At 67.0% G+C, this 89,540-nt stretch carries 72 protein-coding genes, 4 tRNA genes and 1 riboswitch; of the genes, 41 read left to right on the top strand and 35 right to left on the bottom strand.

Translation table 11 applies throughout. From position 1 onward, the window contains the following. The 4 genes from ASG79_RS23715 to ASG79_RS06100 form a co-directional block, all read left to right on the top strand. Nucleotides 1-235 (top strand): hypothetical protein (locus ASG79_RS23715; protein WP_056389317.1); only part of this gene is annotated, 235 nt, incomplete at its 5' end. 193 nt (nucleotides 236-428) lie between these two features. Beyond that, nucleotides 429-1,469 carry a zinc-dependent alcohol dehydrogenase gene (locus tag ASG79_RS06110; RefSeq protein WP_056389314.1) on the top strand — a complete coding sequence of 347 codons (1,041 nt, stop codon included), beginning with the start codon at nucleotides 429-431 and terminating at the stop codon, nucleotides 1,467-1,469. Between the two features lie 2 nt (nucleotides 1,470-1,471). Continuing rightward, nucleotides 1,472-1,867, top strand: coding sequence for a 6-pyruvoyl trahydropterin synthase family protein (locus tag ASG79_RS06105; RefSeq protein ID WP_018771245.1), 396 nt, complete (start codon nucleotides 1,472-1,474; stop codon nucleotides 1,865-1,867). A 2-nt stretch (nucleotides 1,868-1,869) separates the two neighbouring features. Then, on the top strand, nucleotides 1,870-2,973 hold the full coding sequence (locus ASG79_RS06100; RefSeq protein ID WP_056389311.1) for a glycosyltransferase family 4 protein: 1,104 nt from the start codon (nucleotides 1,870-1,872) through the stop codon (nucleotides 2,971-2,973). On the opposite strand, the gene tadA is transcribed toward ASG79_RS06100, so the two are convergent. Beyond that, nucleotides 2,970-3,476: a tRNA adenosine(34) deaminase TadA gene (gene tadA, locus ASG79_RS06095; RefSeq protein WP_056389308.1), complete on the bottom strand. Its 507-nt coding sequence runs from the start codon at nucleotides 3,474-3,476 to the stop codon at nucleotides 2,970-2,972. The genes ASG79_RS06100 and tadA overlap by 4 nt on opposite strands. A gap of 55 nt (nucleotides 3,477-3,531) precedes the next feature. On the opposite strand from tadA, the gene ASG79_RS06090 reads away from it, so the two are divergent. The 3 genes from ASG79_RS06090 to ASG79_RS06080 all read left to right on the top strand — a co-directional run bounded on the left by ASG79_RS06090 (nucleotide 3,532) and on the right by ASG79_RS06080 (nucleotide 5,470). Next, nucleotides 3,532-4,335, top strand: coding sequence for a phosphatase PAP2 family protein (locus tag ASG79_RS06090; protein WP_043425400.1), 804 nt, complete (start codon nucleotides 3,532-3,534; stop codon nucleotides 4,333-4,335). 12 nt (nucleotides 4,336-4,347) lie between these two features. Then, nucleotides 4,348-4,983, top strand: a complete 636-nt coding sequence (gene upp / locus ASG79_RS06085; RefSeq protein WP_018771241.1) for a uracil phosphoribosyltransferase — start codon at nucleotides 4,348-4,350, stop codon at nucleotides 4,981-4,983. Nucleotides 4,984-5,044: 61 nt separating this feature from the next. Next, entirely contained in the window at nucleotides 5,045-5,470 is a 426-nt protein-coding gene (locus tag ASG79_RS06080; protein ID WP_056389305.1) for a VOC family protein, read from the top strand. Between the two features lie 86 nt (nucleotides 5,471-5,556). Here the strand turns inward: ASG79_RS06080 and ASG79_RS06075 are convergent, their stop codons facing one another. The 6 genes from ASG79_RS06075 to ASG79_RS06050 form a co-directional block, all read right to left on the bottom strand. Next, a complete protein-coding gene (locus tag ASG79_RS06075) occupies nucleotides 5,557-6,270 on the bottom strand; it encodes a hypothetical protein (RefSeq protein ID WP_018771239.1) in 714 nt (237 codons plus the stop codon). Between the two features lie 5 nt (nucleotides 6,271-6,275). Next, nucleotides 6,276-6,436: riboswitch (cyclic di-AMP (ydaO/yuaA leader) on the bottom strand. Between the two features lie 207 nt (nucleotides 6,437-6,643). Beyond that, nucleotides 6,644-8,707 (bottom strand): ArnT family glycosyltransferase, encoded by a 2,064-nt coding sequence (locus ASG79_RS06070; RefSeq protein WP_056389302.1) that lies wholly within the window; start codon nucleotides 8,705-8,707, stop codon nucleotides 6,644-6,646. Nucleotides 8,708-8,713: 6 nt separating this feature from the next. After that, complete coding sequence (locus ASG79_RS24290; protein ID WP_056389299.1) at nucleotides 8,714-10,855, bottom strand: ArnT family glycosyltransferase; 2,142 nt, start codon at nucleotides 10,853-10,855, stop codon at nucleotides 8,714-8,716. Continuing rightward, on the bottom strand, nucleotides 10,852-12,198 hold the full coding sequence (locus ASG79_RS06060) for a bifunctional glycosyltransferase family 2/GtrA family protein (protein ID WP_018771236.1): 1,347 nt from the start codon (nucleotides 12,196-12,198) through the stop codon (nucleotides 10,852-10,854). The genes ASG79_RS24290 and ASG79_RS06060 overlap by 4 nt, the downstream gene beginning before the upstream one ends. Nucleotides 12,199-12,339: 141 nt before the next feature. Continuing rightward, nucleotides 12,340-13,815 carry a sensor histidine kinase gene (locus ASG79_RS06055; protein ID WP_018771235.1) on the bottom strand — a complete coding sequence of 492 codons (1,476 nt, stop codon included), beginning with the start codon at nucleotides 13,813-13,815 and terminating at the stop codon, nucleotides 12,340-12,342. A gap of 13 nt (nucleotides 13,816-13,828) precedes the next feature. Continuing rightward, nucleotides 13,829-14,569: a response regulator transcription factor gene (locus ASG79_RS06050; protein ID WP_018771234.1), complete on the bottom strand. Its 741-nt coding sequence runs from the start codon at nucleotides 14,567-14,569 to the stop codon at nucleotides 13,829-13,831. A gap of 226 nt (nucleotides 14,570-14,795) precedes the next feature. Here ASG79_RS06050 and ASG79_RS06045 point away from each other — a divergent pair, with 226 nt between their 5' ends. The 3 genes from ASG79_RS06045 (at nucleotide 14,796) to ASG79_RS06035 (ending at nucleotide 17,787) form a co-directional block, all read left to right on the top strand. Beyond that, on the top strand, nucleotides 14,796-15,743 hold the full coding sequence (locus ASG79_RS06045; protein ID WP_156400175.1) for a hypothetical protein: 948 nt from the start codon (nucleotides 14,796-14,798) through the stop codon (nucleotides 15,741-15,743). Between the two features lie 568 nt (nucleotides 15,744-16,311). Next, nucleotides 16,312-17,178 (top strand): winged helix-turn-helix domain-containing protein, encoded by an 867-nt coding sequence (locus ASG79_RS06040; protein WP_056389294.1) that lies wholly within the window; start codon nucleotides 16,312-16,314, stop codon nucleotides 17,176-17,178. Between the two features lie 81 nt (nucleotides 17,179-17,259). Beyond that, nucleotides 17,260-17,787, top strand: a complete 528-nt coding sequence (locus ASG79_RS06035) for a SixA phosphatase family protein (protein WP_026266065.1) — start codon at nucleotides 17,260-17,262, stop codon at nucleotides 17,785-17,787. A gap of 15 nt (nucleotides 17,788-17,802) precedes the next feature. Here the strand turns inward: ASG79_RS06035 and ASG79_RS06030 are convergent, their stop codons facing one another. Continuing rightward, complete coding sequence (locus ASG79_RS06030) at nucleotides 17,803-18,741, bottom strand: LysR family transcriptional regulator (protein WP_056389323.1); 939 nt, start codon at nucleotides 18,739-18,741, stop codon at nucleotides 17,803-17,805. A 72-nt stretch (nucleotides 18,742-18,813) separates the two neighbouring features. On the opposite strand from ASG79_RS06030, the gene ASG79_RS06025 reads away from it, so the two are divergent. Next, a complete protein-coding gene (locus ASG79_RS06025) occupies nucleotides 18,814-19,818 on the top strand; it encodes an EamA family transporter (protein ID WP_056389291.1) in 1,005 nt (334 codons plus the stop codon). A 493-nt stretch (nucleotides 19,819-20,311) separates the two neighbouring features. Here ASG79_RS06025 and ASG79_RS06020 read toward each other — a convergent pair whose 3' ends face one another. The 5 genes from ASG79_RS06020 to ASG79_RS06000 all read right to left on the bottom strand — a co-directional run bounded on the left by ASG79_RS06020 (nucleotide 20,312) and on the right by ASG79_RS06000 (nucleotide 25,365). After that, nucleotides 20,312-20,959, bottom strand: a complete 648-nt coding sequence (locus ASG79_RS06020) for a TetR/AcrR family transcriptional regulator (protein WP_056389288.1) — start codon at nucleotides 20,957-20,959, stop codon at nucleotides 20,312-20,314. Further along, complete coding sequence (locus ASG79_RS06015; RefSeq protein ID WP_056389284.1) at nucleotides 20,956-22,992, bottom strand: YhgE/Pip domain-containing protein; 2,037 nt, start codon at nucleotides 22,990-22,992, stop codon at nucleotides 20,956-20,958. The genes ASG79_RS06020 and ASG79_RS06015 overlap by 4 nt, the downstream gene beginning before the upstream one ends. Next, the gene (locus ASG79_RS06010; RefSeq protein WP_056389282.1) at nucleotides 22,989-23,690 is read right to left on the bottom strand and encodes a hypothetical protein; all 702 of its coding nucleotides are present in this window, start codon (nucleotides 23,688-23,690) and stop codon (nucleotides 22,989-22,991) included. The genes ASG79_RS06015 and ASG79_RS06010 overlap by 4 nt, the downstream gene beginning before the upstream one ends. A gap of 67 nt (nucleotides 23,691-23,757) precedes the next feature. Then, nucleotides 23,758-25,212 carry a dihydrolipoyl dehydrogenase family protein gene (locus ASG79_RS06005; RefSeq protein ID WP_056389281.1) on the bottom strand — a complete coding sequence of 485 codons (1,455 nt, stop codon included), beginning with the start codon at nucleotides 25,210-25,212 and terminating at the stop codon, nucleotides 23,758-23,760. A 76-nt stretch (nucleotides 25,213-25,288) separates the two neighbouring features. After that, nucleotides 25,289-25,365: transfer RNA gene (locus tag ASG79_RS06000), tRNA-Arg, on the bottom strand. A 277-nt stretch (nucleotides 25,366-25,642) separates the two neighbouring features. Between ASG79_RS06000 and ASG79_RS05995 the strand changes: the two genes are divergently transcribed. Next, a complete protein-coding gene (locus ASG79_RS05995; protein ID WP_018771225.1) occupies nucleotides 25,643-27,475 on the top strand; it encodes a phosphoenolpyruvate carboxykinase (GTP) in 1,833 nt (610 codons plus the stop codon). Nucleotides 27,476-27,550: 75 nt separating this feature from the next. Here ASG79_RS05995 and ASG79_RS05990 read toward each other — a convergent pair whose 3' ends face one another. From ASG79_RS05990 to ASG79_RS05975, 4 genes are all read right to left on the bottom strand, one after another. Further along, on the bottom strand, nucleotides 27,551-28,711 hold the full coding sequence (locus tag ASG79_RS05990) for a globin domain-containing protein (RefSeq protein ID WP_018771224.1): 1,161 nt from the start codon (nucleotides 28,709-28,711) through the stop codon (nucleotides 27,551-27,553). Nucleotides 28,712-28,849: 138 nt separating this feature from the next. Beyond that, on the bottom strand, nucleotides 28,850-29,299 hold the full coding sequence (locus ASG79_RS05985) for an RrF2 family transcriptional regulator (RefSeq protein ID WP_018771223.1): 450 nt from the start codon (nucleotides 29,297-29,299) through the stop codon (nucleotides 28,850-28,852). A 15-nt stretch (nucleotides 29,300-29,314) separates the two neighbouring features. Continuing rightward, nucleotides 29,315-29,812 carry a hypothetical protein gene (locus ASG79_RS05980; protein ID WP_056389279.1) on the bottom strand — a complete coding sequence of 166 codons (498 nt, stop codon included), beginning with the start codon at nucleotides 29,810-29,812 and terminating at the stop codon, nucleotides 29,315-29,317. A gap of 6 nt (nucleotides 29,813-29,818) precedes the next feature. Further along, nucleotides 29,819-31,237, bottom strand: a complete 1,419-nt coding sequence (locus ASG79_RS05975; protein WP_056389277.1) for a phosphomannomutase/phosphoglucomutase — start codon at nucleotides 31,235-31,237, stop codon at nucleotides 29,819-29,821. 140 nt (nucleotides 31,238-31,377) lie between these two features. Here ASG79_RS05975 and ASG79_RS05970 point away from each other — a divergent pair, with 140 nt between their 5' ends. Next, complete coding sequence (locus ASG79_RS05970; protein WP_056389273.1) at nucleotides 31,378-33,582, top strand: RecQ family ATP-dependent DNA helicase; 2,205 nt, start codon at nucleotides 31,378-31,380, stop codon at nucleotides 33,580-33,582. Here ASG79_RS05970 and ASG79_RS05965 read toward each other — a convergent pair. From ASG79_RS05965 to ASG79_RS05955, 3 genes are all read right to left on the bottom strand, one after another. After that, nucleotides 33,506-34,987 (bottom strand): MFS transporter, encoded by a 1,482-nt coding sequence (locus ASG79_RS05965; protein ID WP_056389270.1) that lies wholly within the window; start codon nucleotides 34,985-34,987, stop codon nucleotides 33,506-33,508. The genes ASG79_RS05970 and ASG79_RS05965 overlap by 77 nt on opposite strands. A 234-nt stretch (nucleotides 34,988-35,221) precedes the next feature. Then, nucleotides 35,222-35,310 (bottom strand) — tRNA-Ser (locus tag ASG79_RS05960). A gap of 181 nt (nucleotides 35,311-35,491) precedes the next feature. Beyond that, on the bottom strand, nucleotides 35,492-37,735 hold the full coding sequence (locus tag ASG79_RS05955; protein WP_056389267.1) for a prolyl oligopeptidase family serine peptidase: 2,244 nt from the start codon (nucleotides 37,733-37,735) through the stop codon (nucleotides 35,492-35,494). Nucleotides 37,736-37,819: 84 nt separating this feature from the next. On the opposite strand from ASG79_RS05955, the gene ASG79_RS05950 reads away from it, so the two are divergent. Then, complete coding sequence (locus ASG79_RS05950; RefSeq protein WP_056389264.1) at nucleotides 37,820-39,748, top strand: FAD/NAD(P)-binding protein; 1,929 nt, start codon at nucleotides 37,820-37,822, stop codon at nucleotides 39,746-39,748. A gap of 93 nt (nucleotides 39,749-39,841) precedes the next feature. Here ASG79_RS05950 and ASG79_RS05945 read toward each other — a convergent pair. Next, nucleotides 39,842-39,929 (bottom strand) — tRNA-Ser (locus tag ASG79_RS05945). Between the two features lie 108 nt (nucleotides 39,930-40,037). Here ASG79_RS05945 and ASG79_RS05940 point away from each other — a divergent pair. From ASG79_RS05940 to ASG79_RS05895, 10 genes are all read left to right on the top strand, one after another. Beyond that, entirely contained in the window at nucleotides 40,038-41,021 is a 984-nt protein-coding gene (locus ASG79_RS05940) for an NAD(P)H-quinone oxidoreductase (RefSeq protein ID WP_056389261.1), read from the top strand. Nucleotides 41,022-41,144: 123 nt separating this feature from the next. Then, nucleotides 41,145-41,750, top strand: a complete 606-nt coding sequence (locus ASG79_RS05935; protein ID WP_056389258.1) for a PadR family transcriptional regulator — start codon at nucleotides 41,145-41,147, stop codon at nucleotides 41,748-41,750. Then, a complete protein-coding gene (locus ASG79_RS05930; RefSeq protein ID WP_056389255.1) occupies nucleotides 41,747-42,484 on the top strand; it encodes an ABC transporter ATP-binding protein in 738 nt (245 codons plus the stop codon). The genes ASG79_RS05935 and ASG79_RS05930 overlap by 4 nt, the downstream gene beginning before the upstream one ends. Then, on the top strand, nucleotides 42,484-45,348 hold the full coding sequence (locus ASG79_RS05925; RefSeq protein WP_056389253.1) for a hypothetical protein: 2,865 nt from the start codon (nucleotides 42,484-42,486) through the stop codon (nucleotides 45,346-45,348). Before ASG79_RS05930 ends, ASG79_RS05925 begins: the two co-directional genes overlap by 1 nt. Before the next feature lie 93 nt (nucleotides 45,349-45,441). Further along, nucleotides 45,442-45,726 (top strand): DUF1540 domain-containing protein, encoded by a 285-nt coding sequence (locus ASG79_RS05920; RefSeq protein WP_018771212.1) that lies wholly within the window; start codon nucleotides 45,442-45,444, stop codon nucleotides 45,724-45,726. A 226-nt stretch (nucleotides 45,727-45,952) separates the two neighbouring features. Further along, on the top strand, nucleotides 45,953-48,250 hold the full coding sequence (locus ASG79_RS05915; RefSeq protein WP_056389249.1) for a carbon starvation CstA family protein: 2,298 nt from the start codon (nucleotides 45,953-45,955) through the stop codon (nucleotides 48,248-48,250). Further along, nucleotides 48,250-48,453 (top strand): YbdD/YjiX family protein, encoded by a 204-nt coding sequence (locus ASG79_RS05910; RefSeq protein ID WP_018771210.1) that lies wholly within the window; start codon nucleotides 48,250-48,252, stop codon nucleotides 48,451-48,453. Before ASG79_RS05915 ends, ASG79_RS05910 begins: the two co-directional genes overlap by 1 nt. A 91-nt stretch (nucleotides 48,454-48,544) precedes the next feature. Further along, on the top strand, nucleotides 48,545-49,171 hold the full coding sequence (locus ASG79_RS05905) for a bacterial proteasome activator family protein (RefSeq protein ID WP_018771209.1): 627 nt from the start codon (nucleotides 48,545-48,547) through the stop codon (nucleotides 49,169-49,171). Between the two features lie 7 nt (nucleotides 49,172-49,178). Beyond that, the gene (locus ASG79_RS05900) at nucleotides 49,179-49,622 is read left to right on the top strand and encodes a hypothetical protein (protein ID WP_018771208.1); all 444 of its coding nucleotides are present in this window, start codon (nucleotides 49,179-49,181) and stop codon (nucleotides 49,620-49,622) included. Between the two features lie 117 nt (nucleotides 49,623-49,739). Next, nucleotides 49,740-50,585: an aldo/keto reductase gene (locus ASG79_RS05895; RefSeq protein ID WP_056389247.1), complete on the top strand. Its 846-nt coding sequence runs from the start codon at nucleotides 49,740-49,742 to the stop codon at nucleotides 50,583-50,585. A 217-nt stretch (nucleotides 50,586-50,802) separates the two neighbouring features. On the opposite strand, the gene ASG79_RS05890 is transcribed toward ASG79_RS05895, so the two are convergent. The 3 genes from ASG79_RS05890 to ASG79_RS05880 form a co-directional block, all read right to left on the bottom strand. Further along, nucleotides 50,803-50,988, bottom strand: a complete 186-nt coding sequence (locus ASG79_RS05890) for a hypothetical protein (RefSeq protein WP_018771206.1) — start codon at nucleotides 50,986-50,988, stop codon at nucleotides 50,803-50,805. Nucleotides 50,989-51,088: 100 nt separating this feature from the next. Next, the gene (locus ASG79_RS05885; RefSeq protein WP_056389244.1) at nucleotides 51,089-52,180 is read right to left on the bottom strand and encodes a hypothetical protein; all 1,092 of its coding nucleotides are present in this window, start codon (nucleotides 52,178-52,180) and stop codon (nucleotides 51,089-51,091) included. A 62-nt stretch (nucleotides 52,181-52,242) separates the two neighbouring features. After that, entirely contained in the window at nucleotides 52,243-53,247 is a 1,005-nt protein-coding gene (locus tag ASG79_RS05880; RefSeq protein WP_056389240.1) for a hypothetical protein, read from the bottom strand. A gap of 122 nt (nucleotides 53,248-53,369) precedes the next feature. On the opposite strand from ASG79_RS05880, the gene ASG79_RS05875 reads away from it, so the two are divergent. Next, nucleotides 53,370-54,611, top strand: a complete 1,242-nt coding sequence (locus ASG79_RS05875; RefSeq protein ID WP_056389237.1) for an NAD(P)/FAD-dependent oxidoreductase — start codon at nucleotides 53,370-53,372, stop codon at nucleotides 54,609-54,611. Between the two features lie 110 nt (nucleotides 54,612-54,721). Here ASG79_RS05875 and ASG79_RS05870 read toward each other — a convergent pair whose 3' ends face one another. The 6 genes from ASG79_RS05870 to tmk all read right to left on the bottom strand — a co-directional run bounded on the left by ASG79_RS05870 (nucleotide 54,722) and on the right by tmk (nucleotide 62,135). Next, nucleotides 54,722-55,663 (bottom strand): polysaccharide deacetylase family protein, encoded by a 942-nt coding sequence (locus ASG79_RS05870; protein WP_235509745.1) that lies wholly within the window; start codon nucleotides 55,661-55,663, stop codon nucleotides 54,722-54,724. A gap of 426 nt (nucleotides 55,664-56,089) precedes the next feature. Next, a complete protein-coding gene (locus ASG79_RS05865; RefSeq protein WP_156400173.1) occupies nucleotides 56,090-58,066 on the bottom strand; it encodes an APC family permease in 1,977 nt (658 codons plus the stop codon). Nucleotides 58,067-58,560: 494 nt separating this feature from the next. Further along, a tRNA-Thr gene (locus tag ASG79_RS05860) sits at nucleotides 58,561-58,633 on the bottom strand. Nucleotides 58,634-58,738: 105 nt separating this feature from the next. Next, a complete protein-coding gene (locus ASG79_RS05855; RefSeq protein ID WP_056389231.1) occupies nucleotides 58,739-60,304 on the bottom strand; it encodes an alpha/beta hydrolase in 1,566 nt (521 codons plus the stop codon). Beyond that, nucleotides 60,301-61,464 carry a DNA polymerase III subunit delta' gene (locus tag ASG79_RS05850; protein WP_056389228.1) on the bottom strand — a complete coding sequence of 388 codons (1,164 nt, stop codon included), beginning with the start codon at nucleotides 61,462-61,464 and terminating at the stop codon, nucleotides 60,301-60,303. The genes ASG79_RS05855 and ASG79_RS05850 overlap by 4 nt, the downstream gene beginning before the upstream one ends. Continuing rightward, nucleotides 61,461-62,135, bottom strand: coding sequence for a dTMP kinase (tmk, locus tag ASG79_RS05845; protein ID WP_056389225.1), 675 nt, complete (start codon nucleotides 62,133-62,135; stop codon nucleotides 61,461-61,463). The genes ASG79_RS05850 and tmk overlap by 4 nt, the downstream gene beginning before the upstream one ends. Nucleotides 62,136-62,270: 135 nt before the next feature. Here tmk and ASG79_RS05840 point away from each other — a divergent pair, with 135 nt between their 5' ends. Together ASG79_RS05840 and ASG79_RS05835 are read left to right on the top strand one after the other, a co-directional pair. Then, the gene (locus ASG79_RS05840; protein WP_018771197.1) at nucleotides 62,271-63,461 is read left to right on the top strand and encodes a trans-sulfuration enzyme family protein; all 1,191 of its coding nucleotides are present in this window, start codon (nucleotides 62,271-62,273) and stop codon (nucleotides 63,459-63,461) included. 9 nt (nucleotides 63,462-63,470) lie between these two features. Then, complete coding sequence (locus ASG79_RS05835) at nucleotides 63,471-63,824, top strand: DUF2516 family protein (protein ID WP_026266062.1); 354 nt, start codon at nucleotides 63,471-63,473, stop codon at nucleotides 63,822-63,824. Here ASG79_RS05835 and ASG79_RS05830 read toward each other — a convergent pair. Continuing rightward, a complete protein-coding gene (locus tag ASG79_RS05830) occupies nucleotides 63,809-64,663 on the bottom strand; it encodes a class I SAM-dependent methyltransferase (RefSeq protein ID WP_056389223.1) in 855 nt (284 codons plus the stop codon). The two genes, ASG79_RS05835 and ASG79_RS05830, sit on opposite strands and share 16 nt — an antisense overlap. Before the next feature lie 99 nt (nucleotides 64,664-64,762). Between ASG79_RS05830 and ASG79_RS05825 the strand changes: the two genes are divergently transcribed. Next, on the top strand, nucleotides 64,763-65,509 hold the full coding sequence (locus ASG79_RS05825; protein WP_018771194.1) for a phosphoglyceromutase: 747 nt from the start codon (nucleotides 64,763-64,765) through the stop codon (nucleotides 65,507-65,509). 75 nt (nucleotides 65,510-65,584) lie between these two features. On the opposite strand, the gene phoU is transcribed toward ASG79_RS05825, so the two are convergent. Next, nucleotides 65,585-66,247: a phosphate signaling complex protein PhoU gene (phoU, locus tag ASG79_RS05820; protein ID WP_018771193.1), complete on the bottom strand. Its 663-nt coding sequence runs from the start codon at nucleotides 66,245-66,247 to the stop codon at nucleotides 65,585-65,587. 205 nt (nucleotides 66,248-66,452) lie between these two features. Between phoU and ASG79_RS05815 the strand changes: the two genes are divergently transcribed. Both ASG79_RS05815 and ASG79_RS05810 read left to right on the top strand, forming a co-directional pair. Continuing rightward, nucleotides 66,453-67,685 (top strand): sensor histidine kinase, encoded by a 1,233-nt coding sequence (locus ASG79_RS05815; RefSeq protein WP_056389220.1) that lies wholly within the window; start codon nucleotides 66,453-66,455, stop codon nucleotides 67,683-67,685. Then, a complete protein-coding gene (locus tag ASG79_RS05810) occupies nucleotides 67,682-68,362 on the top strand; it encodes a response regulator transcription factor (protein ID WP_026266060.1) in 681 nt (226 codons plus the stop codon). Before ASG79_RS05815 ends, ASG79_RS05810 begins: the two co-directional genes overlap by 4 nt. An 89-nt stretch (nucleotides 68,363-68,451) precedes the next feature. Here ASG79_RS05810 and ASG79_RS05805 read toward each other — a convergent pair whose 3' ends face one another. Beyond that, the gene (locus tag ASG79_RS05805) at nucleotides 68,452-69,051 is read right to left on the bottom strand and encodes a hypothetical protein (protein WP_056389217.1); all 600 of its coding nucleotides are present in this window, start codon (nucleotides 69,049-69,051) and stop codon (nucleotides 68,452-68,454) included. 272 nt (nucleotides 69,052-69,323) lie between these two features. Between ASG79_RS05805 and ASG79_RS05800 the strand changes: the two genes are divergently transcribed. The 8 genes from ASG79_RS05800 (at nucleotide 69,324) to ASG79_RS05765 (ending at nucleotide 76,822) form a co-directional block, all read left to right on the top strand. After that, a complete protein-coding gene (locus ASG79_RS05800) occupies nucleotides 69,324-69,806 on the top strand; it encodes a CarD family transcriptional regulator (protein ID WP_011690592.1) in 483 nt (160 codons plus the stop codon). 108 nt (nucleotides 69,807-69,914) lie between these two features. Further along, the gene (ispD, locus tag ASG79_RS05795) at nucleotides 69,915-70,697 is read left to right on the top strand and encodes a 2-C-methyl-D-erythritol 4-phosphate cytidylyltransferase (protein WP_056389214.1); all 783 of its coding nucleotides are present in this window, start codon (nucleotides 69,915-69,917) and stop codon (nucleotides 70,695-70,697) included. A gap of 8 nt (nucleotides 70,698-70,705) precedes the next feature. Continuing rightward, nucleotides 70,706-71,206 carry a 2-C-methyl-D-erythritol 2,4-cyclodiphosphate synthase gene (gene ispF / locus ASG79_RS05790; protein ID WP_018771188.1) on the top strand — a complete coding sequence of 167 codons (501 nt, stop codon included), beginning with the start codon at nucleotides 70,706-70,708 and terminating at the stop codon, nucleotides 71,204-71,206. Between the two features lie 9 nt (nucleotides 71,207-71,215). After that, complete coding sequence (gene cysS, locus ASG79_RS05785; protein WP_018771187.1) at nucleotides 71,216-72,673, top strand: cysteine--tRNA ligase; 1,458 nt, start codon at nucleotides 71,216-71,218, stop codon at nucleotides 72,671-72,673. A 105-nt stretch (nucleotides 72,674-72,778) separates the two neighbouring features. Beyond that, complete coding sequence (gene rlmB, locus ASG79_RS05780; RefSeq protein ID WP_018771186.1) at nucleotides 72,779-73,768, top strand: 23S rRNA (guanosine(2251)-2'-O)-methyltransferase RlmB; 990 nt, start codon at nucleotides 72,779-72,781, stop codon at nucleotides 73,766-73,768. A 90-nt stretch (nucleotides 73,769-73,858) separates the two neighbouring features. Further along, entirely contained in the window at nucleotides 73,859-75,964 is a 2,106-nt protein-coding gene (gene glgX / locus ASG79_RS05775) for a glycogen debranching protein GlgX (protein WP_056389212.1), read from the top strand. A gap of 5 nt (nucleotides 75,965-75,969) precedes the next feature. After that, the gene (locus tag ASG79_RS05770; RefSeq protein ID WP_018771184.1) at nucleotides 75,970-76,458 is read left to right on the top strand and encodes a ribonuclease domain-containing protein; all 489 of its coding nucleotides are present in this window, start codon (nucleotides 75,970-75,972) and stop codon (nucleotides 76,456-76,458) included. Nucleotides 76,459-76,465: 7 nt separating this feature from the next. Next, nucleotides 76,466-76,822, top strand: a complete 357-nt coding sequence (locus tag ASG79_RS05765; RefSeq protein ID WP_018771183.1) for a barstar family protein — start codon at nucleotides 76,466-76,468, stop codon at nucleotides 76,820-76,822. A 54-nt stretch (nucleotides 76,823-76,876) separates the two neighbouring features. On the opposite strand, the gene ASG79_RS05760 is transcribed toward ASG79_RS05765, so the two are convergent. Beyond that, nucleotides 76,877-78,664, bottom strand: coding sequence for a thiamine pyrophosphate-requiring protein (locus ASG79_RS05760; protein ID WP_056389210.1), 1,788 nt, complete (start codon nucleotides 78,662-78,664; stop codon nucleotides 76,877-76,879). A 63-nt stretch (nucleotides 78,665-78,727) separates the two neighbouring features. Next, on the bottom strand, nucleotides 78,728-81,346 hold the full coding sequence (glgP, locus tag ASG79_RS05755) for an alpha-glucan family phosphorylase (RefSeq protein ID WP_200953149.1): 2,619 nt from the start codon (nucleotides 81,344-81,346) through the stop codon (nucleotides 78,728-78,730). Nucleotides 81,347-81,538: 192 nt separating this feature from the next. Between glgP and ASG79_RS05750 the strand changes: the two genes are divergently transcribed. Genes ASG79_RS05750 through ASG79_RS05740 form a run of 3 tightly spaced genes read left to right on the top strand, consistent with a single transcriptional unit; the run spans nucleotide 81,539 to nucleotide 89,077 of the window. Then, entirely contained in the window at nucleotides 81,539-83,581 is a 2,043-nt protein-coding gene (locus tag ASG79_RS05750) for an alpha-1,4-glucan--maltose-1-phosphate maltosyltransferase (RefSeq protein WP_056389204.1), read from the top strand. After that, nucleotides 83,578-85,371, top strand: a complete 1,794-nt coding sequence (treS, locus tag ASG79_RS05745; protein WP_018771179.1) for a maltose alpha-D-glucosyltransferase — start codon at nucleotides 83,578-83,580, stop codon at nucleotides 85,369-85,371. Before ASG79_RS05750 ends, treS begins: the two co-directional genes overlap by 4 nt. A 1-nt stretch (nucleotide 85,372) precedes the next feature. Beyond that, nucleotides 85,373-89,077, top strand: a complete 3,705-nt coding sequence (locus ASG79_RS05740; RefSeq protein ID WP_056389201.1) for a 1,4-alpha-glucan branching enzyme — start codon at nucleotides 85,373-85,375, stop codon at nucleotides 89,075-89,077. The last annotated feature ends 463 nt before the right edge of the window (nucleotides 89,078-89,540 follow it).

Here is an 89,540-nt window from a genome sequence, read left to right as displayed (position 1 = left end):
CACCGGAATCAGCAACCTGGGACAGCCCTGCCCGAAGCACCACCGGCTCCGGCACACCACCGCCTGGAAACCCACCCCGGCCAGCACGAACGAACCACCCGGCTGGACCTCACCCACCGGCCGCCACTACACAAGCGAACACCAGGACTGGGAACCACCAACGTGGCCACCCGGGTTCCTGCCCGGCGAACGAAGCCTCCTCGAAGAGGCACTGCTTAAACACCTCGGCGTCTAAGCCGAAGCTGCTGCACTGCCGCGTCTTCAGTCCGGTCCGCCCGCACAAGTTGCGGCAGGTCCACGTCCCGGCGCCACCCTCCGCACCCGCCCCGCCTTGATGCTGGCACGGACGCCGCCGCGCGGCACCAAACCCCGCCATCCGCCGTCGGACTTTCCCCGCCACCGCGCATCCGGTTAGATTCATCAGCAAGATGACAAATTCACAGACTCCGATCCACGCAACCGCTTACTGGACCACCGCCAAGGAACACGGCGAGCTCAGGGCCGAAGAAGTGCCCGCGCCGGGGCCGGGCGAAGCTTTGGTGCGTGCCCTGTACTCCGGCATCAGCAAGGGCACCGAAATGGTGGTCCACGCCGGAGCCGTGCCGCCACGTGTCGCGGAAGAGATGCGTGCCCCACGCCAGGAGGGAACGTTCCCAGGGCCGGTGAAATTCGGCTACCTCTCGGTGGGAGTCGTGGAGGAAGGTCCTGAGGAGTGGAAGGGCCGGCGCGTCTTTTGCCTGAATCCGCATCAGGACCTCTATGTGGTGCCGGTGACCTCTCTAACCAGGGTTCCCGACAGCGTTCCATCCCGGCGGGCGGTCCTCACCGGCACGGTGGAAACCGCAGTCAACGCCCTGTGGGAAGCCGGGCCTCGGCTGGGCGACCGGATTGCCGTTGTCGGAGCCGGCCTGGTGGGCGGCATGGTGGCTACGCTGCTGCGCACCTTCCCGTTGCAGCGCCTGCAGTTGGTGGACCTCGATCCGGGCAGGAAAAAGCTCGCGGACACCCTGGGCGTGGACTTCGCCCACCCCGATGACGCCCTGGCGGACTGCGACATCGTGTTCCACTGCTCGGCCTCGCAGGAAGGCCTGGAGCGCAGCCTGCAGCTCGCCGGCGATGAAGGCGAAATCATCGAAATGTCCTGGTATGCCAACCGTGAGGTCACTGTGCCGCTGGGGGAGGACTTCCACGCCCGGCGGCTGTCCATCAGGGCGAGCCAGGTGGGCATGGTGGCGCGTTCCCGGCGCCACAGGCGCACCAATGCGGACCGCCTGGACCTGGCCGTATCGCTGCTAAAGGACCCCGTCTTCGACGCGTTCCTGACGGGATCGTCCCGGTTCGAGGACCTGCCTGGCGTGGTCCAGAGCCTGGCGGACGGCAGCCTGGAAGCCCTGTGCCACGTCGTCGAATACCCTGCCGGCAGTCCCGCGCCCAGCCCAGCCACCCACACCCCCAAAGACTTGAGGTAACAATGTTCAGCCTGACCATCCGCCGCCACTTCATGATTGCCCACAGCCTTCCCCGTGAGGCTTTCGGCCCCGCCCAGGGCCTGCACGGTGCAACCTTCGTCGCCGAGGTGGCCTTCCGCCGTCGCGCCCTGAATGCCGACGCGATCGTCCTGGACATCGGCGCCGCCGGGACCATCATCGAGGAGGTGCTCGCCGGCCTGAACTACCGCAACCTGGACGAGCACCCGGACTTCGAGGGCAAGCTCAGCACTACGGAAGCCCTCGCCGAGTACATCGCCCGGAAGGTGGCCGCAGAGATCAAGGACAACGACGACGGCCGTGAGCTCGCAGGACTGGAGGTCACCCTGCGCGAGAATCCTGACGCCTGGGCCACCTTTTCCCTGGACCTCACCGCGTAGCCATGCGTCCCATCCGGCTGCTGGTTCCCGGCAATATCCGCCACAGCTCAGGCGGCAACGTCTACAACGCGCGCCTGGTTGCGGGCCTGCAGGTACGGGGCGCGGAGGTGGAGGTGGTTGCCGTGGAGGGCAACTGGCCGGACGCCGGCGCCAAGGAACGACGCCGGCTGGGCACCCTCCTCGGAGCATGGGAACCTGAGGCACACCACGGGGACGCGGTGGCCATCGTGGACGGCCTGGTGGCGGTAGGTGCCCCGGATGAACTCGAATACGCCGCGAAGGCGGGCGGGGAAACGTGGGTCCTGGTGCATATGCCCGTTGAGGAAAGCTCCGGGGCTGCGGCCCTGGAACGCGAAGCGAGAGCCCTCCGTGCGGCAACCGGCGTGATCTGCACCAGCACGTCGTCTGCATCCCTCCTCCTGGAAAGGGGGCTTTCCCGGGTCACCGTTGTCCTTCCCGGCGTCAACCCCGCACCCCTGGCCCAGGGATCCAGGCCGCCGCACGTGGCGGTTATCGCCGCGCTGCTGCCCAACAAGGACCAGCTGCTGTCCGTGCATGCCCTGGCCCGGATCCAGGACCTTGAGTGGACTGCGTCGTTCGTGGGCTCCGAGCAGGCGGACCCGGACTACGCACGGGAGGTCCGGGCTGCCATTACTGCCCACGGGCTCCAGCGGCGGGTGCAGCTCACCGGCGAGCTCATTGGCGAAGCCCTGGAGGCCGAATGGGCGCGGACGGACCTGACCCTGCTGGTGTCGCGGCTGGAGGCTTTCGGTATGGCCGTCACCGAATCCCTGGCCCACGGCATTCCTGTTCTGGTCCGTGCCGGGACCGGGGCGGTGGAGGCGCTTGGCATGGGCGGGCTGGGAACGGCCGACGGCGAACCCCGCCTTCCGGGGGCAGTGCTTACCCTTCCAGACGGCGGACAGGAGAGTCCCGGCCGCCTGGCCAATGCACTGCGGGGTTGGCTGGTGGATGGAAAGACCCGGGAAAAATGGCGTTCAGCTGCGCTCGATGCGCGGACCAGGCTGCCGGGATGGAGCGAACCAGCGCAGGACGTGCTGGCCCTCCTGGAGGGACCCGGCGGACACGGGGAGCGGCAGGGCTAGAGGCTGCTCCGGTGGGCGGCGAAAAATTCGCGCAGCAGTAAAGCGCACTCTTCCCCGCGGACCCCGGGATACACCTCAACCCAGTGGTTCAGCCGGCGCTCGCGGAGGATATCGAATACCGATCCCGCAGCGCCGGCCTTCTCATCCCAGGCCCCGAACACAACCCGGGGAATCCTCGCCAGGACGATTGCGCCCGCACACATGGCGCAGGGTTCCAGGGTGACCACCAGCGTGCAGTCGGACAAGCGCCACCCGTCGCCCTGGCCGCCGCCGACCCGTGCCCGTTCCTGCAGCCGTCCGGCCGCCTCCCTGATGGCCACCACCTCGGCGTGGGCTGTGGGGTCGCCCAGCTCCTCCCGCTGGTTGCGTCCCGAACCCAGAACGTCGCCGTCGGGCCCTATCACTACGGCGCCGATGGGCACGTCCTCCGTGTCGAGCGCACGGCGGGCCTCCGCCAGGGCAAGGCCCATCCAGGCCTCGTGTTTCTTTTCGGGCAAGGGCATGGCTCAATGATAGTTTCGGGGTTAGTCAGGTTACTTGCCGATGCCGGGAGGCACCATGGACACTCTTCGGGACCGATTGGGTATTTGGTTCAAACCCTATGCGGCGTTGATCCTCACCATCCTTGTGGGCGGTGTGGTCATCGTGTCCCTGGCGCTGCTTGGGGCAGAGGTCTACGACGATGTGGTGGACTCCGCTGGCCTGGCCAACCTGGACAAGCCTGCCCTTGCCTTTGCCGAAGGCCTCCGCAGCCCCGGCCTTGACTCCTTTGTCACCGGTTTCACCAACATCGGCGGCGGCATCGGGATGCCCATCCTGGCCAGCATCCTCACCGCGTGGTTGACCTTCCTGAGCCGGAACTGGCGTCCGCTGGTCCTGATCGGCGGTGCAGCGGCAGCGTCCGTCACCGCCACCACGTTCGGCAAGAAGCTGGTGGGCCGTACCCGGCCCGACCATGCGGACGCCGTCCCCCCTTACGAGGATTCGCCATCCTTCCCCAGCGGGCACACCCTGAACACCACCGTGGTGATCAGTCTGGTGATCTACCTCATCTGCCTTCAGTTCCACACCATGCGGGTCCGGGTTACCGCCATCACCGCCGGCTCGATCTTCATCATCGCCATGGGCCTGAGCCGGGTCTTCCTGGGCCACCACTGGCTCACGGACGTTATGGCCGGCTGGATCCTGGGCCTGGCCTGGGTGGCAATCGTTATCCTGGCCCACCGGCTGTTCCACCTGGTCCGAAGGCGCGAGCACGCAGGGGCAGCGCCGTCGTTCGACCGTCCCATCGTCCGGGACGTGGTGGCCGAGGAACTGCACGACGGCGAACACTCCGGACGCGGGAAGGGCAGCGCCGAGTGATAGTTTTGGGGGATGCGCACTCTCGTTGTTGACCACCCCCTGGTCGCCCACAAGCTCACTGTCCTGAGGGACAAGAACACGCCGTCGCCGGTCTTCCGCCAGCTGACGGAAGAGCTGGTGACCCTGCTGGCCTACGAAGCCACTCGGGAGGTCCGCACCGAGCCCGTCACCATCGAGACGCCCGTCAGCACCACCGTCGGCACCGCCTTCACCAAGCCCACCCCGCTGGTGGTTCCCATCCTGCGCGCCGGCCTGGGAATGCTGGAAGGCATGACCAAGCTGGTTCCCACCGCTGAAGTGGGTTTCCTGGGCATGGCCCGGGACGAGGAGACACTGGACATCATCACCTACGCGGAGCGCCTGCCGGAGGACCTCACCGGCCGCCAGGTTTTCGTCCTGGACCCCATGCTGGCCACGGGCGGAACCCTGCGCGAAGCCATCAAGTTCCTGTTCAAGCGCGGCGCTTCCGACGTCACCTGCATCTGCCTGCTGGCCGCCCCCGAGGGCCTGGCGCGGCTGGAGGAGGAACTGTCAGGGGCCAACGTGCACATCGTCCTGGCCTCCATCGACGAGAAGCTCAACGAGAAGTCCTACATTGTCCCCGGGCTGGGCGACGCCGGCGACCGCCTCTACGGCATCGCCGGGTAGCACTTCGGCCCTGTTTGAACGGGCTCTTTCCCAACGGGTGTCCCGCCGCTAGCCTGTGCAGATGGACTGGAAACTCGAGCTTGTCTTTGTCCCCGTATCCGACGTTGACCGTGCCAAGGACTTCTACGTCAACAAAGTGGGCTTTAACGCCGACTACGACGAGCGGCCGTCGGACTCCATCCGCTTTGTGCAGTTGACGCCGCCGGGCTCGGCCTGCTCCATCTGCATCGGCGAAGGACTCGTCGACGCCCCGCCCGGCACGGGCTCCAACCTGCAGATGGTGGTCGACGACATCAATGCGGCGCATGACCAGCTCAAGAGCAACGGCGTGGATGTCAGCGATGTGGACGTCCAGGACTGGGGCCACTTCGTGTACTTCGCCGATCCGGACGGAAACAAGTGGGCTGTCCAGTACATCCCGTGGCGGAACGCCGGGCAGGGCGCTGGCGGGAACACCGGACAGGACGCCGGACCGGGCGCTGGTTAACCAAAGCGGCGGGCCGCATCATGATGATGCGGCCCGCCGCTTTGGTGCAGTTCCCCCGGCATCGCTGCCGCCGGGGGGAGGAGTGCCTAGTACCAGTTGTGGGCCAGGTGGAAGTTCAGGGCACCACAGGGCGACTGGTAGCTCTTCTTGATGTAGTCCAGGCCCCAATTGATCTGCGTGCGGTAGTTGGTGAGGTAGTCCGCGCCGGCGCTTGCCATCTTCTCAGCGGGCAGGGACTGGACGATGCCGTATGCCCCGCTGCTGGAATTGGTGGCCGTGGTGGTCCAGTCGGACTCCTTGGTCCACAGCGTCTGCAGGCACTGCATCTGGTCCGGTCCCCAGCCAAACGCCCCCAGCTGGCTGGCGGCGTACGCTTGGGCGCCTGCAGGATCGTTAACCGCGACGGCGCGAGCCGGCTCAGGTGCGGGGGCGGGCTCAGGCGCCGGGGCCGGGGCAGGCGCTGCGGGTGCTGCCGGTGCCGCTGCGGGGGCCGGTTCCGCTGCCTGCGGTGCCACGCTGATGGCAGCGGGCGCGGGGCTTGCTGCCGGGTTGGAGCGGATCTCGCTCTTCTCGATGCTCATTTGAGCGTCGGACGCTGACGTGGAAGGGTTGGACGCGGTGGATGACACCGGAGTCATGCTGCTGGTGGCCTGTCCTGCCGCGCCTACCCCCACCAGCACCGCGCACGATGCTGCAAGGACGGCGGCGCGCTGGCCCAGGGTGGTCTTCTTGGCCTGCTGCGCGGCCCTGTGTTTAGCCTTGGCCTGCAGCAGGCGTGCTTCTGCCGTGTTTTTGGACATGATTGATCGCCTCTCACACCTGCGGAGTTAGCTGTCGGGTTCGGATGAGGGCATCCGGCCGTACGGAAAGATCACGTACTGGCTTAACCCCAAGGGCATTCAATGCCCGGGACGGTGGGTCCCCCGCCTCTGCCGTAGCTCAATCGGAATCCGGGGAAGCGGCAGAGCTTGGCGTCGACCCGGGATATGCGGCCCGAACGGGGGCCGCACCCAATCGACGCTACAGGAAGTGCACGCGAAAGTCACATTTAGGTAACGGAAGTCACGATCCTCAGCGCGTTGATTTGCCGGATTCCCCGTTCGTAACCTCGGTCCCATTGGGGTATGGCCGCCCCATTTCATGAGCGCAGCGCGCCGACCGTTACAGTTCCCGTTACCCAGCCAACAGGTAGACGGTGGTGCCGCCAATGCTCTGCGCCGTGAAGTTGTTCGCCACCCACTGGGCGATCTGGGCGGCAGCGTCCGAACCGGTACTGGCCCGGATGGTTCCGCCTGTGATGAAGTAGTGGATCTTTCCCTGGGACACCAGATCCTGGAACTCCGCCAAGGTAGGGGCGGGATCTGTGCCGTTGAACCCACCCACCGCCATGACCGGCAGTTCCGTTGCCAACTGGTAACCGGCAGCGTTGTTCGAACCCACCACTGCCGCTGCCCAGGTGTAGCCTGAGGCGCCATTCCTGAGTGCTGCCACGAGTTCCGCGGACGGCGTTGGGGCGCCCAAGAGGCCTCCCAAGGCTCCGCCTCCGCGACCACTTGCAGCAGCGGTTCCGCCGGGAAGTGTTCCTCCGGGCGCGCCCTGCTGGCGGGCCGTGTTTCCCTGGGTTGCTGGCTGCCTGGTGCTGCCTGTCCCGGTCCCGCCAAGGCCGGTCCGGCCAGGGCCCGTCCCGCCAGGGCCGAAGCCCGACGACGGCCCGGCACTGACTATCGCCCCGCTGTGCGTTGTCGACGCCGTGGAAAGGGAGTACGCCAGCGGCCCGGTGAGCGACGCCGCAATGGCGAGCGCCGCCGTCGTCCGCTGCACGGCACGCCAGCGCAGGAACCTGCCGAACGCCACGCCCGCTGCGGCCGCCAGGCCTCCGGAAAGGACCAGCCAACGCAGCCCCGCGCCGTAGGCGGACGTGGTGCCAAGCAGCTGGAAGGCCATCAGGGCGGCCGCGGCCACCGCTGCGGCCAGCAGGAGTGCGGCGGGTGGCTGCTGCCGGTGCTGCCACAGGAGGACCGTGCCCAGCCCCGCAAGCCCGGCGATCCCCGGCGCCAGCGCCACGGCGTAGTAAGGGTGGATGATGCCCGCCATGAAGCTGAAGACCAGGCCCGTCACCAGCACCCACAAGCCCCAGATGATGACGGCGGTGCGGACCGCATCCGTCCGCGGTGCCCGCCGGCCCAACCACAGCAGGCCCGCCGCAAGGATCAGGGCGGACGGCAGCAGCCACGCGATCTGGCCGCCGAACTCGCTGTTGAACATCCGGAGCAGCCCGGGATCTCCCCAGCCGTTGCCGCCGCCCACACTGCCGGTCTCGTCGCCCGTCAGCCGGCCCAGCCCGTTGTAACCCAGCGTGAGCTCCAGGATGGAGTTGTTTTGCGATCCGCCGATGTAGGGACGCAGGCCGGCCGGCGTCAGCTCCACCGCCAGGAGCCACCACCCGGCGGAGGCCACCATGGCCGCTCCCGCCGCGGCCAGCCGGAGCAGGCGCCGCGGGAGCCTGTGCGGGCCTGCCAGCGCGTAGGCGATGGCGAATCCCGGAACCACCAGCAGGACCTGCAGCTGCTTGGCCAGGAAGCCGAAGCCCAGGAACACTCCGGCCAGCAGGAGCCAGCGCAACCGGTCCTCCTGGACTGCACGGAGGACCGCGTAGGCGGCTGCCGTCATGAGCAGCACCAGCAGGGCGTCCGGGTTGTTGAAGCGGAACATCAGCGTGGCAACGGGGGTGAGGGCCAGGACGGCTGCGGCGATCAGTCCTGCGCGGTGCGCCAGCCGTGGATCGGCCGTGGCAGGCGCCGCGGCCCGCCGTACGGCCAGGTAGAGCAGCCAGGCGGTGCCGACGCCCATCAGCGCCTGGGGGACCAGGATGCTCCAGGAACTGAGGCCGAAGATCCGGACGGACAACCCCATGACCCACAACGACGCCGGCGGCTTGTCCACCGTGATGGCGTTGGCGGCGTCGGAGGAGCCGAAAAACCAGGCCGCCCAGTCCTGCGATCCGGCCTGGGCCGCGGCGGAATAGAACGCGTTGGCCCAGCCGGATGCTCCAAGGTTCCACAAGTACAGCACGGCGGTCCCGGCCAGCACCGCTGCCAGTCCCAGCCGCCGCCGGAGCGCCCGCGGGTCCGGCCGGAAGCGGGCCGGGACAGGATGATGCGCGGCGGCAGGAGCACCGGCAGGGTGTCCGGTGTGGACCGACGCAGTGTGGACGGACACTGGGTAGTGGCTGGCCATTGAGTCCTACTTGGTGAGTTGGTACACGGTGGAGTTGCCTACGGTCTGGGCCTGGAAGTTGGCCTGGACCCAGGCGGCCACCTCTGAATTGCCGCGGCCACCCATGCCGCCGCCTCCCATGCCACCGCCTTGGATGAAGTAGCCGATCTCGCCCTTGGCCACCATGTCCTGGAACTGGGCGAGCGTGGGGTAGGGGTCCCCGCCGTTCCAACCGCCCAGGGCAATGACGTTGGTGTTCGTGGCGAGTTCCAGGCTGGCTGCCTGGCTGGCGCCGGAGACGATCGCGGACCACTTCGTGGTGGTGGCCTTCAGGAGTGCCGCCACCGCCGCATCTGCGGATCCTTCGCCCGGGCCCCCGGCGCCGCCGGCGCCCCCGGTACCGCCGGGGCCGGCTGCGCCGTCGATGCCGCCGAAGGGATCGAGTCCACCCGCGCCGTTGGCAGCGTCAGTGGCGGCCTCCCTGCCGTCAGCCCGTGCGCCGCCGAATCCAGCGGCACGGTTGCCGAAGCCACCCGCGGACGAACCCGCCGGGCCCGACGTCGGAATGGAACCGGAGTGGGCGGAAGCAGCGGTGGCGAGGGTCCACCCCGCTGTCCCAAGACCGCCGGCCAGGAGGGATACGACGACGACGGCGGCCGCACCGGCCCGGCGGAACCGTCCGGAGGCGCCCAGTTTCGAGGTGCCCGGTTTTGAGGTGCCCAGTGCATCGAGGCGGAGGAGGATTGCGGCGGCGGCGAGGACGCCGAGCACGATGATGGCGACCCGCAGCCAGGGGAGCCACGACGTGTCGCGGCCCAGCAGGACTGCCGACCACACAGAGGTGCCGAGGACGGTCACGGCGAGGACGATCCGGGCCGGCCAGTAGCTGCGGCCACGCCAGAGCTCCACTGCGCCTATGCCCACCAGCGCTGCGATCGCCGGCGCCAGTGCCACTGAGTAGTAGGGATGGACAATGCCGCTCATGAAGCTGAAGACACCTCCGGTGACCACGAGCCAGCCGCCCCACAGGATCAGGGCCGCGCGGCCCGGGGAGGTGCGTACTTCCCGGCGCGTGAACCAGAGGCCTGCCACCAGCAGGACCAGGGCGGCGGGCAGAAGCCACGAGACCTCACCGCCAAAGCTGGTGCCGAACATCCGCAGCAGCCCGGCCGCCCCGCCGAATCCGGCGTTGCCGCCGCCGAAGCCGCCTCCGGGACCGCCGGCAGCAGCACCCCCGGCCCCGCCGGGCATGCCCTCGCCGGAACCGGTGAGACGGGCCAGTCCGTTGTAGCCGAACGTCAGTTCAAGGAAGCTGTTGGTGCTGGACCCTGCCATGTACGGCCGCTCGGAGGCCGGTGTCAGCTGGAACAGGGCGATGTAGCTGCCGGCAACCACGACGATTCCGCCCAGCGCGCCAAGCAGGTGCACCAGCCGGCGCCCCACCGGCGTGGGTGCGGCCCACAGATAGGCCAGTCCCAGCGCGGGAACAATCAGGAAGCCCTGCAGCATCTTGGTCAGGAATGCCAGGCCAACCACGGCGCCGGCGGCCACCAGCCACTTCCAACCCGCCCTCTCAATGGCGCGGGTGGTGAAGTAGGCAGCAAGCACCAGGCACAGGGTGAGCATGGCGTCCGGGTTGTTGAACTTGAACATGAGCGCAGCCACCGGCGTCAGCGCCAGGGCAGCGCCGGCCAGCAGGCCTGCGGCAGGTCCCGAGACGCGTTTGACGGCCAAGTAGAGGAACCCGACGGCGGCCACCCCCATGAGTGCTTCCGGCACCAGCATGCTCAGTGGTGAAAAACCGAAGATGCGCCCTGCGAGGGCGGGGATCCAGAGTGCTGCCGGCGGCTTGTCCACCGTGATGGCGTTCCCTGCGTCCAGCGAGCCGAAAAGGAACGCCGTCCAGTCCTTGGTGCCGGCCTGGATGGCGGCTGCATAGAAGGAGTTTCCGTAGCCGGTTGCTGCCAGGTTCCACAGATACAGGACCGCCGTGGCTGCCAGGAGCCCCACGGCGGAAGGCCTCACCCAGCGGGGCTGCGCACCGAAGGCGTAGCGGGTCCAGCGGGGTGCGGTATCGGCCGCCCCGGGGGAGGAGGCAGCGTGGCCGGATGGCGACGGCTGCCGGCCGGCGGGTGAGCCGGCGTCCGCCGGCGAAATGGTGGAGGTCATGATGCTGCCGTTTCTGTCGAAGTGGGGGCGTCTTTGGTGGTCCGGTTGCCGTGGTTGCCGCGGAACACCCAGAGCCGGAACAGCAGGAACCGGACCGCCGTGGCTGCCAGGTTCGCCGCCACAACGGTGAGGACTTCCACCCACCGGTCAGGCGTCGTCGTCCGGTGTACAAAGGCGAGTGCTCCGGAGGTGAGCAGCAGGCCGATGCCGAACACGATCAGCCCTTCGAAGTGGTGCCGGACCGGGTTGCCGCCCTGGATGCCGAACGTGAAGCGCCTGTTGGCGCCAGTGTTGGCCACGGCGGTGATCAGCAGTGCAAGGAAGTTGGCCAACTGCGGGTCCATGAATCCCCGGCAGAACACGAAGATCAGGAGGTACGCCAGGGTTGAGGCGGCGCCAATCGCGGCGAACCGGACCAGCTGGCCGAAAAGGCTGCTGCCGCGTGTCTGCTCACCGGACCGCGAGGACGCCGGGATCGGACCCCGTGCCAGGGCTGCGCGCAGTTCCGGGACCGGGATGCGACCGTAGACCAAGTCGCGGGTGAGCCGGGCCATTCCCCTCACGTCGGCCAGTGCTGTGCGTACCACGTCCACGCTGGAATCGGGATCGTCGATCCAGTCAACGGGGACCTCATGGACACGCAGGCCGCAGCGTTCGGCGAGGACCAAAAGCTCGGTGTCGAAGAACCAGGAGTTGTCCACGGTGTAGGGCAGGATCTGCTGGGCGACGTCGGCGCGGATGGCTTTGAACCCGCACTGCGCGTCGCTGAACCGCGCGCCCATGAACGAGTGCAGCATCATGTTGTAGCTGCGTGAGATGAACTCCCGCTTGGGCCCGCGGACGACGCGGGAGTTGCGGGTCAGCCGGGTGCCGATGGCGAGGTCCGAATGCCCGGAAATCAGGGGCGCCAGCAGCGGCGGCAGGGCGGCGAGGTCGGTGGAAAGGTCCACGTCCATGTAGGCCAGCACCGGTGACGGGGAGGCCAGCCACACTTTGCGCAGGGCGTTGCCGCGGCCCTTCTCATCCAGGTGGACCGCCACGAGCTCAGGGAACTCCCGGGCCAGCCGCTCGGCGATCTTCAGGGTTCCATCCGTGCTGGCGTTGTCCGCCACGGTGATCCGGAAGCTGTGTGGAAAGGTATCCAGCAGGTGCCCGTGGAGCCGGCGAAGGCATTCCTCAAGGTCACGTTCCTCGTTGAAAACGGGAATGGTCACGTCAAGGACGGGGACGGTGGTACGGGTGTCCACGGGTGCGCGCCGCGCGGCATGTCCGCGGGAAGGAAGGCCCGCCGGGGCCACCGCGGCGTCCGGCAGGGTTCCTGAAGTGGAGTCGGTGAGCGTCATGGATCAACAGTGGCGCCGCCGGATTTGAGGGCTTTAGGCGCAACCTGTGATGTGCCTGTGTAACTGGCGCTGTGCAACCGGCGCTGTGCAATTGGCGCGGGCTTGGCCTTCAGTGGCCACCGCCCTCTGCGTGTGTGGCGGTCAGGCGGCGGCGGGTCCGGGCACGGGAAGGCGGACCGCAAACTCGGTCCTGCCTGGCCGGGACACCAGTTCCACCGTGCCTCCGTGGGCCATGACGATGGATTCGACGATGGACAGGCCCAGGCCCGACGAGCCTTCTGAGCCTGAGCGGGCGGCGTCGGCCCGGGTGAAGCGCGAAAAGATGTTGCCCTGGAATTCGGCGGGGATGCCGGGCCCGTCGTCGGTAACCGTCACCACCACGCTCCCATCGGCCGAGCGCATCAACCCGGTGGTTACGGTGGTGCCGGCCGGTGTGTGCTTCCGGGCGTTGGACAGCAGGTTGGCCAGAACCTGGTGCAGCTGGGTGGCATCCCCGCGGACCGTGACGGGCTCGTCGGGCAGCGTCAGCTGCCACGTGTGGTCCGGGGCCATGACCTTTTCATCGCTGACGGTTTCCACCACCAGCTGGGTAAGGTCCACATCGGTGGTTTCGGTTGCCTTGCCCTCATCAAGCCTGGCCAGCAGGAGCAGGTCCTCCACCAGCGCGGTCATGCGCTCGGACTGGCTTTGGACGCGGCCCAGTGACTTCCGGCCGTCCTCGGTAAAGGTCTCGGTCATGCGCATCAGCTCGGTGTACCCGCGGATGGCGGTCAGGGGCGTCCTGAGCTCATGGGAAGCGTCCGCAACGAACTGGCGCACCTTCATCTCGCTGCGCTGCCGGGCTTCCAGGGCGCTGGAGACGTTGTCCAGCATCAGGTTCAGGGCATGGCCCACGCTGCCCACCTCGGTGGTGGGATGCGCTGCGGACGGCGGTACGCGCACGGCAAGCGCCACCTCGCCGGCGTCGAGGGGCAGTTTGGAGACCTTGGTGGCGACGTCGGACAGCTGTTCCAGCGGACGCATGGTCCGGCGGATCAAGGCAGTGCCCGCAAGCCCGATCACGACCAGGCCGCCCAGTGACACCAGCACCATCGTGAGCACCAGCGAGGCCTCGGTGCTTTGTTTCGTTGCCAGCGGCAGGCCGGTGATCACCACGTCGCCGTAAGGGGTGGCCGTGGCCATCAGCCGGTAATCGCCGTTGGACAGCTTGCGGTCCACGGGAAGGCCATTGCGGGGCAACGCCTGCAGGGTGGCCACATCGGCGGAAGTCAGCGCCGTGCGGGTGGCATCGGAAGACAGGAAGCCCGCCTCCCGGCTGACCTGGCCGCCCACCACCCGTGCGTTGAGCGTCCCCACACTCTGGCCCCGGGCATCGAGGGGGTCCGGTCGGCCGGACGGGTTGCCCTCCGGCGGCCGTCCGCGGGAGGCCAGCATCAGCTGCGAGTCCAGCTGGTTGGTCAGGACCACATCCATGGAGGCGTAGCTGACCACGCCGATGGCGCTGGAGATGGCCACCAGGAGCGCCATGGAGAGCAGGATAAGGCGGGTGCGGAGGTGCCAGGTGGACGGGTTGAACCAGGACCGGCCGGTGGGCCGGGGGACACCGGAAAGAGACACGCGTTTCCTTTGGCTAGTCTGCGGGCTTGATGACGTAGCCTGCTCCGCGCACGGTGTGGATCATCGGCGGATGGTTGGCTTCGATCTTCTTGCGCAGGTAGGAAATGTACAGTTCCACGATGTTCGCCTGGCCGCCGAAGTCGTAATCCCAGACATGGTCCAGGATCTGGGCCTTGCTGACCACGCGCTTGGGGTTTTCCATCAGGTACCGGAGGAGCTCGAACTGTGTTGCCGTCAGCTGGATCCCTTCCCCGGCACGGGTGACTTCACGGGTGTCCACATTGAGCACCAGGTCGCCGACCACCAGTTCGGCAGTGTCCATGGCGGCCACGCCGGAACGCTGCACCAGCCGGTGCAGGCGCAGCAGGACTTCCTCCATGCTGAAGGGCTTGGTGACGTAGTCGTCCCCGCCGGCGGCCAGTCCCACAATGCGGTCCTGGACGTCGTCTTTGGCCGTCAGGAAGAGCGCAGGCACCTCCGGCGCAAAGGCGCGGATCCTGCCCAGCAGCTCCACGCCGTCGAACCCCGGCAGCATGACGTCCAGCACCAGGACATCCGGGTGGAAGTCCTTGGCGAGCTTGACGGCAGTGGGACCGTCCGCTGCCACGGCCACAGACCAGCCCGCCATGCGCAGGCCCATGCTCATGAGCTCGGACAGGCTCGGCTCGTCATCCACCACCAGGGCACGGATCGGCGACCCATCCGGGTGGGTGAGCTGGGGAAGGTTGTTGGTCATGGAGTGCGGGGATGCCATGGGACAACTCTCCGATCTGTCGGTTTGCCGACGCTTTGCCGTTGCTGTGCTCCAGCTGTGAGGTCCAGCCTAGCCACCTGAACCCAACGCAAGCTCTGCCTTGGGGATGCGGCCCCGAAGGTCACAGGCAGGCTTGGCCTGCCGCACAGCCGCCGCACAGCATGGCGGCAGACCCTGTTGGAACAACAGCATCACCACCATCAGTTTCAACTTCTTGGAGAAAGCCATGGATCAGCAAGACGACCGCGCCGTCCCCGGGGCATCGGGGCAACCCGGCGCCTCAGGACACACGCCCCAGCCGGCTCCAATCTGGGGCGGGGCAGCCGACGGCACCGACCGGGACGGGGCAGCCACAGGATGGGGTGTCCCCGCAGGCAGTACCAGCGGCCGCGGGGAGCCGGCCCGGTCACCCCAGGGGCAGCCTGTGCAGGGTTGGGGTTCATCCGCTTCCGCTGCGCCTTCCGCAGGCTGGGGAACGACGGCGGCACCTGGCCAGGCGCCAAACGCCGGCGGTGGGTGGGGCGTGCCGCAGCCGTACGCCTCCGGCACGTCTTCCCGTTCCGGGAAAGGAAACTGGACCGCGAAGAAGGGCCTGTTGGTAGGCGGCGTGGCGGTGGTTGTGGGCGCCGCGGCCGGTGCCGGCGCCTACGCTGCCGGAAACGGTGCCACTGCGGCGTCCGCGAACAACGGCCAGGGCACAGGTGCCGCGGGCCAGTTGGGCCCGGGAGGACAAAGCGGCATGACCGGACAGGGCGGCATGATGGGCCCCGGCGGCATGGGCATGGACGGCGGCCCCGGTGGCCTGGGGATGGGAGCGGCCGGCCTGAACGCTGCCGTCCACTCCGAATACGTGGTCCTCCAGGATTCGACCTACGTGACCATGGCGGGCCAGACAGGCACGGTCACGGAGGTTTCCGCGACCTCCCTGACCGTCAAGAGCGGGGACGGCTTCTCCCGTACCTATGCGGTCGGTTCCGGCGTGCAGGTCACGCAGGGAATGCGGCAGCGGGGCAGTGCATCCACCAGCAGCTCGCTCAGCATGTCCAACGTGACCACAGGAGCGGGCGTCCGGGTGACGGCCGTGAAGGATTCGGACACCTACACCGCCCAGACCATCCAGCTGGCAACATCCGGCACGGCAACCACTCCGGGCTCCGGAGCAAGCAGTAACTGACACGCAAAGACGAACGGGGCGAACCATATGGGGCCGGGCACTCGACGGTCCCGCGGCAAAAAAATTCTGGAGGAGAGGCAATGTCGGCTGGACAGGAGAGGGGCCTGTCCAGCCGATTCTATGTCAAACGGTTGAATTTCAGAGAGATTCGGTCAAATCTGATTCGAGCGAATAATGTTCTGCAAACGGGTAGATAGAAGGCCGTTCACCGGATAAGCATCAAAAATAAATCCCTCTTCCGAAATAGTGATCTACCGCACAATTCTGCGTTTCGTCTCACAATGCGGACGATTTGGTCCATTGTTACTTGCAAGTTGGCATTGTTACGCTGCACACTTCCAATGTGAACAAGAACTCAACAGCACCTGCAGCCGCAGAATATTGGCCCAGCACATCCGCTGCTGCCGACATGCGCTGTTGTCGAATGCACGCCTGACCTTCCCACCCAACGAAGTTCTTAGGCATTCGCCCCCAAGCCCAGCGTCGGGCGCCCATCCCCGGTTCCTGTGACGGGGAAGCCAGCATTCGAGCCGCGAAAACGGCCATTTCACATTGAGGTAAGCATTTCATGTCAGTTGCATCCGGATACGTCCACATCTCAGTCCGTAACGCCGCCAAGGCAGGCCAGCCCTCCGGCCTTCGTCCCGGTTTCGGCCCGCGCCCGGCACTCGCTCCCTCCACTCCCGGAAGCAGCTTCCCCGGCCAGGGTTTCGCCCCGCAGGGATACAACCCCAACTCATACGGGCAGCTCCGCGCCGTACATCCCGCAGACTCCGCGCCGGTGACCGCTCCCACCCCCGTCGTTCCCGGCGCCAACCAGGTCCGCCCTGTCGCCAACGAGAACGTCGCCCGCGGTTTCGTCCTCTACATGGGCATCGACGAGGAGACCGCGGCAGCAGCCGGAACCTCCATCGCCAAGCTCGCACAGGAAATCCGCGCATACGCCCAGTCGCTGGTCTCCGGCGCCGAAAGCTACGCCGCCGTCGCAGTAGCCCCGGCCGGCACCCCCGGTTCCGCTCTCGACGTCGTCCGTTCCACCTTCGGCGACCCCACCGTGAACTCCCGCCAGCGCTCGGAAACCCCGCGCCCTGCCCAGCCGCAGGAACCCCGCCCCTCCGGCGTGCTCATCGACCTCGCCCGCCGCGAAGTCCACCTCGACGGCGAATCCCTGAACCTGACGTTCAAGGAGTTCGAACTCCTCAACTACCTCGTCGAAAACGGAACCCGCACCGTGGGCCGTGACGAACTGCTCGAAGGTCTCTGGCGCAACGCCGAAGAGGTTCCCAACGAGCGCACCATCGACGTCCACATCCGCCGCCTCCGCTCCAAACTGGGCCGCCTCGCCAACACCGTCCGCACCGTCCGCGGCCAGGGCTACCGGTTCTACGAGCACCCGGAAGTTGTTGTCTGGGCCGCTCCGGAGTACTCGATCTAGTTCCTCTGTACGGGAGGCGCCCGCCCTCTGGGGATCCTCGTGTCACTGTGGGCATGCTTTTGCTGGGGCTAGGCTTGGGCCATGAGTTCGCACCATGTCCGACGCCTTGTGATCATGCGCCACGCCAAGGCCGACTGGCCCGGCGGGGTGGCCGACCATGAGCGGCCGCTCGAGGAGCGCGGGCACCGGGAGGCGCCGCTGGCCGGCCGCTGGCTGCTCAAGCACAACATCGTCCCGGACTTCATCCTGTGCTCCAGCGCGCTGCGCACGCGGCAGACCTGCACCTGGGTCTGCTCCGAACTCGGCGACAAAGCGCCGACGCCCAAGCTGGAAGACGGCCTGTATGCGGCCTCGGCCCTCCGGATGCTCACCGTGGTCAACCACGTGCCGGACACCGTGACCACCCTGATGGTGATCGCGCACCTGCCCGGCGTGCAGGACCTGGCCATGCACCTCGCCTCACGCGACTCCGACCACGACGCCTACATGGACGCCGCCACCCGCTTTCCCACCAATGCGCTTACGGTCCTGGAGACGGAGAAAACGTGGGCGGAACTCGATGGGCAGGATGCCCGGATCACCCGCTTCAAGGTGCCCCGGGCCCACTAGTCCCAGCCTCACCAGCTACCGGGCCCACTGGCTCCCAGCCTCACCGGCTCCTGGCCCATCCGCCGCGATGCCGCGCAGCAGCGCCGCGACGTGCCTGATGCCCGGACTGGCCGTCATGGTCCTGCGATGGACCAGCCCCACCTGCCGCGCCTGGACCGGATTGACCACTGGAATTGCGACGACGTCCGGAGGCAGCGCCGGGCGTCCCAGCCGGGGCACCAGGGCAACCGCCACGCCCTGCTCCACGAAAGCGATGTGCGTGGCAAAATCCGGATCGTAAACCCTGATGTCCGGAACCCGGCCCAGGTCGGCGAAGATCCGCAGGAGCGCTTCATTGCAGATCGCGCCGGCCGGCGTACTGATCCAGCGCTCGTCGACAAGCTGGGCAGGGTCAACTTCCGCCCTAAGCGCGAGTGGATGCCCGCGGTGGACCAGGACATCGGCCACGTCCTCGCACAGCCACTCCAGCGCCAGGTGCTCAGGGATCACCAGCGGCACGGAGTTCCAGTTGTGCACCAGGCCCAGGTCGGCTTCGCCGTTGGCTACCCTGGCCACGGCCTCGCGCGGGTCCTCCGCCAGGACGGAAATGTCGAGCGCCGCCCCCGACTGCCCAACCTGGGCCAGCAGAGGCCCCACCAGTCCGCGGCAGGCAGTGGAAAAGGAAACGATGCGGAGGCTGCCGCTGGGCTTCGCCGGGTCTGCCAGCAGCGTGGACTCCAACTCCTCCAGCTCTGCCAGGATGCGCCGCCCATATGCTGCCAGGGCCAGCCCCCGCTCGGTGAGCAGAACCCCGCGGCCGCGGCGTTCCAGGACGGCGAAGCCGCCCTCTTTCTCCAACTTCTTCACCTGCTGGGACACGGCGGACGGGCTGAATCCCGTGGCTTCCGCCGCCGCAATAACCGTCCCATGCTGCTCGATTGCCGCAAGGGCGCGCAGCGACCCGATGTCGATCATGAAGAAAACGTACACGATCCAGTGCTGAATTACGCGCTGGTGCTTCATTGATACCTCTGCCAGAGTGGGAGCGTGAGCCTGCGCGAATCCCTCCTTGCCGTCCTTGTAGCCCTGCTGTGGGGCCTGAATTTCGTGGCCATCGACATCGGGCTCCACGCCGGCGGCCGGAATTTTCCCCCGCTGCTGTTCGTCGCGCTGCGCTTCGTCCTGGTGGTTGTCCCCTGGATCTTCTTCATCAGGAGGCCGGACGTGGGCTGGAAGGCCATTATCGGCGTCGGACTTTTCATGAGCGCCGGCCAGTTCGGCCTTCTGTACCTTGCCATGGCGCTTGGCATGCCGGCCGGTCTTGCCTCGCTGGTGCTTCAGGCACAGGTGCTCCTGACCGTCCTGCTCGCCGCCGGGTTCCTGCATGAGCGGCCCAGCGCACGCCAGCTGGCGGGTGTCGGGCTGGGGGTAGCAGGACTCGCCCTGGTGGCCGTGGGACGAAGCGCCGTGGCACCGCTCCTGCCGCTGGTCATCGTCCTGGCGGCGGCACTGTCCTGGGCAGCCGGAAACGTCATTGCCCGGAAGGCCAGGGCTGCCTCCGGCCTGGGGCTGGTGGTCTGGTCTGGAGCTGTGGTGCCACTGCCGCTGGGGGCGTTGTCGCTGGTGGTTGACGGGCCGGGCGCCGTGTGGGACTCGCTGTCCAATCTCCAGGGGCCAACCATGCTCAGCGCCCTCTACACCGCTGTTTTCGCCTCACTGGTGGGCTACGGAATCTGGAACCGGCTCCTGGCCAGCCACCCGTCGTCGGCTGTTGTTCCGTTCACCTTGCTGGTCCCCGTGGTGGGCATGAGTGCTGCATGGCTGGTGCTCGGGGAGGTGCCGTCGCCAACGGAGCTGGCGGGCGGGCTGCTCCTCCTGGGCGGGGTGGCGACGGCGGTGCTCACCGGTGCAGGCAGGCGGCGTCAGCGTCGGGAAGCGGAGCCGCTCCCGGACCTGGGTGCCGGCCTGGCTGAGGGGGAGGCGGACGACGACGGGCGCCTGGCTGCCGTCGAAGAGCCGCCGGACGGTCTACGGGTGACGGAGGCCCGCTGAGGGGCGGAGGCCTGGTTGCCTGAGCGCGCGGAGGGACGCGTTGCCTGCGGACTTCCGCGCCTGGCGGAGGAAGGCCTGCGGGCCGGCATTGTCTGGCCCTTTCCCGGCCATAATGCACCCAGGAAGAGGATCCCGAACGTTCCGGCAAGGGCGCAGGCGGCACCCAGGAAGTAGTTGTCGGGGTCGTCCGTGGGGAGTGGGGTGCCCAGGAATGAGGACTGGCCGCTGAACGCCAGCTCCCACGTGCTGACGAACGCCAGGGAGAAGCCGAGTGCCAGGGCGGTCCCGGCGCCCGCGGACAGCAGGGCAAACCGCCGCCGCCTGACCAGGATCTCGGCAAGCGCGCCGAGGTAGGCCAGCCCCAGGACGCCCAGGAAAGCCAGGAAGACCGGTTCGGCCAGTGTCATCGCCGTGAGTACCAGCAGCCCCGCAGCGACGACGCCGCAGATGACCGCGAACTTTCCGCTCTTCCCCGTATGGCGCATGTGCTCCATCATCCCCGAGGAGCCGGCTCCTTGAGGACGTAGCCGCGCATGATGGCCATGATTGCTGCAACACTTTGGTCACGGGTGCGCTCGGGGTTGTAGGTCTGCCGGTCCAGGCCCACCACGAAGCAGGCCCCAAAGATGGCCGTCTCCAGGCTGCCCCGGGACACCGATTCGTCCACGGGATAGGCCCTGGCCACCCTTTCCACGGCCTGGCCAATGACCTCCAGGAGCTCGCGGCGCAGGACCGAAAAGGTGCCCTGCCATTCGCTGGGGATCCGCCAGTTCTCGCTGACCCACAGGCGGGCGAAGGAAGGGTACTCGGCCATGAAATCCATGGCCTGGCCGATCATCGCTTCCATGGCCAGCAAGGGGTCCCGGCCGGTGCCTTCGCTGTCCGCGGCCTCGAGCAGCTGCGCCTTGAGGATGTCCACACCGTGCCGCAGAAGCTGCGCGATCAGCTCCGATTTGCTGCCGAAGTTGTAGTAGACGGTGCCCTTGGAGACCCCGGCCGCCGCTGCGATCTCATCCACCGTGACACTGGCCGCGCCGCGCTCGCCGATCAGCTCCATGGAGGCATCGAACAGTTTCTGGCGGGTGGCGTTGGTGCGGGCGGGCCGGAGCCCTTTGCCCGCGGCCGTGGGTTCGGTGCTCATACCGCGATCTCCGGTTTCAGTGTCTTGAGCGTCCAGTATTTGTTCTTGCGTACTGCGAAGGTGGACATGGCCGCCCCCAGCAGGGTGTAGCCCAGCAGGCCCGCCAGCGTGGGGGCAATCATGGACAGGTCACCGCCGTAAATCAGGTGCCGCATCCCGGTCACCACGTAACCCATGGGCAGGACCTGATGCACCACGTGCAGCGGCTGCGGGGTGGTCTGCCACGGGAACGTGCCGCCGGATGACACCAGCTGCAGGACCAGCAGGATGAGCACCACCAGCTTGCCCGGCGAACCCAGCAGCGCCACCACACCCTGGATGAGCGCGCTGAACGCCATGGCAGCGGCGAGCATGAACAGCCACATCAGGACCGGGTGCGCCGGGTCCAGGCCCAGGGCCACGTCCACCACCAGGGTCAGCAGCGACGCCTGCACCACCGAGACCAGCAGGAAGGGAAGCCAGCCGCCCAACGCGATCTTCCACGACGGCGCGTTGGAGGCCAGTGCCCGCTGGGTGATGGGGCGCATGGCCTGGACCAGCATGAAGATCCCGATCCACAGGGCGAGCGTGAGGAAGAACGGCGCCAGCCCCGCACCGTACGATCCGGCCTTGGCCTGCGAGACGTTGCTGACCGCCACAGGATCGGCCATGACCTGGGACAGGTTGCTCTTCTGGGCATCGTCCGGGTTGGGGACCTGGCCGGCGCCCTTCCCGATCTCGTCGGCGAGAGTACCGGACCCCGTCGCGGCCTGGGCCGCTCCGTCGGACACCTGCGCTGCCCCCGCATCCACCTTCCGTGCTCCGTCCGCAAGGCCGGCGGCACCGTCGACGGCGGACTGCTCACCGGCTGCCAGCGCGGCAGCGCCCGTGTGCAGCTGGTCAGCCCCTGCCGAGGCCTGCGCGATCGCGTCCCTGAGGGCCGGCATCCCGGCCGCCAGCTGGGCTGCGCCGACACTGACCGCCTCGGAACCGCTGGCCAGCTGCTGGACCTGGGCCGCATCCGTCTGGATCCTGCTTTTGGCCGCTGCCACGGGGCTGGATGCCGCGGCGGCGTCGAAATCCGCCAGCACCTTGTCCGCCTGCTCCTGCGTCAGGACGCCCGAGGCGACGAGCCTGCTGTTGGACTCCACCACCCGGGAGCGCAGTCCCTGGTCCGCTGCCTCCAGCTGCGCCGCCACATCCTGGACCTTGGCGTTCAACTGGGCGTTCCCGGCAGCCACCTGGGCGGCGCCGGACGCGAGGGTCTGGGTATCGGTTGGCAGGGTGGCCGTCTTGTCCTTCAGGACTGACAGTCCGCTGCTGAGCTGCCCCGCGCCGTCGGTCAGCTGGTTGGCGCCGTCCCGCAGCTTCAGCTGGCCGGCGTACAACTGGTCCGCCCCGCTGCTCAGGGCCGAGGTCCCCTCGTGGAGGGTGACCGTTCCGTCCCTGAGCGTGGCCACGCCGTCTGCCAGCCGGGTGGCACCGTCCGCGGCCTGGACCATCTTGGAGTGGATGGTGCCGAACCCGGTGAGCAGCTGGTTGGCGGTCTCCTCACCCACCTCCTTGGCGACACTGGAGTGCACGGCAGTGGTCAGCTTGTCCACGATCGTGCTCAGGAGGTAGTTGTTGGCGTCGTTCGTGGTCACGTTCAACATGGCCTGGCTGGCCGAGTCGAAGCTGCCGGGCGATACCAGGTTGGCCGAAAAGTCCTTGGGGATCTTCAGTGCGAAGGCGTACTGCCCACTGCTCACGCCCGCGTCGGCCTCCGTGGAGCTGGCCACCGGCACCCAGTGGAAGACATTGCCTTCCACCAGGCTGTCCGCCACTTTTGTTCCGGCCTCAAGCCGGCTGCCGTCCGCCGTGGTTGCGCCCGCATCCTCCACCACCAGGGCTGCGTCCAGGTTGTTGAGGTGGCCGTACGGATCCCAGTTCGCGTAGAGGTACACCGCGCCGTAGAGGAGGGGGACCATGGTCAGCGCCAGAATGGTCAGCTTGGGGAGCAGGCCGCCGGTCATGCGCTTGAGTTCGGAGCGGGCCAGCCGCAGGACAGTCACTTGGCAACCTCTGTTTCGAGTGGGGTTTCCTGGTTTTCCGGGTCCGGCCCGGCTTCCGCGGCAGGGGCCGGCTCCGGGGCGGCGTTGCCGATGGCGGCGACGGGCCCGTCCCATGAGCCGGGGACGGCGCTGACGGCCGCAACCACGGCAAGCGGCCGCCCGCCGTCGTACGCCAGCTGCTGCAGGCGCGGCAGCCAGGTGTGCTCATCTGCACTGTGGCGGTCCGGGGAATCCACCACCAGCAGGTCCGTGCGGGGGTTGGCCAGGGCCAGCGCCGTGAGGAGTTCGAGCCGCCGGCGGGGTTCAAGCTGTTCCGTCCAGAGGCCCGCGATGTCCTCGAACCGGTTGACCTTGAGCCACGGGCCGCTGAGCAATGCCCCGCGGTAGCGCCGGGGTATCAGGGCCAGGTCCTCGGTCACCAGGTCGCGGACGCTGAGGTGTTCTTCAGGTTCATTGACGCCGGGGGAGTCCACCAGGGCCGCTGCCAGGCGGAGCTGTTTGGCCCGGGGACTGTTGTCCCAGCCGACCTGGCCGCCCGAAGCCTTCATCCTCCCGCTGAGCAGGAGGGACAAAGCGGTGCGCTGGTCCTGGCGGTCACCGGTAACGAGCAGCAGTTCGCCGCGGCCCAAGGCCAGCGAGGTTGGCGGAAGCAGCGGGTCCCGGCGTCCTTTGGCATGGAGCTGGAGTGCTGAGAGCAAGGCTTGCCTTTCGCAGGAATGGTCTGCATCAAGGCTAACCGAACTGACTGGTCAGTTCAAATAAGTGTCACAGGCCGTACTTCTCCAGCAGCCGGAGCCACACCTCACTGATGGTGGGGTAGGAGGGGACGGCATGCCACAGGCGGTCCAGCGGCACCTCGCCCACCACGGCGATCGTGGCCGCGTGCAGCAGTTCCGCCACGTCCGGGCCGGCGAACGTTGCGCCAAGGAGGACCCGTCGGTCTTCATCAACCACCAGTTGGGCCCAGCCTTCGTAGTTCTCCGAATGGAGCGACGATCCGGCCACCTGGATGGGCAGCTCCACCGAGGATGCGTTGTACCCGTCCTTCCTGGCCGCCTGCAGGGTGCGTCCCACGCTGGCCAGCTCGGGGTCCGTGAAGACGACGCTGGGCACGGCGTGCTGGTTGGCCGTCTGGGCGAAGCGGGTCCACTCGCCGGGCGTGCCCTTGAGCTCGCCCCTGGCCCGTGCGGCAATGGCGTCAGCGGTGGCCCGCGCCTCGTACTTGCCCTGGTGGGTGAAAAGGTTATGGCCGGCGGCGTCTCCCACCGCGTACAGCCAGGGTTCGTCACCGGGGGTTCCCTGGACCAGGCCGGAGGTGTCCGTGGTGAGCGAAAGGTGCCCGGAGCCGTCCGGCTCGAACCCGACGCTCTCCAGGCCCAGGCCTTCGAGGGCCGGATGCCGGCCCGTTGAGACCAGGACCTTCTCGGCCGTGACGTCGGTTCCGTCGCCCAGGCTGACGGTGAGGGTGCCGTCGCCGTTCTCGCTGATGCGCTTGGTGGCGGTGTTCAAGCGGAGTTCGACGCCGTCCGCGCGCAGTCCTGCCGCAACCAGTGCCGCGGCCTCCTCCGGAAAGTTGCCCAGCAGCCCGCTGCGCGCCACCAGGGTCACGCTGGAGCCCAGGCGGGCGAAGGCCTGGGCCAGTTCGGCGCCGGCCACGCCGCCGCCCAATACTGCCAGGCGCTCCGGAACCTCGGCCGCCGATGTGGCTTCACGGGTTCCCCAGACCTGTACATCCTGCAGGCCGTCGATGGGCGGGGTGTTGGGGGTGGAGCCGGTGGCGAGTACTACGGCATGCCGCGCCCGCAGCAGGTGGCGGGTACCGTCCAGGCCTGCCACCTCCACCGCCCTGGGGGCGGTCAGCCATGCATGGCCGCGCACCAGGTCGATGCCGGTGTCCTCCACCCATGAGACCTGGCTGTCGTCCTGCCAGTTGGAGGTGAAATAGTTTCGGCGTTCCAGGACGGCCGCGGCATCGAGGGTACGGGTGACTGCTTCCTTGGCGCCCGGCGTCGTCTGTGCTCCGTGCAGCGCGGTGCCGGGCCGCAGGAGTGCCTTCGATGGCATGCAGGCCCAGTAGGAGCACTCGCCGCCCACCAGTTCCGCTTCCACGAGCACGGCGGTGAGCCCGCCCTCCACAACGCGGCCGGCCACGTTTTCCCCCACGGCGCCTGCGCCGATAACAACAACATCAAATTCGCGCTCAGCGGCGTCGGGCATCATGTGCAAAGCCTAGCCGGGGATCACGGGCCCGGCTGCACAAAAAAGGTCCGCACCGGCGAGCCGGTGCGGACCTTGTTGGTGCGCCCAAAGGGATTCGAACCCCTGACCTTCTGTTCCGTAGACAGACGCTCTATCCAGCTGAGCTATGGGCGCATTCCGTGTCCCGGGAGAAGAACCGCTCTCCCCGAACCTCGAATTACTTTACGCGAGCAGGGCCCGTAGTGCCAAATCGAACCGACTGTAATCTCCGCAACTAGACCGGTATAGGTGACCTTTGTCACTTAATCGGCGTTTTTGCGGGAATAATTCCTTGATTTTCCGCGGAATTCACTTTTGGTGACCGGAGATATCAGTCAAGCTCCCCAAAAACTCCACTGGTCCGGACCATAGCATTTAGCTCACACCGATGAACCCGAGGAAGGGAACTGCAATGGGCGATCTGGCGCAGAAGCCGCTGCTTGAGAAAGCACCCACCACACATGCCGGCCTGCTGGCATGGGTCGAAGAGGTTGCTGAGCTTACGCAGCCGGACCGCATTTACTGGGTTGACGGGTCCGAAGAGGAAAACACCCGCCTTACCGACGAGCTTGTTGCTGCCGGCACCCTGACCAGGCTCAACCAGGACCTCTTCCCGAACTCCTTCGCTGCGTTCTCCGATCCCGCTGACGTCGCCCGCGTCGAGGAACAGACCTTCATCTGCTCGGAAAACCGGCGTGACGCCGGCTTCACCAATAACTGGATGGAACCGCGGGAGATGAAGGAGAAGCTGCGCGGGCTGTTCGCCGGTTCCATGCGCGGCCGCACCATGTACGTCATCCCGTTCGTCATGGGCCACCTCGACGCAGAGGACCCCAAGTTCGGCGTGGAAATCACCGACAGCGCCTACGTTGTCGCTTCCATGCGCATCATGGCGAACATCGGCACCGAGGTCCTGGACAGGATCACGGCCACCAACGCCTTCTTCGTTCCGGCCCTGCACTCCCTCGGCGCACCGCTGGCCCCCGGCCAGGACGACGTGCCGTGGCCCTGCAACCCGGACAAATGGATTGTCCACTTCCCCGAAGAGCGCTCCATCTGGTCCTTTGGCTCCGGCTACGGCGGCAACGCCCTCCTTGGGAAGAAGTGCTACGCCCTGCGCATCGCCTCGGTCATGGCGCGTGACGAGGGCTGGCTGGCCGAGCACATGCTCATCCTCAAGCTCACCTCGCCGGAGAAGAAGTCGTACTACATGTCCGCGGCCTTTCCCTCGGCCTGCGGCAAGACCAACCTTGCCCTGCTCGACCCCACCATTGAAGGCTGGGAAGTCGAAACCCTTGGCGACGACATCACCTGGATGCGGATCGGCAAGGAAGGCGAGCTGCGCGCCACCAACCCGGAGGCCGGCCTCTTCGGCGTAGCCCCCGGCACCGGCTGGGGCACCAACCCGAACGCCATGCGCGCCATTGCCAAGGGCCACAGCATCTTCACCAACGTGGCATTGACCGACGACGGCGGCGTCTGGTGGGAGGGTATGACGGACGAGGTTCCGGCGCACCTGACCGACTGGCAGGGCAACTCCTGGACCCCAGATTCGGGCCGTCCCGCCGCCCACCCGAACTCCCGGTTCTGCACCCCCATCTCGCAGGTGGACATGCTTGCCGAGGAATACTACAGCCCGGAAGGCGTGGAGCTCTCGGCCATCCTGTTCGGCGGCCGCCGCAAGACCACCGTTCCCCTGGTCACCGAGGCACGCAGCTGGACCAACGGCATCTTCATGGGGTCCACCCTTTCCTCCGAAACCACGGCCGCAGCCGCCGGACAGGTCGGCGTGCTCCGCCGCGACCCGATGGCCATGCTGCCCTTCATCGGTTACGACGCCGGCGACTACCTGAAGCACTGGATCAGCGTCTCCGGGAAGGCCAACCCCGAACGCCTGCCGCACATCTTCCTGGTGAACTGGTTCCGCCGCACCGCCGACGGTGGATTTGCCTGGCCCGGCTTCGGCGACAACGCCCGCGTCCTGAAGTGGGCCATCGAGCGGATCGAAGGGAAGGCGGACGCCGTCGAAACACCCATCGGCTTCGTGCCCGCCGGCCATTCACTTGACCTCACCGGCCTTGACCTGACCCACGCCCACGTGGAGGACGCTGTCCGCGTGGACCGCGGGGAATGGGACGCCGAGCTGGCCTCCATCGAGGAGTGGTACGCCAAGTTCGGGGATTCACTCCCGGATGCCCTGCGTGCCGAGCTCGCTTCCCTCAAGGAACGCATGGCCAAGCACTAGTCACTGCTGAAGCCACGACGGCGGCCCCGCACCTTTTTCGAAAAGGTGCGGGGCCGCCGTCGTTGGATGGCTGTTTCAGCTGGCGAGCCAGATGTCCGGGCCGAAGACCTCGTAGTGGATCTTGGTGGCCGGGATGCCGGCGTTGATGGCCTCGTTGCGGATGTTCTTCATGAACGGCAGGGGGCCGCAGAGGTAGAGGGAGGCGTCCGCCGGAAGGTCCACTTCGCGCAGGGACATGAACCCTTCCCGGGCGCCCTCCACCGGCTTCTCCAGCCACAGCTGGAGTTCCGCGCCGTCCAGGCGCTCGACGTCGTCCGTCATCTGGCTGCGCAGGGCCCAGCTGTCCAGGGTGCTTTCGGCATGCAGCACCAGGACCTGCCGGTCGGAGCCTGATTCGGCGAGGGAGCGGAGGATGGAGGCGGTGGGCGTGCAGCCGATGCCGGCGGAGGCGAGGACCACGGGGCCGTCGCCCTCCTTGAGCGTGATCTCGCCGTAGGGGTTGGAGATCTCGACGACGTCGCCCACCTGGACGGTATGGTGCAGGACGGGGGAGACCTCGCCGCCGTCGTCCAGCTTGGTGGTGAAGATGCGGCTGGTGCCTGCATCGCCGGAGAGGGAGTACTGGCGGACCTGGCGCAGCCCGTCCGGGAGGGCCACCTTGACGCTGATGTACTGGCCGGGCAGGGCGGGGGTGACGGGGGTGTCGTCGGCCGGCTCCAGGGTGAAGGTCATGGACCCGGTTCCTGCCGGTGCCTTGGCTGCCACCCGCCAGGGCGTCCACATTTTGTCGTTGGCCTGCGCGGCGTAGAGGCCCTTTTCGAGCTTGATCAGGGCGTCCGCCATCAGCCAGTACACCTCGGTCCAGGCTTCGGCGATTTCAGGAGTGATCACCTCGGCCAGGTCCTCGGCGATGGCGGCGAACAGGTGCTCGTAGACCACCTGGTACTGCGGCTCCGTGATGCCCAGGGAGGCGTGCCGGTGCGCGATGCGCGAAAGGACAGTTTCCGGCAGGGTGCCCGGGTTGTTCACCAGATGGGTGGCGAAGGCGGCGATGCTCCCGGCGAGGGCCTGCTGCTGGTTGCCGGAGCGCTGGTTGGAGCGGCTGAACAGGCCATCCATCAGTTCGGGGTGCGCCGCGAACAGGCGGGCGTAGAAGTTGGGGGTGATGGATCCGATCCGGGAACCGACCAGCGGCAGGGTGGCCTCAATGACGGGGCGGGACTTGTCCGAGAGCATCTGAACTCCTGAGGTAGTGGCCGGGGCCTTCGTCCGGCCGGAGGAAAACTCATATTTGAAATACGAGTATCTCTGCCTCAGTTCTACACCTTGTAGAAGTTTGAAATCAAACCGGGAGCCTGCGCTCGGATAGTCGGTTCAAAGCCCCGGGCGGAGGCCGATCATCTGGAAGACCGGAGCCATTTGCCGGGCCTGGGGGAGTTCCGCGATCACCACGGAGTCCAGCTCCGCATAGAAGGCTTCGCGGGCGCGGGCCAGTGCGCCGCGCAGTTTGCACTCGTTAATGAGCGGGCAGTTGCCGCCCGGCGCAACACAATCGGCAGGATCGGTGCGGGTATCAAGCTGCCGCAGGATCTGGCCCACGGAGGCGATTCGGCCCGCATGGCTGAGCCGGGAACCGCCGGACCGGCCCCGGACAACCTCAATCAGGCCCATGCTCCGCAGTTTGGCCATGGCCTTGCTGACATGGTTGTAGGGTGTGCCCACCGCGTCCGCGATGCTCTGGGTGGTGAGCAGCGTGCCGTCCGGAACGGCTGCGAGCACCATGAGTGCTCGCAGGCTGACGTCAGCGAAGGCATTGATCTTCATGGCTGCGGGTCCGGTCTAGTCCACCCAGATCGCAGGCTCGCTGGCGTCCGCGCCCAGTTCGCCGAACTCCCAGGACTGTGTGGTTGCGTTGGCGGAGTATGGCAGCACGGCCGCAAACAGGGATCCGTCGCGGTGTTCGGCGGCCACATGGATGGCGTCCGAATCCTCCTCCACCAGCAGGATGTCGCAGACCACCGCGGCGGCGCGGAAATCGTCCCGGTTCTGGCGGAGGAGGGCCTGAAGGTCGTGGATCATGGCATCCGCGTCGAAATCCCCGTCCGCGCCGTCGGCGGCATCAGCAGGCGAGACGGCCACCAGCCGCACCTCGCCGTCGTTCTGGACTGTCAGCGCGAAAGGCGCGAAACCGCCGTTGCGCTGGAGCTGCTCCTGGGCCGCGCTGACGCCCGTGCCCAGGAGGTTCTCCAGGTCAGTTGCCGTGGCCTCGGAGACGGAATCGCGCCAGCTTTCCTGCCCGCCGGTTCCGCCCGCTGCCTGCCCCGTGTGGTCAGCCATCCGCTGCTAGGCCCGCACCAGGGACAGGACGCGGTCGCGGATGCGTTCCATGGTGGCCCGGTCCGTTGCCTCGGCATTGAGCCGCAGGAACGGTTCGGTGTTGGAAGGGCGGAGGTTGAACCAGTAGCTGCCGTCATTGGCCGTGAACGTGCTCCCATCCATGTTGTCCACGGTGAGGTCCTCGTCCGCGAAGGCCTGGCGCACCCGCTCCACCGCTGCGGGCTTGTCCTCCACCTCGGAGTTGATCTCGCCGGAGCTGACATACGGCTCGTATTCGCGGGCCAGCTCGGAGAGCGGGCCCTCCTGCTCGCCCAGGGCTGCCAGGACGTGCATGGCGGCCAGCATGCCGGTGTCAGCGTTCCAGAAGTCGCGGAAGTAGAAGTGGGCGGAGTGCTCGCCGCCGAATACTGCGCCTTCCTTTGCCATGACTGCCTTGATGAAAGAGTGGCCCACGCGCGTGCGGACGGCGCGGCCGCCGTCGTGCTCCACCAGTTCGGCGACGGCGCGGGAGGTCAGCAGGTTGTGGATGATGGCGGGCTTTTCCTCGCCCTGGGCCTTGGCGCGGGCGATCTCGCGGCGGGCCACCATGCCGGTGATGGCCGACGGCGAGACGGGCTCGCCCTTCTCGTCGATGACAAAGCAGCGGTCGGCGTCGCCGTCGAAGGCCAGGCCGATGTCCGCGCCGTGTTCGATGACAGCTGCCTGCAGGTCGCGGAGGTTTTCCGGCTCCAGGGGGTTGGCCGGGTGGTTGGGGAAGGAACCGTCCAGTTCGAAATACAGGGGAACGATGTCGAAAGGCAGCTTGGGCAGCAGCGCGTCACCCAGGACGGCCGGGGTGGTCAGGCCGGCCATGCCGTTGCCTGCATCCACCACCACCTTCAGAGGGCGGGACGCGGAAAGGTTAACGAGCTTGCGGAGGTACTCGGAGTAGTCCTTGAGCACGTCGCGGACACTGATGAGGCCGCGCGTGCCGCCTGCGGGGATGGACCCGGAGTTGAGGTACTGCTCCGCGAGGGCCTGGATCTCCTTGAGGCCGGTTTCGGAGGAGATGGGGACGGCGCCCGCCTTGGCCATCTTGATGCCGTTGTATTCGGCGGGGTTGTGGCTGGCGGTGAAGGTGGCCCCGGCGCGGTTGAGGAACCCGCAGGCAAAGTACAGCTCATCGGTGGAGATCAGGTCCAGGAGCTCCACATTGGCGCCGCGGGCTGCCGCTCCGTTGGCGAAGGCCTTGGTGAACTCGGGGGAGGAGGGGCGCATGTCCCCGCCCACCACGATGGTCTGGCCTTCGAGCTGCAGGACATCCACGAACGCGGCCCCCACGGCTTCGACGATTTCGGCGGTGATCGACTCGCCTACAATCCCACGGACGTCGTAGGCCTTGAAGGATGCCGAAAGGTCAAATGTCGTTGTCTGTTCGCTAGTCACGGGCTTTATCTTACGTGGGCAGCGCTTCCGGCCAATGTGGATTGGGGAGCTCTTTCGTAACAGGTCCGCTTTGCGGCTGGCTTTCCACATAGCAGCCCGCGGCTGTGCAGGGTGTCGGAGGGTGCTGGGATACTGAACCAATGGCCGATAACCAGTACACGTCCACAGTTTCCGCTACCGCCGTTGCAGACATGGCAGCTCCCGGCGCACCGGGCACCGCCACCCATGCCGAAGCGCTTGAGGTCCTGCGGGGCCTGGTGGGGCACCCGGACGCGGTCTTCCATGACGGGCAGTTTGAGGCCATTGAGGCACTGGTCGACGGCGGGCGGCGGGCTTTGGTGGTGCAGCGCACCGGCTGGGGCAAGTCGGCTGTGTACTTCGTGGCCTCCCTGCTGCTGCGGCGCCGGGGCGCCGGGCCCACGCTGATCGTCTCGCCGCTGCTTGCCCTGATGCGGGACCAGGTGGCCGCCGCCGCCCGGGCCGGGGTGCGTGCCGTTGCCATCAACTCCGCCAACCAGCTGGAGTGGGACGCCGTGCGTGGCCAATTGGCCGCCGATGAGGTGGACGTCCTCCTCGTCTCGCCGGAGCGGCTGACCAATCCCGCGTTCCGCGAAACCCAGCTGCCCGAACTGCTCCGCCGGACCGGCCTGCTGGTCATCGATGAAGCCCACTGTATTTCCGACTGGGGGCACGACTTCCGCCCCGACTACCGCCGGATCGCGGACCTCATCACGCGGCTGCCGGATTCCGTCCCGGTCCTGGCCACCACCGCCACGGCCAACTCACGCGTGGTGCACGATATCGAAGAGCAGCTCGGTGAGGGAGTCCTGACCATCCGCGGCTCCCTGGGCCGTGACTCGCTGCGGCTTGGTGTCCTGTCGCTCCGTGACTCCAAGGAACGGCTGGGCTGGCTGCTGACCCACCTGGCCGATCTTCCGGGCAGCGGGATTATTTACACCCTTACCGTTTCCGCGGCCGAGGACACCGCCCGCCTGTTGTCAGAAGCGGGGCACAACGTGCTCGCCTACACCGGACGGACCGATCCCGCAGACCGTGAACGGGCCGAACAGTTGCTCAAGGACAACCAGGTCAAGGCGCTGGTGGCCACGTCCGCCCTGGGGATGGGCTTCGACAAGCCCGATCTTGGCTTCGTCGTCCACCTCGGTGCGCCGTCCTCGCCCGTCGCCTACTACCAGCAGGTGGGGCGTGCCGGACGTGGTGCCGCCAACGCGGACGTCCTGCTGCTCCCGGGCGCGGAGGACCGTGAGATCTGGCAGTACTTCGCCACCGCGTCCATGCCGTCCGAGGAGAAGGCCGGAGCCGTTCTGACTGCCTTGGCTGAAGCCGGAACCGCCCTGTCAACCGTGGCGCTGGAGGCCAGGGTGGACCTTCGCCGCACGCCGCTTGAGCTGTTGCTGAAGGTGTTGTCGGTGGACGGGGCGGTGGAACGGGTCGGCGGGGGATGGCGGTCCACCGGCCAGCCCTGGGTTTATGACGCGGAACGCTACGGCCGCATTGCCGAGGCACGGGTGGACGAGCAGGACTCCATGGTGATCTACCAGGACACCGCAGGATGCAGGATGGAGTACATCACCTCGGTCCTGGATGACGAGACGGCCCGTCCCTGCGGGCGGTGCGACAACTGCGCCGGCCGGTGGTTCCCGGCAGACGTGGCAGCCGATGCCACGGCGGCGGCCGGCCAGACCCTGAGCAGGGCCGGCGGCGTCCTTGAACCGCGCCTTCAGTGGCCCAGCGGGATGGACCGGCTGGGAGTACCGGTGAAAGGAAAGCTCAAGCCGGCAGAGGGCCTTTCGGAGGGACGTGTCCTGGCCCGGCTGACCGACCTGGGGTGGGGCGGTGCCTTGCGGGAGCTGTTTGCCGCCGGCGCGGAGGACCGGCCGGTGGATCCCGGCATGCTCCAGGCCTGCGTGCAGGTCCTGCGCGAGTGGGGAACCGGCGATGCCCGGAGCCCGGGCTGGAGCGGCGCGGGCAGGCCGGCCGCCATCGTGGGTATGCCGTCCCGCAGCAAACCGCAGCTGGTGGGCTCGCTGGCCAGGGGGATTTCCGAGATCGGGCGCATTCCCTACCTTGGTGATCTGCAGCCGGCGCACGGCGGTCCCACCGGCGGACGCGGCGGAAACAGCGCTTACCGGCTGGCGGGCGTGTGGGACAGGCTGGTGGTGGGCCCGGAGCTCGAAGCCGCCCTGCAGTCCGTCCAGGGCCAGACGGTCATGCTGATTGATGACCTCGCCGACAGCCGGTGGACCCTTACCGTCGCGGGGCGCGCCCTTCGGCAGGCCGGGGCGGGAGCGGTGCTTCCCCTGGTTTTGGCCCAGGCCGGCTGACGGCTGCCCCCGCATGGCGGGGGAGCAGGATGCTGTCCGCGGTGCTGGCCAGCATCAGGACGGCCATTGCCACAAAAGCGCCGCGGAAGGGCCCGGCGGGGTCCTGCGGTCCGAGGGCCAGCCCGTCAAAGGTCCGGATAAGCAGGGCTGCCACCGCGATACCCGAGCCGGTGGCCAGCTGTACCAGGGTGGCCGACACCGTGTTGGCGGAGGTCAGCTGTGCCGGCGGGATGTCGGCGTACTGCACGGAGGCATAAGCCGAGAAACCGATGGAGCGGAAGGCCCCGCTGCACACCAGCAGCACAAACATCAACGCCTCAGGGGTCTGCGGTGTCAGCAGGGCACAGAGGGCGAAGGTGACGGCGGAGGCCACCGAGGCGAACACCAGCATTGCCTTGAAACCGAACTTCCGGATCAGCGGGGTGGTGGCCGGTTTGATCCCGATATTCCCAATGAACACGGCCGCCACCAGCGCCCCGGCATGCAGGGGAGACCAGCCGAACCCGGTCTGGAACATCAGGGGCAGCAGGAACGGCACTGAACTGATGGTGACCCGGTATATGAACCCGCCGGTGGCCATGGCCCGGAAGGTCCGGGTGCGGAAGACCTGCAGGTTGAACAGCGGATGGGGAGTCCTGCGCATCCAGAACACGGCCCCGGCCAGGGCGGCAACCCCGGTGGCGGCACTGATCCCGGCCCAGGGCAGTTCAGGATGGCTGCTGGCCAGTTCAAGACCGGCCACGAGTGCGCCCACCCCCACCGTGGTCAGTGCCATTCCAGGCCAGTCCAGCCGCCGGTGCGGATCTCCCGGAGCCGGGGGGACCAGGCGCAGGGCGGCGGCAAACGCGGCGGCACCAAGGGGAATGTTCACCAGGAAGATCCAGTGCCAGGAAAGATACGTGGTGAGCGCGCCGCCTACCAGCGGCGCGAGGACGGGTGCCAGGAGCCCGGGCCACACCAGGAAGGCGGTGGCACGCAGTAATTCGGATTTCGGCGTTCCGCGCAGCACCACCAGGGTTCCCACCGGCACCATCATGGCCCCGCCAACGCCCTGGGCGATGCGGCTTAGCGTCAGCGTGGCAAGGTCCTGGCTAAGGGCGCAGGCCAGGGAAGCGAGCGTGAAGATGGCGATGGCCGCGCAGAAGATCCGCCTAGCGCCGAACCGCTCCGCCAGCCAGCCGCTGATGGGGATGCCGACGGCTACCGTCAGCAGGTACGCGGTCATGGTGATGTTGACGTCGGCGGCGGGGATGGCGAAGTCCGACGAAATGCTGGGAATGGCCGTGGTCAGGACCGTGCCGTCCAGGAATTCCATGAAGAACGTTGCCGCCACCAGAAGCGCCAGGCGTGGATTCCATGCCGCCCGGCCCACATCCGGTTGGTTTGAGTTGCTGCGTGCCGCCATGCGCTAATCCTGCCACTGCGGCAAAGCCTGCGCGCCCAGCGTCCGGCTACCGGACAGCGTTTTCCGCGGACCGGGCCCACGCCCGGCGTTTTCCGCGGACCGCGCCCACGCCCGGCGTATCAGAAGCTTGTTCGCGTTTCCGAACCTTCAAGGCGCTGATTCGCGAACGGGCTTAGGACTGGCCAAGGGCACCCTGAAACGCAAAAGGCCCCGGTCCAGGACCGGGGCCAAACGCGGAGACGGGGGGATTTGAACCCCCGGTCGAGTTTAACCCCGACCCTTCATTAGCAGTGAAGTCCATTCGGCCGCTCTGGCACGTCTCCAATTGCTATTCCTAGCCCACCAAGGATACGCAGATCCGGCCATGCAGTGCAAAACGGTCCCCGCCACGGCCGCGGGCCGCGGCCCCGGCGCCCTATGGCAATCGTTGCCCGGGGCGGACGATGCGGATTTCCGGGAGGCCGGAACCGGCCCTCCGGACAGCCAGCCAGGGGCCCACGCCGGTCAGCCTGCCAGCGCCTTCCACAGGAAGTGCTGGCTGCGGGCCTGCAGCGCGGCAGCCTGCCGGTTGTCCGAGGCGCCAGCATGGCCACCCTCCAGGGCTTCGTGGAACCAGACGTTGGGGATGCCCATGGCCAGCATCCGGGCTGCCATCTTCCGCGCCTGCACGGGGCCAACCCGGTCATCGGAGGTTGCCGTCCAGATAAAGGTCTCCGGGTACTCCACCGCGTCCTTGAGCAGGTGGTAGGGCGAGAAGGTCCTGATGTACTCCCACTGTTCGGGAACGTCCGGGTCACCGTACTCGGCGATCCACGAATGCCCGGCGGAGAGCTTGGTGTAGCGGCGCATGTCCAGCAGGGGCACCCCGCAGGAGACGGCCCTGAACAGTTCGGGGTACCTGGTGAGCATGTTGCCCACCAGGAGGCCGCCGTTGGAGCCGCCCACGCAGCCCAGGCGGCGGGGCGAGGTGACGCCGCGGGAGATGAGGTCCCGTGCCACGGCCGCGAAGTCCTCGTAGGCCCGGTGCCGGTTTTCCTTCAGTGCCGCCCGGTGCCAGGCGGGCCCGTACTCCCCGCCGCCCCGGATATTCGCCACCACGTACACTCCGCCGCGGGAGTGGGGCGCCTTCCCGCCGTCGCCGCCGGACAGCGTGGTCCGCCGCTCCAGCCATGCCCGGCCCACCGTGCCGCTGTAGGCCGGCGTCCGCGAAACCTCAAACCCGCCGTAGCCGGACAGCTGGGTGGGGTTCTGCCCGTCCAAAGCCAGCCCCCGCGGAGCAATCTGGAAATACGGAACCCGGGTGCCGTCGTCGGACACTGCGAAGTGCTGCTCCACTTCATAGTCAGTGTCGGCAAAGAACGACGGCGAGGCCTTGATTGCCGCATGCCGGCCCCCCACGCCGGACGTCCCGGCGCTGTGGTGCTCCAGGGTGCCGCGCATGAGCGTGGTGGGGGTGGTGAAACCGGTGGCGACGAGCCAGAAGTCGTCGCCGGCGCCGCCGTCGGCTGGTACTTCGTCCTCGTCGTCCACGGCGTAGGCATTCACGTCATGCAGCGGTGGGCAGGCGTCAAGGAGGGTGGCCGCCCAGCCGCAGTCCGTGGTGCCGGCGGGCCTGGATGGATCCAGGACCCGGATTTCCGAGGAAACGTCCCTGAGCAGGTTCAGCAGCAGGAAGCTGCGGGTCCAGCTCCAGGACTGCAGCGATGTGTGGTCATCGGGGGTGAACAGCACGGTGAGCTGCCGGCTCCCGGCGAGGTAGTCCTCGAAGTTTGCGGCGAGCAGGGCGCCGGAGGGGTAGGTGGTTCCGTCGAGGACCCAGTCCTGTTGCGGGCGGAAGAGCAGCCATTCCCGGTGCGCGCTGACGTTGACGTCGGTGGGCACATCGATCGGCGTCCAGTCACCGTCCCGGAGCACAAAGTTGGTCCGGTTGAAGAAGTCGATGTAGTCAACAGCGAAGGTGCGCTCAAATCCGGGTGTGGAATCGTGCGCCGCGACGGCCATCATGTGGTCCTCCGGCACGTCGAAAAGGCGCGGGGCAGCGGCCAGGGAACCGCCGCGTTTGAGGGTCACCGCTGTGCGGGCGTAGGACGACGCGGTCTTGGGCAGGCCTTCCGCGGTGGAGGAAACCAGGAGTGTGTCGGCATCCAGCCACGACACGTTGCCCTTCGCCGTCGGCAGGTCGAACCCGCCCCGGGCGGGGTCAACGAAGCCGCGCGCCTCGACGTCGAACTCGCGGTAGCGGTTCGCGTCGCCGCCGTGGGGGGACAGGGCCAGCAGCGCCAGCCGGTAGGGGGCTCCGGCCGCGGGGCGCAGGAACGTGGCGCCGTGGAACACCCACTCTTCGCCTTCGGTCCGGGACAGCTCGTCCACGTCCAGCAGGACGTCCCAATCGGGGGAATCGGTGAGGTAGCTCTCCCAGGTGGTCCGCCGCCACAGGCCCTTGGGGTTCTGGCTGTCCTTCCAGAAGTTGTAGTACCACTCGCCCCGCTTGCCCACCATGGCAATCCGGTCCGTGGAGTCCAGGACCTCCAGGATGCTGGTCTCCAGTTCGGCGTACCCGGCGTCCTCCAGCAGGTCCTCGGTCCGGGAGTTCTGCTCCCTGGCCCAGGCCAGCTGTTCCTCGCCGTAGATGTCCTCCAGCCACACATTCTCGTCGACGGGCACGGGCGCAGTTCCCTGGGATGCGGTGCCGGAGGTGTCCTGGCCGGGGCCGGGAGCGGAGGCTTGATCAGCTGCTGTGGTGGTCATGCGCCCCATCCAAACAACATCCCCCGAGGCTGGCAAGTCAAGCGTCCGGCACATCCTCCGCTTCCAGCCCGTACGCTGGATGCCGTGGAATTATCGCAGAGCAACCGGGCCGTCATCATCGGCGGCGGCCCCCGTGGCACCAGCGTGCTCGAGCGGCTGCTCGCCCACGCCGCCGCGGCCGGAGGCCCTGCACAGCTGCACATCGACGTGGTTGACCCCTACCCGGCGGGCCCGGGGCACGTGTGGCAGCCCGGCCAGTCACGGCTGTTCCTCATGAATACGCAATCCTTCCACCCCACGCTGGTTCCCCAGGAACCGTCGCTGCCGGCGCCCGTGGCCGGCACCACGTTCGACCAGTGGCGTGCCCGGCAGCAGCGGCATCCGTTGCCGGCCCTCACCGGTGAGGAGCGGGCGGAACTGGCGGTGCTGGGGTCCAATGACTTCCCCAGCCGCGCCCTGTACGGCCGCTACCTGAAGTGCATGCTGGAGGAGCTGCTGGCCAAAGCTCCCGACGGCGTCACGGTCGAATTCCACGAAACGTCGGCTGTGTCCGTGCGTCCGGTGGGGGACGGAATGTTCGACGTCGGCCTGGCCACCGGGGCTGCCCTCCGCGCCAACGCAGTGGTGCTCGCCCTGGGGCACATCCCGTCGCGGCTGAATCCGGAACAGCGCGGCCTGCACGCCGCGGCCGAGCAGCTGGGCCTGCAGTACTTTCCCCCTGCCGTGCCCGCAGACGTGGACTGGACACGGATTCCCGCGGGGAAACCCGTGCTGGTCCGCGGGATGGGCCTGAACTTCTTCGACACGATGGGGCAACTCACCGAAGGCCGCGGCGGAAAGTTCGTCTCCACGGGAAGCCGCCTGGAGTACGAACCGTCCGGCCAGGAACCCCTGATCATCGCGGCGTCCCGGCGCGGAACCCCCTACCGTGCAAAAGCAGCCCTCAACGGCTATTACGCCACCTCCATCACGCTCCGCTACCTCACCGAAGCCGCCCTGGAGCGGCTGGCCAAGGCCGGAATCCGGCCCTCGTTCGACCACGACCTGTGGCCCCTGCTGCACCGCGATGCCCTCTGGGCGTACTACGCAACCCTGGTGCGCTCGCAGCCAGGGGCTGTCCCCGATGCGGCGGCTTTCCTGGCAGCGCTGGAGGAAGCCCTGCAGCCGCACGCCCACAGCGCCGCCAACTGGGAAGACGCCGTGGAAAGCGTCCTGGCCGTCCACGTTGGTCCGCGGCACCGGCTGGACCTACCGGGCCTCGCGGCCCCCTTGGCGGGGCGCTCCTTCGCGTCCCGGCGTGAGCACGATGCCGCCGTGGTGGAGTTCCTGCTGGACGATGCACGCCGGTCCGCGCTCGGCGAGGACGACCCCGTCAAGATGGCCATCGGCGCCCTGCACCACGGGCGGGCCCTCCTCAAAACGGCGGTGGCCGACGGCGGCATCACCGATGAATCATGGGTCGCCGGGCTGCGCGGCTGGTTTGAATCCTTCGTGGAAGGCCTTGCCAGCGGGCCGCCGGCGCTGCGCGCCGAACAGCTCGCCGCACTGGCCAGGGCAGGGGTGGTCAGCTTCGTTGGACCCGACCCCAAGTTCGGCGTGGACCGGCAGTCCGCGATGTTCACGGCTTCCTCGCCGTGGGTTGCCGGTCCGCCGGTCCTGGCACGGACCATGGTGGAGGCCCTTGCGCCGGGCAACAGGGTGTCGGCCAATGATTCGCCGGTCCTGGAGCAGATGCTGTCCGATGGGCTGGTGCGTCCACGGCTCATGATGACGGCAGAAGGTGCCCCCGTCGAGTCCACGGGCCTGGACGTGGAGCCCCACCCGTACCGCCCACTTGCCTCCAACGGGTCCGTGACGGAAAACCTGTACGTGCTGGGCCTCCAGTTGTCCTCCACCCAGTGGGGCACGGCCATCGCGGCCGAAGCCCTCCAGCCGGGCAGCCCCGCCTACCGCAGCGGCCAGCGCACCCTCAGGGATGCAGATGAGATCGCGGCAGCCATCCTGCGACGCTGACCCGAACGCCCTGTCACGCTTGACCGGTAAGGCAGCAGCGCCCAAAACACAAAACCCCTGGCGGCCGGTGCCGGCTGCCAGGGGTTTCCAGTGCGGAAGGTAAGAGATTCGAACTCTTGGTACGGGGTTACCGCACACTGGTTTTCAAGACCAGCTCCTTCGGCCGCTCGGACAACCTTCCTCAGCTAGTAGTGTTTCATAGGCACTTGCCTGCAACAAAACAGGAGCGGGAAGGTGCCCGGTGCACACTTGTTGCAGCCAGGATTTGAGTCAGGAACGGGAGAGGTCCATGAAAGCCGTCTACATATCGGAACCGGGCGGCCCGGAAGTGCTGGAAGTCCGGGACGTGGATGCGCCGGTGCCTGGCCAGGGCGAAGTGCTCATTGACGTGGTGGCTGCGGGCCTGAACCGGGCCGATGTCCAGCAGCGCCGGGGTTTCTACCCGCCGCCTCCCGGTGCCTCCGGGATCCCCGGGCTGGAAGTTTCGGGCCGGATCGCAGGCTTTGGCCCCGGCGTCAGCAAGCCATTTTCTTTGGGGGACAAGGTGGTGGCCCTGCTGGCCGGCGGCGGCTATGCCCAGCAGGTGGCGGTTCCGGCCGAGCAGGTATTGCGGGTGCCGGACGGGGTGGACCTGGTCACAGCGGCCTCGCTGCCGGAAGTGGCCGCAACGGTCTATTCGAACCTGATCATGACGGCGCAGCTGCAGCCGGGGGAGACCGTCCTCATCCACGGCGCCACCGGCGGGATCGGCACCATGGCCATCCAGCTTGCCAAGGCCTTTGGCGCCAAGGTGGCCACGACTGCCGGCACTGACGAGAAGGTGGGCACCGCCAAGGCGTTCCTTGGTGCTGACATCGCCATCAACTACGCCGAGGAGGACTTCCCGGAGAGCCTGCGGCGGCAGAACGATGGCTACGGGGCGGACGTCATCCTGGACGTGGTGGGGGCCAAGTACCTCAAGCAGAACGTGGAGGCCCTGGCCGACTACGGGCGCCTGGTGGTGATCGGCCTGCAAGGCGGCACCAAGGGGGAGCTGGACCTGGGCCTGTTGCTGAAGAAGCGGGCAGCCGTGGTGGCCACCGCCCTGCGGCCCCGGCCGGTAGCGGAAAAGGGTGCCATCATGACTGCGGTGCGGGACGCCGTGTGGCCGCTGGTGGCTGACGGCCGGATCCGTCCGCTGGTCGCCAAGACCTTCCCGCTGGACCAGGTTGCGGCAGCCCACCGCTATTTCGACAGCGGCGACCACGTGGGCAAGGTCCTCCTGGTCATGTAGGAACCCCCGGTTGCATACCCGGTATTGCGCCGGGGCGTCAGTCGGGGTTAGGCTGCCTATACGCGGTATGCACGGGTCTTGGGGGCTCGTGCATACCGGTTGGAACCAGCCCGGGGGAGCACAATGTCCATTCGCCACAGCCTCCTTGCCCTGTTGCAGGACCAGCCGCGCTACGGCTACCAGCTGCGGGTCGAGTTCGAGAACCGCACCGGGGCCACGTGGCCGCTGAATATCGGGCAGGTGTACACCACGCTTGACCGGCTGGAGCGCGATGCCTTGGTGGCTAAGGAGGGCGACGACGGCGAAGGGCACGTGGTGTACAGCATCACCCCTGCCGGCAAGGACGAGGTGCGGAACTGGTTTGCCGCCCCCGTGGAGCGGAACAGCCCACCACGCAACGAGCTCGCCATCAAGCTTGCGCTCGCCGTTACCCTGCCCGGGGTCGATGTCCAGGCCATCATCCAGGCCCAGCGCGTGGCGTCCATCCGCGCCCTGCAGGACTACACCAGGGCGCGCCGCGATACGGCGGCAAACCAGCGGGCCACGGATACTGCCTGGCTGTTGGTGCTCGATTCACTGATCTTCCAGACCGAAGCGGAAGTCCGCTGGCTGGACCTTTGCGAGGCCAGGATGGTCCAGCAGGCGCAGGCCACGGCGGCAAGTGGAGCCCGGAAAGCCTCCAACGGGGCCACGGAAGACAACCCGCTCGACGCGGACATCCGCCGGTGAGCGTGCAGGGGCCGCAGCAGGTCCTTGAACTCGCCAGGGTGGGAAGGACTTTCGGGCACGGCGCGACGGCGGTCGCCGCCCTCCGCGACGTTGACCTCACCATTTCAGCAGGGGAGTTCGTCGCGGTCATGGGCCCGTCGGGCTCCGGCAAGTCCTCCCTGCTGGCCATTGCCGGCGGACTGGACCGGCCGACGTCGGGCGCTGTCTACGTTGAGTCCACGCCGCTGGCCGGGCTGGGCCTGAACGAACTGGCCCGGCTGCGCCGCCGGGCCGTGGGGTACGTCTTCCAGGACTTCAACCTGGTTCCCACGCTGACCGCCGCGGAGAACGTGGCGCTGCCGCTGGAACTGGACGGAACTTCCACCAGGAAAGCGCACCGGCAGGCCGCCGATGCGCTGCGGCAAGTGGGGATTCCCGAACTGGCGGACCGGTTCATGGACCAGATGTCCGGCGGCCAGCAGCAGCGCGTCGCGATCGCCAGGGCCATCGTGGGCCAGCGGCGGCTGATCCTGGCCGATGAACCTACAGGTGCATTGGATTCGACAACGGGCCAAGGGGTCATGGAGGTCCTGCGGGCCCGTGCCGATGCCGGAGCGGCCGTCATGCTCGTCACCCACGAAGCCAGGCACGCCGCCTGGGCGGACCGCGTGGTTTTCCTTCGGGACGGGCGGATCATCGACCAGGCCGCCGCCATGCACGATCCCACCATGCTGCTCACCCAGGCCGGTCTCTGATGCCGGTGGACCTTGCTCCGGCGCCCACAAGCCGCCGGAGCAGCCTTCGGGTTGCCCTGCGGCTGGCGCGCCGGGACATCACCCGCCACAAGGGGCGGTCCCTCCTCATCATCCTGCTCATCATGCTGCCCGTGGCCGGGATGACGGGTGCCGCCACCCTCTACCAGAGCTCACAGCGGACGCCGGGTGAAATCGTCACCTACGAACTGGGAAGCACCCAGGCCAGGTTCAGCGTCCTGCCCGTTCCCAGCGCGGACTCCCTCCAGGACCCGCTCAATGACGGTGTGGTCGCCTCCAGCACCGGCCGGTTCGATCCTGAATTCCGGCGGACCGACCCGCTTGACGCCATTCCCGCGGGCTACGATGTGCTGCCGCAGCGCCTGCTCCAGCTGACCACCGGCGTGGGGGAAGCACTTGTTTCGCTGCAGGGCCGCGAAGTGGATGCCCTCAATCCGGCCTTCACCGGAAAGTTCAGCCTCCTGGCGGGCCGGGCCCCGCGCGACGGCACGGAGGTGCTGGCGTCGCCCGGGCTGATGACGCGCTTCCACCTCACTTTCGGACAGGAATTTACGACGTCGGCAGGCACCTTCGTGCCGGTGGGCACCATTCGCGATGCCGGCCTCCCGGACGGCACCAGCTTCCTGTACCTGCAGGCAGGACAGGTACCCTCTGACCTTGCCAGGGGACCGCAGACCCGCCAGTCCGTGTCCTACTACCTGGTGGGTCCGGAGCCGGTCACCTGGCCGCAGGTCATGGAAGCCAACAGTAAAGGCGTGGGCGTGCTGTCCCGCAGCGTGGTGCTGGACCCGCCGTCCCGGGAGGAACGGACCGTTGCCGGTTCCGTGCCCCGGGATGATTCCACGGAAGCGGTGGCCGTCTACGCCGGCTTCGGCCTGATCGGCGCCCTGGCGCTGCTGGAGGTGGGCCTGCTGGCCGGTGCTGCCTTCGCCGTGGGCGCCAGGCAGCAGGTGCGTGGGCTGGCACTGCTGGCATCCTCGGGTGCGGAAGGCCCCGTCATCCGCGCTGTTGTCACCGCGGGTGGACTCTGGCTGGGCGGCGTTGCCGTTGCCGCCGGAGCCGCGGTGGGGCTGGGAGCCGCTGCCGTCGTCGTCCACGTGGTCCGGTTGCACGGCTCGGCACGGCTGGCAGGGCTGCATCCGGATTTCCTGCTGACACTCGCCGCCATGGCCATGGGGCTGGCATCCTGCACCATCGCGGCGATGGTACCTGCACGCCAGGTTTCCCGTCAGGCGGTGCTGGGTGCCCTCAAAGCCGGCCGGGCACCCTCCGCGAAGCCGCGGCGGGCACCCCTGGCCGGCGCCGGGGTGCTGGTACTCGCTGCCGGGCTGTTGGCGGCGGGCTGGCTGTTGGGACGGTCCACCAACGATCCGGACCGGCTGGCGGAGCAACTGCCGCTGGTGGTCACGGTGCTCATCCTCGGCGCCGTGCTGGCGGTTGTTGCCCTGGTGCTGCTGACCGGCTGGCTGGTCCTCCGCCTGACCTCCCGCATCCAGTGGATGCCGCTGTCACTCCGGATGGCGGCCCGTGATTCGGCCCGGAACCGCGGGCGCAGCGTTCCCGCGGTGGCCGCGGTACTCGCCGCCGCCACCCTGGCAAGCGCCGCCCTGGTGCTCTCCGCCAGCCAGCAGGCAGGGATGCGGGAATCACATTACTGGGGCGCCCTGGAAAACCAGGCGTACCTGCCGCTGGTGGTGGACCCGCCGGCGTCGGCCGATGGCAGCAGGAAGCCGGCCGTCCGGGTGGATGTCCCTAAGCTCTCCTCTGCGGTGGCAGATGCCCTGGGCACCGTCGAATCGACGCACGTGATCATGGCGCCGGAGAGCCTGCGCAACTGCCCCGAGGGCCCGGCTGATCCCGGATTGCCGGCGCGCACGGATACGTCAAACTGCCTGCTGTTTTCGCTTGCCAGGCCGCAGGCAAATGAATGCCCGAGGACTCCCAAGGGAAGGGTGTTGGACCCGGGCGACTGGCGGTGCCGCGGTTCCATGGTCAGCGAACAACCGTCCGGCCGGGCCATCCTGGTGGGCGGCGGCGAGGAGATCCGGGCGGCGCTGGGCCGCAGCGCCACCGCCGAGGCAACGGCGGTGCTGGACGCCGGCGGGATGGTGGTGACCAACCCGGTGTTCGTCAGTGATGGAAGGGTACTGCTCGAGGGAAAGGACGTACGGACCCAAGAGCCGGCATCCTCGGGGCCGGGCACCGTCCCCTCAACCGTCAGGAGCGACTCCCTTGCCGCGGCAGTGCTTGAACCGGCTATCCCGGTGCCCTACTACGGCGTTGTCTCGCCGGAAACCGCCGAACGCCTGGACCTCCGCGCGGCCCCGGCCGGACTGCTCGTGCAGCTCTCTGCCTACCCCTCCGAGGCTGAGGCAGATGCGGCCTCCGCTGCGGCCGCCGCCGTCTACGGGCAGCCGGGCATGACGTTCCAGGCGGAACCGGGCGTTTCGCAGGTAAGCCAGTGGATCACCTGGTCCATCGTGGCCGCGGCTGCGCTGATCACCTTCAGCGCGGCGGGCATTACGACAGGACTCTCCATGGCTGATGCCCGGAAGGACCATGCCGTCCTCGCCGGCGTCGGGGCCTCGCCAAGGCTGCGCAAGGCCCTTGCCTGGTCGCAGGGACTGTTCACCAGCGGCGTTGGAGCCGTTCTGGGGACGCTGGCAGGAACGGTGCCAGCGGTCCTGCTGGTCCTTTCCACGGACATGCGGACAGCCCTCGAGGTTCCCTGGCTGCACCTGTCCGCGCTGCTGGTGGCAGTGCCCTTGACGGCGGCAGCGCTCGCCTGGGCCTTCACCCGGTCCGGGCTGCCCCTGTCCAGGCGCAGCCTGGCGGAGGGGCATTAGGTCAAAGTATTGGGTCTTTTTGATCACCGGGATCAGGCCTACCGTAGGTGCACGAGCCGCCCGCCCGGGCGGTGGAACTTACGGAGGAACTTCATGACGACCCATGTTGCCGACTGCAGTGTCACCCGTTGTTCATTCAACGACCATGAAGGCTGCACCGCCCATGCCATCACCGTGGGGGGAAGCCAGGACCACGCATCCTGCGCCACATTCATCGAGACCGGCATCCACGGCGGCCTGCCCAAGGTCCTCGCCGACGTGGGAGCCTGCCAGCGGGCCGAGTGCGTCCACAACGACCACCTGATGTGCAACGCCCCGGAGGTGCACGTCGGGCCGGGAGCCGACAACGCCGACTGCCTCACCTACGCCCACGCCTGACTGTCCCTGCCGCCATGCGAAGGGCGAAGGCTCCCGTCCGGAATCCGGACGGGAGCCTTCGCTTTTGCCGCAGGCCGCCGTCGTACGTCCGTCACCGCTCATTCAGCGCCGGACTGCCGCCGCTCGCCGCACAGGCCGGCGCCGCGCCGCCGTCGGACCCTTTTGGCAGGATCGGCGTTGGTAGGGTGCCCAGTAGCAAACGAGGGAAAACTCTCAAGGAGGAGACATGGCCGGAATGCCTGACCAGCGGAACAACGGATCCCGGGCGGAGGGCGGGTTGGCGACTGACCCGAATCTTCCCCCGCCCGCTGTGGACGAGGCACGGCTCGACGCCGAAGACCGGAGGTGGACGCCAGGCAAGATCGCGCTCTGGGCAGCAATCGCCCTCCTCGGCGGGGTGGCCTGGTTCATGCTGGCGATCGTCCGCGGGGAAACCGTCAACGCCATCTGGTTCGTCTTCGCCTCCGTCTGCACCTACCTCATCGGGTACCGCTTCTACTCGAAGGTGATCGAGCGCTACATCACCAAGCCTGACGACCGGCGCGCCACCCCTGCCGAATACAAGGCAGACGGCAAGGACTACGTCCGCACCGACCGCAACGTCCTGTTCGGCCACCACTTCGCCGCCATTGCCGGCGCCGGCCCGCTGGTGGGGCCGGTCATCGCGGCGCAGATGGGCTACCTGCCCGGCACCATCTGGATCATCCTCGGCGTCGTCCTTGCCGGGGCCGTCCAGGACTACCTGGTCATGTTCTTCTCCATGCGCCGCGGCGGCCGGTCGCTGGGCCAGATGGCCCGCGAGGAACTTGGCGTCATCGGCGGCACGGCCGCCCTCATCGCCACCCTGCTCATCATGGTGATCATCGTGGCCATCCTGGCGCTCGTCGTCGTGAATGCCCTGGGCGAAAGCCCGTGGGGCGTGTTCTCGGTGGGCATGACCATCCCCATCGCCCTGTTCATGGGTGTCTACCTCCGTTACCTGCGCCCCGGCAAGGTCATGGAGGTCTCGATCATCGGCTTCGTCCTCCTGATGGCGGCCATCATCGGCGGCGGCCTGGTGGCGCAGACCCAATGGGGCGCCACCGTGTTCCACCTGGACAAGGTCACCATCGCCTGGGGCCTGATCGTTTACGGCTTCATTGCTGCGATCCTGCCCGTATGGCTGCTCCTGGCTCCGCGCGACTACCTCTCCACCTTCATGAAGATCGGCGTGATCGTGATGCTCGCGCTGGCCATCATCGTGGTCCGGCCCGAAATCACCGTCCCGGCCTTCAGCGAATTCGCCGGCCGCGAGAACGGGCCCGTGTTCTCCGGCGCACTGTTCCCCTTCCTGTTCGTGACCATCGCCTGTGGTGCGCTGTCCGGTTTCCACGCCCTGATCTCGTCCGGCACCACCCCCAAACTGGTGGAGAAGGAACGGCAGACCCGGTACATCGGCTACGGCGGCATGCTGATGGAATCCTTCGTGGCCATCATGGCGCTGGTGGCAGCCATCTCGATCGACCGCGGCCTCTACTTCGCCATGAATGCCCCCACGGCGCTGACGGGCGGCACCGTGGAAACGGCAGCCACCTGGGTCAACGGCCTGGGCCTGAGCGGCGTCAACATCACCCCCGGCCTGCTCAGCGAAACCGCCGCCAACGTTGGGGAGCAGAGCATCGTCTCCCGCACCGGCGGCGCACCCACGCTGGCCGTGGGGCTGGCGCACATCATGCAGCAGTTCATCGGCGGGACGGCCATGATGGCGTTCTGGTACCACTTCGCCATCATGTTCGAGGCGCTCTTCATCCTCACCGCCGTGGATGCCGGCACCCGCGTTGCACGTTTCATGCTGCAGGACTCGATCGGCAATTTCGTCCCCAAGTTCAAGGAAGCCTCCTGGCGGCCCGGGGCCTGGCTCTGCACGGCCATCATGGTGGCTGCCTGGGGTGCCGTGCTGCTGATGGGCGTGACCGATCCGCTGGGCGGCATCAACACCCTGTTCCCGCTGTTCGGCATCGCCAACCAGCTCCTGGCCGCCATCGCGCTGGCTGTATGCCTGGCCATCGTCGCCAAGCGCGGCACCTTCAAGTACCTGTGGATCGTTGCCCTGCCGCTGGCCTTCGCCGCCGTGGTCACCATCACCGCCAGCTACCTGAAGATCTTCTCGCCCGTCCCTGCCGTGGGGTACTTCGCGAACAACGCCGCCTTCAGCAAGGCGCTGGCGGACGGCAAGACCGAGTTCGGTACCGCCAAGACCGTGGCCGCCATGGAAGCTGTGGTCCGCAACACGGCCATCCAGGGCTGGCTCTCCGTGATCTTCGTGGTGCTGAGCATCATCGTGATTGCCACGGCGGTGCTGGCCACGGTCAAGGCATTCCGTGACAGGGCGGCCGGCACTGCCACCACGGACAACGAGGACCCGGCTGTTCCCTCGCGCGTCTTCGCCCCCGCCGGACTGGTGCCGACGACGGCCGAACGTGAGTTGGCAGCCGAGTGGGACAGGGTGCCCGCAGACGCACGGCTTGAACGGGCCAGGCACTGATGGGCACCGGTGTGGCTTTGGTGGCCAATGGCTTCCGCGGGTTCGCCCGCTACCTGGGCGGCGTCATGGGCGCGGACGCCTACACCAAGTACCTCGAGCACCACAGGGCAGCCGGGCACCAGGAGGAGCCCCTCAGCGAACGCGAGTTTTGGCGGGACCGTACGGACCGCCAGGACAACAACCCGCAGGGGAGGTGCTGCTGATTGTGCGTGCTGATTGAGCCGGCAGCGGACAAGCCCGCCACAGGCGTTCACGGGTGGACTCCGGGCGGATGGGCCGTGAGAGTATGAACGCATGAGCGATCCCAACGACACTCAGGCAGCTGAGGACCTCCCGGTAGAAGGCACTCCCGTTGACGACACCCAGGACCCCGTGCAGATTCCGTCCGCCGCGGACGGCAAGCCCAGGGGCAGCAGCCTGCAGGATCTGGTGGACGAGCCTGCCAAGGTGATGCGGATCGGCACCATGATCCGCCAGCTTCTCGAAGAGGTGAAGTCCGCGCCGCTTGACGACGCTGCGCGGGGCCGGCTGGCCGCCATCCACGCCCGCTCCATCAAGGAGCTGGAGGACGGGCTTGCGCCGGAGCTGGTGGCAGAACTGGACAGGATCAACCTGCCCTTCTCGGACGACGCCACGCCCTCCGACGCCGAGCTCCGGATCGCCCAGGCGCAGCTGGTGGGTTGGCTTGAGGGCTTGTTCCACGGGATCCAGACCGCCATCGCGGCGCAGAACGCCGCCCGCGAACACGCCGCCGCGCAGCTGCAGCTGCGTCAGCTGCCGCCAGGCACCATGATTGCGCCCGGCGTCGTCATCGGCGAAAACGGCGAGCCGCAGCGCGCCCCGGCCGGAGCACGGCCGGGGGCACAGGCACGGCCCAACCAGCGTGACGAACCGGACCACGGTCCCGGGCAGTACCTGTAGGCTCCGCTTGGGCTTTTTCAGCGCCGCACGGCAGGGGCGCAAGGATGATGTTGAACTGGGCAAGGGGTTGTGGCGCCGCGCGCACGACCGCTTCCAGCGGGGACTTGACCGCTTCCACCAGGTGCTCGAAGGGGTGGAGGACGACCAGCTGTACGGGGAACTGGTGGATATCGCCAACGAACTGGCCGGCCTCCTGCAGCGTGTCCGGACGGTATGCATGGAAGCGCAGCGGCGTGCGCCCAGTGACGGCCTGGACATACCGGCCGGCCTTGCAGACGTCCACAGGTCCCTCTCCAAGGCGGGCAATTCGCTGGCCACCACGGCTGAGGCGGCGGCAATGCTGCGGCTCGCCGTGGGGCCGGTACCGGTTGGTGCGGTGTCGGTCCGGCGCCGGGCTGAGGCGGTGTTCCAGCAGGTGAACGACGCCGAGAGGCAGCTTCGCGGGGAGTAGCTGGACCGGTGCCGCGCAAATATTCCCGGTTTGGGACGTAAATATCGCGGTTACGCGTGTGGCTGACATTGAACCAAACGGGAGCCTGAAGCGGGGGACGTTTGGCAGGATGAAGAAATGACTTCTTCACCTACCTTGACTTTCAACGACGGAAACACGATCCCCCAGCTCGGCTATGGTGTGTGGCAGGTTGAGGACGGCGTGGCTGAAAAGGTTGTCCGCCAGGCCTTCGAAGCCGGCTTCCGGCACATCGACACGGCGAAGATCTACGGCAACGAGGCAGGCGTTGGCCGTGCAATCGCCGGCTCCGGCCTGTCACCGGAACAGATCTTCATCACCACCAAGCTGTGGAACGCGGACCAGGGGTACGAATCCACCCTCGCTGCCTTCGAGGAATCCATGGACCGGCTTGGCCTCGAAACGCTGGACCTCTACCTGATCCACTGGTTGCAGCCCAAGCAGGACAAATACGTGGACACGTGGAAGGCGCTGATCGAACTCCAGAAGCGCGGCCGGGTCAAGTCCATCGGTGTCTCCAATTTCACCGCCGAGGGCCTGCAGCGCCTGATCGATGAAACCGGAGTGGTTCCGGCCATCCACCAGATCGAACTGCACCCCTACTTCAGCCAGCGTGAACTGCGGGAATTTGGAGCAGAAAAAGGCATCCTGACCCAGGCATGGTCCCCGTTGGGCCAGGGCGGGGAACTGCTGCAGGACCCTGTTGTTGCGTCGATCGCTGCCAAGCACCAGGCGACTCCCGCCCAGGTGGTCATTGCGTGGCACCTGGCCATCGGCAACGTGGTCATCCCCAAGTCCGTGACTGAGTCCCGCATCAAGGAGAACTTCGCGGCACTCGAGGTTTCCCTGGACGCCGGGGACGTTGAAGCCATCAACAACCTGGACCGCACCGCCGGCGGCGAGGGCCGCATCGGACCCGATCCCGCGGTCTCCGACTTCGCGTAACCCGCGACCGGCGGTGCCGGCCCAACCGGCCGGGGACCTCCGCCGAACCAACGTCAGCCCGTGCTGCCGGCAACCGCCAGGCAGCGCGGGCTGACGGCTTTAATGCGAGGCTGGCGCCCGTAACCGGCGTGGCTGTCCTGCCTGGTTTGCACCCTGGTTGGCGGAGCTGGGCCGCGGCTGGCCTGGGCCGTGGACCGCGGGTTTTTGGCTGAACCGGTCAGGCGGCGATTCGGACGTGCTCCACGGTGACGGCGTCCACCACGGCCCAGCTGTCTTCGCCGTGGCAGTGCCGGGAGGCGAAGCGCTCGGCCTCTTCGAGGGTGTCAAAATACTCGGAGCGGGCCCGGCCGCAGTCGGCGTCGAAGTACGTTACGTGAAATTCCTGTACGGCTTGGTTTTCCATAAATCCAGTGTGCAACCGGGGTCTGACATTCACCGGAAGCAGCGCCGCGTGTTGTTGGGATTTGCCAACCCGGCTGAAGCCAGGCCGCGCACCTGGCGGGCTAAAGGGCCCGTGGATCCGGGACTGCGGCGCCGGTGGCCCGCACCTTCAGCACGAGTGCGGCCACGGACAGCATTGCCAGCCCGCTCCATGTGAGGGTTCCGCTCCATATCTCGGGCGGGAAGCTGAGCGCCCGGTCGTGAAGCGCCACGGTAGCGAAATAGGGGGCCCAGAAGACGACAGGTGAGAGGCCTGCCGCGGTCAGGAGCCGCGCGGGACTGTCCGGGACCGGCCGCGCCACCGCCCACACCACTCCTACCAGGAGTGAACCGGCCAGGGCAGCCGGCAACAGCCAGGCATCCCGCAGGGCCACCATGATCTGCAGGGCTGCGGAGGGGACCAGCACCATCGCCGCCGGCACCAGGGCCGGCAGCCGCCACCGCAGCGACAGCACCAGGATGGGAACGAAGAGCACGAACGTCGAGACCAGGAATGTCGCCAAGGAGACCATGATGCTCGACGACGTTGGACCCGTCACCGCCGGCTGGGTCCCGGCGGGGCCGGAGTACGTCTGGATGAGGCCATGGCGGGAGAAGACCGCAAACTCCTGCAGGATGAAAGCTGCAACCATGCCGGCGAGCATCGCGCTCACGAACGCCGGCACCAGCCGGGCCCACGGCCGGGCAGGTGAGTGCCACGCTGCCGAGAAAGGTGCACCAAGAATGAGGAAGCCGCCGGTAGCCAGACCCAGGTGGGACGGGCTGAACAGGGCGCTGATGTTCTGCTCAATGCCGAACACCGAATGCCAGGCGAAGTCGCCCAGCCCGGAAGCAAGGAAGAGGAGTACGCCGGCGGCGGCTGCCCCATAGCCGGCAGGGACTGCTTCCCGCCACCTCGTCCCCGGAGCGTGCCGGCGCCAGGTCAAGGCGCCGATCCAGAGGGCGCAGGCGGCGAAGCCTGAGTAGAGGATCGCGTGCCACGGTGTGAAGAACGTCTCCAGGCCGCGGAGGTTGTTGTGCGCCCAGCCGTCAACGTAGGTCCCCGTGAGGAGCCAGACGCCGGCCGCGAGGGTGACGGCGTCTTCTACGGCCGTGGTGGGACGGTGAACCGATACCGGCGGGATCGCAAAGGCGTGTGCTGCTGCGGCGTCCATAGCTCCACAGTAGGTCCCGCCGATGCCCGGGGCGAGAGGGCATGCCAAGTAGTTGGCGCCCCTCAGGTGCTGGCCAGGCGGAGTACGCGTTCCTGTGCCAGCATGGCCGTGCGGCTGGCTTTGTCGGCCGCCCGGACCGCCTGTTTCGCTTCTGCGGTGGTGGCGGCGAGCCGCTTCCGGGAACGGTCCAGGCTTTCCTCGGCGGCCTTGAGCCGGTTTCGAAGCTCAGCCGTTTCCTGCTGCAGTAACGCGATTTCCGCACGTGTCTGCTCCTCCCGGTCCTGCAGCTCGCCCGCGAGCCGGGAGGCCTCCTCTTCAGCGGCCTGGGCCTCGGCCAGCGCGGCCCTGGCCCTTTCCAGCGCCGGCGGCGAGGCCGGCCGGGGAGTCTGCCGCACTGCCTCAAGCCGGGGCTTGGCGGGCTTTGGCTGGGTGTGGTGCTCCGCCGTCGTGCGTGTCTTTGCCGCTGTTGCCTTTGGCCCCGCTGCCTGCGCCTCCGTTTTCGTCTTTGGAGCCGGGGGAGCACTTGCGCGGGGGGTGGCCGGCGCGGCCGGGAGCAGCCCGGGGAGGGCCACTGCCCCGTCCAGGTCGACGTCGTTGATGCCGTCGGCTGACAGGACTTTCAGCAGCCGGCCGCTGCCCACCGCAGCCGCCGCACGCTCGTCTGCCGTCAGTGCCCGCAGGGTCTCCTCAACGTCGGCGGCCATCGCGTCGCTGATGGAGCGGCCCTGCTCCTGGGCAACAGACCGGGCAGCGTCGACGGCGTCAGCCAGCATGGTGCGGCGCTCCCGGCCCAGTTCGCGCAGGGCGGGCGCATCCAGCGACACCTGCGCTGCCCGCATGCGCTCGCCAAGTCCGCGAAGCGCGGCCAGCACGTCCGGCCGGTGCCGTGCCAGCATGTTGAGCGCCCACGCGGCGACGGATGGTTTCGGCAGGGCGCGGACCGCTGCCCCCAGTTCCTTGTCCTGCCGCCCGGCATCCTTGGCAGCGGCGGTCCTGGCCGCTACGAAGTCGTCCAGCGTCCCGCCGTACAGCCTGTCCGCAATGTCCGCCAGGGCTTCGTCTTCCATGCCGCCATCTTAGGTGCCGTGCTCCCGCCGGCGTCCGGTCCCGGCGGGCGCCGGACGCCGGCCGCCCTGCCAGTGGCCTCGGCACTCTGTTACTCATCGGCCCGGAGGGGTAAGTTGCACGAATGGACGATTCATACCAGGTCATCGTGGTTGGCGGCGGATTCGCCGGAAAGACGGCGGCTGAGGAGTTGGGCCGCAAGGGGGTCCGGGTGCTGTTGCTCGATGCCAACAATTACCAGCAGTTCCAGCCGCTCCTGTACCAGGTGGCTGCATCCCAGATTGGCGTCTCGGCGGTCACCCGGCCGCTCAGGTCGGAGTTCCGCAAGGTCAACAATGTCCGCGTCCTCACCGCGGAGGTGACGTCTATCGATGCGGCCAACCGCACCGTCACCACCGCAGACGGCTCCAGCTACCGGGCCAGGATCCTGGTCATCGCCACCGGGGCCGTACCGAACTTCTTCAACACCCCGGGCGCCGAAGAGCACGCGTACCCGCTGTACTCGGTGGCGGACGCAACGCGCCTGAGCGCCGCGATCACTGCTGTTTTGGACGAAGCTGACCGCGAGCCCGGGGCGGAAGCCGACGTGGTCGTGGTGGGCGGGGGTCCCACTGGTGTGGAAACTGCAGGCGCCCTGGCGGAGAACGTCAAATACATCGTGCCCAAATACTTCTCGCCGGGGCTGGCTGCCCGGTGCCATGTCCACCTGGTGGATATGGTTCCGAACGTCCTTGCCGCGTTCTCCGAAAAATCGCAGGCGTATGCGCGGGACCGCCTGACCAAGCTGGGCGTACAGCTGCACATGGGCCAGCCTGTTGGTGAGGTCCGCCCGGACGGCGTGACCCTCAAGGACGGCACCGTTATTCCCGGCCGGGTGGTGGTCTGGGCCGGTGGGCTCCAGGCCGGCCGGATCATTACCGGGTCCGGCCTGAAACAGGGCAAGGGCGGCAGGGTGGACGTGGAGGCCGATCTGACAGTCCCTGATTTCGACGGCGTTTACGTGCTGGGGGACTCCGCCAACATCACCGATGCCACTGGAAACAAACTGCCGCAGCTCGGGTCGGTTGCGCAGCAATCAGGCAAGTGGGCGGCCCGCAACATCTATGCTGACCTTACCGGCGGTGTGCGCCAGCCTTTCCGGTACTGGGACAAGGGGTATATGGCCATGGTGGGACGCGGCGCAGCCGTCGCGGAGCTGGGGCGCCGCCGGCTGCAACTGCAGGGCCCACTGGCGTTCGTGTCCTGGCTGGCGGTCCACCTGGCCCTGCTGCCCGGATTCCAGCAGAAAGTCAGGGCGCTGTTCTCCTGGGCCAACGGCTACGTCACCCACAGCCCGGCCCAGGTGGTGGTGGGCAGGCCGGATTAGTTCCCGGCAAAACCCGGAAGGTGGCGCCCGCCATCGCGCATCGACAGGGTCCTGCGTTCGCTAACGTATGGATCAGCACCTACCCGGCCGGCGGAGCTGCGGAGGCATGCTCAGGGCAGATGGGTGAAGGAGATTCCTGCTGCCAGCAGCTTGTCCACCGCCTGCTTCACGCCTTCCGCCGTTCCGCCGTTGGGGTGGTTTCCATGGCAGATGACCACATCTCCGACCCGGGCCTTTCCCACTTCTTTGGCGACGACGGCGGCGGGATAGGTGGCGCCGCCGTCGCCATTGATGCTGAAGCCTGCCGGCTTCACGCCCAAGGTATTCAGGATGTCCACGGCGATGTCATCCATGTACGCGGTGCCCGGGCGGAAGTACCGGGGACGCTTACCGGTGATGCCGGCCAGGACGCCGTCGTTGGGTATGACCTCGTCATAGACTTCCCCCGCGTTCCTGGTGCCCGGGATGCCGTAGGCCGTGTTGCCGGCGGTGGACAACGGCTTATGGGACGTCCCGTGGTTGGCGATCTCAAAGAGCGGATCCGCTGCCAGCTGACGGGCCGTGGCCGGGTTGGCTGTGATCCACCGCGAATTCAGGAACAGCGTTGCCGGGACGTGCCGTTGGCGCAGGGTATCAATCAGCACCTGATCGTAACCGCTGCCGCCGGGACCGCCGCAAAAGTCGAAGGTGAGGGCGATGCCCTGTGATCCGGGCGGCAGCCGCGTCAGGACGCCGGGTGCCTCCAGGCCCCAGTAGTGGGCCTGGCGCTTCGCATAGGTGTCGATGATCTGTGCCCGGGCGGGCACGGTGCCTGCAGGCGTCCTGGATGCCGGCCCGTCGCCGTCGGAGCCGGTATGCGACAGCGGCGCGGAGCCGTCCGCCGGACCGTTGGCGGTGTCCGCGGACGTGTCCTGTGCCGCGGAAGGGTGCCCTGGTTGCGGCTGCAGGTCGGGCACGGCGGCCGACAACGTCAGCACGGCTGCCAGGAGGATGGTCCTGCGGGCGGGTCCTTTCCCGTCCTGGTTCATGTGCCGGGGTGCGTGCTGGTTCACCCCTGGGATCCCCCCAACGCCGCGAAGTGGGCGCTTGTCCTGCCCCGCCGGGCCGGGCCTCCGGGGGCGTACGGCAGGAGGTGGCCGAAGCTGCTTGCATGTGCCGCGGCGCGCGGAACAGCAGCCTGGAAGCGGGTGGTCATGTGGGGAGGATACCTTGGCTTTCTTGCCGTTCCCTGAACCTCGCACTGCACCCGGGGTGGCGGGCGTAATAAAGTGCGGATCCGGGCCCGGCGGTGGCAGCTCGGCGTCCCGGTTCGGGGCAGGCCGTTCCTAAGTTCCCTTCCCTGGGGCGGCCCGGACAGGAGCGGTTGTCAGGGCGGCCCTGAAGGTAGCTGACCAGGTTCGGCGGCCGGTAGGGGACGCCGGAGCGCCCCCTTCACGTTCAATCCTGCGGACACCGGCTTGACCTCCGCGCCGCGCTCGTCAGCCGACGTGAATGCCTGGCCTTGCCGCCTGGTCGGGTTCAATCTCGCGGAGGATCTCCCGCACCAGCGGCGGGGTGTCACCCTGCCCGAGGAAAAGATAACGCATCAGGTGCGCCACCGGGCTTCCCTCGGACCACTCGAAATAGCACTGCGGTTTCACGCCGGTGGAGTTCCGCATCGCCAGCAGGACCGCCGCGATGGCATTTGGCACGGCCGGGGATTTCACCCTAAGCACCCGGTAGCCCTCGACTTCAAGACCTTCGACCCGGAGCGTGTGCGTGAAGTCCGACGGGTCGGAGATCTCGACCTCGAGAAAGATAACGTCGGCTGGGCCCGGAACCGGGTTCAGCCCCCGCTGTTCGTACTCCTTCTCGGCGTACTCAGCCTTATCACCGCTTTGCTTCTTGTTGGCGATGATGTGCAGCTCGCCGTCGAAGGCAATCGAGTCTGTGATGAACTGGCGGGCGGCCTCATCGAATTCAATGGTGTCCACGCGCAGTTCGGTGGAGCGGGTGACCCGCGAGATGAGCGAGACCGCGATGATCCCGGCGATGAAGAACGCCGAGATGACGATCCCGTCCGGTTTTTCGAGGACGTTGTCGCCCAGGGCGTACAGCAGGATCAGGGTCAGGATGCCGAAGCCGACGGCCCCGGCCCTGCTCCGGCGCCGGATGGCCGAGACCGTGACGGCGACCGCCCCGGAGACCATCATGGCCAGGATCCCGGTGGCGTACGCGCCTGCCTGGGCGTTCACGTCAGCGCGGAACGCGATGGTGATGCCGATGCTCAGGACGGTGTAGACCAACACCACGGGGCGGACCGCGCGGGCCCATTCCGGTGCCATTCCGTAGGCGGGCAGGTACCGCGGCACGATGTTGATCAGCCCTGCCATGGCGGACGCGCCGGCGAACCAGAGGATCAGGGCGCTGGAGATGTCGTAGACGGTACCGAACCCGGCTCCGAACAGGTCGTGGGCGAGGAACGCGAGGGCGCGTCCGTTGGCCTGTCCACCCTCCTCGAATTCCTTGGCGGGGATCATGACCGTGGTGATGAAGCTCGTGGACATGAGGTAGACGCTCATGATGAGGGCGGCCGTGGTGAGCAGCTTGCGGGTGTTTTTGACCCGGGAGGCCATCGCTTCCTCGGGTGTGCGTCCCGTGGCCTTGATCAGCGGCATCATGGAGACGCCGGTTTCGAAGCCGGACAGGCCCAGGACCAGCAGCGGGAAGGCGATGATGGCAGGGCTGACCAGCCCGATCGGGCCGCCGCCGCTGGAGAACAGCCGGTCGGTCCAGCCGCTGACCAGCGACGGATCCGCGGCCAGGTGGAGGAACCCAGCCACCACAACGGCGGCATTGAGGAGCAGGTAGATGGCCACCAGGGGGATCGCCACACCTACAGCTTCGTTGAAGCCGAGCAGGAACACCCCGCCGAGGATCAGAAGCAGGATCACGGTGATGATGACGGCGCTGCCCTTGAGGGCCTCGGGGAAGAGCGGGTTCTCGAGCAGGTGGACGGTCGCGTCAGCGCCGGAGAGGGTGATCGTGATGATCCAGGAGGTTGCGACGAAGCCCAGGAGCAGCAGGACGAAGAACTTGCCGCGCCAGAACGGCAGCAGCTTCTCCAACATTGCCACCGATCCTTGCCCGTGGGGGCTTTCCTGCGCGACCCTGCGGTACATGGGAAGCATCCCCAGCAACGTCAGGGCCACAATCAGCAACGTGGCCAGTGGGGAGAGGGCGCCGGCAGCCAGGGCGGCGATGCCGGGCAGGTAGGACAAGGTGGAGAAGTAGTCGACTCCGGTCAGGCACATGACCTTCCACCAGGCGTTGGGTTTATGGTCTTCCTTGGCCTCCGGGCCGGCGGGGGCCACCTGGTTGGCGAGCAGCCAGCGGACCAGGGGAGCCTGGTCCAGGCTTGAGTCCTGCTTCAGGGAGACCTGTGCCGGAACCGGGTGGTCAGAAGGGGGTGTCATTGAGGACTTTCTATTGATGACCAGGGTGGTCGGCGACGAGTCGAAGCGCACGAACGGGCCAATTCTAGTCCGGGTCCGTACGTGGAACTGGGGTTACGGGGCGTCCATTTGGGCATGTCCCACAGCCGCGGCGGCTGGTCCGGGACGGGTTGCGCAGTGTCGGTGACTGGCCCGCCGACCATGAGTAGATGGTCAGGTGTGGAGTTCGCGCCAAAGTCGCTGCAGCAGTTTTCGGGGAACGCCCCCGGTTCGTGCGAAGTAGGCGTAGAACGGCGCGTTGTGGTGGTTTCAGCGGCAGCTCGCTCCCGTCAATAGCCCTGGCGGACTGACGTCCAGGGCCTGCTTGGCGCACGTTCCGGGCGGCCAGCACTGTCTTTGGATCGTGGCCGGGAGGGGTTCCCATCATGTGCCCTGCCCTCAGGCAGTACTACCCGCTTAACCAGCGAAAAACCCCGGAAACCCCTGAAAACAGGGGTTGTCCGGGGTTTATCCCGAGCTTCCTATCAGAATCGAACTGATGACCTTTTCATTACGAGTGAAACGCTCTACCGACTGAGCTAAGGAAGCACCGCACCAAATCCCCCGGACGAACCGGGCGCTTCATGCAAGAGTCAACTGTAATAGAGTCCCGCCGCCCCGGTCAAAATGGCCGGCGTGACGCTGCTGCGACCCTCAGCACACCGTATTGTCGGCCGGCAGCTTGCCGCTGACCAGATAGTTGTCCACGGAATCCTCCAGGCAGCTGTTGGCCCGGCCGTACGCGGTGTGTCCTTCACCCTTCCAGGTCAGCAGGGAGGCGTTCCCCAGCTGCTTGCGCAGTGATGCTGCCCATTCAACGGGGGTTGCGGGGTCGCCGGTGGTGCCGACGACCACGATGGGGGAGTCGCCGCTGTACTCCACCGCCGCCGGCGTGCGGACGTTTTTGTACGGCCAGTCTGCGCAGATGGTTCCGCCGTAGGCAAAGAAGTAGCCCAAGGTGGGTGAATCCTGTTCCAGCCGCTTTTCCTCCGCCCGCATGCCCGCGGCGTCCGAAACCATGGGGTAGTCCAGGCAGTTGACCGCATTGAAAGCGAGCGCCGAATTGGACGTGTAGGAGCCGTCGGGGGCCCGGTCGGCACCGATATCGGCAAGCCGGAGCATGAGGCTGACGTCCCCGGAGACGGCGGCCTCCAGCGCTTGGGTGAGGGCCGGCCAGCTTTGGTCGTTGTAGAGCGGGGTGATCAGGCCGCTGACGAACTGGGTTGCATTGACCAGCCGCCCGTCCTTGGCCGTGCGGGGTGTCTGCCGTATGGAGTCAATGAGGTCCCGGATCTGCTGAACGCCGGAGTCGACATCACCGCCCAGGGGGCACTTGGTCTGCTTCTGGCAGCTGGCCACGTAGCTGTGGAGCGCCTTTTCGAAGGCCCGGGCCTGGCCGCTGGTCAGGTCCTCATTGCTGATTGACGGATCGAGGGCGCCATCGAGGACCATCCGGCCTACGTTGTCCGGGAAAAGCGAGGCGTAGGTGGAGCCCAGGAACGTGCCGTAGGAGTACCCCAGGTAGTTCAGCTTGGAGTCGTTCACAACCGCGCGGAGCACGTCCAGGTCCTTCGCGGCGCTGACGGTGTCAATGTGGCCCAGGACGGGGCCTGTTTGTGACGCGCACTGGGTAGCGATTGCCTTGCTGTCAGCCAGTGCCGCCGCCAGCCCGGCATCGGTTTCGTACGCGTAGATCTTGGCCCGGGCGGCGTCGCGTTCGGCGTCCGTGGCACAGGTGACCGGAGCGGAGCGCTTCACGCCACGCGGATCGAAGCCCACGAGGTCGTAGGCGTTGCGGACAGCCGCTGAAAAGTGGGTTCCGGCAGCGTCTTTGACAAAGTCGTAACCGGAGGCGCCCGGGCCGCCGGGATTGACCAGGAGGCTGCCGGTCTTCTTACCGGTGCTGGGTGCCCGGAGCGCTGCGATCTGGATGGTGTCGCCGCCGGGATTGGCGTAATCCATGGGCACGTTCACCTTGGCGCACTGGAATTCCCCTTCGCAGGGCTCCCACACGATTTGCTGCGAGTAGAACTTTTCCAGCCCTGCGGGAGCAGACGCCACGATGGAGGGGTCAGCCTTGGCCGTGGCAGCTTCCGGCGGGTTCTTGTCGCCACCAAGGAGGCTGCAGGAGGCCAGGACAACGGCCACGGCCATTGCTGCGGCGGCGCGGACAGCGACCGTCAGGGACCTGTGGCGTGCGGGCAGGGGGCGGGCAGTCATCGGGTCTCCTTGGAGGGCTGTATCAGGCTGGCAGCCATGGACTCAATGGTCAGCAGCGGGGCAACGTTGGTGGTGGTGATGCGTTCACGGGCTTTGTTAATGGCGTCCATGCGGGCCAGCGTGGCTTCCGGCGTGGAGCGGGCTGCGAACTCTTCCAGCTCACTCCTCAGCTCAACGTTGACCAACTCCACGGCGTTCCCAAGCTGGATGATCAGGACGTCGCGGTAGAAGGACAATAAATCCGTCAGGGTCCGGTCCAGGGAGTCCGTGATGGATCTCTTGGCCCGCCGCTTCTGGTCGTCTTCGAGCTGTTTCAGCTGGCTGCGCATGGCCGGGGGGAGGGCGCCGGTTTCCGGTGCTCCCAGCGTCGCCAGCAGTGCGGCCTTCTCTGCTGCATCGCGTTCCTCGTTGGAGCTGTTGGCCTCCGCAGTGGCGATCTTGACCAGCTTGTCCGCCATCATGACCGCCGCTGTTACGCCGCGCAGCCCCAGCGGGAAGCGGACAGTCTCCAGGCGGCGTTCCCTTGCCGCCGGATCCCTGGCCAGCCTCCGGGCGATGCCCACATGGCTTTGGGCAGCGCGGGCGGCCTGCTCCGCAAGGGCAGGGTCCACGCCGTCGCGCCGGACCAGCAGCGCTGCCACGTCCGACGCGGGCGGCAGCCGCAGGGCAACGCTTCGGCAGCGGGACCGGATGGTCACCAGGACATCGGCCGGGGACGGCGCGCAGAGCATCCACACGGTCCGCGGCGTGGGTTCCTCGATGGCCTTGAGCAGCACGTTGGTGGTCCGCTCGGCCATGCGGTCGGCGTCCTCCACCACGATGATCCGCCACCGCCCGGACGACGGCCGGTTGCCGGCGGTTGCCACCAGTTCGCGGGCCTCGTCAATAGTGATGGTGACCTTCTCTGTGCGCACGAAGGTCACGTCCGAATGCGTTTCACCCAGGATCGTGTGGCAGGCCTGGCACTGTCCGCAGCCACGCTGGCCCACGTCCTCCTGGTCGCAGTTCAGTGCGGCCGCGAACGCCTTGGCGGCATTGGAGCGGCCGGACCCCGGCGGACCGGTGAACAGCCAGGCGTGCGTCAGGCTTTCGCCGCCGGCGGCTTGGCGCAGTTGTTCGACGACGGCGGGCTGGCCCTGGAGGTCATCCCAGACGGTCATGAGTCACCGCCGTCCGTGGCTGCTGCGGCGGCAGGAACGGCAAGGAGGGTTTCCACCCGGGCGAGGATCTGAGCGGCAAGGTCTTCCACCGGGAGGTGGGCCGGGAGGACCAGGTACGACTCCGGGCGGTCCGCAGCAAGGCTAAGGAAGGCCTCCCGGATCCGGGTATGGAACTCGTCAGCCTCGGATTCCAGGCGGTCTTCCGCTGCCTGGCCGGCAGTTCGGCGGCGGCGGCCAAGTTGGGGGTCAACGTCCAAAAGGACTGTGAGGTGGGGCTGGAGGCCCGATGTGGCCCACTCATTGAGGGAACGCACCGCGTCCAGGCCCAGGTTGCGGCCGGCACCCTGGTAGGCCACCGAGGAGTCGATGTACCGGTCCGTCAGGACGATTTCACCGCGGCCAAGAGCCGGGCCGATTACCTGGGTGGCGTGCGCGGCCCGGGAAGCCGCAAATATGAGGGCCTCGGTGTGCGCGTCGATGTCGCCATTGCCGTGGTCCAGCACAAGCGACCGCAGCTTCTCGCCAACCGGGGTGCCGCCGGGCTCCCGGGTGCGCAGCACGGTGTAGCCCAGGGACTCCAATGCTGCCGCAAGCCGGCCGGCCTGGGTGGACTTGCCTGCACCATCGCCACCCTCGAACGCGATGAATACGCCGGCCCTCTGTTTGTTCACTTCTCAAGCCTACCGAGGGGTACCGACTTTTCCCGATCCGTAGCTACCTCGAAGGCGGCAGTCCGGTGAACGGCAGCCGTCCACAAAACGACACCGCTTTCCGGCGGATCCGGCAGGAACAGTACGCTTTTCACCATGAGTCTTTCCGAGCACCAGGCCGCTTCCCTTTCACCCGAGACCGTGGTGGTGGCGGCCGGGCGTCCGCCGCGGGAAAGGGACCAGCCGGTCAATCCTCCCATCACGCTTTCCTCCACCTACTTCGGTACGGGTCCGCTGGGTGACGGCGACCGGGGTTATGGCCGCTATTCCAACCCCACCTGGGATCCCTTTGAGGAGGCCCTCGGCCAGCTTGAAGGAGCTGCCCTTCCCGGACTGCTCTACGCGTCGGGGCTGGCGGCGGTCAGTTCCGCGCTGTCCCTGATCCCTGCCGGCGGCGTGCTGGTCATGCCCAACCACAGCTACTCCGGCTCCCTGGTGATGGCGACGGAACTTGCCCAAAAAGGATTCATCGAACTCCGGACCGTGGACATTGCCGACACGGACGCCGTCAAGGATGCCCTGGCACCGCAAGGCCCGTCGGCGAAAGCCGCGGCCATGCTGTGGCTGGAAAGCCCTACCAACCCCATGCTCGGAATAGCGGACATGCCGGCCGTCGCTGAGGCGGCCCATGCAGCCGGGGCAATCGTCGTCACTGACAACACCTTTTCCACGCCACTGGTGCAGCAGCCCCTGCAGCTCGGATCCGACGTCGTCCTCCACTCGGTGACCAAGTACCTCGCCGGGCACTCCGACGTCGTCCTTGGCGCCCTGGTTACTTCCAATCCGGACATCCGGTCGTCGCTGCTCCACCACCGCATCATCCACGGCGCCATCGCGGGTCCCTTCGAAGCGTGGCTCGCACTGCGGGGTCTGCGGACCCTCGCGCTGCGCGTGGAACGGTCGCAGGAGTCGGCAATGATCCTGGCGGAACGCCTCGCCGCCCACCCCGCCATTGATTCCATCCGGTTCCCCGGGCTCGATTCCGACCCCGGCCATGCCCGCGCCAAGGAACAAATGCAGGGCTTTGGCTCCATTATCTGTGTCCAGGTAGCACCCACGGCGGGCCTGGGCGGCGCCGACGCCGCGGACAAGCTGGTGCAGGCGTTGGAGCTTTGGCTGCCGGCCACCTCCCTGGGCGGGGTCGAATCCCTGATCGAACGGCGGCGCCGGCACTCGGCGGAACCCGCCAGCGTCCCCGAAAACCTGGTTCGGCTGAGCGTCGGGGTGGAAAATGTTGAGGACCTGTGGGCTGACCTGAAGCAGGCGCTGGACACGCTGGAGGGCTAGGCTGGGCTTGTGGACGGTCGAATAATTATCGCGTACGTAGAGCAGGCAGTGTTCTTTATCCTTGGCCTGGTGGCCCTGGGGCTTGAACTGTGGGCGTTCGTGGACTGTGCCAGGCACCGGGCCAACGCCTTCGAAGCCACGGGCAAGCGGACCAAGACGTTCTGGCTTGCCCTCACCGGCGGTGCGTTGCTGGTGGGCATCATTTCGCTGTTCGGCGCCGGTGGCGGCATTATCAGCACCCTTGGCCTCTTCGGGCTCGCCGCCGTGGTGGCAGCCTCCGTCTACCTGGCCGACGTCCGTCCCGCAGTGAAGGACGCAGGCCGCGGCGGCAGCCGCAACATGGGCCCCTACGGCCCCTGGTAACCAGGTTCCACGGCCGCCCAGTCCACCGTCAGCTCGCCCAGCCGCCACCTGGCCGGCCCGTCCTGCACCGGCCACCCGGCCTCGCGCAGGCCCCGGCACATGCCGACCCAGCGCTGCCTGTTGCCGAACGAGGCGAGCGGCGCGCTCCCAAGCCATGCGCGGTCCATCGCCTGCATGAAGGCATGAACAGGTTCGCCAGGGACGTTGCGGTGGATCAAGGCCTTGGGAAGCCGCTCGGCCACGTCCGAAGGCAGGTCGAAGCTCCCGAAACGGACCGAGATGCTCAGCGACAGCGGACGGACCCGGTCGAGGGTCACCCACGCCACGCGCCGCCCGATCTCGTCGCACGTGCCGTCCACGAATATGCCGCCCGGCGACAATCTGCCCTGCACCAGCTGCCAGATGCCCCGGACATCAGCTTCCTCGTACTGCCGCAGGACATTGAAGGCGCGGACCAGGACAGGATGGCCGGGAACGGGCAGCTCGAAGCCGCCCAGGTGGAAGGTCAGCCCGGGCCGCTGCAGCGGAAGCGCAGCGCGGACGCGCTCCGGTTCGATCTCGATCCCGCAGACCCGCACGTCCGGCCGGACAGCGGCGAGCCTTTCATGGAGTTCGACGGCGGTGGCTGGTGTTGCGCCGTAGCCCAGGTCAATGACGAGCGGGTCAGCCGCCGACCGCAGGCGCCAGGCTTGAGGTCCGGCCAGCCAGCGGTCCACCCGGCGCATCCGGTTGGGGTTGGTGGTGCCGCGGGTGACGTTGCCCACCGGACGGCCCTGCCGGGCGGCGGATGTCCTGCCGGATAGTTGCGGGGAGTTCACCCGTTCAGCCTTTTGAACCACCGCACAACCCTATCCCTGGCCCTGGGGGAAGCGGGCCCCACCGCGGCCTGGCTTGTAACGCTGGGCGGGCGGCAACACTGCTCGGCTAGGATGAAAATCATGACTTACAAGCTGATTCTGCTGCGCCACGGCCACAGCGAATGGAACGCAAAGAACCTGTTCACCGGCTGGGTGGACGTTGACCTGAACGACCAGGGCCGCGCGGAAGCAGCGCGCGGCGGTGAGCTGCTGGTGGAGAACAACATCCTTCCGGACGTGCTCTACACCTCCCTGCTGAAGCGGGCCATCAACACCGCGAACATCGCCCTGGACAAGGCCGACCGCGGCTGGATTCCGGTCAAGCGCGACTGGCGCCTGAACGAACGCCACTACGGCGCGCTGCAGGGCAAGGACAAGGCGCAGACCCTCGCCGAATACGGCGAAGAGCAGTTCATGGAATGGCGCCGTTCCTACGACACCCCGCCGCCGCCCCTCGACGACAACTCCGAGTTCTCCCAGGCGCACGACCCCCGTTACGCGGGACTCGGCGATGCCCTGCCGCGCACCGAGTGCCTCAAGGATGTCCTGGTGCGGCTCCTGCCCTACTGGGAATCGGACATCAAGGAGGACCTCAAGGCAGGCAAGACGGTCCTGGTGACCGCACACGGCAACTCGCTGCGTGCCCTGGTCAAGCACCTCGACGGCATCAGCGACGAAGCCATCGCCGGCCTGAACATCCCCACCGGCATCCCGCTGGTGTACGAACTGGACGAGGACTTCAAGCCGGTCAAGCCCGGCGGAACGTACCTGGACCCCGAAGCTGCCGAAGAAGCCATCCTGGCAGTGGCAAACCAGGGCAAGAAATAGGACATTAAACCCGTACGACGGCGGGCCGGTCACCTCAGGTGACCGGCCCGCCGTCGTCCTCCGGCAGCTTGGGTGTCAGCTGTGTTCTGTCCCGGTGGGCTGCCATGCGCCCGTAACCAGGTAGGTCACCTTCTGGGCGACGGAGACGCCGTGGTCGGCGAAGCGCTCGAAGTAGCGGCTGGCGAGGGCCACGTCCACGGTGGTGGCGGGGGACTCGTGCCACTCAGGCGCGGCGATGGCCTTGAAGACGCTCAGGTGCAGGTCATTGATCGCCGTGTTGGCCTTGAGGATGTCCCTGGCCACCTCGAGGTCGCGGCTTTCAAGCAGGACGGTCAGCTTGTCGGCGATCTCCTGGTCGAGCTCGGCCATCCGGTTGAAGGTCTCCGTCATGGACTCCGGAATCACCGTGGAGGGGTAGCGGAGGCGGGCCAGCTGGGCGATGTGGCGGGCCAGGTCACCCATCCGCTCGAGGGACGCGCTCATCCGCAGGGAACCGACGATCATGCGCAGGTCGCTGGCGACAGGACCCTGCAGTGCCAGAATGTCGATGGCCCGCTCATCGAGGCTGTTCTGCAGGAAATCGATGCGCGCGTCCGCGGCGATGACATCCTGCGCGAGGTCCACGTCCGCTACCTGGAACGAGGTAGTGGCCTTGTTGATCGCTTCGCTGACCAGTCGGGAGATCTCCACCAGCTGGTCACCGACCTGGGTGAGCTCTTCCTGAAAAACCTTACGCACGTAGGCGTCCTTTCCTTGGAACTCCCGCCGGCCGCTGCGGGGCAGCAGGAATCGTGTCGCCATTAGGCGCTCTGACCACCAACTCTGTCATCGCCCGGTAAACGATTATGCCCACACAGATGAACGTTAGTTGAACCGTTGGCCGGATAGGCCGGAAGTCGGCAGGAGGCTTAGGGCAAGAGCATAAAGTGGAGCTGTGGATCCTATGCTCATTGGTCTGGTTGCCGGCCTTATTGGCCTGGCGCTTGGCACGTTCGGCGTGCTTGCCTACCGGGTCAGCGAGAAGCAGCGCGAGCTGCTGGACATCGACGCCGGGGAGCTGGCACTGCCGCCCGGCGCAGCGGAGGTGCTCGCCGTCGTCGGACGCGCTTTTGTGGTGCTGGACGACGTGGACGGCGTGGTCCGGGCCAGCCCCGCAGCGTACGCGTACGGCCTGGTCCGCGGGCACACCGTGGTCCACAGGGAACTCCTGGACATGACCGCGGGAGTCCGGCGGGACGGCGTCATCCTGGAAAAGCAGCTCGAACTCCCGAGGGGGCCGCTGGGCAAGGGAACCATCATCGTCCAGGTGCGGGCGGCCATGCTGGGTGAGGAATACATCCTGCTCCTCGCCGATGACCGGACGGAGATCACGCGCACCGAAGAGATCCGCAACGACTTCGTCGCCAACGTATCCCACGAACTGAAAACCCCCGTGGGTGCCATTTCGCTGCTGGCCGAGGCGCTCGAATCCTCCGCCGACGATCCTGACGCTGTCCGCCGCTTCGCCAAGCGCATGCACAAGGAATCCGCCCGCCTGGCCGCCCTGGTCCAGGACATCATCGAACTTTCCCGTCTGCAGGGCGCCAGCGTGACCCAGCAGGGCGGCCCGGTGGACATCAACGCCGTCATCGCCGAGGCCGTGGACCGGTCGCAGCTTCCCGCGGAAAGCAAGAACATCAGCATCGTGGTGGGCGGCCGCACCGAGGGCAAGGTCTTCGGTGACCAGGACCTGCTGGTGACGGCGCTGCGAAACCTTATCGACAACGCCATCCGCTATTCACCCGACAACACCCGGGTGGGGATCGGTGTACGTTCCAGGGAAGGCGTAGTCTCGATTTCCGTGACGGATCAGGGCGAGGGGCTGACCCCTGAGGACCAGGAACGCGTGTTCGAACGCTTCTACCGGGTGGACGCCGCCCGTTCCCGCCAGACGGGCGGTACCGGCCTGGGCCTGAGCATCGTGAAGCACGTGGCGTCCAACCACGGCGGCGAAGTGACCCTCTGGTCCCAGCCCGGGCAAGGGTCCACCTTCACCCTCCGGCTGCCCGAAATGGAAGGCCAGGACGGCGAGGACGCGCCGGCCGGGCCGGAAGCACCGGCACAGGCGCCGGAAAAACTCAGTCTTACCCACCTACCCCGCGCCGCCGGCGCAACAGATCGAGGAGCCAGCGCTTGAGCAGGATTTTGATTGTCGAGGACGAGGAGTCGTTCAGCGATCCGTTGTCCTATTTGCTGGGCAAAGAAGGGTTCGAGGTGGAGGTGGTGGACAACGGCCTTGATGCCATCACCGAATTCGACCGCAACGGCGCCGACCTGGTGTTGCTTGACCTGCAGCTCCCGGGTCTCTCCGGCACTGAAGTGTGCCGGCAGCTCCGCCAGCGCTCAAGCGTCCCCGTCATCATGCTGACCGCCAAGGACTCGGAAATCGACAAGGTGGTGGGCCTGGAACTCGGTGCTGACGATTACGTCACCAAGCCCTACTCCTCCCGCGAACTGGTGGCCCGCGTCCGGGCGGTATTGCGGCGCCAGGGGGAGCCTGAGGAGCTGATTTCCTCAACCGTCCAGGCCGGTCCGGTCCGCATGGACATCGAACGGCACGTGGTGAGCGTGGACGGCCAGCAGGTCCTGCTTCCCTTGAAGGAGTTCGAGCTCCTGGAGATGCTGCTGCGCAACTCGGGCAGGGTGCTGACCCGCGGCCAGCTCATCGACCGCGTCTGGGGCTCCGACTACGTGGGCGATACCAAGACCCTTGACGTCCACGTGAAGCGCCTCCGCGGCAAGATCGAACCCGATCCGTCCGCTCCCCGCTACCTGGTGACCGTCCGCGGCCTTGGGTACAAATTCGAGCCGTAGGCCGTACCGGGACTCCGTCAGCAGGCATAACAAAAGGGAGGAGCCAGTGGGCTCCTCCCTTTCGTTGTGTCCGGGGTTCCGGCGCCTGCTTAGCGGCTCGTGGCGGTCGCGGTGGCAGTAGCCGGGGCGGAGGCGCTCGAAGTGGCGCTGGTGGTTGCGCCGGCAGAGGGGGTGGCGGATGAAGAAGCGGACGACGAGGACGTTGCCGAAGCGCTCGGCGTAGGTACGTAGTCCTTGTACTCCTCCAGCGTGGCGTCCAGGACGGGAACCTTGACGGTGTTGCTGACGTTGGTGCCGTTCTCGCTGATCTTGACGTCCACCAGGGAGCCGGGCTGGCCACCAGTGGTGCTCAGGATGGCTTCGTCGGACTTCTCGTTGAGGAGCGTGTACGAGTTGGCCTTCACCGGTACCTCGGTCTGCGAGCCCTTGGCGCCGTTGACCGTGAGCTTCACGTCCTTGGAAGAGGAGTTGTAAACGGCGCCGATCAGGCGGCCGGGCTTGTCCTCGCCGGTGGAAACAATCAGGATGTTCCGCAACTGCAGGGGACCGAGGTCCGCGCGGATGCCGTCCGAGGCGGAGTACTGATGGCTGGTCTGCTGGGGCGTGATGTAACCGCAGCCCGCGGTCAGCAGGCTGGCGCCAAGGGCAGCAGCCGTCAGTGCCAGTTTGCCGCGCTGGGCCCGGTTCATCGCAGTGGAACGCACGTCACGTACTCCTCGAGAAATTTGAAGTCTTTTTCAGCCCATAGCCTATCCGCAATGAGGGGCAAACGAGGATTCGGCGGTGTCACATCCACTGTGGGAGCGCTCACCTGATGCACTAATCCTCCCATCCGTCAAGGGGGTGAAGGGGGTTGATTGGGCCCATTTTCCGCGTATTTTCGCGGTTGGAGGCCCTTTCTCCGGCCGGTCATATGCCTGAATCGTGATAAACTGGTCTGCGGGAAAGGGGAAATGTCCACATGGTATTTGAGGTCGGCGAGACAGTAGTTTACCCTCACCACGGTGCTGCGAAGATTGAAGAAATCAAGATGCGCACCATCAAGGGCGAAGAGAAGATGTATCTCAAGCTCAAGGTGGCTCAGGGTGATCTGACCATTGAAGTTCCAGCAGAGAACGTTGACCTTGTTGGGGTCCGGGACGTAGTGGGCAAGGAAGGCCTGGAGCACGTGTTTGATGTGCTCCGCGCCGAGTTCACCGAGGAACCCACCAACTGGTCACGCAGGTACAAGGCAAATCTGGAGAAGCTTGCTTCCGGTGACGTCATCAAGGTGGCAGAGGTCGTTCGCGACCTGTGGCGCCGGGATCACGACCGGGGCCTTTCCGCAGGCGAGAAGCGTATGCTGGCCAAAGCCCGTCAGATTCTGATTTCAGAACTGGCGCTGGCTGAAAAGACCGACGAGGAGAAGGCTGCAAGCGTTCTCGACGAGGTCCTGGCTTCCTAAGAATTTAGCCCCGGCGGCACGCAAGTGCCGCCGGGGCTTCTTTTTTTGGCATCACCCGCCGGTGTCCAAGCCGCCTGACCGCAGTGGCGGCGTCGTAGGCTAGTCCGCATGAGTGAATCACCCACGCGCCTGGTCACGGCCGTCATCCTCGTGGCCGCCGGTTCCGGGCAGCGCCTCGGCTACGGCATGCCCAAGGCCGCTGTTCCGCTCGGCGGCGAGCCCATCCTGATACATGCCCTGCGGGGCATTGTCGCGTCAGGAGTGGCCAGCCAGGTGTGCGTGGCGCTGCCTGCCGGTGACCAGGGCCTGCGGGAGTTGTGTGACGACTTCCGTGGCGAGCTTGCCGATGGTGGTCCACTCCTGACGATTGTCGACGGCGGAGCCACCCGGGCCGACTCCGTCCGCGCAGGCATCTCGGCACTGATGGACGGCATCGAGGCGGTCCTGGTCCACGACGCCGCCCGCGCGCTCACGCCCGAATCCGTTTTCCACCGCGTCTCCGATGCCCTTGCCGCCGGCGCTGCCGCCGTCATTCCGGCGCTGCCCGTGGTAGACACCGTCAAAACGGTGGCCGCCACTACCGGGGAGGACGCGGCCTTTGCACCCGAAGTTGTCACGGGGACAGCCCGCCGCCAGGAGCTCCGGGCCGTGCAGACGCCCCAGGGTTTCCGGATCGGCGCGCTGCTGCAGGCGCACCAGGCCGCACAGTCCCTGGACCAGCAGCAGTCCGCGGCCGTCACCGACGACGCCATGCTGGTGGAGATGCTCGGCACCCCCGTCCATGCCGTCCGCGGATCAACGCAGTCCCTCAAGATCACAACGCCCCTTGACCTGATCTTCGCGGAAGGGCTCCTGGAAGGCCCGCTCGGCGCCCGGTGGGTGGAAGGATGAGCGCGGAGATGGTTCTGCCGCGCACCGGGGTGGGGATCGACGTCCATGCCTACGCGCCGGAAGACTCGCCCCGGCCCCTCTGGCTCGGTGGACTCCTATGGCCCGGCGAACGGGGCCTCGCCGGGCACTCAGATGGTGACGCCGTCGCCCATGCGGCCGCGGACGCCCTGTTCTCGGCCGCCGGTATCGGCGACCTTGGCACCCACTTCGGTACCGACCGCCCGGAGTTCGCCGGCGCATCCGGCGCCACCCTCCTGGCCGAAGCCGCCCGGATTGTCCGGGCAGCCGGGTTCGAAATTGGCAACGTTGCGGTGCAGTTCGTGGCCAACCGGCCCAAGTTCGGGCCGCGCAGGGAAGAATCCCAAAAGGTCCTCAGCGAAGCCGCAGGCGCCTCTGTGGGCGTCACGGCAACCACCAGCGACGGCCTGGGATTCACCGGACGCGGGGAAGGCATTTCGGCGGTGGCCACCGCGCTGGTGTACCCCCAGCAGCCCCAGCCCATCAGCTAGTCTGGAGCGGTGACCCTGCGCTTCTATGACACCGCCTCCGCCGAAGTCCGGAACTTCGTCCCCATCGTCGACGGCAAGGTCAGCCTCTACTACTGCGGCGCCACCGTCCAGGGCATGCCGCACGTGGGGCACATCCGCTCCGCCATCGCCTTTGACCAGCTCACCCGCTGGCTTGAGTACCGGGGCCTGCGCGTCACGGTCGTCCGCAACGTGACGGACATCGACGACAAGATCCTGGCCAAGTCCGAGGCTTCGTTCGCGCCGGACTTCAGCCCGGAGGTGGGCGAAGTGCCTCAGGAGGAATGGTGGGCGCTGGCGTACCGCTACGAGCAGGAATTCCTGAAGGCCTACGACACCCTTGGCGTCTCCCGGCCCACGTACGAACCCCGGGCCACCGGACACATCCCCGAGATGCATGCCCTGATCCAGCAGCTCATTGACCGCGGCCATGCCTATCCTGCCCTGGATGATTCAGGGGACGTGTACTTCGACGTCCGTTCGTGGGACACATACGGCGCACTGACCCGGCAGAACATCGATGACATGCAGGCAGCGCCCGACGCCGACCCCCGCGGCAAGAAGGACCCCCGCGACTTTGCGCTGTGGAAGGGCTCCAAAGAAGGGGAGCCGGCCACCGCCAGCTGGGCTTCGCCCTGGGGGGCAGGACGGCCCGGCTGGCACCTTGAGTGCTCGGCCATGGTCACCAAGTACCTGGGTACCGCATTCGATATCCATGGCGGCGGCCTGGACCTGCGCTTCCCGCACCACGAAAACGAGATGGCGCAGTCACAGGCGGCCGGACACCCGTTCGCCAACTTCTGGATGCACAACGGCATGGTGACCTACCAGGGCGAAAAGATGTCCAAGTCCATCGGCAACACCATCAGCCCCGCGGAGATGCTGGAACTCGCGTCGCCGCGGGTGGTGCGCTACTACCTCGGCCAGGCGCACTACCGCTCCATCCTGGACTACCGGCCCACCTCCCTGCAGGAGGCCGCGGCCGCCGTCGAACGCATTGACGGCTTCATCAGCCGGGCCGTGCGTGCACTTTCCTCTGACGGAACCTACACCCTTGCCACGGACGGTCTTGTTCCCGAGGCGTTCGAACGCGCCATGGATGACGACCTGAACGTCCCCCAGGCGCTGGCAGTACTCCATGACACGGTCCGCTCCGGAAACACCGCCCTCACTGAGGACCGGCTGGAGGACGCCCGGCAGGCGCTGCACCATGTCCACGACATGCTCGGGGTCCTGGGGCTGAACGCAGTCGAAGGCTCCGCTGCCGCGGCAACCCGGGAGGCCGAGGCCCTTGGCGTGCTGGTCGAAGCGCAGCTGGCCGCCCGCGCGGCTGCCCGGGCCCAAAAGGACTGGGCCGCCTCCGACGCCATCCGGGACACGCTCAACCAGGCCGGCGTCGTGGTGGAAGACGGCCCGGACGGCGCCACGTGGAGCCTCAAGCGGGACTGATCCCTACCCGCCCCAGGGGACGGATCGCTTGCCGGCGCTGCCGATTTTTCTTCGGTCAGTAGACTGGTAGGCAGATTCAGTCAACACAATCAAGGGTGGAACATCATGGCCAACAATGGTCGCCGATCGGTTAAAGCGAAGAAGGGCCCAACCATCGGAACCGGTGGCCATGGCCGCAAGGCCCTCGAGGGCAAGGGCCCCACGCCCAAGGCCGAGGACCGTCCGTACCACAAGGCACACAAAGCCAAGCAGCTGGCCGAGCGCTCCGCTGCCAAGCGCGGAACCGGTGCCCGCAGTGCCGGTGCCGCCAAGTCCGGACCCAAGGGCCGTGCCACCGAGGAAGTGGTGACCGGACGCAATTCGGTCGTAGAAGCGCTCCGCGCCGGCATCCCTGCCAAAGCCCTGCACGTTGCCATCCGCATCGAGATGGACGACCGCGTCAAGGAATCCCTGAAGCTCGCCGCCGAACGCGGCATCCCGCTGATGGAAACCGGCAAGGCGGAACTGGACCGGATGACGGACGACGCCGTCCACCAGGGCCTGGTGCTGCAGATCCCGCCTTACGATTACCAGGACGCCTACGAACTGGCCGAGGAAACTGTGGAGAAGTGGAAGAAGGGGCACGTCGCCAACGCGCCGCTCTTCGTTGCACTGGACGGCATCACGGACCCCCGGAACCTGGGTGCCATTATCCGCTCCGTCTCCGCCTTCAGCGGCCACGGCGTGATCGTGCCCGAGCGCCGCTCGGTGGGCGTCACCGCCTCGGCCTGGAAAACCAGCGCCGGCGCGGCGGTCCGCGTGCCCGTGGCCCGCGCCTCCAACCTGAACAACGCCCTGAAGCAGTTCAAGAACATGGGCATCTTCGTCCTGGGGCTCGACGGCGACGGCGACGTTTCGCTGCCTGACCTCACCCTGGCCAAAGAACCGGTGTGCATCGTTGTGGGCTCCGAGGGTAAGGGCCTGAGCCGCCTGGTCCGTGAGAACTGCGACCAGATCGTCTCCATCCCCATCGACTCCGCCATGGAGTCACTCAACGCGTCGATGGCCGTGGGCATCTCGCTGTACGAGGTCTCCCGCCAACGCGCGGCGGGGTAAGTACTTCCAGCCCGGTATCCCGGGATGGTTGCCCGGCGCCGCTGTGGCGTACGGGCAGGTCAGGTGCCGCTGGCGGCTACTATTTAGGTGATGGTCATGCCGCTCTTCGACACTGCTTCCGCCATGGATGCCTCCTCGGCTGTTCCCCTCGGTGTCAGCGTTCCGCGCGCTGATTCCGGAGGTACCCGCCACCACGCCGGCGCGCGCGCCAACGTCGCCTGCCTTGCCCCCGGGGTGTCCAGCCTGGACATCGTGTACTGCCCTCCGGGCGGCCAGTGGCGGGTCCAGACGCTGCCCAACGTTACGCGCGGCGTCCATCACGGCATTGTCGAGGACCTGCCCTACGGATCGCACTACGGCTTCTGTCCCACGCCGGACCGCCAAACCCTGCCCTCCGGGCTTCCTGCAGGCAATGGGAACGGTTCCCGCAGCCAGCCCCTGCTCCTGGACCCCTATGGCCGGGGAGTGGACCAGCGCGACGGCGTCCTCACCAGCGTCCGGACCGCAACCGACTTCGACTGGGGGTCGGACGAACGCCTGCGCCTTCCCTGGCGCAACACGATCGTGTACGAAGCCCACGTCCGTGGCCAGAGCATGCTCCATCCCGACGTGCCGGAAGAGCTGAGGGGCACCTATGCCGGCCTGGCCCACCCAGCCGTGGTGGAGCACCTGACCAGCCTGGGCGTTACCTCCGTCCAGCTCCTGCCGGTGCACTTCCACGTCGATGAGCCGCACCTGCAGGACCTGGGACTGACCAACTACTGGGGGTACAACACCGCTGCGTTCTTCGCCTTGCACCCCGGGTACGCCACCCGGGCCGCCCGGGAGGAAGGCCCGCAGGCTGTCCAGGATGAGTTCAAGGCCATGGTCAAGGCACTCCACGAGGCCGGGCTGGAGGTCATCCTCGACGTCGTCTATAACCACACCGCCGAGGCCGGCCCGGGCGGACCGGTCCTGAGCTTCCGCGGACTGGGGGAGGACACCTACTACCGCGTGGACGGTCACGGCAGGTACATCGACACGACGGGCTGCGGCAACACGCTGAACTTCGCGGACCAGCGCGTGGTCCAGCTGGTGACCGATTCCCTCCGGTACTGGGTGGACGAATACCACATTGACGGGTTCCGGTTCGACCTGGCCGTCACGCTCTGCCGGGACGCCGCGAACGAATTCGACCCCGAACATCCTTTCCTCACCGCTGTCGCCGCCGACCCCGTGCTGTCCGAGGTCAAGCTGATTGCCGAGCCCTGGGACATTGGCTACGGAGGCTGGCAGACAGGCCGCTTCCCGCCCGGATGGGTGGACTGGAACGACCACTTCCGGGACGCCGTCCGTACCTTTTGGCTGGCAGACCGTGCCGCCATCGACACTGGCGGGCACGGCGGGACCATGGCCAAACTCGCCGACGCCCTGTCCGGTTCCGCCAGCCTCTTCCAGGCGTCCGGCCGGTCACGCCTGGCATCGGTCAACTTCGTCACCGCCCACGACGGCTTCACCATGAACGACCTCGTGTCCTACGACCGCAAGCACAACGAGGCCAACGGCGAAGAGAACAGGGACGGGCACGGGGACAACCGCAGCTACAACCACGGCGTGGAGGGCCCCACCGAGAACGGTGTGATCCTCGCCCGGCGGGCGCAGTCGCGGCGGAACCTGATGGCATCACTGATGGTTTCGCTGGGGGTTCCCATGATCACCGCCGGGGACGAGCTCGCCCGGACGCAGCAGGGGAACAACAACGCCTATTGCCAGGACAATGCCATCACCTGGCTTGACTGGACCATGACGCCGGAAGCGCACGAAATGCTGCGCAGCACCAAACGGTACATCCGCCTGCGCAAGGAGTTCCTGGCTGCCCAGCCGCATGATTTCCCGGTGCGGGACGAGCAGTCCTACCTCTACTGGTTCGACCAGCACGGCCAGCCCATGTCCGCTGAACGCTGGAACGATCCGCACCACCGCGTCATGCAGCTCCTGCTGGGTGACGACGGCGGCGAACTGGCCGGCCTGGTGGTAGTGAACGGCAGTGCCTCGGACGTCACGGTCACCCTGCCGGACGCCGGGAGGAAGAATCCAAGCCTGTTCGAGCTTCGGCTGACCACCTCGCCCCGCCACAAGCAGCGGCAAGGCATCCAGGTGGCTTCGGGGGAAACCGACCTGGCCGAGGCCAACTCCATCAGCATCTACCGCACGTAGCTCACATGCGGAACCGCTCCATCCTCCCCCTGCTCCTGGCCGTGCTGGTAGTGCTGGCCATCGTGGCGTTCGGCGGTGCCGGGCTGCTGGGCCGGCAGACGGAAGGCACGACGCCGGAAACTGCTTCCAGCCGCACCCCCACACCGGGCGGAGCGGCAACGTCCCCGGCAGCGAAGCAGTCCCCGCCGCAGCGGGGCGCGAACCCGTCCAGCCTGCCGGAGATCAGGGAGTCTGCCCTTCCCGTGGAGGGCCGCCGGGTGCTGGGGCTGATCCGGGCGGGCGGTCCGTTCCAGTACAGCCAGGACCAGCAGGTGTTCGGCAACTTCGAGCGGGTCCTGCCGGTCCGGAACCGTGGCTATTACCGCGAGTACACCGTCCCCACCCCCGGCGAACCGGACCGGGGCGCGCGGCGCATCGTGGCCGGTGACGGCGGGGAGAAATATTACACCAGTGACCACTACGCAACGTTCAAGTACATAGCGGAAGGCAGCTAGCGCAACCATGAGAATCTTCTCCGGCGACACCTGGACCCTGGAAGAGCTGCAGGAACAGGTGGCGGATGCCGGCCGGCGCAGCGTGGTGGTCCCACCCGCGGACAGCAAACGTGCCGTCCTGGAAACCTTCGGTGAGGTCCTGGATTTTCCCGAACACTATGGCGTGAACCTGGACGCGCTGAACGACTCGCTCCACGACTTCGCGGACAGCATCACCGACAATGGCAACCCACCCGTCACGGTCCTGTGGCAGGTGGCTGCCCCGTTCCGCAGCGACAGGTCGTTCGGGATCATCTGCGAAATCCTGCAGGACGCCGAACGGTACGCGGGCAATGACCTTGCCGTCACCGCCGTCATGCTCTGACCCGGCTCCCGTCCTGAAAGTCCCGTTCCTCCCCAAGGGACCGGGCACACGCGGCTAGCCCTCCGGTCGCTCCTCGTGCGCGGCATAGGTGTCCAGCAGCGCAGAGGCCCGGCCGCCGTCGTCCTCCGCTGACAGCCCTTTCCGCATGCTCTCCGCCTTCTGGCGCCCGGCCGGGAACGGCGGAAGCAACGGGACCTCGGGGTCGGTCAGTACGTCGATCACCACGGGGCAGTCCGCGGCGAAGGCCTGGTCCCAGGCGTCTGCGATTTGCTCCGGGTCCTCCACCCGGATGCCCCTCAAACCCAGCAGTTCCGCGTAGCCGGCGAACGGAAAATCGGGAAGCTCCTGGCTTGCGGCAAACCTCGGCTCGGCCTCCGACTCACGCTGCTCCCACGTGACCTCGGTAAGTTCCCGGTTGTTGAAGACGCACACCACGAACCGTGGGTCCTGCCACTGGCGCCACCTGTGCGCCACCGTGACCAGCTCGGCCACGCCCAGCATCTGCATGGCACCGTCCCCGGCCAGGGCCACGAGCGGGCGGTCCGGATGCGCCAGCTTGGCGGCAATCCCGTAAGGGATGGCGCAGCCCATGCTGGCCAACGTCCCGGACAGGTGCGCCGGGACGTTCAGGGGCAGCACCAGTTGACGGGCATACCAGTAAACACAACTTCCGACGTCGACACTCAGCTGGGCGTTCTCCGGCAGCCTGCCGTTAAGCTCACGCACCACACGTTCAGGATTAATGGGGCTCGCCGCAACTGCAGCCCGGTCTGCCGAGAGGATGCGCCACCGGCTGACGGCCTCCTCCACATCTGAACGCCATTGGGTGCGTGGGCGGTGTTCCAGCCGTTGGTTCAAGGCTTCCAGGGCGGACGCGGCGTCTCCCGCCAGGCCCACCTCCACGGGGTAGCGGTTGCCGATCTTCTTCTCGTCAATGTCGATCTGCACGGCGCGCGCGGCCCCGGGCGGCGGGTAGAACTCGGTCCAGGGGTCGTTGGAACCCACTATGAGGAGGGCGTCGCAATTGCCCAGAAGGTGGGCACTGGCCGTGGTGCCCAGATGCCCCATGGTTCCCACCGCGAAGGGCAGGTTCTCATCCACGTAGGGCTTGCCCAGGAGGCTGGTGGCGATGCCGGCCCCAAGCTTTTCCGCCACGGCAACCACTTCCTTGCCGGCGTGCCTGGCACCCTGGCCCACCAGGAGGGCTACCCTCTCTGCGGAATTGAGGAGGGCAGCTGCGGCGGCCAGGTCTTCCCCGCGGGGGCTCTTGGCCGCAGCACTCCAGGAGGGGGCTGTGACAACGATGCCGTGCTGCTGTTCCAGCTCCGGGGCAGGCGCGGACTGCACGTCATGCGGAATGATGGCCACGCAGGGGGAGGAGGTTGCCTTCGCCGTCCGGAAGGCACGGTCCAGCACCATGGGCACCTGCTCGGGCGCGCTCACCAGCTGCACGAACTGGGAGGCGACGTCCTTGAACAAGGCGTTGAGGTCGATTTCCTGCATGTAGGCCGAACCCAGCACGGTGCGGCTCTGCTGCCCCACGATGGCCACCACCGGCACGCCGTCCAGCTTCGCGTCGTACAGCCCGTTGAGCAGATGGACGGCGCCGGGGCCTTGGGTGGAGGTCACCACGCCCACTCCGCCCGTGTACTTGGCATGGCCCACGGCCATGAAGGCCGCCGACTCCTCATGCCGGGCCTGGACGAACTCAACCCGTCCATCGGTGCGGCGCAGGGCACCCATGAATCCGTTGATGCCGTCCCCGCTGTAGCCGAAGACCCGCCCCACACCCCACGTGGTGAGGCGCTCCACGATCACATCCGCTACCGTACGTTCGGTCATTGCGCCCTCCTGCGTCGGGTTGGTCCCTGCCTGCCCAGGAGCCGTACCCATCGGAGCGGCGGGCTAAGCGTTGACGATCAGCCCCAGCTCCGCCTTGGAGGCCAGTGCTTCATGCCGGGGCAGTACGCGGACGGTGTATCCGAACGGTCCGGAGCGGTCGATCACCAGCGAACCGCTGAACAGGTGCCGTCCGTTGCCAAGGTCCTCCTTCACCTGCAGCTCCATCATGGTGATGTCTGCCAGGGCGTCGTTCTCTTCGGCCCGGCCATAAGCCACTTCCACGCAGACATCCTCGGGGGTGAGGGCATTCAGCGCTATGTAGGCGTTGACCTGCAGTGTGTCGCCGATCTGCGGATCCTCGGACACACCCACGGAATCCACGTGCTCCACGTGCACCTGGGGCCAGGCCAAGCGGACCTTGGCCGACCACGACGCCAAGGCACGGGCCTGGGCATAGGAGTTGGCGGTGGCGCTGCGGCCGGCTTCGGCGGCGGGGCGGTACAGGATGTTCACGTAGTCGCGGAGCATGCGCTCCGCGGAAACGGCCGGACCCAGGTGGGACAGGGTGTGCTTGATCATGGACACCCAATGCGTGGGGACCTTCTCACTCCGGGTGGTCGAAGGCCCGGCAGCTCCTGCCCCCTCGGATACCGTGCTCCCGTAGAAGCGCGGTGCCACCTGCGTTTCAAGCAGCTCGTACAGCGCCGCCGCCTCGATGTCGTCGCGTTCCTCGGGGGAGGCGTCGTTGTTGGCGGTGGGAATCGCCCAGCCGTTCTCGCCGTCGTACATCTCATCCCACCAGCCGTCCAGGACGGACAGGTTCAGCGAGCCGTTCAGCGCCGCCTTCATGCCGGAGGTCCCGCAGGCCTCCAGCGGCCGCAGCGGGTTGTTCAGCCAGACGTCACAGCCCGGGAACAAGGTCCTGGCCATGGCGATGTCGTAGTTGGGCAGGAACGCGATACGGTGCCGCACCTCGGGATCGTCCGTGAAGCGCACCAGGTCCTGGATCATTTTCTTCCCGGCATCATCGGCAGGGTGCGACTTTCCAGCGATGACCAGCTGGATGGGGTGCTCCTTGTGCAGCAGCAGCGCCTTGAGCCGGGCAGGTTCGCGCAGCATCAGGGTGAGCCGCTTGTAAGTGGGCACCCGGCGGGCAAAACCGATGGTCAGCACATCCGGGTCCAGGACGCTGTCCGTCCAGCCCAGCTCGGCGTCGGCCGCGCCGCGCTTCTTCCAGGCAGCGCGCAGCCTGCGGCGGACGTCCTCCACCAGCGCAGCCCGCATCTCCCGGCGGAGCGCCCAGACATCTGCGTCGCTGACGTTGTAGGCCAGGTCCCATTTGCCCAGCGCTTCCGCCTCGCTGCCGAACTGGTCGCGGGCCAGTTTGGAGATGCGGCTGTCCACCCAGGTGGGCACGTGCACGCCGTTGGTAACCGAGGTGATGGGCACCTCGGAGTGGTCGAAGCCCGGCCACAGGGCGGAGAACATGCCGCGGGACACTTCGCCGTGCAGTTTGGCCACGCCGTTGGCGCGCTGGGCAAGGCGCAGGCCCATCACCGCCATGTTGAAGACGGACGGGTTGCCGTCCGCATAGTTTTCCCTGCCCAGTTCCAGGATCCGGTCCAGCGGCACCGCGGGAGCCAGGCCGGCCTGGAAGAAGTGGCTGATCTGGTTGATTTCGAACCTGTCAATGCCTGCCGGGACGGGCGTGTGCGTTGTGAACACCGTGGAGGCACGCCCCGCGGCCAGTGCTTCGTCGAAGCTCAGGGCCTGTTCACCGGACATCAGCTCCTGGATGCGTTCGATCCCAAGGAACCCGGCGTGCCCTTCATTGGTGTGGAACACCTCCGGTGCGGCGCAGCCTGTCAGCTTCTGGAAAGCGCGCAGGGCCTTGACGCCGCCCATGCCGAGCAGGAGTTCCTGCTGCAGCCGGTGGTCGCCGCCGCCCCCGTACAGCCGGTCCGTGATGCTGCGGGCGGCATCGTCGTTGCCCGGCACGTTGGAGTCCAGCAGGAGCAGGGGAACGCGTCCGACGTCGGCACGCCAGATGTGTGCCAGCAGCCGCCTTCCGTTGGGCAGGGGGAGTGAGATCTGCAGGGCCTTGCCGTTGCCGTCGGGGGACGGCTCGCGGAGCAAGGTCAGGGGCAGCCCGTCCGGATCCAGGACCGGGTAGGTCTCCTGCTGCCAGGCATCGCGCGAGAGTGATTGCTTGAAATAACCCGCCTGGTACAGCAGGCCCACCCCGATCAGCGGAACACCCAGGTCCGAGGCAGCCTTCAAGTGGTCACCGGCCAGGATGCCCAGGCCGCCCGAATACTGGGGGAGGACCTCGGTAATGCCGAACTCGGGGGAGAAGTAGGCGATGGAGGCGGGGGCGTCCGGGCCCAGGCCCTGGTACCAGCGGGGTTCCTCAAGGTACCGGTCGAGGTCCTCTTCGGCAGCCCGCACCCGGTCCACCACTGACTGGTCCCCGGCGAGCCGCTGGAATTCCTCGCGGCTGACCATTCCCAGGAAGCCGATGGGATCCTGCCCGCTTTCCTCCCAGAGGCGCGGGTTCAGTGCCGCGAAAAGCTCCCGCGTGGGCCGGTGCCAGGACCACCGCAAGTTGCTGGCCAGCCTGGCCAGGGGCCGGATGGGCTCGGGGAGGACTGTACGGACCGTAAACCTGCGGATTGCCTTCACCTGCGTCACACTAATCGACAACATGCGCGGCTGGAACCAGCTTTCGGTTTCTTTTGGGTAAATGACAGGGGCGTGAAGAAATTGGGCCGCGGCGCGAGGAATTTTAGTGAGCACGCTTAGCAATCCTGGCCATTTCTCGCTAACGTCGAGCCTGTGACGACTAACTCAGGAACCAGTGCCGCATCCACCAAAATGCCCCAGCGCCGTATCACGGAGGGCCTTCGGTTCGGGCGTTTTCCCATTACCGCAGTGCAGCCCGTCGTCGAGGGCGGCAAGTTTCCGGCCAAAGCCCTGCCCGGCGAAGCCATCGTGGTGGGCGCCACCGCCTTCCGCGAAGGGCATGACCAGCTCGGTGTGAGCGCCGTGCTCCTGGACCCCTCCGGCGCGGAGCGCCAGCGTGTGCGGCTCGCGCCGCCCCGCGGGGAACGCGGCATGGGAACGGACCGCTGGGAAGGCGTGCTCACGCCGTCGGAAACCGGGAACTGGTCCTTTGTGATCGAAGCCTGGCACGACCGCTACGGCACCTGGCACCACAACGCCGAGGTGAAGATCGACGCCGGGATCGACGTCGAACTCATGCTTACCGAAGGTGCCAAACTGCTGGGCGAAGCGTCCACCGAGGACTTCCGGGACGAGGTGGACCGGGCAGCGCTGCGGCACGCCTCCGACGTCCTGGCCGACCAGTCCCGCAGCACCGAGGAACGGCTCGGGGCAGGGTTCAGCCAGGAAATCGCTGACATCGTGGCCCGGCAGCCCATCCGGGAACTGGTGACGGTTTCCGAGAAGTTCCCCCTCCTGGTGGAGCGGGACCGCGCCGGCCGCGGCGCCTGGTACGAGTTCTTCCCCCGCTCTGAAGGCGCGGTCAAGGACCACAACACGGGCGCTTGGACGTCAGGAAACTTCCGGACCGCGGCAAGGCGGCTCGACGCCGTGGCCGCCATGGGCTTCGACGTCCTGTACATGCCGCCCATCCATCCCATCGGCGTGCAGCACCGCAAGGGACCCAACAACACCCTGGTTGCCGGCCCCAATGATCCCGGCTCGCCCTGGGCCATTGGAGCCAAGGAGGGCGGCCATGACGCCATCCACCCCGACCTCGGTTCCTTCGAGGACTTCGACGCCTTCGTGGCGCGGGCCAACGAACTGGGCCTGGAAGTTGCCCTGGACCTTGCGCTTCAGGCAGCCCCGGACCACCCTTGGGTGGAGTCCCATCCGGAATGGTTCACCACCCGGGTGGACGGCAGCATTGCCTACGCCGAAAACCCGCCAAAGAAGTACCAGGACATATATCCGCTCAATTTCGATAATGATCCTGAAGGGCTTTCCCGGGAAATTCTGCGGATTGTCCTGTTGTGGGTCAGCCACGGCGTAAAGATTTTCCGGGTGGATAACCCGCATACCAAACCGGTGTGGTTCTGGGAATGGCTTATTGCCGAAGTGAATAAAACGGTCCCGGGCGTGGTGTTCCTCGCCGAAGCGTTCACCCGCCCCGCCATGATGCACGCACTGGGCAGGGCCGGCTTCCAGCAGTCCTACACCTACTTCACCTGGCGCAACACCAAGAAGGAGATCGAGGCGTACTTCGACGAAGTCAGCCACGAATCCCCGGCCTTCTTCCGCCCCAACTTCTTCGTCAACACCCCGGACATCCTGACCGAATACCTGCAGTACGGCGGCCCCGCCGCGTTCCGGATCCGGGCGGTCCTTGCCTCCACCGGAAGCCCGCTCTGGGGCGTCTACGCCGGCTACGAACTGTACGAGCATGTGGCCCGGCCCGGCGCCGAGGAATACATCGACAACGAGAAGTTCGAGTACAAGGCCCGCGACTGGGACGCCGCAGCCGAGTCTGGGCGCTCGCTGGCACCGTACATCACACGGCTGAACCACATCCGCCGTGACCACCCGGCGCTGCTGGACCTTCAGAACCTGACGGTCCACCAGAGCACGGACGAATCCACGGTGGTGTACTCCAAGCACAAGACCCTTCCCGACGGGACCAAGGACACCATCATCGTGGTGGTCAACGTGGACCCGCATGTCACCAAGGAAAGCAGCGTGGCGCTGGACCTGGCAGCCCTGGAGCTCGATCCGCAGGACCGCACCCCGGGCGGCGGCTTCTACGTTGACGACCTGATCTCCGGCCAAAGCTGGGAGTGGGGCGAGTACAACTATGTGCGGCTCGACCCGCACGTGGAACCGGCCCACATCCTGAGCGTGAGGAGAATGCATTCGTGAGTTTTAATCCGCAAAGTTCCGGCCACTTCACCCCAAAGAGCACGTTCGAGCTAAATGCCCCTGGCCTCCAGCATGACCCGCTGTGGTACCGCAAGGCCGTGTTCTATGAAGTACTTGTCAGGGCCTTTGCGGATGCCAACGGCGATGGGTCCGGGGATTTCTCCGGGCTCATCGACCGGTTGGATTACCTGCAGTGGCTGGGCGTTGACTGCCTCTGGCTGCCCCCGTTCTTCCAGTCACCGCTGCGCGACGGCGGCTACGACATCTCCGACTACAACTCCGTCCTGGACGAATTCGGCACCATCAGCGATTTCAAGCGCCTCGTGGCAGAAGCCCATGCCCGCGGCGTCCGGGTGATCATCGACCTGCCCCTGAACCACACTTCCGACCAGCACCCGTGGTTCCAGGAATCGCGGAAGGACCCGGACGGCCCTTTCGGGGACTTCTACGTCTGGAGCGACACGGACGAGAAGTACCAGGACGCGCGCATCATCTTCGTCGACACCGAGGAATCGAACTGGACGTTCGATCCCATCCGCCGGCAGTTCTTCTGGCACCGGTTCTTCAGCCACCAGCCTGACCTGAACTTCGAAAACCCGAAGGTGATCGACGCCGTCTTCGACGTTGTCCGGTTCTGGCTGGACCAGGGGATCGACGGTTTCCGGGCAGACGCCATCCCCTACCTCTTTGAGGAAGAGGGCACCAACTGCGAGAACCTCCCGGCCACCCACGAGTTCCTCCGCCGGCTGCGGGCCATGGTGGACGAAAGCTATCCCGGCCGCGTCATCATTGCCGAGGCAAACCAGCCGCCCACCGAAGTGGTGGAGTATTTCGGCACCGTTGAGGAACCCGAATGCCACATGGCGTTCCACTTCCCCATCATGCCCCGCCTCTATTACGCGCTGCGGGACCAGAAGGCCGCTCCCATCATCGAAACCATGCGCGACACCCCGGACATCCCCGAGGGCGCGCAGTGGGGAACATTCCTCCGGAACCACGACGAGCTGACCCTGGAGATGGTCACCGCCGATGAGCGCGCGGCGATGCTGGGCTGGTACGCCCCCGACCCCCGGATGCGGGCCAACATCGGCATCCGGCGCAGGCTGGCACCGCTGCTTGATAATTCCCGCGCCGAGATCGAGTTGATCAATGCCCTCCTGCTCTCGCTTCCGGGCAGCCCCTTCCTGTACTACGGGGACGAGATCGGCATGGGGGACAACATCTGGCTTGAGGACCGCGACGCCGTCCGCACCCCCATGCAGTGGAACCCGGACCGGAATGCCGGCTTCTCCCATGCGGATCCCGGCAAGCTGTACCTGCCGCCCATCCAGTCGCTGGTCTACAACTACGGCATGGCCAATGTCGAAGCGGAGGCTGCCCACTCCGGGTCCCTGCTGCGCTGGACCCGGCAGATCCTCAGCGTCCGCAAGAACCACCCGGCTTTCGGACTGGGCGGGTTCAAGCACGTGGAGGCGGACCACGACGCCGTCCTGGCCTACCTTCGTGAACTGCCGGACAGCAACCCTGCGGGCGTCGATGGAGAAATCATTTTGTGCGCCTTCAACCTCTCCCAGCACCCCGTCGCCGCCACGCTGCGCATTCCGGAATATGCCGGGCGCGGGTTGCGCGACGTCTTCGGTGGACAGATCTTCCCCGGCATCGGCGATGACGGCACCCTCACCCTGACCCTCGGAAGCCATGACTTCTTCTGGCTCCGCATGCGGTCGGCGGGGTCCAATCCGTCGTCGCCCTTCACCCAGGCCATGCCCATCCTGTCGATAGAGAACTGAGATGAACCAGCCAATCCTCACTCCCGCCCTGACTGCGCTGCTCAAGGAATGGCTGCCGCAGCAGCGATGGTTCCCCGTCAAGACACCCGATTTCGCCATTTCCCAGGCCGGCAGCCTGGGCCTGGAGGATCCCACCGGGCACGCCGCGCTGGCCGTATTCCTCCTCAACGTCACCATGGAGGGGCCCGACGGCGGCCCGCGCAGCGCCGTGGTCCAGGTCCCCTTGAGCTTCCGCCCGGCACCGGCCGGCGGCATGGAACGGGCGCTGGTAGGCGAAGCCGCAGGAATGGATCCAACCCGTCCCTGGGTCTACGACGCTGTCCACGACCCCGACTTCGTAGGCGCCTGGCTCGACCTCATCCGGGACGGGTCGAAGGCCGCAAGCGGCAGTGCCACCGGATTCCGGGTGGAAGGGCCGCACCGCCTGCCCACTGCCAAGGGCGTGGTGAAGGTGCTCTCGGGGGAGCAGTCCAACAGTTCAGTCATCGTGGACGACGGCGAATCTGCCGCCATGGTGAAATTCTTCCGCGTCCTGTCGGACGGGACCAACCCGGAGATTGAAGTCGGTGCTGCCTTGACCAGGGCCGGCACAGCGGAAGTCCCCGCCACCCTGGGCTGGGTCCGCGGGGAGTGGCTCGGAAAATCCGGTAACGCCGGACAAAGCAGCCGCTACGTCCAAGGTGAGCTTGCGGTGGCCCACGAGTTCCTCGCCGGCGGCCGCGACGCCTGGCGGCTGGCGGTTGACGCCGCCCGCTCCGGCACCGACTTCACGGCAGAAGCCCGCGCCCTGGGCGCGGCCACCGCAACGGTGCACAAGCGGTTGGCGGAGGCACTGGGGCAGTCAGCCGAGCCCGAACCCGGAAAGGCGCCAGGAGCTGCTGTTGCCCAGCGTGTCCGCGCTGCTTGGGCGGAAGCCCGTGCCGCCGTCGGGCCTTACGACGACGCCCTGGACGCCCTGCTGGCCGGCCTGGACAAGGTTCCCGCCGGGCCGCTGCAGCGCATCCACGGCGACCTCCACCTGGGCCAGATCCTCCTCGTGACCGGACAATCCGGCGACCAATCGCGCTGGGCCATCCTGGATTTCGAGGGCGAGCCCCTGCGGCCCATCTCCGAACGGAACGTCCCGGACGTACCACTCCGGGACGTGGTAGGAATGCTGCGCTCCTTCGACTACGCGGCCGGTGCGGCGCAGCGCGAGCAGGAAGGTGCACAGGTCCCGGACAGCTGGGTCGACGATTGCGCCGATGCCTTCCTTGCCGGGTACGCGGGGGTCATTCCCGGCACGGTGGACCGGACCTCGCCCCTGTTTGTGGCATTGTGGCTGGACAAGGCGCTGTACGAAGTTGTTTATGAAATGCGTAACAGGCCCGACTGGGTGGCGATTCCAGTAAACGCCTCCAGGCGGCTCCTAAGCGGTAACGGTGCCGGCGATCAGGCCGGTGCAGCATCGGAAGGTAACAAAATGACAGGCTCAGCACGAACTGACCAGCCGGGGGTGCCGCTGCACGTGGACGAAGGCACCCTGGGCAGGATCGCGAACGGTGAACACCACGCCCCCCACTCCGTCCTGGGCGCGCACCTGGACGACTACGGGCATGTCACCATCCGCACCGTGAAGCATCTTGCCGAAGCGATCACCGTGGTCACCCAAGCCGGTGAAGTGCCAATGCAACACGAGGCTCACGGCGTTTGGGTTGCGGTCCTGGATCCGCAGGACCAGGGCCACGTTCCCGACTACCGGCTCTCGGTCACCTACCCGGGCAAGGACCCGGTGACCATAGATGAGCCCTACCGCTACCTGCCCACCGTAGGCGAAGTGGACCTGCACCTCATTGGTGAAGGCCGGCACGAAAAACTGTGGCAGGTTCTCGGTGCCCACGTGCGGCACTACAAATCATCGCTTGGGGACGTCAACGGTGTGTCGTTCGCCGTCTGGGCCCCCAACGCGCAGGCCGTCCGGGTCAAGGGCGATTTCAACGCCTGGGACGGACGGGAAAACTCCATGCGGTCGCTGGGTTCCTCCGGTGTCTGGGAAGTGTTCATTCCCGGCGTCGCGGCAGGTGCCTGCTACAAGTACGAGATCCTGACACGGGGCGGCTACTGGGTCGAAAAGGCCGATCCGCTGGCCTTCGGCACGGAGGTGCCCCCACTGACGGCGTCCCGGGTGGTGGAACCTTCCTACGCCTTCAAGGACGACGAATGGATGGAAGCGCGGGCCAAACGGGACCCGCACAACTCGGCCATGAGCGTCTACGAAGTGCACCTCGGGTCCTGGCGGCTGGGCCTTGGCTACCGTGAACTCGCCGACGAACTGGTGGAGTACGTCAAGTGGCTCGGGTTCACGCACGTGGAATTCATGCCCGTCGCGGAGCACCCGTTCGGCGGTTCCTGGGGTTACCAGGTCACCTCCTACTTCGCACCCACGTCCAGGTTCGGACATCCCGACGAGTTCCGCTACCTGGTGGACGCCCTCCACCAGGCGGGCATCGGCGTGCTCCTGGACTGGGTGCCTGCACACTTCCCCAAGGATTCCTGGGCATTGGCCCAGTTCGACGGCGAGCCTCTTTACGAGCACGCGGATCCGGCGCTGGGGGAACACCCGGACTGGGGCACCCTGATCTTCGACTTCGGCCGCACCGAGGTCCGGAACTTCCTGGTGGCCAACGCGCTGTACTGGCTGGAGGAGTTCCATATCGACGGCCTGCGCGTGGACGCGGTGGCCTCCATGCTCTACCTCGATTACTCCCGCCAGGAAGGCCAGTGGCGGCCCAACCGCTTCGGCGGAAGGGAAAACCTGGAAGCCATCTCCTTCCTGCAGGAAGTCAACGCCACGGTCTACAAGACACACCCCGGCGCCGTCATGATCGCGGAAGAGTCGACGGCCTTCCCGGGCGTCACCGCTCCCACCAGCCACGGTGGCCTGGGCTTCGGCCTGAAGTGGAACATGGGCTGGATGCACGACTCCCTCAAGTACATCTCCGAGGATCCCTTCAACCGCAAGTGGCACCACGGAACGGTCACCTTCTCCCTGGTCTACGCCTTCACGGAGAACTTCCTGCTGCCCATCAGCCACGATGAAGTTGTCCACGGCAAGGGCTCCATGCTCCGCAAGATGCCGGGCGACCGCTGGCAGCAGCTGGCCAACCTCCGCGCCTTCTTTGCCTACCAATGGGCGCACCCCGGCAAGCAGCTCATCTTCATGGGAACCGAGTTCGGCCAGGAAGCGGAGTGGTCTGAGCAGCACGGACTGGACTGGTGGCTCGCGGACATCCCCGCGCACCGCGGACTGCAGCTGCTGACCAAGGACCTGAACGAGCTGTACGCTGCGACACCCGCCCTCTACACCCAGGACAACGTTCCTGCGGGTTTCCAGTGGATCAACGGGGGAGACGCCGACCGTAACGTCCTGTCCTTCATCCGATGGGACGCCGACGGCAACCCGGTCGTCTGCGCCATCAACTTCTCCGGTACGCCGCACGTCGGCTACACCCTTGGAGTTCCCACGGCCGGCGCATGGACCGAGGTCCTTAATACGGACCACACCACCTACGGCGGATCGGGTGTGCTGAACAGTGGAGAGCTGAAGGCCACCAACGAGGGACAGGATGGCCAGCCGGCCACCCTTACTGTCACGCTTCCCCCGCTGGGAGCGTCCTACTTCAAGCCCGGGGCCGCATCGGCTGACCAGGCCGACGGGAAGAAATAACGGCAGATGCAGTAAGCGAAAGGCCCGGAATCCGCGTGGTTCCGGGCCTTTTGGCTGTCCGCAGGACGCCCTCCGGCAGCGGACTGGCGATCCGTAATGAGTGGTGGTAGAGTTTATTTCCGCGCTGCTCCACGGAGTCAGACGGAAAACCGAACCCCCCAAGCTAACGCTGAGGATGGTCGCGGATGCCGGTTTGACACGAGAGAGATCAGCCGGTAAGTTTGGAAAGTTGCTCCGGAGCGAGCCTGGACGTTGGTTTGGGTGGTGCCGGGTGTGTCTGTTGTTTGAGAACTCAATAGTGTGCCAAGTTTGTTGATACCGATTATGTATGTAATTGGTTGATTGTGCTGTGCCGCCACCCCGTGGTGTGCATGGTGTTTTTGGCTGGTTTCAAATTTTGTGCAGCTGTTTCTGCCGTTATTTCCGGTGGTTGTGGTTGTGTCTGTTTTTGTTTTACTTCAAC

The organism is Arthrobacter sp. Soil761 (assembly GCF_001428325.1).
Taxonomy (GTDB): Bacteria; Actinomycetota; Actinomycetes; order Actinomycetales; family Micrococcaceae; genus Arthrobacter.
The sequence above is the reverse complement of the archived record's forward strand: the minus strand, read 5'-3'. Positions and strand labels throughout refer to the sequence as shown.

Bases quoted from the DNA above. Each gene is read 5' to 3' on its own strand.
- ASG79_RS05885 (WP_056389244.1), bottom strand. From the start codon at position 52,180: ATGGACGCCGCAGCAGCACACGCCTTTGCGATCCCGCCGGTATCGGTT.
- ASG79_RS06060 (WP_018771236.1), bottom strand. From the start codon at position 12,198: ATGACGCTCACCGACTCCACTTCAGGAACCCTGCCGGACGCCGCGGTG.
- glgX (WP_056389212.1), top strand. From the start codon at position 73,859: ATGGTCATGCCGCTCTTCGACACTGCTTCCGCCATGGATGCCTCCTCG.
- ASG79_RS05920 (WP_018771212.1), top strand. From the start codon at position 45,442: ATGACGACCCATGTTGCCGACTGCAGTGTCACCCGTTGTTCATTCAAC.
- ASG79_RS05850 (WP_056389228.1), bottom strand. From the start codon at position 61,464: ATGACCGTCTGGGATGACCTCCAGGGCCAGCCCGCCGTCGTCGAACAA.
- ASG79_RS05905 (WP_018771209.1), top strand. From the start codon at position 48,545: ATGAGCGATCCCAACGACACTCAGGCAGCTGAGGACCTCCCGGTAGAA.
- ASG79_RS05855 (WP_056389231.1), bottom strand. From the start codon at position 60,304: ATGACTGCCCGCCCCCTGCCCGCACGCCACAGGTCCCTGACGGTCGCT.
- ASG79_RS05800 (WP_011690592.1), top strand. From the start codon at position 69,324: ATGGTATTTGAGGTCGGCGAGACAGTAGTTTACCCTCACCACGGTGCT.
- ASG79_RS05925 (WP_056389253.1), top strand. From the start codon at position 42,484: ATGCCGGTGGACCTTGCTCCGGCGCCCACAAGCCGCCGGAGCAGCCTT.
- tadA (WP_056389308.1), bottom strand. From the start codon at position 3,476: ATGCCCTTGCCCGAAAAGAAACACGAGGCCTGGATGGGCCTTGCCCTG.
- ASG79_RS05970 (WP_056389273.1), top strand. From the start codon at position 31,378: ATGGCCGATAACCAGTACACGTCCACAGTTTCCGCTACCGCCGTTGCA.
- ASG79_RS06080 (WP_056389305.1), top strand. From the start codon at position 5,045: ATGGACTGGAAACTCGAGCTTGTCTTTGTCCCCGTATCCGACGTTGAC.
- ASG79_RS06020 (WP_056389288.1), bottom strand. From the start codon at position 20,959: ATGAGCACCGAACCCACGGCCGCGGGCAAAGGGCTCCGGCCCGCCCGC.
- ASG79_RS05765 (WP_018771183.1), top strand. From the start codon at position 76,466: ATGAGAATCTTCTCCGGCGACACCTGGACCCTGGAAGAGCTGCAGGAA.
- ASG79_RS05990 (WP_018771224.1), bottom strand. From the start codon at position 28,711: ATGCTCTCGGACAAGTCCCGCCCCGTCATTGAGGCCACCCTGCCGCTG.
- ASG79_RS05890 (WP_018771206.1), bottom strand. From the start codon at position 50,988: ATGGAAAACCAAGCCGTACAGGAATTTCACGTAACGTACTTCGACGCC.
- ASG79_RS05805 (WP_056389217.1), bottom strand. From the start codon at position 69,051: ATGAACCGGGCCCAGCGCGGCAAACTGGCACTGACGGCTGCTGCCCTT.
- ASG79_RS06035 (WP_026266065.1), top strand. From the start codon at position 17,260: ATGAGTTCGCACCATGTCCGACGCCTTGTGATCATGCGCCACGCCAAG.
- ASG79_RS06050 (WP_018771234.1), bottom strand. From the start codon at position 14,569: ATGGCATCCCCGCACTCCATGACCAACAACCTTCCCCAGCTCACCCAC.
- ASG79_RS05910 (WP_018771210.1), top strand. From the start codon at position 48,250: ATGGGCACCGGTGTGGCTTTGGTGGCCAATGGCTTCCGCGGGTTCGCC.
- ASG79_RS06075 (WP_018771239.1), bottom strand. From the start codon at position 6,270: ATGTCCAAAAACACGGCAGAAGCACGCCTGCTGCAGGCCAAGGCTAAA.
- ASG79_RS06070 (WP_056389302.1), bottom strand. From the start codon at position 8,707: ATGGCCAGCCACTACCCAGTGTCCGTCCACACTGCGTCGGTCCACACC.
- ASG79_RS06090 (WP_043425400.1), top strand. From the start codon at position 3,532: ATGGACACTCTTCGGGACCGATTGGGTATTTGGTTCAAACCCTATGCG.
- ASG79_RS05985 (WP_018771223.1), bottom strand. From the start codon at position 29,299: ATGAAGATCAATGCCTTCGCTGACGTCAGCCTGCGAGCACTCATGGTG.
- rlmB (WP_018771186.1), top strand. From the start codon at position 72,779: ATGGCCAACAATGGTCGCCGATCGGTTAAAGCGAAGAAGGGCCCAACC.
- ASG79_RS05955 (WP_056389267.1), bottom strand. From the start codon at position 37,735: ATGACCACCACAGCAGCTGATCAAGCCTCCGCTCCCGGCCCCGGCCAG.
- ASG79_RS05895 (WP_056389247.1), top strand. From the start codon at position 49,740: ATGACTTCTTCACCTACCTTGACTTTCAACGACGGAAACACGATCCCC.
- ASG79_RS06005 (WP_056389281.1), bottom strand. From the start codon at position 25,212: ATGATGCCCGACGCCGCTGAGCGCGAATTTGATGTTGTTGTTATCGGC.
- ASG79_RS05915 (WP_056389249.1), top strand. From the start codon at position 45,953: ATGGCCGGAATGCCTGACCAGCGGAACAACGGATCCCGGGCGGAGGGC.
- ASG79_RS05760 (WP_056389210.1), bottom strand. From the start codon at position 78,664: ATGACCGAACGTACGGTAGCGGATGTGATCGTGGAGCGCCTCACCACG.
- ASG79_RS24290 (WP_056389299.1), bottom strand. From the start codon at position 10,855: ATGACCTCCACCATTTCGCCGGCGGACGCCGGCTCACCCGCCGGCCGG.
- ASG79_RS05865 (WP_156400173.1), bottom strand. From the start codon at position 58,066: ATGACACCCCCTTCTGACCACCCGGTTCCGGCACAGGTCTCCCTGAAG.
- ASG79_RS05740 (WP_056389201.1), top strand. From the start codon at position 85,373: ATGAACCAGCCAATCCTCACTCCCGCCCTGACTGCGCTGCTCAAGGAA.
- ASG79_RS05995 (WP_018771225.1), top strand. From the start codon at position 25,643: ATGGGCGATCTGGCGCAGAAGCCGCTGCTTGAGAAAGCACCCACCACA.
- ASG79_RS05840 (WP_018771197.1), top strand. From the start codon at position 62,271: ATGAGTCTTTCCGAGCACCAGGCCGCTTCCCTTTCACCCGAGACCGTG.
- ASG79_RS06040 (WP_056389294.1), top strand. From the start codon at position 16,312: ATGTCAGTTGCATCCGGATACGTCCACATCTCAGTCCGTAACGCCGCC.
- ASG79_RS06100 (WP_056389311.1), top strand. From the start codon at position 1,870: ATGCGTCCCATCCGGCTGCTGGTTCCCGGCAATATCCGCCACAGCTCA.
- ASG79_RS05935 (WP_056389258.1), top strand. From the start codon at position 41,145: ATGTCCATTCGCCACAGCCTCCTTGCCCTGTTGCAGGACCAGCCGCGC.
- ASG79_RS05825 (WP_018771194.1), top strand. From the start codon at position 64,763: ATGACTTACAAGCTGATTCTGCTGCGCCACGGCCACAGCGAATGGAAC.
- ASG79_RS05980 (WP_056389279.1), bottom strand. From the start codon at position 29,812: ATGGCTGACCACACGGGGCAGGCAGCGGGCGGAACCGGCGGGCAGGAA.
- ASG79_RS06105 (WP_018771245.1), top strand. From the start codon at position 1,472: ATGTTCAGCCTGACCATCCGCCGCCACTTCATGATTGCCCACAGCCTT.
- ASG79_RS06030 (WP_056389323.1), bottom strand. From the start codon at position 18,741: ATGATCGACATCGGGTCGCTGCGCGCCCTTGCGGCAATCGAGCAGCAT.
- ASG79_RS05880 (WP_056389240.1), bottom strand. From the start codon at position 53,247: ATGGAAGACGAAGCCCTGGCGGACATTGCGGACAGGCTGTACGGCGGG.
- ASG79_RS05750 (WP_056389204.1), top strand. From the start codon at position 81,539: ATGCCCCAGCGCCGTATCACGGAGGGCCTTCGGTTCGGGCGTTTTCCC.
- ASG79_RS05815 (WP_056389220.1), top strand. From the start codon at position 66,453: ATGCTCATTGGTCTGGTTGCCGGCCTTATTGGCCTGGCGCTTGGCACG.
- ASG79_RS05875 (WP_056389237.1), top strand. From the start codon at position 53,370: ATGGACGATTCATACCAGGTCATCGTGGTTGGCGGCGGATTCGCCGGA.
- upp (WP_018771241.1), top strand. From the start codon at position 4,348: ATGCGCACTCTCGTTGTTGACCACCCCCTGGTCGCCCACAAGCTCACT.
- ASG79_RS06045 (WP_156400175.1), top strand. From the start codon at position 14,796: ATGGATCAGCAAGACGACCGCGCCGTCCCCGGGGCATCGGGGCAACCC.
- ASG79_RS06110 (WP_056389314.1), top strand. From the start codon at position 429: ATGACAAATTCACAGACTCCGATCCACGCAACCGCTTACTGGACCACC.
- ASG79_RS05940 (WP_056389261.1), top strand. From the start codon at position 40,038: ATGAAAGCCGTCTACATATCGGAACCGGGCGGCCCGGAAGTGCTGGAA.
- ASG79_RS05965 (WP_056389270.1), bottom strand. From the start codon at position 34,987: ATGGCGGCACGCAGCAACTCAAACCAACCGGATGTGGGCCGGGCGGCA.
- ispD (WP_056389214.1), top strand. From the start codon at position 69,915: ATGAGTGAATCACCCACGCGCCTGGTCACGGCCGTCATCCTCGTGGCC.
- ispF (WP_018771188.1), top strand. From the start codon at position 70,706: ATGGTTCTGCCGCGCACCGGGGTGGGGATCGACGTCCATGCCTACGCG.
- ASG79_RS05770 (WP_018771184.1), top strand. From the start codon at position 75,970: ATGCGGAACCGCTCCATCCTCCCCCTGCTCCTGGCCGTGCTGGTAGTG.